The sequence below is a fragment of the Streptomyces sp. NPDC033216 genome (genome assembly GCF_055577115.1).
Genome location: NZ_JBVIQK010000011.1, coordinates 57672 through 170699, shown reverse-complemented (window position 1 = coordinate 170699; position 113028 = coordinate 57672). Strand labels below are relative to the sequence as shown.

Sequence of the window (113028 nt, the reverse complement as noted above, 5' to 3'; positions counted from 1 at the left end):
CGACCGGAACGGCTACAAGCTCGGCGGCGAGGACATCGCGGTCAACCACATCGTCCGGCGCAGCATCGCCTACCACAACGGCAAGCACGGCTTCACGTACAACAGCAACCCCGGCTCCATGACGGTGTCGGGCAACGTCAGCATCGACAACGCCCAGCGCAACTTCAACTTCGACGCGGGCACATCGGTGTTCCGCGACAACACGTCCTGCCGCAGCGGCAGCGGCACCAACGACCGGATCATCGGCAGCGCCGACAGCACCAACCAGTTCTGGTCCGGCACGAACGGCTCCCGCTGCTCGTCCTACGCCGGAGCCCTGCACTGGTCGTACGCCTCCGACGGCCGCCTGGTCGTCACCTTCGGCGGCAACTAGGCCGTCCGACGAGGTGACAGGGCCGCGCAGGCGGCCCGCTTCGACGCCCCGACGGCCCCCCGGCCGCCGGGGCGCCCTTCGAGGAGCCGCTGCCGACGCCCCTCCCGCGCAGCACCACGGGCAGGGCCGCGCCGATGTGGTGGACCAGCCGCTCACGGCCCAACACGCTCCCGCGACTGCGCTCGACGACAGCGCCGGTGGTGTCCACCACCATGGCGTGGCCCTCCGCACCGAGGGCACCGGCCACAGGCCGCCGAGGCTCCGGTGCCCGCGGGCGGATATCGAACGGCCCCGTCCGGTGCTACCGTCCCTGCATGGCCAAGGTCAACATCTCGCTCGATGCCGATCTCGTCGTCGAAGTCATGGTGCTCGCCGGTGTGGGCAGCCCCCAGGACGCCGTCGAACTCGTGGTGCGCGACTACATCGAACGCGGTCACCGCACCGAGGCGCGCACCGCGACCCGTGACGAGGCGCTGCGCACGGTGGACATCAAGCCGCGGGACGTGGAGGGCTGAGCCCTCACCCAGCCCGCACCCGTACCCCCGCGCTCCCCGCGCTCCCCGAGCGCCATCCCGCGAACAGGCGTGCCCCGGCGTCGGTCACGCCACCCGGTGACCGTTCTCCAGCTCCGCGGTCCCCGAGCCGTCGGCCAGCACGTCCAGCGCGGCCAGTACCCGGTGGCCGAGGGCGCCCAGGAGGTGGTCGGTGATCTCCGCGCGGGGCACCAGCCGCCAGGACAGCAGCTCCTCCTCCTGTAGGCGGATCGCCTTGAGGTCCTCCTCGTCGAGGACCCCACCGTCGTACACGTACGCCACCAGCGGCGGCCGGTCAGGACCCTGCACCCAGTCGACGGCGAGCAGCCGGCCGAGTTCACGGTCGAGGCCGATCTCCTCCAGCGTCTCGCGGCGCGCGCCCTGGCGTGGGGTCTCGCCGTCGTCGGACTCGATCGTGCCGCCCGGGAGCGCCCACCCCGCCCGATAATTGGGCTCGACGAGCAGCACCCGCCCCCGCTCGTCCCGGAAGAGCGCGGCGGCGCCGGCCAGGACGCGGGGCAGGGAGGCGATGTACGTGGCGAAGTCAGCAGTGGTCACCCTGGAAGGGTATCCAGCTCCCGGCCGTCCGCCGGCGCCGCGCGCGCGGGCGACCGGCCCGGTCAGGAGGTGTCCGCCCGCGCCAGCCGCAGCGTGCGCCCCGCCAGCTCGCTGATCCGCACCCCGTCGAAACCGAAGACGGCGCTGCGCACGGTGTCCTGCAACGGCTCCGTCCACTGCGCGGGGATCGCCGCCGCCCCGGTCAGCACTCCGGCCACGGAACCGGCCGTCGCCCCGTTGGAGTCGGTGTCCAGGCCGCCGCGCACGGTGAGGGCGATGGTCCGGGTGAAGTCCCCGTCGCCGTACAGCAGCCCGGCGGTGAGGACGGCGGCGTTCGGGACCGTGTGGATCCAGCCCAGGCCCGCCGTCTCCTCCGCCACCGTGGTGAGTGTGTCCTCCCAACCCAGGCGGGTGCCGTGGAGCGAGGTGACCCGGCGTACGATCCGGGCGAGGCGGCTGCTCGCCGGGATCACCGCCAGCGCCTCGTCCACGGCATGGCGCACCGACGGCGCGGTGAACGCGGCCGCCACCAGCGCGGCCGCCCACATCGCGCCGTAGACCCCGTTGCCGGTGTGCGACAGCACCGCGTCGCGGCGGGCCAGCGCGGCGGCGCGGCCGGGGAGACCGGGACTGGTCCAGCCGTAGACGTCGGCACGTATCAGGGCGCCGATCCACTCCTGGTACGGGTTGTCGTACGTCGCCGTCAGCGGCGGCTTCAGTCCGCTCGCGAGATTGCGGTACGCCGCGCGCTCCGCGGTGAACGTCTGGAGATACGGCAGCCGCAGCAGCCACAGGTCGCCGACCTGCTCGGTGCTGAAACCGAACCCGTGGGTCTCCAGGAGGTCCAGGCCGAGGATGGCGTAGTCGATGTCGTCGTCGCGGCAGCTGCCGTGGATGCGGCCGCGTACGCACTGGCGCCACTCGGGGCGCAGCGGCGGCCCGTCGTCGTCGGCGGCCGGCTCGGGCAGGTAGTCGGTGAGCGGCAGGGCGGCCGCCCGCCGCAGGTAGCGGTCGATGCGGTCGCGCGTCCACTGGTCGCCCTGCTCGACCGGCTTGCCCAGCATGTTTCCGGCGATCCGGCCCAGCCAGCCCCCGAGCACGCGGTCGGCGAGTTCGGCCTCGTTCACCACAGGGGTCATGCTTCCGGTCTACCCGATTCCGCGTCCGGCCGCTCCGTCGCCGCGCCGCCCGCCGGCCCGCCCGGCCGCCCTCCGGCCCGCGCCCTCCCGCCCGATGCCCGCGCGCCGACGGCCGTGGGCACCCGCGTGGCGGCCGTTCACGGCACGGGCAGAGCATGACGGCGGGTGCGTCCTCCGGTTAAGGTCGCAGCGGCGCGACTGGCCCCGATGCGCGTGGGCCTGGAGAGCAAGGGGATGGCAAGTGGCGGACGCTGGAGCGCAGGGCACCCGCAGGGTGCTCGTGGCCGCGGACAAGTTCAAGGGCTCGCTGACGGCCGTGGAGGTCGCCGAGCGGGTGACGGCCGGACTGCGCCGGGCACTGCCGGAGGTCGAGGTCCAGGCCCTGCCGGTCGCCGACGGCGGCGACGGCACGGTCGCCGCGGCGGTCGCGGCCGGGTTCGAACGCCGGGAGGTACGGGTCGCCGGACCCCTCGGCCAGGAGGTCACCGCCGCGTTCGCGCTGCGCGGCGACACCGCCGTGGTGGAGATGGCCGAGGCGAGCGGGCTGCAACGGCTGCCGGCCGGCGTGTTCGCCCCGCTGACGGCCTCCACGTACGGCTCCGGCGAACTGCTGCGGGCCGCGCTGGACGCGGGTGTACGGACGATCGTGTTCGGGGTCGGAGGCAGCGCCACCACGGACGGTGGTGCGGGCATGCTGTCCGCGCTGGGCGCCCGCTTCCTGGACGCGGACGGCGAACCCGTCGCCCCGGGCGGTGGCGGCCTCGCGGCGCTGGCGAGCGCGGACCTCTCCGGCCTCGACGCCCGCCTCACCTCGGTGGAACTCGTCCTGGCCAGCGACGTCGACAACCCCCTGACCGGCCCGAAGGGCGCCCCGGCGGTCTACGGCCCGCAGAAGGGCGCGTCGCCGGACGACGTGGCGGCGCTCGACGTGGCGCTCGCGCACTACGCCAAGGTACTGGAGGCCTCGGTCGGCCCGCGGGCGGCCGAGTGCGCCGCCGCGCCCGGAGCGGGCGCCGCGGGCGGCATCGGGTTCGGCGCCCTGCTGCTCGGCGCCCGGTTCCGCGCCGGCATCGAGGTCATGCTCGACGTACTGGGGTTCGCATCGGCGCTGGAGCGGGTCGAGCTGGTCATCACCGGTGAGGGCTCCCTCGACGAGCAGACCCTGCACGGCAAGGCGCCCGTGGGCGTCGCGGCGGCGGCGCGTGCGGCCGGCAAGGAGGTCGTCGCGGTGTGCGGCCGTCTCGCCCTGCCGCCGGAGGTCCTGGGCCGGGTCGGGATCCGGCGGGCCTATCCGCTCACGGACGCCGAACCGGACATCGAGAAGTGCATCGCGGAGGCGGGCCCGATCCTGGAGCGCGTCGCGGAGCGGATCGGGCGCGACTTCCTGACGTGATCGGTCCGGCGCCCGCGAACACGGGGAGACCGGAGAGCTGGAGGCGCGAGCGGTCGCGGCGGGCGGTGTGGGCCGCCGGCGGGCGTGGCGAACGGTCTTCCGGCCCTCGGGGTGTGCCGCCCCCGGTCTTCCAGGAGTGCCGCCCACCGGCTCTCGGGGGGTGTGCGCGCCGCCCCCGAGCCGCCCCCAGGTCTACTAGGAGTGCCGCCCACCGGCCCTCAGGTTCGCCGCCCACCGGCCCGCCCGCCGGACGCCGGGCGGATCCCACGTGAACGCCGAAACGGGTGTGGCCCGGACCTCGGAGGTCCGGGCCACACCCGTCGGCGGGGTGAGGGCGACTACGGCAGCTGTGCCGCGCGCGCCTCGCGCCGGTTGTCGCGGAAGTTGTTCACCCGGCGGGCCGTGGCGAACAGCGGAATGACCGCGCCCATGACCAGCTGGAGCGCGCAGCCCGTCTGGAGCAGCAGCTGGCCACCGGGGGCGTCGAAGGCCCAGGCCGTCAGCAGCCCCATCGACAGCACGATCCAGCCGAGCATCGCGCCGGCCAGGCGGCCCCGCGGCTTCGGGTACTCGACCCGGCTCACCATCAGCCAGGCGGTGCCCAGGATGGCGAGGAGCGTCGCCACGAAGGGCAGCTCCAGCAGCACGATCGAGACGACGGTCAGTGCCCCGAACGGTGACGGCATGCCCTGGAACATGCCGTTCGTCGGTGTCACACAGGAGAAGCGCGCGAGTCTCAGCACCACCGCCAGCAGCACGACGATCGCCCCGACCGCGGCGACTCTCTGGTAGGCGTCGTCCGCCACCATGCCGTAGACGAGGACGAAGTACGCCGGTGCCAGGCCGAAGCTGATCAGGTCGGAGAGGTTGTCCAGCTCCGCGCCCATCGGCGACGAGCGCAGCTTGCGTGCGACCAGGCCGTCGAACAGGTCGAACACCGCCGCGCACAGCATGAGGATGACGGCAGTGGCCGCGCTGTTGCGCGCCATGCCGGATTCCTGGCTGTCGGTGAGGTGCGGGATGAGGATGCCGGTGGTGGTGAAGTACACCGCCATGAAGCCGCACGTGGCGTTGCCGAGTGTGAGGGTGTCCGCTATCGACAGGCGGAGGGAGAGGGGCATGTCCTCCTCTTCGTCCACCTCGTCGGCCTCGGGCACCCAGCCCCTCTGGGCCTCCGGGTCAATCACGGTCAATGCGAGTCACCCCTGCCACGGTCTTCTGTCCCACCTCGACCGCGACGTCCACGCCCTCGGGGAGGTAGATGTCGACGCGGGAGCCGAAGCGGATCAGGCCGATCCGTTCGCCCTGCTCCACCTTCGTGCCCTCGGGAACGTAGGGGACGATGCGGCGGGCGACGGCTCCGGCGATCTGGATCATCTCGATGTCACCCAGCTCGGTGTCGAAGTGCCAGACGACGCGCTCGTTGTTCTCGCTCTCCTTGTTGAAGGCCGGCACGAACCCGCCCGGGATGTGCTCCACCGACGTCACCGTGCCGGCCAGCGGGGCGCGGTTGACGTGGACGTTGAGCGGGCTCATGAAGATCGCGACCCGGGTCCGTCCGTCCTTCCACGGCATGATGCTCTGCACCACACCGTCGGCGGGGGAGATGACCCTGCCGGACGCGATCTCGCGCTCGGGGTCGCGGAAGAACCACAGCATGCCCGCCGCGAGAGCGGTGGCGGGCACGGCGACGGCCTTGGCGACGCCCGAGCGGCGGGCGCGGACCAGGCTGACGGCGGCGGTGGCGACGGTCGGGAGGAGCCACGGCGATGCTCCGCGCGCAAGGCGTACGCCGGCCAGGCTGTCGCGAGGTGCAGAGGTTTGGCTGTGGGGCATGGATGACCTTCGTAGCGAATGATGCCGCGCTTCGACGGGGGGACGGCGGCTTTCCCGCGATCGTAGCGGTTCGGGGCCGCAACTGGGTAAGCCAGGAAGCCGAGTCGACGGCGAGGGCTGGTTGACGGGGTGTGATCTTCTTCTCGAAGAAAACACCCCCAACCGGACATCTAGCCCTGGAATCGATACTCTTCGAGCAGCCTGCGGCCGATGATCATTTTCTGGATCTCGGCGGTACCTTCACCGATGAGCAGCATCGGGGCCTCGCGGTAGAGGCGCTCGATCTCGTACTCCTTGGAGAAGCCGTAGCCGCCGTGGATCCGGAAGGCGTCCTCCACGACCTCCTTGCAGTACTCGGAGGCGAGGTACTTCGCCATCCCTGCCTCAAGGTCGTTTCGTTCCCCGGAGTCCTTTTTGCGCGCGGCATTCACCATCATGGCATGAGCGGCCTCCACCTTGGTAGCCATCTCGGCCAGTTTGAACTGGATCGCCTGGTGCTGGGCGATCGGCTTGCCGAAGGTGTGGCGCTGCTGGGCGTAGCTCACGCCCAGCTCGAAGGCGCGCTGGGCGACGCCGCAGCCGCGGGCGGCCACGTTGACGCGGCCGACCTCCACGCCGTCCATCATGTGGTAAAAACCACGGCCGGTGACCCCGCCGAGCACGCGGTCCGCGGGAACGCGCAGGCCGTCCATGATCAGCTCGGTGGTGTCGACGCCCTTGTAGCCCATCTTGTCGATCTTGCCCGGGATGGTCAGGCCGGGACGGACCTCGCCGAAGCCGGGCTCCTTCTCCACCAGGAAGGTCGTCATCGATCTGTGCGGTGCGGTCCCCTCGGGGTGTCCTTCGTCACTTCGTACGAGAACGGCCACCAGGGAGGACGTACCACCGTTCGTCAGCCACATCTTCTGGCCGTTGAGGACGTACTCGTCGCCGTCCCTCACCGCCTTCGAGGTGATCGCCGACACGTCCGAGCCCAGGCCCGGCTCCGACATGGAGAACGCGCCCCGGACGTCGCCGGCCGCCATCCGCGGCAGGAAGTGGTCCTTCTGCTCCTGCGTGCCGTGCTGCTTGAGCATGTACGCCACGATGAAGTGCGTGTTGATGATGCCGGAGACGGACATCCAGCCACGGGCGATCTCCTCGACGCACAGGGCGTAGGTGAGGAGCGACTCGCCCAGACCCCCGTACTCCTCGGGAATCATCAGGCCGAACAGGCCCAGCTCCTTCAGGCCGTCGACGATCGCCTGCGGGTACTCGTCGCGGTGTTCCAGCTCGGTGGCGACCGGGATGATCTCCTTGTCCACGAAGTCGCGGACGGTGGCGAGGATCTCCTGCTGGACGTCGGTCAGACCGGCGGTCTGGGCGAGTCGGGCCATGGCTACTTCTCCTGCTCCCTGAGCCGGGGGCGGCCGGGCTGCTCGCCGCCGCGCTCCTCGATGTACGTCTCGGTCGGCACCATCACCTTGCGGCGGAACACGCACACGAGCGTGCCGTCCTGCTTGTAGCCCTTGGTCTCGACGTGGACGATCCCGCGGTCGTTCTTCGACTTCGAGGGCCACTTGTCGAGCACGGTCGTCTCGCCGTAGATCGTGTCGCCGTGGAAGGTCGGCGCCACGTGCTTCAGCGACTCGATCTCCAGGTTGGCGATCGCCTTGCCGGAGACGTCCGGCACGGACATGCCGAGCAGCAGCGAGTAGACGTAGTTGCCGACGACGACGTTCTTGCCGAAGTCCGTCGTGTGCTCGGCGTAGTTGCTGTCCATGTGGAGCGGATGGTGGTTCATGGTGAGGAGACAGAACAGGTGGTCGTCGTACTCCGTCACGGTCTTCCCGGGCCAGTGCTTGTAGACGGCCCCGACCTCGAACTCCTCGAAGGTGCGTCCGAACTGCATCGCGCTCAGGCCTCCGGGATCTCGAACTCGGTGGTGCGCCGCATGCCGGCGGCGCGGCCCTTGCCGGAGATGACCAGGGCCATCTTGCGGCTGGCCTCGTCGATCATCTCGTCGCCGAGCATCGCGGAGCCCTTCTTGCCGCCCGCCTCGGAGGTGTAGTAGTCGTACGCGTCCAGGATCAGCTCGGCGTGGTCGTAGTCCTCCTGGGACGGCGAGAAGATCTCGTTGGACGCCTCGACCTGGCCCGGGTGCAGCACCCACTTGCCGTCGAAGCCGAGGGCGGCGGCGCGCCGGGCGACCTCGCGGTAGCCGTCGACGTTGCGGATCTGGAGGTAGGGGCCGTCGATCGCCTGGAGGTCGTTGGCGCGGGCGGCCATCAGGATCTTCATCAGGATGTAGTGGTAGGCGTCCGCCGGGTAGCCGGGCGGCTGCTCGCCCACGACCAGTGACTTCATGTTGATCGACGCCATGAAGTCCGCCGGGCCGAAGATGATCGTCTCGATGCGCGGGCTGGCCTGGGCGATCTCGTTGACGTTGTTGAGGCCCTGCGCGTTCTCGATCTGCGCCTCGATGCCGATCCGGCCGACCTCGAAGCCCATCGTCTTCTCGATCTGCGTCAGCAGCAGGTCGAGCGCGACGACCTGCTGGGCGTTCTGCACCTTCGGCAGCATGATGCAGTCGAGGTTCGGACCCGCGCCCTCGACGACCGTGACGACATCGCGGTACGTCCACTCGGTCGTCCAGTCGTTGACGCGAACGACCCTCGTCTTTCCGGTCCAGTCGCCCTCGTTGAGGAACTTGACGATGGTGTGCCGCGCCTCGGGCTTGGCGAGCGGCGCGCACGCGTCCTCCAGGTCGAGGAAGACCTGGTCGGCGGGGAGGCCCTGGGCCTTCTCCAGGAAGCGGGGGTTCGAACCCGGCACGGCCAGGCAGGAGCGCCGCGGGCGCAGACGGTTGACGGTCATGCGGGGACCTCCAGGGGGTCGAGCTTGTTCGCTTTGCGGATCTCGTCGACGATGCGGCCGATGATTCCGGTGATGTCGAAGTCCTTCGGTGTGAACACGGCGGCCACTCCCGCGGCCCGCAGTTGTTCGGCGTCACCGCCTGGGATGATGCCACCGGCGATCACCGGAATGTCTGTGGCACCGGCCACACGCAGCCGTTCGAGGACATCGGGCACCAGCTGGGCGTGCGATCCGGACAGGATCGACAGGCCGACCGCGTGCACGTCCTCGGCGACGGCCGCGTCCACGATCTGTTCGGGCGTCAGCCGGATCCCCTGGTAGACCACCTCGAAGCCGGCGTCACGCGCGCGTACGGCGATCTGCTCGGCGCCGTTGGAATGCCCGTCCAGGCCCGGCTTGCCGACCAGGAAGCGCAGCTTGCCGACGCCGAGGTCAGAAGCGGTCAGCTGCACCCTGCGGCGCACCTCGGACAGCGCCGAGCCCGCCTCGGCGGGGATCGCCACCGGCGCCGACGAGACCCCCGTCGGGGCGCGGAACTCGCCGAACACCTCGCGCAGCGCCCCCGCCCACTCACCGGTCGTGACACCGGCGCGAGCACACTCCAGGGTCGCCTCCATGAGGTTGCCGGTCCCCTTGGCGGCCTCCTTCAGCTTCTCCAGCGCCTTGCAGGGGCGCGGATGGTTGAACGGCGGCTGGTAGCGGGTGTCGCGCCAGTGCTGGAGGGAGGCGATCACACGGGCCTCGACGGCCGGGTCGACCGTCTGGATCGCCGTGTCGAGATCGGCGGTCAGCGGGTTCGGCTCGGTCGTCTCGAAGACGTTGACGCCGACGATCTTCTCCTGACCGGACTCGATACGGCCCCTGCGCTCCGCATGGGAGGACACCAGCTGGGACTTGAGATAGCCGGACTCGACGGCGGCCATCGCGCCGCCCATCTCCTGGATCCGCTCGATCTCGGTGAGCGACTCCTCGACCAGCTCGCCCACCTTGGCCTCGATCACCTTCGAGCCCTCGAAGATGTCCTCGTACTCCAGCAGGTCGCTCTCGTACGCCAGCACCTGCTGCATGCGCAGCGACCACTGCTGGTCCCAGGGGCGGGGCAGGCCGAGCGCCTCGTTCCAGGCGGGCAGTTGCACGGCACGCGCGCGTGCGTCCTTGGAGAGGGTCACGGCCAGCATCTCCAGCACGATCCGCTGGACGTTGTTCTCCGGCTGCGCCTCGGTGAGACCGAGGGAGTTGACCTGGACGCCGTAGCGGAAGCGGCGGTGCTTGGGGTTCTCGATGCCGTACCGCTCGCGGGTGATGCGGTCCCAGATGCGGCCGAAGGCGCGCATCTTGCACATCTCCTCGACGAAGCGGACGCCCGCGTTCACGAAGAACGAGATCCGGCCGACGACATCGCCCATGCGCTCCTGCGGCACCTGGCCGCTGTCGCGGACGGCGTCCAGCACGGCGATCGCCGTCGACATCGCGTACGCGATCTCCTGGACCGGTGTGGCGCCCGCCTCCTGCAAGTGGTAGCTACAGATGTTGATCGGGTTCCACTTCGGCATGTGGGAGACCGTGTACGCGATCATGTCGGTCGTCAGGCGCAGGCTCGGGCCCGGCGGGAACACGTGCGTGCCGCGGGACAGGTACTCCTTGACGATGTCGTTCTGGGTCGTGCCCTGGAGCCGGGTGATGTCCGCACCCTGCTCCTCCGCGACGACCTGGTAGAGCGCCAGCAGCCACATGGCGGTGGCGTTGATGGTCATCGAGGTGTTCATCTGCTCCAGGGGGATGTCCTGGAACAGCCGGCGCATGTCACCGAGATGGGCGACCGGCACCCCGACCCGGCCGACCTCGCCGCGGGCGAGGACGTGGTCGGAGTCGTAGCCGGTCTGCGTCGGCAGGTCGAACGCCACCGACAGGCCCGTCTGGCCCTTGGCGAGGTTGCGCCGGTACAGCTCGTTGGACGCCTCGGCCGTGGAGTGGCCGGCGTAGGTCCGCATCAACCACGGCCGGTCCTTCTGACGCTCAGTCATCTGTGACCTCAGATGTTCCGGAAGCGGTTGATGGCGTCGATGTGCTGGGCGCGCTTGTCGTGGTCGCGCACGCCGAGGCCTTCGGTGGGGGCCAGGCACAGGACGCCGACCTTGCCCTGGTGGAGGTTGCGGTGCACGTCGTGGGCGGCCTGGCCGGTCTCCTCCAGGGAGTACACCTTGGAGAGGGTGGGGTGGATCTTGCCCTTGGCGATGAGGCGGTTGGCTTCCCAGGCCTCGCGGTAGTTGGCGAAGTGGGAGCCGATGATGCGCTTCAGGGACATCCACAGGTAGCGGTTGTCGTACTCGTGCATGTAGCCCGAGGTCGAGGCGCAGGTGGTGATGGTGCCGCCCTTGCGGGTGACGTAGACGCTGGCGCCGAAGGTCTCGCGGCCAGGGTGCTCGAAGACGATGTCGATGTCCTCGCCGCCGGTGAGTTCGCGTATGCGCTTGCCGAAGCGCTTCCATTCCCTGGGGTCCTGGGTGTGTTCGTCCTTCCAGAACCGGTAGTCCTCGGCGTTGCGGTCGATGACCGCCTGCGCGCCCATGGCCCGGCAGATGTCCGCTTTCTGTGGGCTGGAGACGACGCAGATCGGGTTGGCGCCGCCGGCGAGGGCGAACTGGGTGGCGTAGGAGCCGAGTCCGCCGCTGGCGCCCCAGATCAGGACGTTGTCGCCCTGCTTCATGCCGGCACCGTTGCGGGAGACCAGTTGCCGGTAGGCGGTGGAGTTGACCAGGCCCGGGGCGGCGGCCTCCTCCCAGCTGAGGTGGTCGGGCTTGGGCATCAGCTGGTTGGACTTGACCAGGGCGATCTCGGCGAGGCCGCCGAAGTTGGTCTCGAAGCCCCAGATGCGCTGCTCGGGGTCGAGCATGGTGTCGTTGTGGCCGTCCGAGGACTCCAGTTCCACACTCAGGCAGTGCGCGACGACCTCGTCTCCGGGCTTCCAGGAGTTGACGCCGGGGCCGGTGCGCAGGACGACGCCGGCGAGGTCGGAGCCGATGATGTGGTAGGGCAGGTCGTGGCGCCTGGCCAGCTCGCTGGTGCGCCCGTAGCGCTCCAGGAACCCGAAGGTGGACAGCGGTTCGAAGATCGACGTCCACACGGAGTTGTAGTTGACCGAGGAGGCCATCACGGCCACCAGGGCCTCGCCGGGTCCGAGTTCCGGCACCGGCACGTCGTCCAGGTGGATCGACTTGCGGGGGTCCTTGTCGCGGGTGGCGAGCCCGGCGAACATCTCCGTCTCGTCCTTGTGCACGGTGATCGCGCGGTACGACTCGGGGAGCGGCAGAGCGGCGAAGTCGTCCGGGGTCGAGTCCGGCGACTGGATGGCGTCCAGGATGTCCTTCACGGTCACGGTGTTGCCTCCGGCGGTGGGCGCCCTGAGGGAGGGGCGCTGAGGGTTACGTCGGTGCTGCTGAGGGTGGGTAGGGGTGTGCCGTCGGTTCGGCGGGTGGTGCTGTTCGGCAGCGCTTTGTGGCGCGGGAGGTTGCCTGTGACGCAGGCGTCCGGGCGCGCGAGCCGGGGTCCCCCCGGGGCTCCGGGGGAGAGCTTGCGGGGACAGCCGACGTACGAATGGTCTCTGCACGCCGGCCGCCCGGACATCTTCAACGTATGACACCGCGTGTCACCTCGCAAGGCACTGAGTGCCAGAAGTTCGTCTCAGATGAAATCTTTACGTGACAGATGAGCGATGATCGATCGAACGCGCCCGGAAATCCGCGGGAAAAGGGGCTCTGACATGCCAAAACGGCCACCCGGTGGGGTGGCCGTCATCACAGCGTCCTGGTGTCGTGAGGGGTGGTTCAGCGCTCCTTGAGCGCCTGCTCGATGGTCCGCATGACCTCGTGCAGCGGGGCGTCGGTGCGGGCCACCGTCACCAGGACCTCGCCCTGCGCGGAGACCGCCGCGGGGGCCGGGCGCGCCGCGCCGGTGCTGCGCCCGGCGCCGATGCCCGTCCCGAACGTCTTCCGTACGATCCCGAAGGCGTGGTCGAGCTGGGCCTCGACGTCGCCCTGGCCGCCGGCCCGCAGCCAGCGCCGCAGGACGTGGTTGTGGGCGGTGACCACGGCGGAGGCGGCGACCTCGGCCAGCAGGGGGTCGTCGTTGGCGTCGTCGTCGTGCGCGTGCTCGTCGAAGTGGCCCAGCAGGTAACGGGTGAAGAGACGCTCGTAGCGGGCCACCGACGCGATCTCCGCCTCGCGCAGTGTGGGCACCTCGCGGGTGAGCTTGTAGCGGGCGACCGAGATCTCCGGCCGCGCCGCGTACATCTTCATGACTTCCTTGATGCCGCGGCACACCGTGTCGAGCGGGTGCTCGTGCGCCGGGGCCGCGTTCAGCACCGCCTCGGCGCGGATCAGGGTGTCGTCGTGATCGGGGAAGATCGCCTCTTCCTTGGAGCGGAAGTGACGGAAGAAGGTCCGGCGGGCGACCCCGGCCGCGGCCGCGATCTCGTCGACGGTGGTGGCCTCGTACCCCTTGGTCGCGAACAGCTCCATCGCGGCAGCCGCCAGCTCTCGGCGCATCTTGAGCCGCTGGGCCGCCGCGCGGGAGCCCGCGGCACTCTCCGGCGCGTCGGGCGTGGCTGGTGTACGTGAGGACTTGGCGGGCTGGGGCATGCCCTGAACGTACTGCATGTGCGCAGCTCGGTGCGCGTGTCCGGGGTCCCTCCCGCCCCGACGGGGCGGGAGGGGAACCGCCGGTCCGAGCAGCCCGCCCCAGTCCTCGACGGCCCTGAACCGGTCGCCGACGCCGTCAGCGGCGGGCATGTTCGCGGAAGCCCCGGCCCGTCTTGCGGCCGAGGCAGCCCGCGGCCACCAGATGTTCCAGGAGCGGCGCCGGAGCCAGCCCCGGGTCGCGGAACTCGCGGTGCAGGACCTTCTCGATCGCGAGGGAGACGTCCAGTCCGACGACGTCGAGCAGCTCGAAGGGGCCCATCGGATAGCCACCGCCCAGCTTCATCGCCGCGTCGATGTCGTCGAGGGAGGCGTAGTGCTCCTGCACCATCTTGATCGCGTTGTTGAGGTACGGGAAGAGGAGGGCGTTGACGATGAACCCGGCCCGGTCGCCGCAGTCCACGGCGTGCTTCCTGATCCTGAGGCAGACCTCGCGGACCGACGAGTGGACGTCCTCGGCCGTCAGCACCGTGCGGACGACCTCGACCAGCTTCATCGCGGGCGCCGGGTTGAAGAAGTGCATGCCGATCACGTCCTGCGGCCGGGAGGTGGCGCGGGCCAGCGCGACGACCGGCAGCGAGGACGTGGTCGTGGCCAGGACCGCGCCCGGCTTGCACACCTTGTCCAGCGCCGAGAACAGCTGCCGCTTGACGTCCAGGTCCTCGGCGACCGCCTCGACGGCCAGGTCGACGTCCGCGAACGCGTCGTAGGTGCCGGCCGGGGTGATCCGCTCCAAGGTCTGCGCGGCGGCTTCGGCGGTCAGCCGGCCCTTGTCGACGGAGCGCGAGAGGGACGTGCCGATCCGGGCCTTGGCCGTCTGAGCCTTCTCCTCGCTGCGGGCGGCCAGGACGACGTCGTAGCCCGCCTTGGCGAACACCTCCGCGATGCCGGAGGCCATCGTGCCCGAGCCGGCCACACCCACGCTGCGCACCGGGCGGCCGGGGACACCCGACGCGCCGGCGACGGGCGTCAGGGCGTCCGGCACCACCGTCGCGCTGCCGGGGGCGTCGTAGGTGTAGAAGCCGCGGCCCGACTTGCGGCCCGTCAGGCCCGCCTCGGCCAGGTGCTTGAGGATCGGCGCCGGGGCGTGCAGCCGGTCACGGGACTCGGCGTACATGGCCTCCAGGACCGTCCGGGCCGTGTCGACGCCGATCAGGTCGAGCAGTGCGAGCGGGCCCATCGGCAGGCCGCAGCCCAGCCGCATCGCGGCGTCGATGTCCTCGCGGGAGGCGTACTTCGCCTCGTACATCGCGGCGGCCTGGTTGAGGTAGCCGAACAGCAGTCCGTCCGCGACGAATCCCGGGCGGTCGCCGACCGCGACCGGCTCCTTGCCGAGGTCGAGGGCGAGGTCGGTGACCGCGGCGACGGCGGCGGGAGCGGTCAGCACCGAGGAGACGACCTCGACCAGCTTCATCGCCGGCGCCGGGTTGAAGAAGTGCAGGCCGAGCACCCGCTCGGGGCGTGCCGAGTCGGCGGCGAGCCGCGTGACGGACAGCGCGTTGGTGCCGGTCGCCAGGATCGTCTCGGGCCGCACGATGGCGTCCAGCTCCCGGAAGATCTGCTGCTTGATCTCGTACGACTCCGGCGCCACCTCGATGACCAGGTCGGCGTCGGCCGCCGCCGCGAGGTCGGTCGCGGTACGGACGCGGGCGAGGGCGTCCGTGCGCTCCTGCCCGGTGAGCCTGCCGCGCTCCACGGCGCGGGCGGTGGAAGCCTCGAGAGCGGCGACGGACCGCGCGGCCTGGGCCTCGCTGATGTCGATGCCGATCACCTCGCGGCCGGCCTTGGCCAGGACCTCGGTGATACCGGTGCCCATGGTGCCCAGACCGACGACGGCGATCGTCCGGAGGGCGGAGAGAGGGGTGGAGGACAGGGGAGTGGCCATCGCGGGACTCCAGGAATGAGGGTGACGACTGGAAGCGGCCCCTGGGTGCGCCCGGCGGCACAAGGGCGGCGCGGACGCACCAGGAGTGCGTGAAGAGGAGTGCTCGGTGCGGGTGTTGCCGGGCTTAACGCGCACACGCCCGGGGCCGTCGCTGCGGACGTGCACACGTCCGAGGAACGGTGATGACCGACCGGCCCTGTCCCGAGGCCGGGTCGTGCAAGCGGTACCTGTGTACCGAACCGACTCCGTCGCGGCGGCTGCGTCACCAGGCCGTCACGAACGGGGGGTGCGAGTGGGTAACTCGCTCGTATGAGCTTAACCGGTGGGTAACGAGCGCGCCAGCCCCTCGGGTTTGTGATGTGCGTCCCTACGCCGTCACCACCGCTCTAGGCTCGGCGTCATGGACGAAGAGTTGCGATCGCTCACGGAGCGCTTGTGCCGGGAGTCGGGAGGAGGCCCCGCCTTCGAGGAGTTGGCGGCCACCGGGGACCACGACACGCTCGCCGAGGTGCTCACCGCCGCCGGGCAGCCGCTGTGGGCCAGGGAACTGGCCGCGCTCCGCCTGGGTCTGGCCGGGGACCGGCGCGCCTTCGAGCCCCTCGTCCTGTTGCTCAACCACCGTGATCCACCCCGCTGCGCCTCCGCCGCGTACGCCCTGGCGCGGCTGGGCGACCCCCGGACCGCGCGGGCGGCGGCCGCCCTGGCCACCAACGAACTGCGGGTCGCCTACGCCCTGCACCCCGTCCGGCTCCTGGTGGAGCTGCGCGCACCCGAGTCGGTGCCCGCGCTGATCACCACGCTGCGGCGGCGGCTGCGCCCGCACGACCCCTACCGACGGGTCGCGCTCGCCTGTGTGGACGGCCTCGGCAGCCTGGGCGACGGCCGTGCCCGCCCCGTCCTGAACGACGCCCTCGCCCACCCGGTCCTCGCGGAGGCGGCCGTGCGGGCGCTGGCGCGGATTCCCCGCCAGCGGTGAGCCATCGGCGCGACCGTGTTGCGGGGCGACCGCGTTGCGGGGCGGCCAGGCCGCGGGGCGGCGGCTCGCGGGCTGCCGGGTCGCGGGCCGACCGGCCGTGGGGCTGTCGGACTGCGGGGCAGGGGGACGGCCCCGGCTGCCGGCGGCTGGGCGAGGGACCGCCGATCGCCGGACGGCCGCCGTCGGACGATCGGGGGCCGCGGGGCGACCGGGTGACCTGGCGGCCCCGGAAGGGGGCCTGTCAGGCCGTCAGGCCGTCAGGTTCCGGACGTACCGGACCTCCGGTACCTTCACGCCGTCCACCTCGAAGGATTCCTCCGTGCCGTCCGCGTGGAAGCCCGCTGCCTCGTAGAAACGGCGGGCCGCGGTGTTGCCCGCGACCACCCAGAGGTACATGCGGCGGCGGCCGGCGGCCGTGCTCCGCCGTACCGACTCGGTGAGGAGGGCCTGTCCGATGCCACCGCCCAGATGGGCCGGGTCGACGTAGATCGCGTACAACTCGGCGTCGGCGGTGCGGACTTCGCCGTCGCGGTAGGCGCCGTGGGCGGCCCAGCCCATCACCGTGCCGTGCCGCTCCGCCACCAGGTTCTCCACGCTGCCGTCGCCGCGCGTGAACCAGCCGCGGCGCCGCTCGGCGTCCTCGGTCACGCTGAGCGCGTCGAGGTAGGACTGCGGCATCAGGCCCCGGTAGGCGCTCTGCCAGCCGCGGATGCGGATCTCCGAGACCCGGTCGCAGTCGGCGAGAGTCATCTCGCGCACCCGCGGAGCGGTCATGGGCCGATCACCGCGAAGGCCTCGATCTCCATCAGGAACTCCGGCCGGACCAGCGCCGCGACCTGCACGGCCGAGGCGGCCGGCAGCCGGTCGTCGGGTATGTGCGCGGCGCGGGCCTCGCGGATCGCCGGCATGTGCGCCATGTCCGTGACGAAGTAGGTGAGTTTGACGACGTCGTCGAAGGTCGCCCCGGCGGCGGCCAGACATCGCCGCAGATTCTCGAAGACCTGACGGGCCTGGGCCTCGGGATCCCCCTCGCCGACCGGCCGGCCGGCCCCGTCCAGCGGGAGCTGACCGGAGACGGCCACGAAACGGCCCGTGCCCACCACGACATGTGTGTACTGCGCGGCGGCGGCGACGCCGTCGGGGACGGGAATCCTGGTCAGCTCACTCATGCGTCCATGGTGGACCACGGGTCTGACAACGCCCCCGACGGGGTCGCGGCCGGTGGTGCGTCAGCCGCGGAAGCCGAGCAGCCCGTGCAGCGTCGGACCGTGCGCCGTACCCGATCCGCCCTTCGCGCCCAGCGGCTTCGGGGCGGGCAGCGCCGCGCACACCGCGTCGGCCGCGCCGGTCCCGCGCGGCACCGTGCCATCGGCCAGGTAGGCCGCCAGATGCCTGTCCAGACAGCTGTTCCCGCTCAGGGTGATGCCGTGGTTGCCGCCGCCGTCCTCCACGACGAGGCTGGAACCGCCGAGCAGGGCGTGCATCGTCGCGCCGCCCTCGTACGGGGTGGCCGCGTCGTCCGTCGCCTGGAACAGCAGCACCGGCGGCACCCGGTCGTTGGCGACGTTCACCGGGCCCCGCGAAGGGGTCGGCCAGAACGCGCACGGTGCGTTGTACCATGCGTTGTTCCAGGTCATGAACGGCGCCTTCGTGTACGCGGCCCAGTTGTCGGAACGCCACTCCTGCCAGTCGCGCGGCCACGGCGCGTCACGGCACTGCACCGCCGTGTAGACGCTGTAGCCGTTGCCTCCGGCGGGGTCCACCGCGCCGAAGCTCTCGTACGTCTCGATCAGTGGATCGGCGTCGCGGTCGTTGACGTACGCGGCGAACGCCTCGGCCAGATACGGCCAGTAACCGTTGTAATAGCCGCCCGGCATGAAGGTGTCCTCCAGCTCGGAGGGGCCCACCTCGCCGCCCGCCGGCTTCTTCGCCAGCGCGGCCCGCATCGCGTACCACCGCGTCTCGACGCGGTCCGGGTCGCTGCCGAGCCGGTAGGTGGCGTCGTGTTTCGCGATCCAGGCCATCAGGGCGCGGTGGCGGTCGTTGAACGCGAGGTCCTGCGTGAGGTTGTTGTCGTACCAGACGCCGCCGGGGTCGACGATCGAGTCGAGGACCACCCGCCGCACCCGCTCCGGGTACAGCTTCGCGTAGACCGCGCCGAGGTGGGTGCCGTACGAGTAGCCGAGGTAGTTCAGTTTCCGCGCGCCGACGGCCCGGCGGATCGCGTCCATGTCCCGGACCGTGCTGAGGGTGTCGATGTACGGCAGCACGCTCGCGTACTTCTTGCCGCAGTCCTCGGCGAAGGCCCTCACCCGGGCGAGGTTGGCGCGCTCGATGTCACCGGTGGACGGCACGGAGTCCGGGCGCACCGGGGCGAAGTGGTCCGGCCGGCAGTTCAGGGCCGGCGTGCTCCTGCCCACCCCGCGCGGGTCGAAGCCGATGACGTCGTACTGCGCGGCCACCTCTTTCGGCAGCGACGACGCGACGAACCCGGCGAGTGTGAGTCCACTGCCGCCGGGCCCGCCCGGGTTGACCAGCAGCGGCCCCTGGTACGTCTTCGCGGTGTGCGGGACCCGGGACAGCGCGAGCGTGATCTGACTGCCGCTCGGGTTCCCGTGGTCGAGGGGCACCTTCAGGGACGCGCACTGGAGCGTCGGGTGGTCGGTGGTGCCGCACTTCCGCCAGGCGGGGTTCGCCGCCGACGCGGCCGCGGCGACGGGCGACACGCCGGCGCCGGCGGGCAGGGCGGTCAACGCCCCGGCCACGACGACGGCGGCACCGCACAGCGCTGCTGCGCGTTTCCTCATGGGGTCCTCCCAGGACGGAGGTCGGCGAACCGCGTGGATCGCGGTCCTCGGCGCATCGTCCCGGAATCCGGGCCCGGTAGAACATGTTCTGGTGATACTTGACCCGATTGGGCCGCCGGTTGCCCTCGAACGCGCTCAGAGCAGCGTGAGCTGGGTCGGTCCGGCCGTGGCGGGCTCCGCCGCCGGTTCGGGCGGCCTGATCCGGCGGGGCGTCGCCGCGCGCGTGGGGCCGACGCCGTATTCCTCGGCCAGGTCGTGGACCTGACGGGTGATCCGGCGCTGGTACCACTTCGGCGCGTAGGCGCCGTCCGCGTACAGGCGCTCGTAGCGACGTACCAGATGCGGGTGGTGCTGTCCGAGCCAGGCCATGAACCACTCGCGGGCGCCGGGCCGCAGATGCAGCACCAGCGGGGTGACGGAGGTTGCCCCGGCCGCCGCGATCGCCCGCACGGTGGCCCGCAGGTGGGCCGGCTGGTCGCCGAGGAAGGGAATCACCGGGGCCATCAGCACCCCGCAGCCGATGCCGTGCTCGGTCAGGGTCCGTACGACGTCCAGGCGCCGCTGGGGGGCCGGCGTGCCCGGCTCGACGGTGCGCCACAGCTCGGTGTCGGTGAAGCCGACCGAGACGCAGACGCCGACGTCGGTCACCTCGGCGGACCGCTTCAGCAGGTCGAGGTCGCGCAGGATCAGGGTGCCCTTGGTCAGGATGGAGAAGGGGTTCGCCCGGTCGCGCAGGGCGGTCAGGATGCCCGGCATCAGCCGGTAGCGGCCCTCAGCGCGCTGGTAGCAGTCGACGTTGGTGCCCATCGCGACGTGCTCGCCGTGCCAGCGGGGTGAGGCCAGCTGGCGGCGCAGCAGCTCCGGCGCGTTCACCTTGACGACGATCTGGGTGTCGAAGCCGATCCCGGTGTCCAGGTCGAGGTAGCCGTGCGTCTTGCGGGCGAAGCAGTACACGCACGCGTGCGTGCAGCCCCGGTAGGGGTTCACCGTCCATTCGAACGGCATCCGGGAGGCGCCCGGCACCCGGTTGAGGATCGTGCGGGCCCGGATCTCGTGGAACGTGATCCCGGCGAACTCCGGCGTGTCGAACGTCCTGGTGGTGACCGCGTCCGCACCGAACAGCGCGGCGTCGGCCGGCCGGTCGTGACGGGGTTCCGCGGTGGGTTCCACGGTGAGGTTCTCCCAGCGCATGACGCCTCCTCGGTAGCACTGGCCCTCACAATAGAACACTTGTTCCCATGATCGTGCGAGAGCTCCTTCCGACCGGTCCGCGACCGCTCCCGCACCCCCGATTTGGGAGGCCGGGGACCGGGGTGGTTGGCTTGCCCCGATCCGAGGAACCACCGAGCAACAAGGACCTGGAGGAACCCCATGGCGCAGGTCGAGGCCACCACCGAGCGGGTCGTCGCGGCGGCCCCGGACACGGTGTTCGACGCGATCGCCGACTACAGCGGCACGCGCGGGAAGCTGCTGCCCGAGCACTTCAGCGAGTACGAGGTGCGCGAGGGCGGCGACGGGGAGGGCACCCTCGTCCACTGGAAGCTCCAGGCCACCAGCAAGCGCGTCCGCGACTGCCTCCTGGAAGTCACCGAGCCCACCGACGGCGAGCTGGTCGAGAAGGACCGCAACTCCTCGATGGTCACCGTCTGGCGGGTCACCCCGGCCGGCGAGGGCAGGTCCCGGGTCGTCGTGACGACCACCTGGACCGGCGCGGGCGGCATCGGGGGCTTCTTCGAGAGGACCTTCGCGCCCAAGGGCCTCGGCCGGATCTACGACCTGATCCTCGCCAACCTCGCCACCGAGGTCGAGAAGTGACACGTCGAAGTCAAGAGCCGGACGGCTCCTGACCGTTGCTCCACCTCACCGGTTCGAGTGGTTCTCCCTTCGGACCGGGTGGCGCCGTAACTCGTCGCGCTTGCTCGGAGTTGTCGCTTTCGCGGGACTTGTGGGGCAGGTGCGACGAGGGGAGCGGTAGGTGGGCGGGACCACGCTGGTGCAGGAAGACCTGCACGACGGATCGCTGAGCGCACCGGCGGCGGCACCCCCACCACCCCCCGCGCCCGGGGCGCCCCGCGGCGCCGGACTGAGCCCGCGCCGAGTGCGACTCGTCTTCTTCGGGCTGATGCTCGCGTTGCTCCTCGCGGCACTCGAGCAGATGATCGTCGCCACCGCGCTGCCGAAGATCGTCGGTGAACTGCACGGCCTGGACAGGATGTCCTGGGCGATCACCGCCTACCTCCTCACGGCCACGGTCGGCCTGCCGGTCTACGGCAAGCTCGGCGACCTCCTCGGCCGCAAGGGCGTCTTCCAGTTCGCGATCGTCGTCTTCATCGTCGGCTCCGCGCTCGCCGGACGGGCGCGGACCATGGACCAGTTGATCGCCTTCCGCGCCGTGCAGGGCGTCGGCGCCGGCGGGCTCATGATCGGCGTGCAGGCGATCATCGCGGACATCGTGCCGCCCCGGCGGCGCGCCCGCTTCATGGGTCTCATCGGCGCCGCCTTCGGTCTCGCCTCCGTCGCCGGCCCGCTGCTCGGCGGCTACTTCACCGACCACCTGTCCTGGCGCTGGTGTTTCTACATCAACGTCCCCTTCGGCCTGCTCACCCTCGCCGTCGTCTCCGTCGTCCTCACCCTGCCCAGGCCTCGCGCCAGGCCCCGCTTCGACGTGCTCGGCACCCTGCTGCTCGCCGCCGCCTCCACCTGCCTGGTCCTGCTGACCAGTTGGGGCGGCACCGAGCACGCCTGGGACTCGCGCGTGATCCTCTCCCTCGCCGCGGGCGCCGCCCTGTCCACCCTCCTCTTCCTGGTCGCCGAGCGCTTCGCCGCCGAACCCCTCATCCCGCTGCGGCTGTTCCGCGACTCCGTCTTCACCCTCACCAGCCTCGTGGGGCTGGTGATCGGCATCGCCCTCTTCGGAGCCGCCAGCTACCTCCCGACCTTCCTCCAGATGGTCGACGGCGCCTCCGCCACCGAGTCCGGGCTGCTCATGCTGCCCATGATGGGCGGCATCGTCGTCACCTCCGTCGTCTCCGGGCAGCTCATCACCCACACCGGCCGCTACCGGATCCACCCCCTCCTCGGCGGCGCCCTCGCCGTGGCCGGCATGTGGTTGCTGTCCCGGCTCCAGGCCGACACGCCCCGGCTGCACTACAGCCTCTGGATGGCGGTCCTCGGCGCCGGGATCGGCCTCGTGATGCCGGTCCTCGTCCTCGCCGTGCAGAACTCCGCGCGCCCCGCCGACCTCGGCACCGCCACCAGCGCCCACAACTACTTCCGCCAGATCGGCGGCAGCGTCGGTGCGGCCGTCTTCGGCACCCTCCTCACGAACCGGCTCACCGACTCCCTGCGTGAGCGCCTGCCCGAGAGCGCGGGCGTCGGCCTCCCCGACCCGGAGTCGATCACCCCGCAGCTCGTCCACACCCTGCCCCCGGCGCTGCGCGACGCCTACATCGGCGCGTACGCCGACGCCATGCCGCGGATCTTCCTGTACCTGGTACCGGTGCTCGTCCTCGGTCTGGTCCTCGCCTTCTTCATCAAGGAGAAACCGCTGGTGTCCCACCACGCCACCGAAACGGAGCCCGCACCCGTGACCACCCCCATCCCGCAGGCCCGTGCCGCGTACACCGCCGGCATCCCCGTCTGCGGCACGGTGCAGCACCCCGACGGCACCGCCGTTCCGCGCGCCGCGCTCACGCTCATCGACGTCGCCGGACAGCAGATCGGGCGCGGCGCCAGCGGCGAGGACGGGCGGTACGCGCTGGCCACGCCCGGCTCCGGGGCGTACGTCCTGATCGCCGCCGCCGGCGGGCACCAGCCACAGGCCGTCTCGGTGACCGTCGGTGAGCGCCCGGTCGAGCTGGACGTGGTCCTGGGCGGCGCCGGGCGCCTCGCCGGTACGGTCGTCACCGCCGACGGAACACCCGTGCGGGACGCCGCCGTCACCCTCACCAACGTCCACGGCGAGGTCGTCTCCAGTACCCGCAGCGGGCGCGAGGGCGGGTACGTGATCACCGAGCTGGTCGCCGGCGAGTACACCCTCGCCGCCAGCGCCCCCGCCTTCCGCCCGGCCGCGCTGCCCGTCTCCGTACAGGCTTCGCGGGAGACCCGCCAGGACGTCGAACTCGCCGGCGGCGCCCTGCTGCGCGGCACGGTCCGGGCCACCGGCGGACGGCCCGTGGAGGACGCGCGCGTGACCCTCCTGGACGCCGCGGGCAACGTGGTGGACACCCTCACCACGGGCCCGGACGGCACCTTCCGCTTCGTCGACCTGTCCTCCGGCGAATACACCGTCATCGCCGCGGGTTACCCGCCGGTCGCCACGGTGCTGCAAGTGGCCGGCGGCGGACGCACGGAGCGCGATCTGCAACTGGGCCACGAGGACTGAGAGCACGCGGGGGAGGGCCTCTACCCAGCAATTCCGCGGTGAAAACAATTCCAGAGTTGCGGCACATCCCGAGCGGCGGGCGCCGTACGGTGGTGGCTGCGGGGCAGATCTTGTGCAGCTCTGGGGAGAGAGGGTCTGGACCATGGACCGTGGCACCGAGAGGGACACGCCTCCGAGCCGCGGAGCAGGGAGCGGGGCGCCACCCGAGCCCGCGGACACCGGACGCGTCCCGCTCGCCGTGGTCGTCGTCGACCGGGCCGGTCTCGTCTCGCACTGGAGCAGCGGCGCCCGCCGGCTGTTCGGCGTCCCGAAGGAAGAGGCGATCGGCCGGCCCGCCATCGACCTGCTTCCCGTCTCCGGCGCCCTTCCCGACGTCGACGACGACCTGCCGTACGGGCACTACGCGCCCTACGACGGCCTCGGGCCCGGGCTCGGGAACTCCCTCGACGGCGCGCTGGGTTACCCGGCCGCCGGGCGGGCCCGGCTGACCGTGCCCGAGCGGGGCGAGACGGGGATCCCCCCGGCCACAGGGCGTGGGAGGAGCCGCGTCGACGTGCTGTGGTGGGCGTACCCGCTCGTCGGACCGGGCAGCGAGCGCCTCCTCGTGCTGGCCGCCGACGCGGCGGGCCTGCACCCGCCCGACCGGGACGACGGTCGGCTCGTCGAGCGCATCGCGCCCGGCTTCGCCCTGCACACCGACTTCCCCGGCGCCGAGGACCTCGCCCGCAGGCTCCCCGAGATCCTGCCCAGCATGAGCGTCGGCGAGAGCGCCCGCGTCGTCGCGCAGGTCCTCGAACTGGGTTACCCGATTCTGGAGTTCAGCCAGAACGACCGGGTGCCCGTCACCCCCGACTGGGGAGTCGCCCGGCGCGTGGACCGCAGGGCCCGCCGTGATCGGGCCGCCCGTGCCGCGGCCGCAGGCCGACCCCACCTCGAGGACCTCGAGGACCTCGAGGACCCCGAGGACCCCGACGACGAGGGCGAGGACCTCGAGTTCGTCGCCGTCCGCGAACGCCTGGAATTCCTCAACGAGGTGAGCGGGAAGATCGGTACCTCGCTCGATCTGACCCGCACCATCGGCGAGGTCAGCAGGGCCGTCGTACCGCGCTTCACCGACGTCGTCGGCACCTATCTGCGCGAACAGGTCGTCGCCGGCGAGGGGTTCCCCGACGGCGTACCGGACACCAGGACCCTGTGGCACCGGGTCGCGGTGGAACACACCGACGAACCCGGCCGCTGGGACGACGTGGTGCCCGTCGGCGAGGCCATGGCCTTTCCGGCGCACACCCCCTTCTTCCAGTGCATGACCAGCGGCGAACCGGTGCTCGTGCCGCGCATCAGCGAGCAGATGGGCCACGCCATCGCCTCGCAGTTCGACAAGCGGGACATCCGGCCCCTGATCACGGGCCGTTCGATGCTCGTCGTCCCGCTGAAGGCGCGCGATGTCGTCCTCGGCTTCATGATCCTGTTGCGTCACCCCGAGCGCGCCGAGTTCAACGACATGGACCGGGTCACCGGCGCCGAACTCGCCGCCCGCGCGGGCCTCGTGCTCGACAACGCGCGCATGTACACCTACCAGGAGAGCGTCGCCGAGACCCTCCAGGACAGCATGCTGCCGCACATTCCGCCGCGCATGGCGGGCTGCGACATCGCCACCCGCTATCTGCCCGGCGCCCTGCTGGGGCGGGTCGGCGGGGACTGGTTCGACTCCGTGAAGCTGCCCGGCGCCCGCACCGCGCTCGTCGTCGGCGACGTGATGGGCCACGGCCTCAACTCCGCCGCCATGATGGGGCAGTTGCGCACCGCCGTGCAGACCATGGCCGCCCTCGACCTGCCGCCCGCGCAACTCCTGCGCAACCTCGACGATCTGGCCCAGCGGCTCGGCGACACCTACCTCGCCACCTGCCTGTACGCCGTCTACGACCCGATCGCGAGCGAGCTGCACCTCGCCAACGCGGGGCACATCCCGCCTGTGCTGGTGCGTGCCGACGACGGTCGAAGCGAACTGCTCGACCTGCCCAGCGGTGCGCCCATCGGCGTCGGCGGGGTGCCCTTCGAGGCGGTACGCGTGCGCGTGGCGCCCGGCGACCGGCTCGTGATGTGCACCGACGGACTCGTCGAGATGCGCGGCGTGGACATCGGTGTGGGTCTCGCGACCCTGTGCGAGTCGGCCGCCCATCCGGCCGCCTCCATGGACGACGCCTGCGACACCATCATCCGCGCCCTCAACACCCGCGGCGGCCGCAAGGACGACGTGGCCCTGCTGATGGCCCGACTCAACGGCATCCGACCCGACGACGTCGCCGAGTGGGCCTTCCCCCTCGACCCCGCCCAGGCCGGCCGGGCCCGTGCCGTGGTCCGCGAACAGCTCCACGAATGGGGGCTCGCGGAGCTGGCCGACCCGGCCCAGCTGATGGTCAGCGAGGTGGTCACCAACGCGGTCCTGCACTCGCGCGTCCGGCCGGTGGCCCTGCGGCTGGTGCGCGGGGACGCGCTGCTGTGCGAGGTGGACGACGACGGCCACGAGCTGCCGACCTTGCTGAGCGCCGGACCCGACGACGAGTTCGGGCGCGGGCTGCGCGTGGTGAGCACGCTGGCCCGGGAATGGGGCACCAGCCGTACCGCCGACGGCAAGTCCGTCTGGTTCGAACTGCCCCTGCCCGGGCGCTGACCGGCGCTTTTCGCGGGCGCTGGGGGCGCACAACGGCGTACGCCCGTCGAACGGGGCGTGAAGGAATGCGTACGGCGCTTGTCCGCGCCACCGCAGAGCGATACACCGTACTGGCCCGTCACTTACGGCGGATCGGCGTCGCACCTGGGGAGTTGGGCATGAGCGTGACGAGTCGGTACCGAGCGGCCTGGGAGGGCTTCTGGCGTGAGGCCCCCAGCGAGGAGGGGGCGGTGTTCTGGGACGCGGACCCCGCGGTGACCGCGGCCCGCCATCTCGCCTTCTTCGAGCCGCGATTGCTCGATCCCGGGCTGCCGCTGGTGGACCTCGGCTGCGGAAACGGCACCCAGACCCGTTTCCTCGCCGACCGCTTCCCGCAGGTGATCGGCGCCGATCTGTCCGCCGCGGCGCTCGACCACGCCCGCCGGGCCGACCCCGGCGGGCAGGCGGCGTACCGGCTGCTGGACGCGGCCGAGAGGGACGAGGCGGAGATGATGCATGCCGAACTCGGCGACAGCAACGTCTACATGAGGGGGGTCCTGCACCAGTGCGAGCCCGGCGACCGGCAGCCGTTGGTCGACGGGATCGCCGCCCTGCTGGGGGAGCGCGGCCGGGCCTTCCTGGTCGAGCTGTCGGAGGCCGCCCGGCCCGTCCTGGGCGGGCTGGCGCAGAGTCCCGACGGGCCTCCGCCGAAGCTCGCGCCGGTCTTCCGGCACGGCATAGCTCCCGGCGAGGTCGCCGACGACGCGGTGCCGGTGTACCTGGCGGCGGCCGGGCTCACCGTCCTCGCCTCCGGTGAACTTCCTTTGATCACAACCGAGTTCGCCTCCGACGGCACTCGGATCGAGCTGCCGTCGAGGTGGGTCTTGGCGGGCCGGGAGGAGTGACCACCGTCATGAGGCATCACAGGGCAGTGGCTCCTCTCCCCGTCACACTCGCGTGGCGCCGCGTGCCGAGGGGTGACGGAAGCCGAGGACTCTGATGCCGCTTCTACCGATGCACGGGGTGCTCGCGGCCGCGGCGTCACATGGCTCGCAGGGGGATTCTGAGAACGCATCCGGGGGGGGGTGACCGGGACGGCCCGGTCACCCCTTCCGCGCGGGTCGGGTGCGGTACCGCCACCTCCGTCGCGGCCGGCCGCCGCCGGTTTCGCGTCGGTCGCTGCGGCGCCGTCGTCGAGGACCGCAGCGAGACGTGACTTCGGCGGCGCGCCCGGAGAGGCGTGACGCGTGCCACACGGGACGGATCGAGTGCCGGGCAGGGCGGTTTCCGTACCCAGGGCATAGGCGGGGGTACCTGATGCGAGGATGAGACGCCATGACAGCAGGGCGGTGTTCTCGCACGGTACGGGCCGCGGTGTTCGCCGCCGTCTGCGTGCTGCTCGCCGCCCTCGGCCACATCCTGATGTCCGGCGGCCGGGTGCCCTGGTGGGCGCTGGGCGCGGGCGCCGTCGCGACGGGCGCCGCCGGCTGGGGCCTGGCGGACCGTGAGCGCGGGCTGCCGCTGATCGTGACCGTCGTCGTCGCGGCGCAGACCGCTCTGCACTCGGCGTTCTCCCTCGCCGGGTCGGGGACGGCGGCCGTGGGCTCGGCCACCGTGGTCGCCCACGCCCACGCCCACATGCGCATGAGCATGACCATGGACACGGCCATGGGCTCGTCGCATCCAGGGCACGCCCCGCATGCCATGGGCCTCATGGGTCACACCGGTGCCGCCGCGGGCGGGGGCGAGCCGTCGTCGTACGGCATGCTGGCCGCGCATCTGCTGGCCGCGCTGCTGTGCGGGCTGTGGCTGGCGTACGGGGAGCGGGCCGCCTTCCGCATCCTGCGAGCCGTCGCCGGATGGCTGGCGGCGCCGCTGCGGCCGCTGTTCGCGGTGCCGGTCGCCGCGGAGCGGCCACGCGCGCGCGTGCGCCGCCGCAGCGCGGACCGGGCGCCGCGGCTGCTTCTCCTCGTCCATGCGATCACCTCCCGGGGCCCGCCCACGGGGACCGCTGTCGCCTGACGACAGCAGGTGCCCCGAGGCCGCCCCTGTGCGTCTCGGGCCACGGCCGTACGCCGGCGCGCGGGCGTCCTCCGGACGTCCCCGCCGCCGTGGGGCCGTCTCCCCGTTCACCGGACCGCACACGCGCTCACGCGCCGTCGGTCCGGAATCCGCCTTGCCGAAGGACACCAGGTGATGGACCCTTCCCTGCCCGACCCCCGCCCCGCGTCCGGGAGATCCGCGGCCGCCGACGCCTCGACGACCGCGCTGGCGCTCGCCGCGCGCGCGGGCGACGCGGACGCCGTCGAACGGTTCGTGCGCGCCCTGCACCGTGACGTCCTGCGGTACGTCGCCCATCTCGGCGCCGACCCGCAGGCGGTGGACGACCTCGCGCAGGACACGTTCCTGCGTGCCCTCGGCAGCCTGCACCGCTTCGAGGGCCGCTCCTCGGCGCGGACCTGGCTGCTGTCGATCGCCCGGCGCGCGGTGATGGACAGTCACCGGTACGCCGCCACCCGGCCGCGCCCGGCGTACGTCCCGGACTGGCGGCTGGCCGCCGAACGCACCCAGACACGCGGACTGCCCGGCTTCGACGACGGCGTCGCCCTGCTCGACCTGCTGACGGCACTGCCCGCGGACCGGCGCGAGGCGTTCGTCCTCACCCAACTCCTCGGCCTCCCCTACGCCGAGGCGGCTCGCCACGCCGACTGCCCCGTCGGCACGGTCCGCTCCCGCGTGGCCCGCGCCCGCGCCACCCTGACGGACCTGCTGTCCGAGGCGGAGGAGGCTGCCGCCGTGGTGGCGGCCTGAGCCGTGCGGAACCGAGGCATCCCGCAAAGCCTCAGCTGGCCCGGTCCGGTGGACTGACGGGCGGGCTTCGCGAAAGCTGGTGCCGGGCGCGCGGACCGGGGCGGGTGGGCCGGTGCCGAAAGGCGTGGGCCGGGGCTGGTGGGCCGGTGACGGGTGCTCGTCGGCCGCGGCCTTGGTTCTCGGCCTGTCCGCTGCCTCGGCTCGGCTCGGCTCGGCTGGGCGGGCGGTGCGAGGGCCGGTGCCGGGCACTTTGAAGCGGGGTGGGTGGACCGGTGCCGAGTGCGCGGTGGGCCGGGACGGGTGGATCAGTGCCGGGTGCGTGTGGGCCGGGGCGGTGGGCTGGTGCCAGGTGCGTGTGGGCCGGGGCGGTGGGCTGGTGCCAGGTGCGTGTGGCCGGGGGCTCGGGTCCCGTCCGCTGCCGCGGCTCGGCTGGGCGGGCGGTGCGACGGCCGGTGCCGGGCACTCGGGGCCGGGGCGGGTGGGCCGGTGCCGAAGGTCGTGGGACGGGGGGCTCGGGTCCCGGCCCGTCCGGTGCCGCGGCTCGGCTGGGCGGGTGTCCGGGCCGGTGGCGGCGCGCTCGGAGGTGCACCGCCGTCGGCGCGGGTCCCAGGTCCGGCCGCTGGCCCCACCGGAGACACCGTGACGCTCCCGCCGGCTGCCGGTCGCCCCGCGCGGCACGGCCGGGCGCGGCGCAGTGGCCGGGGCGGCCCTGCGACGGACGTCAGGGGGACCGTTAAGCTCAGGGGGTTTCCGGGAGAGGACGGACGCGGGTATGAAGATCCTGATCAGCGCTGACATGGAGGGCGCCACCGGTGTCACCTGGCCGGCCGACGTGCTGCCGGGGACGCCCCAGTGGGAGCGGTGCCGGGCGCTGTTCACCTCCGACGTCAACGCGGCCGTCCTCGGCTTCTTCGACGGCGGTGCCGACGAGGTCCTGATCAACGAGGCGCACTGGACGATGCGCAACCTGCTCTTGGAGCGGCTCGACGAGCGGGCCCAGATGCTCACCGGGCGCCACAAGTCGCTGTCCATGGTGGAGGGCGTCCAGCACGGCGACGTCGACGGCATCGCGTTCGTCGGATATCACGCGGGCGCAGGGGCGGAGGGCGTTCTCGCCCACACCTACCTCGCCAACTCCATCACCGGGGTGTGGCTGAACGACGTACGGGCCAGCGAGGGGCTGCTCAACGCGCGGGTCGTCGCCGAGTACGGGGTGCCGGTGGTGCTGGTCACCGGTGACGACGTGGCCTGCGAGGACGCGCTCGGGTACGCGCCCGAGGCGCTGAAGGTCGCCGTCAAGGACCATGTGTCGCGGTATGCGGCGGTGTGCCGGACGCCGGCCAGGACCGCCGCCGACATCCGGGCCGCGGCCAAGGAGGCCGCGCGGCTGGCGGTCCGCCAGGAACCGGTGGACGCGGGACCGTTCACCGTCGCCGTGGAGTTCGACGCCGAACATCTGGCGATGGCCGCGACCGTGGTGCCGGGCGTGGCGCGGACCGGGGAGCGCAGGGTCGCCTACACCAGCGGCACCATGTACGAGGGCATTCGCACGTTCAAGGCGGTCACGACGGTCGTCTCGGCCGCGGTGGAGGAGCAGTATGGCTGACGGGCAGGCGCGGGACGAGGTCGTTCGGTTCACCTCGGACCTCATCCGGATCGACACGACCAACCGGGGCGGCGGGGACTGCCGGGAGCGGCCCGCCGCCGAGTACGCGGCCGAACAGCTCGCCGGGGCGGGCCTGGAGCCCACCCTGCTCGAACGCACCCCGGGCCGCACCAACGTGGTCGCCCGCATCGAGGGCACCGACCCGTCCGCGGACGCGCTGCTCGTCCACGGGCACCTGGACGTGGTGCCGGCCGAGGCCGCGGACTGGAGCGTGCACCCCTTCTCGGGGGAGGTGCGCGACGGCGTCGTGTGGGGGCGCGGGGCGGTCGACATGAAGAACATGGACGCGATGATCCTCGCCGTCGTGCGGGCCTGGGCCCGCCAGGGCGTGCGGCCCCGGCGCGATCTCGTCATCGCGTTCACGGCGGACGAGGAGGCCAGCGCCGAGGACGGTTCCGGGTTCCTGGCGGACCTGCACCCCCATCTCTTCGAGGGCTGCACGGAAGGCATCAGCGAGTCGGGCGCGTTCACCTTCCACGACGGTGCCGGACGCGAGATCTACCCCATCGCGGCCGGCGAACGCGGCACCGGCTGGTTGAAGTTGACCGCGCGCGGTCGCGCGGGCCACGGCTCCAAGGTCAACCGGGAGAACGCGGTGACCCGGCTGGCCGCCGCGATCACCCGCATCGGCGAGCACGAGTGGCCGCTGCGGCTCACCCCGACCGTGACGGCCGCGCTCACCGAACTCGCCGCCCTGTACGGCATCGAGGCCGGCCTGGACGACGTGGACGGCCTGCTGGAGAAGCTCGGCCCGACGGCCAAGCTGGTCGAGGCGACCGTCCGCAACAGCGCCAACCCGACCATGCTGGACGCCGGCTACAAGATCAACGTGATTCCGGGGGAGGCCGTCGCGTACGTCGACGGTCGCTATCTCGCGGGTTGCGAGGACGAGTTCCGCGCCACCCTCGACGCGCTGACCGGGCCCGATGTGAGCTGGGAGTTCGAGCACCGCGAGGTCGCCCTCCAGGCGCCGGTGGACTCGCCGACGTTCGCCAGGATGCGGGCGGCCGTGGAGGAGTTCGCGCCGGAGGGGTACGTGGTGCCGTACTGCATGTCCGGCGGTACGGACGCCAAGCAGTTCTCGCGGCTAGGGATCACCGGCTACGGCTTCGCGCCGCTGAAGCTTCCGGAGGGCCTCGACTACCAGGCCCTCTTCCACGGTGTCGACGAACGAGTCCCCGTCGAGGCGCTGCACTTCGGCGTCGACGTCCTCGACCGTTTCCTGCGCACGGCCTAGAGGAGCGAGACGTGCAGATCCTGCCGTACGGCGCCTGGCCGTCCCCCCTCGACGCCCGTCTGGCCGCCGCGCACGACGGACGCCCCGAGTACGTCGGTTTCGTCGGCGAGGAGGTGTGGTGGACGGCGCCCCGTCCCGCCGAGGACGGCCGGCGCACCCTCGTGCGACGGCGCGGGGACGGTACGGAGGAGTCCGTCCTGCCGGCGCCGTGGAACGTGCGCAGCAGGGTCTTCGAGTACGGCGGCCGGCCCTGGGCGGGCCAGGTGCGCGACGGCCGGACGCTGGTGGTGTTCGCGCACTTCGCCGACCAGCGGCTGTACGCCTTCGAGCCGGGCGGTGAGCCCCGGCCGCTGACCCCGGTGTCGGAGGTGGGCGGCGGACTGCGCTGGGTGGAACCGCAGGTGCTGCTCGAGCGCGGTGAGGTGTGGTGCGTGCTGGAGGAGTTCACCGGCGACGGCCCCACCGACGTGCGCCGGGTGCTGGCCGCCGTTCCGTTGGACGGGTCGGCGGCGGCGGACCGCGCTGCGGTGCGGGAACTCACCGACGACCGGCGGCGGTTCGTCACGGGGGCCAGGCTGTCGCCCGACGGGCGGCGGGCCGCGTGGCTGGCCTGGGACCATCCGCGGATGCCGTGGGACGGGACGGAGGCGCTGGTCGCCGAGGTCGGCGCCGACGGCACGCTCGGGGCGCCCCGGGTGGTGGCCGGCGGACCGGAGGAGTCGATCGCGCAGGTCGACTGGTCGACCGATGGCTGTCTACTGTATACAAGCGACCGTACGGGCTGGTGGAACCTGTATCGGGACCACCAGCCCGTCTGTCCGCGCGAGGAGGAGTTCGGCGGAGCCCTCTGGAAGCCCGGTCACCGCTGGTTCGCCCCGCTGGCCGACGGGCTCGTCGCCGTCGTGCACGGTCGCGGGGCCGCCGCGCTCGGCGTTCTCGACCCCGAGACCGGCGAGGTCGTCGACGCGGCCGGACCCTGGACCGAGTTCGCCCCCACCCTCGCCGTGCACGGCGAGCGAGTCGTCGCCGTCGGCGCCAGCCCCCGCAGCGCCTACGAGGTCGTCGAACTGGACACCCGCCGCCACACCGCGACGGGTCCGCGCGCGGGCGCCCCCGCCGGCCGCGCCCGCGTGATCGGCGCCGAGCACGACGACACCGTGGACCCCGCCCACTACCCCGAACCCCAGATCCGCGCCTTCACCGGCCCCGACGGCCGCGACATCCACGCCCACGTCTACCCGCCGCACAACCCCGGCTGCGTGGCCCCCGGCGCCGAGCTGCCCCCGTACGTGATCTGGGCGCACGGCGGGCCCACCGACCGCTCACCGCTCGTACTGGATCTGGAGATCGCCTACTTCACCTCCCGGGGCATCGGCGTCGCCGAGGTCAACTACGGGGGGTCGACCGGATACGGGCGTGAGTACCGGGACCGGCTGCGCGGGCAGTGGGGTGTGGTCGACGTCGAGGACTGCGCGGCGGTCGCCCTCGCCCTCGCCGACGAGGGCACCGCCGACCGCGACCGGCTGGCCATCCGCGGCGGCAGCGCCGGCGGGTGGACCGCCGCCGCCTCGCTGGCCGGCACCGACATCTACGCCTGCGGCACGATCATCTACCCCGTCCTCGACCTCACGGCCTGGGCGACGGGGGAGACCCACGACTTCGAGTCGCGCTACCTCGACACCCTGGTCGGGCCCCTCGACCAGGTGCCCGCCCGCTACGCGGAACGCTCACCCGTCGAGCACGCCGACCGGATCGACGTACCGTTCCTGCTGCTCCAGGGTCTCGACGACGTGATCTGCCCGCCCGCCCAGGCCGAACGGCTCCTCGCCCGCATCGCGGGACGCGGCATCCCGCACGCCTACATCGCCTTCGAGGGCGAGGGGCACGGCTTCCGGCGGGCCGAGACGGTGGTCCGCGCCCTGGAGGCCGAACTGTCCCTGTACGCGCAGGTGTTCGGGCTGAGCACGCCCGGTGTCCCCACCCTGGAGCTGACGAAGTGAACGAACTCCTGCGGCCGCCCCGGCTCGCCCCCGGTGCCCGGGTGGCGGTCGTCGCGCCCAGCGGACCCGTCGCCGAGGAACGGCTCCAGGCCGGCCTCGACCTGCTGCGCGGCTGGGACCTCGACCCGTTCGCCGCACCGCATGTCCTGGACCGGCACGGCCGGTTGGACTACCTGGCCGGCACCGACGCCGACCGGGCCGCCGACCTTCAGCGCGCCTGGTGCGACCCGTCCGTCGACGCGGTGATCTGCGCGCGCGGCGGCTACGGCGCCCAGCGCATGGTCGACCTGCTCGACTGGGAGGCCATGCGGGCAGCCGGGCCGAAGGTCTTCCTCGGCTTCAGCGACAGCACCGCCCTGCACGAGGCGTTCGCCGTCCGCCTCGGCCTGGCCACGCTGTACGGGCCGGTCGCCGCCGGCGTCGACTTCGTGAAGAACGCCCGCGCACAGGAACACCTGCGGGCCACCCTGTTCGCCCCGGAGACCGTCCGCACCCTCACCTCCGCCGGGACCGCCCTCGCCCCCGGCCGGGCCCGCGGCGTCACCCTCGGCGGCTGCCTCGCCCTGCTCGCCACGGGCTACGGCGCCCCGTGCTCCCGGTCCGGCGCCCGCGGCGGGCTGCTCCTCCTGGAGGACGTGGGGGAGCGGCCGTACGCCGTCGACCGGGCGCTCACCCAACTCCTGCGCACCGGCTGGCTGGACGGCGTCGCCGGGATCGCCCTGGGGTCCTGGGCGCAGTGCGGGCCCTACGAGGAACTGCGGCCGGTGCTGGCCGACCGGCTCGGCGGGCTCGGCGTGCCGGTGGTGGAGGAACTCGGCTTCGGCCACTGCGACGGCGCTCTGACGGTGCCCTTCGGGGTCGCCGCCGAACTCGACGCGGAGGCGGGCACGCTCACCCTCGACGCACCCGCGCTGAGCTGACCCACGGCCCCGGCCGCGCTCAGAGCTGACCCCCGGCCCCGGTCCCTCGCCGGGACGGCCACGTCGCGCCGACGGGGGCACCGCCCCCCGAGAGGGCCGCCCCGCATACCGGCGTGCGTCCCGGCCCGACTCCGAGACGCTGCCCCGCATGCCGGGGCGCGGTTGCGGCCCGTCCCCGGCAGGGCCGTCGCGCGTCCGCACGCACTCGACCCGGCCCGCCGCCCGAAGGCAGTCCCGGCCCGCTTCGAGAACACCGGCGCCAGCCGGATCAGGCTGTTGGTCCCCGAGGTGACGGTGACGGTGCCGCTGTGGACGGCGATGCCCGCCACCGGGGCCGTCGGCGCGCTCTGCGGCGCGTACGTGGTCAAACGGCGCGGCTGACCCCGTCGTACGCTGGCCCGATGCCGCACATCACATCCCGCCACCTCGCCGAGGGCCCGCGCGTGGGCGTACGTCACTTCACCCACGCCGACGCGGACGAGTTCACCGCCCGGGTGCGGGAGAGCAGGGACCTGCACCGTCCGTGGCTGTTCCCGCCCGCCACCACCGAGGCCTACCGGGCGTACGCGGGACGGCTGATCGAGGACCCCACGAAGGCCGGATTCCTCGTGTGCACCCTCGACGACGGGGCCGTCGCCGGGTTCATCAACATCAACAACATCGTCGGAGGCGGTTTCCAGTGCGGTGCGCTCGGCTACGGCGCCTTCGCCCACGCGGCCGGCCGAGGACTGATGCGCGAGGGCCTCGACCTCGTGGTGGCGCACGCCTTCGGGCCGATGCGGCTGCACCGACTGGAGATCAACGTGCAGCCCGGCAACGCGGCCTCGATCGCCCTGGCGCGGGCCTGCGGGTTTCGCCTGGAGGGCTTCTCCCCGAAGATGATCTACGTCGACGGGGACTGGCGCGACCACGAGCGGTGGGCGCTCACCGCCGAGATGCGCTTCCCGCGTGCCCCGGGCGACCCGCGCTCGGGGTCCGCCCGCCCTTCCGGTTGATCTTCATCGTGTCGAGGTCCGTGACCGTCGACCTCAGGCCGGTGAAGCCGAAGCCCAGCTCCCGCAGTGCCGTCTCGGCGCGTTCCTCGGCGAGCGCGCCCGCCATCTCCTCGCCGTCCGCCGCGTCCGAGACCACCACGTAGCGCAGCGAGAAGTGCTTCAGCGGCGACGGCTCGTACGACAGCGAGCCCTCCTCGGTGAACCGCATGCTCGTGAGGCCGTGGTCGGCGGCATCGGCGAGCAGCCGGGCGCGTGCCGCCTCGGTCAGGCCGTCCCAGGTGCCCCGGACGATGACCCGGTAGATGTGCTGCTCGGTCGTCTGCTCGCTCACCGCGTCCGCTCCTTCGTGTTCCGAGTGTTCCGCGTGTCCTGCGTGAAAGCCGTTGAACGCCCGACTGTACGTCGGCGAGGATGCCGGGCATGCGGAATTTCGTCGTGCTCGACGCCCCCTCCAACCTGGGGCTGCGCCCGCCCGCGCCCGGTACCGTGCCCGGCTGCCACAAGCTCGCCGGAGCCCTGCGCGATCAGGGGATGGTCAGGCGTCTCGGCGCCCTGGAGGGTGGAGTCGTCGTGCCGCCGCGCTACGACCGGGGGGGACTGGAAGGAGGGCGACGGCGTCTTCAACGCGGCCGCCCTCGCCTCCTACACCCGCCGGCTCGCCGACCGCGTCGAACGGCATGTGCGCGCGGGTGACTTCCCCGTCGTCCTCGGCGGCGACTGCTCGATCCAGCTGGGTGCCTCCCTCGCGCTGCGCCGCATCGGCCGGTACGGGCTGGCGGCCGTGGACGCCTCACCCGACTTCCGTCACCCCGGCAACTCGAGCGCGGCGGGCGGCGAGGAGGTCGCGCTGGCCACCGGACGCGGCCAGGAGGACCTCACCGACCTGGAGGGACTCAAGCCCTACCTGCGCGACGAGGACGTCCGCTTCTTCGGCATCCGCGACGAGTTCGCCGACGACACCGCAGAACTCGTCGCCCTGAAGATGCCCGTCGTCACCGTGGGCGAACTGCGCGAGTGGGGCCCGCAGGCGCTCGGCGACGCCACCGCACGCGCCTTCGACATCCCCGAACTCGACGGTTTCTGGGTGCACCTGGACGCCGACGTCCTCGACCCCACCGTCATGCCCGCCGTCGACAGTCCCGACCCGAACGGCCTTCTCCCCGACGAACTCGTCGCGCTGCTGCGGCCGCTGCTCGCCTCCCCGCGCTGCGCGGGCCTCAACGTCACCGTCTACGACCCCGACCTGGATCCCGACGGCATGGCCGGCGCGCTCCTCGCCGACCTCGTCGTGGCCGCCCTCGGCCGCGCCTGACCGCTGTCCGCCTCACGCCGGGCGGCGGTGCACGTACTCGTACACCGCGCCGTCCGGATGCCGTGCGATCAGATGGCGACCCACCGGGGTCGCCACCGGGCCGGCGATGATGTCCGCTCCCAGCTCGTCCAGCGTTTTGTGCGCCTCGTCGACGTCCGTCACGGCGATCGTCGCCGCGACCTTGCGCAGCACCTCCAGCTCGGTCGCGGGCCCGCTCATCAGCAGGAAGCAGCCCACCGCGGCGACCTGCACGCCGCCGCGCTCGAAGCGCAGCGCCGGGGTGCCCGAGAGGCGCTCGTAGAAGGGGACGGCGGCTTCCAGGTCGTCCACGCAGACACGCAAGGTGGCTCCCACAATGTTCATGCGGGGAAGCCTAGTTGGGCCCGGCGGAACGCGGATGTCCCTTCCGGCGGACCCGGCGCGCGATGCGGACGCGGGGCCGGAAACGGGTCGTACGGTCCGTTCGACGCGGGGTGCGCCACTCGCACGGCCCCTTCGACGCCGAGTGCACCGCCACAGCCCTCAGGGGTGCCTGGCGCAATCGAGGCCGTGCCGGGCGGCGGAGCGGGTCGGCCGGCCGCCGGCCGGGCTGCGGCGGTGACGGCCGGGTGCGCGGACGCCCCCGCGGCCCGCCGGCCCCGGCCCGGGGCGCCGTCGGGACCGGCCCGGGGCGCCGTCGGGACCGGCCCGCGAACTCACGGGAGCTGCGGCAGCACCTTCGTGCGGTAGAAGTCGAAGAAACCGCGCTGGTCGGGGCCGATCTGATTCACGTAGATCCGGTCGAAGCCCGCGTCGGCGAACGCCTTCAGCGCGCCGACGTGCTCCTCCACGTCGTCGCCGCACACCGTGTTGTCGGCCACCATCTCCTCCGTGATCAGCGGCTCGAGCTGCTCGAAGTGGCTCGGCGTGGGCAGGATCTGCCCCATCTCACCGGGCAGCAGTTGGTTGGACCACAGCCTGTGGACCGTACGGACGGCCTCGTCGCGGTCGGGGCCGTAGCAGACCTTCGTGCCGCCGCTGACGAGCTTGGCGCCGCCGCCGCCCTTGCGGAACTGTTCCACCATCGGCTCCTCCGGCATCATCGTGATGTAGCCGTCGCCGACGCGGGACGCGAGCGAGGTGGCCTTCGGGCCGAAGCCGGAGATGTCGATCGGGACCGGCTCGTCCGGGACCGTGTAGAGGCGGGCGTTCTCCACCGTGTAGTGGGTGCCGGCGTGGTTGACCTCCTCGCCGGTGAACAGCCGCCGCATGATCTGGATCGCCTCCTCCAGCATCTCCAGACGTACGTGCGCGGGCGGCCAGGCGTCGCCCAGGATGTGCTCGTTGAGCGCCTCGCCCGAGCCGACGCCGAGCCGGAAGCGGCCGTTCGTCATCACCGCGCTCGTCGCGGCGGCCTGCGCCACCACCGCCGGGTGCATGCGCACGGTCGGGCAGGTCACGGCCGTCTCGATGGGCAGCGACACCGCCTCCGACAGGGCGCCGATCACCGACCAGACGAACGGACTCTGACCCTGTGCGTCGTTCCACGGGTGATAGTGGTCGGAGATCCAGAGCGCCGTGAATCCGGCCTGCTCGGCCATCCGCGCCTGTTCGACGAGGTCCGCGGGGCCGAACTCCTCGCAGGACAGGAAATAGCCGTACTCGGGCATGGGGGGTACCTCCGCCGGGGGTGCGGTGGGTGGGCGGTCGCGGTCCGGGTTACCCGGCGCGCGGGCGGGAAACCGGGCACCGCGACGCAGGACCGGAGGGCCGCGGCGGACGTTTGGCGGGCCCGGCCGGGGGGACGCGGAAACCCCCGTACGACACACTTTCCCGCGACCTGCACGGCGTGGGGCCACCGGAGGCGAACGTGAGTCGACCCCGCATCGTGATCGTCGGAGCCGGCTTCGCCGGATACCGTACGGCCCGCACCCTCGCGCGGGCGGCCCGCGGCCGGGCCGACATCACCCTGGTGAACCCGACCGACTACTTCCTGTACCTGCCCCTGCTGCCCCAGGTGGCCGCGGGCATCCTCGAACCGCGCCGGGTCACCGTGTCCCTCGCCGGTACCCTGCCCGACGTGCGGCTGGTGCTCGGCGAGGCCGGACGCATCGACCTCGACGGGCGCACCGTGCACTACACCGACCCCGAGGGCGAGCCGGGCACCCTGGGCTACGACCGGCTGGTGCTGGCCGCCGGCAGCGTCAACAAACTGCTGCCCGTCCCCGGCGTCGCCGAGCACGCCCACGGCTTCCGCGGCCTGCCCGAGGCGCTCTACCTGCGCGACCACGTGACTCGGCAGGTCGAACTGGCCTCCTCCTCCGACGACGCCCCGCTCTGCTCGGCACGCTGCACGTTCGTGGTGGTCGGCGCCGGCTACACCGGCACCGAAGTCGCCGCTCAGGGGCAGCTGTTCACCGACGCGCTGGTGCGCGCCCACCCCCTGCGCAGGGGCATGCGACCGCGCTGGCTGCTCCTCGACGTCGCCGACCGGGTCCTGCCCGAGCTGGACGAGCGGCTCTCCGGCACCGCCGACCGGGTGCTGCGCGAGCGCGGCGTCGACGTGCGGATGGGGACCTCCGTGAAGGAGGCCACGCGGGACGGAGTCCTGCTCACCGACGGCGAGTTCGTCGACACCCGCACCCTGGTGTGGTGCGTGGGCGTACGGCCCGACCCCCTCGCGGAATCCCTCGGACTGCCCATGGAGCGCGGGCGGCTCCTCGTCGAGCCGACCCTTCAGGTGCCCGGCAGGCCAGAGGTGTTCGCGTGCGGTGACGCCGCCGCCGTGCCCGATCTGGAGAAGCCGGGGGCGTACACGCCGATGACGGCGCAGCACGCCTGGCGGCAGGGCAAGGTCGCCGCTCACAACATCGCCGCCTCGCTGACCGGGCGCGAGCTGCGGCCCTACCGGCACAAGGACCTGGGCTTCGTCGTCGACCTCGGCGGGGTCAAGGCGGCCGCCAACCCGCTGGGTGTCCCCCTGTCGGGCCTGGCGGCCGGCGCGGTCACCCGCGGATACCACCTGGCCGCCATGCCCGGCAACCGCGTGCGCGTGGCGGCCGACTGGCTGCTGGAAGCCGTACTGCCGCGTCAGGCCGTCCAGTTGGGCCTCGTACGGTCCTGGTCGGTACCGCTCGACACCGCGTCGCCGGAGGTGGCGCGGGTACCGGACGGACGGGAACGGCAGGCGGCGTCCGGGGGATCCGGCGCCCCCGTCGGCGGGCAGAAGGCCGTCGGCGGAGGCGGTGGCGACGACATCTCCCGGACCATCACCTCGCCGACGCCCGAGCCGGTCAAGAGCGAGCCGGCCAGGAACAGGGACCGGCCGGGGCGGGGGGCCGCCGAGAACCAGCCCGGCCCGAAGCCCGCGAGGAACCGGCCGCGCCCCGCCCCTCAGGAGGGAGACCACTGACCCGATGGACACCGCCGAACTCACCGAACTCGGACAGCAGTTGCGGGTGGACAGCGTCCGCGCCTCCGCCGCCGCCGGGTCCGGGCACCCGACGTCCTCCATGTCCGCCGCGGACCTGGTGGCCGTGCTGCTGGCGAACCACCTCCGCTACGACTTCGACCGCCCCGCCCACCCGGCCAACGACCGTTTCGTCCTCTCCAAGGGCCACGCCTCCCCGCTGCTGTACGCGGCGTACAAGGCGGCCGGAGCCATCGACGACGGCGAACTCCTCACCTTCCGCGAACTGGGCAGCCGCCTCGAAGGGCACCCCACCCCGCAGCGCCTTCCCTGGGTCGAGACGGCCACCGGCTCCCTCGGCCAGGGGCTGCCCGTGGCCGTCGGCATCGCCCTCGCGGGCAAGCGGCTGGACCGCTGCGACCACCGGGTGTGGGTGCTGTGCGGGGACAGCGAGATGGCGGAGGGTTCGGTGTGGGAGGCCGCCGAACACGCGGGCCACGAGCGCTTGGACAACCTCACGGTGATCGTCGACGTCAACCGGCTCGGCCAGCGCGGCCCCACCCGGCACGGTCACGACCTCCACGCGTACGCCCGCCGCTTCCGGGCCTTCGACTGGCACACCGTGGAGGTGGACGGACACGACGTGGACGCCGTCGACCGCGCGTACGGCGAGGCGATCTCGACCAGGGGACAGCCCACCGCGATCCTCGCCCGCACCCTGAAGGGCAAGGGCGTCGAGGCCGTTCAGGACCGCGAGGGCCTGCACGGCAAGCCGCTGCCGGACGCGGACGAGGCGATCGCGGAACTCGGCGGGATCCGCGACCTGCGCGTGCGGGTGCACGAGCCGCCCGCCACCCGCATGCTGCACTCCGTGCCCACCGGCCGTCTCGACCTGCCCCGCTGGGAGAAGGGCGACCCCGACAAGGGCGTCGCCACCCGCGACGCCTTCGGGCAGGCCCTCGCCGCCCTCGGCACGGCCCGCGGCGACATCGTGGCCCTCGACGGCGAGGTCGGCGACTCCACCCGCACCGAGTTCTTCGCCGAGGAGCACCCCGACCGCTTCTTCGAGTGCTACATCGCCGAACAGCAGCTCGTCGCCACCGCGGTCGGCATGGCCGCGCGCGGCCGGGTGCCGTACGCCTCCACGTTCGCGGCCTTCCTGACCCGGGCGCACGACTTCGTGCGCATGGCGGCCATCAGCGGCGCCGGGATCAACCTGGTCGGCTCGCACGCCGGAGTGGCCATCGGACAGGACGGGCCCTCGCAGATGGGGCTGGAGGACCTGGCGATGTTCCGGGCCGTGCACGGCTCCACCGTCCTTCACCCCTGCGACGCCAACCAGACCGCCCGGCTGGTCGCCACCATGGCCGGGCTCGACGGCATCCGCTACCTGCGCACCTCGCGCGGCGAGAGTCCGGTGATCTACGGTCCCGACGAGGAGTTCCCCGTCGGCGGCAGCAAGGTGCTGCGATCCTCCGTCGGCGACCGGCTGACCGTCGTCGCGGCCGGTGTCACCGTGCACGAGGCGCTGAAGGCCGCCGACGCCCTCGACGCCGACGGCATCCAGGTCCGGGTGATCGACCTGTACTCGGTCAAGCCCGTCGACCGGGCAACGCTGCGGCGGGCCGCCGAGGAGACCGGCTGTCTCCTCACCGTGGAGGACCACCACGAGGAGGGCGGCCTCGGCGACGCGGTCCTGGACGCCTTCACCGACGGACGTCCCGTGCCCCGCCTGGTGCGGCTGGCCGTGCGCACGATGCCGGGCTCGGCGAGCCCCGACGAACAGCTGCACGCGGCCGGCATCGACGCCGACTCGATCGCCGCCTCGGCACGGCTGCTGGTGGAGACGGCGGTCGTCCCGTGAGCGACGGAGCCCGTCGGTCGCGGGACGACGTCCGCACCGTGCGAGCGGGACGCCGCACCGTCGAGGTCCACCGGCCGGACAAGGTCCTCTTTCCGGCCGGTGCCGACGGCGAGGAGTACACCAAGGGCGACCTGGTGGCGTACTACCGGTCGGTGGCCGCTTTCATGCTGCCGCGGCTGCGCGGCCGGCCGCTGATGCTGGAGCGGCATCCGGACGGCCTCGACGGTCCCCGGTTCATGCAGAAGAACACCCCCGGCCACTACCCGGACTGGATCACGCGAGAGGAGGTCACCAAGGAGGACGGCACCGTCCTGCACACCGTGTGCGACGACTCCGCCACCCTGGTGTACCTCGCCGACCAGGCCTGCATCACCCCGCACCGCTGGCTGTCGCGGGCCGGCCGGGTCGATCGCCCGGACCTGATGATCTTCGACCTGGATCCGTCCGGCGACGACTTCGACGCCGTGCGCGAGGCGGCCCGGCGCCTGGGCGAACTGCTCGACGAGGTGCGGCTGCCGTCCGCCCTGATGACCACCGGCTCACGCGGACTGCACGTCGTCGTCCCCCTGAACGGACAGCACGGCTTCGACGAGGTGCGCGCCTTCGCCCGGGACGCCGCCGACCTGCTCGCCGCCGAGCACCCCGACAGGCTGACCACCGCCGCCCGCAAGAAGGACCGCGGTGAGCGGCTCTACCTGGACGTGCAGCGCAACGGCTACGCACAGACCGCCGTCGCCCCCTTCTCCGTGCGGGCCCGCCCCGGCGCCCCCGTGGCCATGCCCATCCGCTGGGACCAGCTCGAGGACCCCGGCCTCGGGCCCCGCCGCTGGACCATCGCCGACGCCGTCGAGCAGGCCCGCACCAACCCCTGGTCCGGGGTGAGCGCCCGCGGCCGCGCCCTGGGTCCCGCCCGGCGCCGCCTCGACGCTCTGCGGGGCTGAAAGGCGTACCGCCCGTACGCAGGTCGTTCGACGCGGCGCAGACGCGTGCGCCGGTGAAGGTTTGGCCATGGTCCTTCCGGCCACACGGAAGGAAGAGGTGGCCATGTCGAACACAAGGAACACGGCAGACACACAAGCTGCACGGAAACCCCCGAAGGGCGGTTCCCCGACCGACGACCAGACCGAGGGCGAGGACGACACTGTGACGGACGACCGGCCGAAGCCCATGGAGGTGCTGCGCGAGGCGCGCGCCCAGCTCGCCGAGCTGACCGGCATGACCGCCGAGAGCGTCTCGTCCTTCACGCAGACCGAGGACGGCTGGTCCCTGGAGGTCGAGGTCCTCGAACTCGAGCGGGTGCCCGACACCATGAGCCTCATGGCGAGCTACGAGGTCGAACTCGACCCCGAGGGCCAGCTCACCGGCTACCGCCGCGTTCGCCGGTACGAACGTGGGCGGGCCGACGCGCACAGGCCCGGCGGCCGGTAGGCCGCTCGCCCGTCGTACGGCTTCAAAACCATTCACCACACAAGGAGGTGCGGTCGGAATGACCGTGGTCCCGGCACAACAGTCCGGTGGCGGAGGCGGCTCCAGCGGTCTCTACGACGTCCTGGAGCTCGTTCTCGACAGGGGGTTGGTGATCGACGCCTTCATACGGGTCTCCCTGGTCGGCATCGAGATCCTGAAGATCGACGTACGGGTCGTCGTCGCCAGCGTCGACACCTATTTGAGGTTCGCCGAGGCGTGCAACCGCCTGGACCTCGAGGCGGGCCCGCGCAAGAGCCCCGGCCTGCCCGAGATCGTCGGAGAGGTCACCGAGTCCGGTGCGCGCGGCAAGTCCAAGGGGGCTCTGTCCGGCGCGGCGGAGACCATATCCGGCGCGTTCAAGCAGGCCCGTGAGGAGAGCGAGTCCGAGTCCAGGCCGCGTCAGCGCAAGACCACGACCGCCCGCCGGAAGGAAGAGCAGGAGTGAGCACCTACGTCTACGGCATCACCGCCGCTTCGCACCCCTCCCGTCCGGAGGGTCTGAACGGTGTGGGAGAGCCTCCCCTGCCGGTACGGGTGCTGTACTCCGGCGACCTCGCGGCCGTCGTCAGCGACGCCCCGGAGAACCTGCGGCCCAAGCGCCGCGACCTCCTCGCCCACCAGACCGTTCTCGGTGAGGTCGGGGCGGACGGCTGCGTCCTGCCCATGCGGTTCGGCAGCATCGCCCCGGACGACGACGCGGTCACGGGTGTGCTCACCGAGCGCGCCGAGCACTACCTGGAGCGGCTGCGGGCTCTCGAGAACAAGGTCGAGTACAACGTGAAGGCCTCCCACGTCGAGGAGGCCGTGCTGCACCAGGTGATGGCGGACAGCCCCGAACTGCGTGCGCGGGCCGAGGCGAACCGGCAGGCCGGCGGCGGCTCGTACGAGCAGAAGCTCCAGCTCGGCGAGATGGTGGCGGCCGCGGTCAAGGCCCGTGAGGCCGAGGACGCGGCGGAGGTCCACCGGGTGCTGGAACCCCTCGCGGCGAGCGTCGAGGCGGGCCCCGAGTCCACCGGCTGGCTCGCCAACGTCTCGTTCCTCGTGGACCGCGACGAGGCCGCACGGTTCCTCGAAGCGGCGGAGGACCTCCGCCGGAGCCGCCCCCATCTTGAGGTGCGGGTGAACGGCCCGCTGCCTCCGTACAGCTTCGTCGAGCCCGGCCCCGCGAAGCCCGCCGTGCCGGCGACGCAGTAGCGGGGCCCGGACACGAAGAGCAGGGAGAGGGAGATGGGCCTGATCTCAGAGGTGTTGCTGTTGCCGTTCGCCCCGGTGCGCGGCAGCGGCTGGGTGATCCAGCAGGTCGTTCAGGAGGCCGAGCGGATCTATTACGACCCCGCCACCGTTCGGGCCGAACTCTCCCGGCTCGAGGAGCGATTGGAGGCCGGAGAGATCACGGACGAGGAGTTCGACCGGATGGAGGACGAACTCCTCGACCGGCTGGACATCGCCATGCACAGGAGCACGGGAACCGACGACGGGACAGCACGATGAACCGAGTGGGACTGGGCCTCGCGATCGGGGCCGGATACGTCCTCGGACGTAAGAAGAAGATGAAACTGGCGCTCGCCGTCGGCTCGATGGTCGCCGGCAAGAAGCTGAACCTGACTCCGCGCGGTGTGGCAGACCTGGTGTCCCAGCAATTGAAGGACAACCCGCAGTTCAAGGAGATCGGCGAGCAGCTCCGCGGTGAACTGCGCGGCGCCGGCAAGGCCGCCTCCGGCGCCTTGGTCGAGCGGCAGATGAGCGCGCTCGCGGACCTGCTGCACAGCCGCACCGACCGGGTGCGCGACCAACTCGACGGCGCCGTCCCCGATGCGCCTGGCAAGAAGTCGCGGGACGAGTCGGACGACGAGGACGACGAGGACGACGAGAACGAGGAGCCGGAGTCCGCGCGCGACGAGGACGACGGCGTCGACGAGGATGCCGAGGACCGGGCCGACGACGGTGAGGCGGCCGAGGACGACGGCGTCGACGAGGATGCCGAGGACCGGGCCGACGACGAGGACGTCGACGAGGACGAGGATGCCGAGGACCGGGCCGACGAGGCCGAGGATGACGAGGAGGAGCCGCCGCGCAAGAAGGCGGCGGCCGAGAAGACCGCGAAGAAGGCACCAGCCAAGAAGGCGCCCGCGCGCGGGACGGCCCCGAGGAAGACCGCCGGGTCGGACCGCAGGACGGCCGCGAAGACCGCATCGCGGACCCGGCGGGCGAAGGGAGGCGGTGAGTGATGACCGAGACACTCGGATCGGCCACGTCCACGGCAGGCAAGACGGCCGGTGAGTCGGCGGGCAAGGCCACCGGCGGCAACCCGCTGACGGACCTCGCGCAGAGCGAGGCCGCGGACCGGCTGAAGGCGGAGGCGCAGGAGTATCTCGCCGCGCAGGCCCAGCGCGTGCTGGTCGGCGTCGGCCGCAAGCTCGGCGAGACCACCGGCAAACTGAACGACATCGCTGAGGGCAAGAGTCCCGGCCTTGCCAAGACGGCCCTCGACGGAGGTCGCAAGCTGGCCGAGGGCAAGAGCCCGATGCGCACCGCGATGGAACTCGGCGTCTCGCGCGCCAAGGACAAGGTGACAGGCGCCCTGAAGAACCTCGGGGGCGGCAAGGGCAAGCGCAAGGGCGGGTCCGGCTCCAAGCCCACCGTCATCATGGAACAGATCGACGTCGCCGTGCCGCTGCGCACCGCCTACGACCAGTGGACCAAGTACCAGGACTTCAGCACTTTCGCCAAGGGCGTCAAGAGCGCGAGCCGCGCCGACGACACCACCAGTGACTGGCAGCTCAAGGTCTTCTGGTCGAACAGGAGCTGGAAGGCCAAGACCAACGAGCAGATCCCGGACGACCGGATCTCCTGGACGTCCGAGGGCGCCAAGGGCACCACCAAGGGTGTCGTCTCCTTCCACCGGATCGCCGACAACCTCACCCGCGTCGTGCTGGTCATCGAGTACTACCCCACGGGTTTCTTCGAGAAGACCGGCAACATCTGGCGCGCCCAGGGCCGTCGCGCCCGCCTCGACCTCAAGAACTTCGCCCGCTTCATCACCCTCAAGGGAGAGGCGGAGGACGGCTGGCGCGGCGAGATCCGCGACGGTGAGGTCGTCCGCTCCCACGAGGACGCCCTCGCCGAGGAGGAGCGCGAGTCCGAGGAGAAGAACGAGTCTGAGTCGGAGGAGGGGAACGAGCCCGAGGAGGGGAACGAGCCCGAGGACAAGAGCGACTCCGCGGAATCCGCCGAGGAGGAGTACCACGACGAGGACGAGCCGGAGGAGGAGTACGACGAGGAGGAGGAACCCGAGGGCGAGTACGAGGAGGACGAGGAGGAGGGTGAGCCCGAAGAAGGGGCGGAGCCCGAGGCCGAGGCCGACGAGTACGACGAGGAAGACGCCACGGAGGACGAGGACAGGAGTCGTCGATGAGCATGCCGAGCCGGATGCCGGAACCGTACGGCCAGAGCGGCGGCGCCAACCTCGCGGACATCCTGGAACGGGTCCTCGACAAGGGCATCGTCATCGCCGGTGACATCCGGATCAACCTGCTCGACATCGAACTGCTCACGATCAAGCTCCGCCTCATCGTCGCATCGGTCGACAAGGCCAAGGAGATGGGCATCGACTGGTGGGAGGACGACCCGGCGCTGTCCACCCGTGCCAGACGCGACCAGCTCACTCGGGAGAACGCCGAGCTGCGTGAGCGGCTGGCACGGCTGGAGGAACTGGAGCCGGGTCGTGCCCGCACCACGGAGGAGTCCTCATGACCGGACTGCGGTACGTGTACGCCGTCTGCCGGCCCGTCGGCGCGCCTCTTCAGGCCGAGCTGACGGGCGTGGCGGGCGCACCGGCCAAGATGCTGCACCACCACGGCCTGATCGCCGTCGTCAGCGACGTACCCGCACAGGACTTCGCCGAGGAGCCGCTCCGCGCCCATCTGGAGGACCTGGACTGGCTGGCCGCGACGGCGCGCGGACACCAGCAGGTGATCGACGGACTCACGGCGGTCACCACGCCGCTGCCGCTGCGGCTCGCCACCGTCTTCCGCGACGACAGCGGCGTCCGCGTGATGATGGAGGAACGCGAGGAGTTCTTCCGGCGCACCCTGGACCGGCTGGAGGGGCGCGTCGAATGGGGCGTGAAGGTCTATGTCGAGCCCACGGGCGAGACCGGTCCGGAAGCCGCGGCGGCTAAGCCCGCCTCGGGGCGGGACTATCTCCTCCAGCGGCGCATGAAGGCGAGGGCCCACGAGGACACCTGGCAGCGGGCGGAACGGTTCGCCGGCCGGCTGCACTCCCTGCTCTCGGAACACGCGGACGCGGCCCGCCTCCACGCACCGCAGAACCCCGCTCTTTCCCGGGCCTCGGGACAGAACGTGCTCAATGCCGCCTATCTCGTGCCCCGGGCGGAATCCGAGGAATTCGTGGAACTCGTGGACCGCACGAAGGGTGAGGAACCCGGAATGCGCGTCGAGCTCACGGGACCGTGGGCGGCGTACTCCTTCGTGGAGCCCGCGGCGGAGGAGGGCGCGGAGAGCGGTGTGGGGAGTGCCGGCAGCACGGGCGAGGAGGGCTCATGACGGTCGTGGAACGCCGCGAGGTGGCCCTCGTCGACCTGCTCGACCGGCTGCTGGCCGGCGGGGTCGTCATCAAGGGCGACATCACCTTGCGGATCGCGGACGTCGACCTGGTCCGCATCGATCTGAACGCCCTGATCAGCTCCGTGAACGAGAATGTTCCGTCGCCCTGGGAGGACCTCTCGTGACAACGCCGCCCGAGCGTCACGTCGACCTCGAACCCGACACGGTCGAGCGTGATCTGATCAAGCTCGTCCTGACCGTCGTCGAGCTGCTGCGCCAGCTCATGGAACGGCAGGCGCTGCGCCGCTTCGACCAGGGCGACCTGTCCGAGGAGCAGGAGGAGCGGATCGGGCTCACGCTGATGCTGCTCGACGACCGGATGACGGAACTGCGCGACCGCTACGGGCTGCGGCCCGAGGACCTCAATCTGGACCTCGGGCCGCTCGGACCACTGCTGCCCCGGGAGTGAGGCGCCCGGCAGGACGCCGGTGAGGCTCCCAGGGTCACTTCACCACCTGTACCAGCGGCCCCGGCCACCGCCCGCGGTGCTCCCGCGCAACACGAATCCCAGGAGCCAGAGAACGAGAACCGCGATCGCGATCCACCACAGCACCTCCACCGCGAATCCGGCACCGAAAAGAATCAGCACCAGAAGCAGTACCAGCAGGATGGGAACCATAGCCTCGACCTCCTGGTGTCCGAGTTGCCCCGAATGCGCGAGTCAGGCATCTTTTCTGCACAGGGTCTCTCCGTGCAGCACGGCGAACCAGCCGTCCTCCCGCCGCCCCCACTCCCGCCAGGCCTCGGACACGGCCGCCAGCCGCCCGGCGTCGGCGTGCCCGCCCCCGATGGCGCGTTCCGCGTAGGCGGAGGCCAGGGTGCGGTCGGCCCACAGGCCGCTCCACCAGGCCCGCTCCTCGGCGGTGCTGAAGGTCCAGGTGGCGGAGGTGGCCGTGATGTCGGTGAAGCCCGCCTCCCGGGCCCAGGACTTCAGTCGGCGGCCGGCGTCGGGTTCCCCGCCGTTGGCGCGGGCCACCGTGCGGTACAGGTCCAGCCAGTCGTCCATCCCGGCGGAGGCGGGATACCAGGTCATGGCCGCGTAGTCCGAGTCGCGGACGGCGACGTATCCGCCGGGCCTGGTGACCCGCCGCATCTCGCGCAGCGCCTGCACGGGGTCGCCGACGTGCTGGAGCACCTGATGGGCGTGCGTCACGCAGAACGTGTCGTCCGGGTACTCCAGGGCGTGTACGTCGGCGGCCACGAAGTCGGTGTTGGCCGCACCGCGTTCGGAGGCCGTGGCCCGCGCCCGCTCCAGGATGCCGGGAGCGTGGTCGGCGCCGGTGACGTGCCCGTCGGGGACCAGTGCGGCCAGGTCGGCGGTGATCGTGCCCGGACCGCAGCCGATGTCCAGGATCCTCATGTGCGGCTTCAGTGAACCGAGCAGATACGCCGCCGAGTTGGCGGCGGTCCGCCAGGTGTGCGACCGCAGCACCGACTCGTGGTGGCCGTGGGTGTAGACGGCGGTCTCCCGTGCTTCCGGCATGGCTCAGCCCTTTCTCGACGACCCGGCCCCCGGGCTCGACGGAGCCTGGGCCTGAGGGGTGTCACCGTACGTGCGCGGTCGCATGTTGAGACACTTCGTTCTGGCATATGGACTGACGACCTGTCAGGAAACTGCGGGTACCCTTCAGGGGCCGATTCCCGCGCGGGGCGGCACGACACCGGAGAGTGAGCGCATGCGCCTGCTGCTAATCCGTCACGGCGAGACTCCCACCAACGTGGACCGCCTGCTGGACACCGCCGTCCCCGGCCCCGGCCTGACCGCGCTCGGCGAGCGGCAGGCCGCGGCCCTGCCCGATGTCCTCGCCGACGAGGACATCGACGCCCTGTACGTCTCCACCCTGGTGCGGACCCGGCTCACCGCCGCGCCGCTGGCCGCCGCCAGAGGCCTGGACATGATCGTCCGCGCCGGCATCCGGGAGATCTCCGCCGGTGACCTCGAACTCCTGCCGGGCGAGTCCGAGCAGGGCGAGCGGTACATGCGCACGGTGTTCGCCTGGGCGGCCGGAGACCTGGAGCTGCGCATGCCGGGCGGCGAGAACGGCACCGAGTTCCTGGCGCGCTACGACGCCGTGGTGGCCGAGGCCGCGGCCAGCGGCGCCCGCACCGTCGCCCTGGTCAGCCACGGCGCCGCGATCCGCACCTGGACGGTGGCCCGCGCCCTCAACGTCGACGTGCCCTTCGCCGGCTCCCACCGCCTCGCCAACACCGGCGTCGTCGTCCTCGACGGCTCCCCGTCCGACGGGTTCAAGGCCCTGACGTGGGCGGGCGCGACCGTGACACCCGCGGGCGACGGCGGACCGGCCGGCGAGCCGCTGGACACGGCGGGATGATCCCCGACCTGCGGGGACCGCGCGGATAAGGGTTTGCGGCATCCGGCGGGCGGCCCGCAGAATGCACCCCCATGGGACATCTGGAAGCCGCGCACCTCGAGTACTACCTCCCCGACGGGAGGGCGTTGCTCGGCGACGTCTCCTTCCGGGTGGGCGAAGGGGCCGTCGTGGCCCTGGTCGGACCCAACGGCGCCGGCAAGACGACCCTCCTGCGACTGATCTCCGGCGAGCTCAAACCGCACGGCGGCACCGTCACCGTCAGTGGCGGGCTCGGCGTGATGCGCCAGTTCGTGGGCTCCGTACGGGACGAGACGACCGTACGCGACCTGCTCGTGTCGGTGTCCTCGCCGCGCATCCAGGAGGTCGCCAAGGCCGTCGACAGGGCCGAACACGCGATCATGACCGTCGACGACGAGGCCGCGCAGATGCAGTACGCGCAGGCCCTCTCCGACTGGGCCGAGGCGCACGGGTACGAGGCCGAGACACTGTGGGACATGTGCACCACGGCCGCTCTCGGCGTGCCCTACGACAAGGCGCAGTTCCGTCAGGTGCGCACCCTGTCCGGCGGCGAGCAGAAGCGGCTGGTGCTGGAGGCGCTGCTGCGCGGCGCCGACGAGGTGCTCCTTCTCGACGAGCCCGACAACTACCTCGACGTGCCCGGGAAGCGGTGGCTGGAGGAGCGGCTGAAGGAGACCCGCAAGACGGTCCTGTTCGTCTCCCACGACCGCGAACTCCTGTCCCGCGCCGCCGAGAAGATCGTCTCCGTGGAGCCGGGACCGGCCGGCGCCGACGCCTGGGTGCACGGCGGCGGCTTCGCCACCTACCACGAGGCCCGGCGGGAACGCTTCGCCCGGTTCGAGGAGCTGCGCCGGCGCTGGGACGAGAAGCACGCCCAGCTCAAGAAGCTCGTCCTGAACCTCCGACAGGCCGCCTCCATCAGCCATGAGCTGGCGTCCCGCTACCACGCGGCACAGACCCGCCTGCGCAAGTTCGAGGAGGCTGGCCCGCCGCCCGAGCCGCCGCGCGAGCAGGACATCACCATGCGCCTCAAAGGCGGCCGTACCGGCGTGCGGGCGCTCACCTGCGAGGGCCTGGAACTGACCGGCCTGATGAAACCCTTCGACCTGGAGGTCTTCTACGGCGAACGGGTCGCCGTCCTCGGCTCCAACGGCTCCGGCAAGTCGCACTTCCTGCGCCTGCTGGCCGGCGACACCGTGGCGCACACGGGGGAGTGGAAGCTGGGCGCTCGGGTGGTACCGGGCCACTTCGCGCAGACCCACGCCCACCCCGAGCTGCTGGGCCGCACCCTCCTGGACATCCTGTGGCAGGAGCACTCCCAGGACCGGGGCGCGGCGATGTCCCGGCTGCGCCGCTACGAACTGACCCAGCAGGCCGAGCAGGCCTTCGAGCGGCTCTCCGGCGGCCAGCAGGCCCGCTTCCAGATCCTGCTGCTGGAGCTGGAGGGTGTCACCGCCCTGCTCCTCGACGAGCCGACCGACAACCTCGACCTGGAGTCGGCCGAGGCCCTCCAGGAAGGGCTGGAGGCCTTCGACGGCACGGTCCTCGCCGTCACCCACGACCGCTGGTTCGCCCGCTCCTTCGACCGCTACCTGGTGTTCGGCAGCGACGGCCGGGTCCGTGAGACCCCGGAGCCGGTGTGGGACGAGCGCCGCGTGGAGCGCGTCCGGTAGCGGCGGGCCGGACGCTCCGGCCGGCGCGGACGCCGACGGGTGACGTCCGTGGGGTGGGCCCACGCGTGCCGGGAGGCGCCGTCCCGGACGCAGGCCCGGGGACCGGAATGTTCGTACAGTGGAGGCAGGAAAGCGAGATCCATGGCTCCTCCCGGATGCCGGCCGGATGTCTGTGCTCCCCCGGGGGTACTCGGGCCCCATGGACGAACACGACGAGTGGGGCACCACGATGACCGGAGTCGACCCCGACCGGCTGGACGACCAGCAGCTCATGAAGGAGCTGGAGACCATCCACCGCACCCGCCACGACACCCTCCTGCACGGCTCGAACGACGCCCTGCGCGCCCACAACGACCGGATGGCGAAACTGGAGGGCGAGTACCTGCGCCGCAACCCGCGCCGCTTCGTCTCGCCGGGCCGCACCCGCGACGGCGCGCGGGAACGCACCGGGCACGCCGACGGCACGGACCGCTCGGGCACCCCCGTCGGCAAGTGGGGCCCCGGCACGGAGAACGGCCCCGGCCGGGCCTGAGCCCCGCCGGAGCCGCTCCACACCGACCGCCACCGACGGTCCGTCCCCGAGGAGCCGCTCAGACGGCTTCTCGGGCGAACACGTCCAGGTAGGTCTCGCAGAACGCCTTCAGATCGTCCGGCTTGCGGCTGGTCACGAGCTTGTTCGGCCCGTGGTCGCACACCTTGACCTGCTCGTCGACCCAGGTGCCGCCCGCGTTGCGGATGTCCGTCCGCAGGCTCGGCCACGAGGTCAGCACCCGGCCGCGTACGACGTCCGCCTCGACCAGCGTCCACGGGGCGTGGCAGATCGCGGCGACCGGCTTGCCCTGCTCGAAGAACGCCTTGACGAAGGCCACCGCCTTCTCGTCGGTGCGCAGGAAGTCGGGGTTCGCGACCCCGCCCGGCAGCACCAGTGCGCCGAAGGAGTCCGCAGAGGCCTCGCCGGTCACCTCGTCGACCGGGAAGGTGTCCGCCTTGTCGAGGTGGTCGTAGGCCTGGACCTCGCCCGGACCGGTCGACACCAGCACGGGTTCGTGTCCCGCGTCCTTCGCCGCCTGCCAGGGATCGGTCAGCTCGACCTGCTCGACGCCCTCGGGGGCCGTCAGAAACGCGATGCGCATGATCGTTCAACGTCCTTTCTGGTGGTTCCGCTCAGGCCCCGCCCCTGGTCAGGGTTTCCGCCAGCTTCTGCACGGTGGCGTAGCGCTGCTCGTTCGGCAGCCGCCGTACCGCCTCGACGAGGGTGTCCGGCGCGTTCTTGCGGCGCAGGGCCCCGGCAAGCTCCTGGGGGCCTGCGGGAAACGCGGTGCGGCCCAGGACGCGGGCCAGTTCCAGCCGTACGGTCGCCAGCGACGACCCCGCGTTCCCCGGCGCCACCGGTCCGCCGAAGAGCGGCGGGTCGTCCTCGGCGGACGGCTCGGGGTCGTGCCACTCCTCGGACCGCGTGGGGTGGCCGGACCTGAGCAGACCCTGGAGTTCGTTCTTCATCTCGTCGTCCCGGTGGACACTCAGCCGGTCGCTGCCTCGCTGCATGGCTCCCTCCAGATCCTCGGGTTCCGCCCCACCGCGTACCCGGGGGACGGGGACCGACACGAGGCCATCGCCGCCGGTCTCGTGAACGAGGTCACTTCCGCTCGCGCCCCGGCAGGAACTCCTGCACCTTCGCCTTGAACCCCTGCTTCAGCATCGAGCCCGCGTCCGCGTCGCCCCGCAGGATGGACGCGGCCGTCGCCTCCATCTGCTCCCAGGTCGCGTGCGGCGGGACCGGCGGTACCGCCGGGTCGGTGAGGAACTCCACGACCGCCGGCCCGTCCGCCTCCAGTGCCGTACGCCAGCCCGCCTCCACGTCCTGCGGCTTCTCCACCCGCACCCCGGTGAGCCCGAGGCTGCGGGCGAACTCCGCGTACCGCACGTCGGGAAGCTCCTGCGACGGCAGGAACGACGGGGCGCCGCCCATGGCCCGCAGCTCCCACGTCACCTGGTTGAGGTCCCGGTTGTTCCACACGGCGACCACCAGCCGCCGGTCCAGCCAGCGGTCCTGGTACTTCGCCGCCGTGATCAGCTCCGCCAGTCCGTTCATCTGCATCGCCCCGTCCCCGACCAGCGCGATCACCGGCCGGTCCGGATGGGCGAACTTCGCACCGATCGCGTACGGCACCCCGCAGCCCATCGTCGCCAGCGTGCCGGACAGCGAGCCGCGCATGTCGCCGCGCATCGTCAGATGCCGCGCGTACCAGTTCGCCACCGAACCCGAGTCGCAGGTGACGATCGCGTCGTCCGGCACCAGGGGGTCCAGGGCCCGCGCCACGTACTCCGGGTTGATCGGATCGGCCGACACCTGCGCCCGCCGGTCCAGCACGTCCCGCCAGTGGCGGACGTTGTCGCACACCGTGTCGTACCACTCGCGGCCCCGCGTGTCCTCGGACGTGAGCATCGGGATCAGCCGCCGCAGGGTGGCCCGCGCGTCACCCACCAGGTTCACCTCGTACGGGTACCGCATGCCGACCATGTGCGGATCGAGGTCGATCTGCACGCCTCGCGCCTTGCCGAACTCCGGCAGGAACTGCGTGTAGGGGAACGAGGAGCCGATCGTCAGCAGGGTGTCGCAGTCGCGCATCAGCTCGTACGACGGCCGGGTGCCGAGCAGGCCGATCGAACCGGTGACGTACGGGAGTTCGTCGCTGAGGACGTCCTTGCCGAGCAGCGCCTTGGCCACCCCGGCGCCGAGGAGTTCGGCGATCCGCTCCACCTCCGCGCGGGCCCGCGCCGCTCCCTGGCCGACCAGGATCGCCACCTTGTCGCCGGAGTCCAGGATCTCCGCCGCCCGCCGCAGCGACTCCTCCGACGGGACGGTCGTCCACTGGCTGCGGTCCAGGCTGGAGGGCACCATCTTGAACTCGTGGGTGGGTGGCGAGTAGTCCAGCTCCTGCACGTCCCCGGGAATGATGACCGCGGTCGGGCAGCGCCGGCCGTACGCGGTGCGGATCGCCCGGTCCAGGACGTTCGGCAACTGCTCGGGGACCGTGACGGTCTCCACGAACTCCGAGGCGACGTCCTTGAAGAGGGAGTGCAGGTCGACCTCCTGCTGGTACGACCCGCCCATCGCGGTGCGGTGCGTCTGCCCGACGACGGCCAGGACCGGCACATGGTCCAGCTTCGCGTCGTACAGGCCGTTGAGCAGGTGGATGGCGCCCGGTCCGGAGGTCGCCGCGCACACGCCGAGACGACCGCTGAACTTGGCGTAGCCGACCGCCTGGAACGCCGACATCTCCTCGTGCCGGGACTGCACGAAACGCGGCTGGTCGTCGGCCCGGCCCCAGGCCGCCAGGAGCCCGTTGATGCCGTCGCCGGGATAGCCGAAGACCTGTTCCACACCCCACTCGCGCAGCCGTCGCAGGACGTGATCGGCGACTTTGGTCGTCATGGAAGGGTCCTCCCTGGGCATGGGGCGGCACGGGACCGCGGGCGTGTTCCGGGTGACCCGGCGGGCCGCCGGAAAACCTGGCCGGGCGCCGCGTACGCGCGGCGCAAGGGCCGGGGCCGGTTCCGTCGCCTCTCGGGCCGGGTCACCCGATCGGGTGCGGCCGTCCCGCCAATGGACCGTGGCCGCGGGCGGCGACGGGCGGGGCGGGCTGTGATGGCCTCGGGGCACGGAGATGTGCCTCGCAGTCGTCGGCCGAAGGAGCCGTGCCATGCGCCGCACCGCCCGTGTCCTGTCCGTCGCCGCCCTGGCCGGTGCCGTGCTGACCGGCGTCGCCCCGGCCGCGTCCGCGGACCCGGCGGCGGAGATCAGCCCGGCCACGGCCGCTCCCGGAAGCAGCGTCACCGTCACCGTGACCTGCGACCCCCTCGGCGCGCCCGCCCCCGGGACCATCGACGCCGACTCGGACGCCTTCGAGGAGGGCACCGTCAAGCTCGCCCTGGAACCCGGCGGCGACGAGTTGACCGGCCCCGCGTACCGGGGCACCGCCCGGATCGCCCCGGCCGCGGACCTCGACGTACCGGCCGACGCGGTCGGCGAGGACTCCGCGTGGACCGTGGACGGCACCTGCCCGGCACCGCCCGGCGGCCAGGGCGGCCCGTGGAGCGCCACCTACGACGTCTCCCGCGCGGGCGGGAGCGCGGGACCGAGCGCCCCGACCTGCGCGCCCTCGCACCCCACGGGCTGCGGCACTCCCCAACCGTGCGCGTCCGACCACACCACCCCCCGCCACCCCGCATCCTGCCCCACCGACCCCGCGCCCCAGCCCTCCTGCCCCACCCCCCACGACACCGCCTCCCACGACACCGGGTGGCACGGCACCGCCTCCCGCGACACCGCGTGGCACGGCACCGCCTGCCCCGGCGCGCCCGTCCAGCACGGCGTACACGCCGGGACCGGCGGCACCTTCACCGACTCCGTCCCCGCCCTGGTCGCCGGCGGACTGCTGATCGCCGGCGCGCTCGGCGCCGCCGTCCACCGGCTGCGCCGCCGGGACCGCACGGCGGGCGCCTGACCCCGCCCGGCCCGCTGTGAGCGGCGCGACACCGGCCCGCGGTCATGGGCCGACGGCACCCGGGGTACTCGACACCCCGAGGGCCCGCCAGGCCCCGGACGCCCGTCACGCATCACCCGGTACGCGGACGAAGTCCCGCCGCCGCACGGCGAGTCCGGCGGTCGGCGGCACCACAGGGCAGCAGGCAGCGACGGCGCGGAGGACGGGATGCGGGGCACGGAACCGGAAGGGCACGGCCCCGTCCGCTACGGGCCGGCGCCGCCCGTGGACGGCCTGCCCGTACTGCCCGAACTCGCCGCCGTCCTCGCCGCGGCCGCCGAACGCGCCGACGGCGAGCCCGTCGGCGGCGGCCGGGCCCTCCTGGACGCCGCATGCGGCTACTGGGAACGGCGCGGCACTCCGACCGGAGCGGACCGGGTCGTGGCCGGGCCCGGCGCCCCCGCCCTGCTGGTCGCGCTGACCGCCGCCGTCGGGGGCGACGTCCTGGTGCCGAGGCCCTGCGCCGCCTGGTGGGCGCCGTACGCACGCCTGCTGGGACGGCCCGTCTACCATGTGCCCACGCCCGCCGAGTGCGGTGGCGTCCCCGACCCCTACGCCCTCCTGGAGACCGTGCGCCGGGTCCGTGCCGAGGGCGGCGACCCACGGCTGCTGGTGCTGTCCGTCGCCGACGACCCCACCGCCACCGTCGCCCCGCCCGAGCTGCTGCACGATGCCGTGGAGGCCGCCGCCGACGAGGGCCTGCACCTGATCAGCGACGAGACCTGGCGCGACACCCTGCACGCCCCGCACGACACCGTCCTGGTCAGTCCCGCCGAGATGCTGCCCGAACGGGTCACCGTCGTCAGCGACCTCGCGGGCGCCCTGCTGCCCACCGGCTGGCCCGCCGCCGTCGCCCGCCTCCCCGCCACGACCACCGGGGACGACCTCCACGCGCGCGTCCTCGACGTCCTCACCGCGCTCGACGCGCGCGTCGCCGCCCCCGTCGCCGCGGCAGCCGCCTTCACCCTGACCGAGCCCGAGCCCGTCACCACGCGCGTGGAGACCGCCGTACGCCTGCACGCGCGCGTGGCAGCCGCCGCGCACAGCGCCGTCGTCGCCGCGGGCGCCCTCGCCCTGCCACCGCGTTCCGGCCGACACCTGTACGCCGACCTCGCGCCGCTGCGCGAGGAGTTGGCGGCGCGGGGCGTCGGCGACGCACAGGATCTGGAGGACCTGCTCACCGCCCGGCTCGGCATGCCCGCGCCGGGCGGCCACCGCTTCGGAGACGATCTCGGGGCGCTGCGCGTACGGCTCTCCACGGGCATGCTGCTGGGCGGCACGCACGCGCAGCGCGCGGAATGCCTCCGGTCACCCACACCGTTGGAACTGCCACACGTGCAACGCGCGTTGAACCATCTGAGGTCGGTCCTCGACGATCTCCGTGACGACGCTCAGCGATGGGAGCCTCCTCGATGACGCAGCAGTCCGAGTCGACCACCCCCAGGGCTGTGCGGGACACCGGTGCCCCGCCGGTCGAGTCCCCCGCGGCCCTTCCCGTCCCGCCGCTCCCCGAACCCCGCCCGCTGGACGAACGCCGGGTGTGGCCGCGCTCCTTCCACGACCGGCTGACCGCCCCGCTGCCCGGCCTCAAGGCCCTCGCCCGCTTCGCCCGCGAAGGCGCCGTACGGCCGGGGAAGGAAGGCCTCGCCGACGTCCCGCGACTGCCCTTCGAACCGGGCCCGCTGCCCCGCGTCGACACCCGCACCGTCGCCGTCACCTGGGCCGGGCACGCCAGTTGGGTGGTGCGGATCGGCGGCCTGACCGTCCTGACCGACCCGGTCTGGTCCCGCCGCATCATCGGCACCCCGGCCCGCATCACCCCCGTCGGCGTCCCCTGGGAGACCCTGCCGCCCGTCGACGCCGTCGTCATCAGCCACAACCACTACGACCACCTCGACGCCCCCACCCTGCGCCGACTCCCGCGCGACACTCCCGTGTTCGTGCCGGCCGGGCTCGGGAACTGGTTCCGGCGCCGCCGGTTCGTCCGTGTCACCGAGCTGGACTGGTGGGAGGCGGCCGAACTGTCCGGCGTCCGCCTCGACTTCGTACCGGCCCACCACTGGTCCAAGCGCAGCCTCGTCGACACGTGCCGCACCCTGTGGGGAGGGTGGGTGCTCACCGACCGCGACGGACAGCGGGTCTACTTCGCGGGCGACACGGGCTACGGCCACTGGTTCTCCCGCATCGGCCGGCGCTACCCCGGAATCGACCTCGCGCTGCTGCCCATCGGCGCCTACGACCCCCGCTGGTGGCTCAGCGACGTCCACTGCGACCCGGAGGAGGCGGTACGGGCGGCACGCGACCTGGGGGCACGCCGGATGGCCCCCATGCACTGGGGCACCTTCGTCCTCTCCGCCGAACCCGTCCTCGAACCCCTCACACGAGTGAGGGCCGCCTGGGAGAAGGCCGGCCTGGCCCGCGAGGACCTGTGGGACCTGCCGGTGGGGGGCTCGCGGGTGCTGTGACGCTCCGCCGGGGAGGGGGAAGCCCGGCTCCGGCGGACACGGAGACTCAGTCCGGCTGAGGGCCTTCAGGCCGGCTCAGGGCGCCTCAGGCGCGCGCGGAACCGCGCGCCCGGTCGGAACACCGCGCGCCCGGTCGGAACCGGCCCCCCGCTCCCGCCCGCGAGCCCGCCCCGCTCCCGCCCGCGAGCCCGCCGCGCCCCGCTCCCGTCCGACCGGCCCCGCGGCCCTCAGCCGGCCGACCGTTCACGCATCCGGCGCCACAGGCCCGGCACCAGGCTGAGGAGCAGCGTCAAGGCCACCGCCGCCACGACGCCCTCCCACGGTTCCGGGAACAGCGAACCGCCGAGTATGCCGATCAACTGGTAGGTCACCGCCCACGCCAGGCAGGCCGGGAGGTTGCCGCGCGCGAACCGGCGCAGCGGCCACTCGGCCATCAGGCACGCCAGCATCACCGGGATGCGGCCCGCGGGCACCAGCCGGGACAGCACCAGCACCGCCGTACCGTGGTCGGCGAGCTTCTCCTGGGCCTGCGCGAGCCGCTCCTCCGGTGCCCTCGACCGGATCGCCGCCAGCCAGCGCGAGCCGTTCTTCGACCGCATCCCTCGCCGGCCCAGCCCGTACAGCGCCGCGTCCCCGCAGAACGCGGCCAGCGACGCCGTCACGAACACCAGGGCCAGCGAGAACGGCGCCGTCTGGTGGAACGCGACCACGGCCGCCGAACTCACCAGCGCCCCCGTCGGCACGACCGGCACCAGCGCGCCGATCAGCACCAGCAGGAACAACGACGGGTAGCCGAGCGCCTGTTGGGTGGCCTCCGTCGGCACGACCGTCGTGACGGCGGCCAGCGGCGTCATCGGGCGACCTCGGGACACACGCTCTCCCCGTGCCCGAGCCGGTGCACCACCACATCCGGCGCGCGCTCCGCCGCCAGGCGCACGAACTCCTCGCCCGGCGCGTGGAATTCATGAGGGCGCACGGCGTCCATCCCGATCGGCCAGTACGTGCCGTAGTGCACCGGCACCGCACTGCGCGGCGCCAGCCGGGCCAGCGCCTCCGCGGCCCGCCCCGCGTCCAGGTGCCCCTCCCCGAGGTACGGCCCCCAGCCGCCCACCGGCAGCAGCGCCACGTCGACCCGGCCGACCTCCTCGGCCATCGACTCGAACAGGCCGGTGTCCCCGGCGAAGTACGTCCGCGCCTCGCCTTCCACGACGTACCCGAGCGCGGGGGAGCGGTGCCGGCCCACCGGCAGCCGCCGCCCGTCGTGCAGCGCGGGCACGGCGCGCACGCGCAGGTCGCCGACGGTCGTCTCGTCGCCCGGCGCGACCTCGGTCAGCCGCAGATGGGCCAGACGCCGCAGGCCCGGTACGGCGCGCGGCGCGCCACGGGGCACCAGCAGGCGGGTGCCCGGCGCCAGCCGCGCCAGCGAGGGAACGTGCAGATGATCGGAGTGCAGGTGCGACACGAGCGCCACGTCCGCCCGCCAGGCGTCCGGCGGGGGCAACGCCCCTCGACGTCGCCGCAGATGCGCCAGCCGACGGGCGAACAGGGGATCGGTGAGCACACGCACGTCCGAATCCGTGATCGTGCAGGTGGCGTGACCCCACCAGGTGATCTCCACCGGCACCTCTTTACCCCCTTCGCGCGACTCCCCGAAGCCTACGGGCAGGAGTAGGGTCGGCGGCGAAACCCGGAGGTGAGGGGGACCCCATGGGACCGGTGCGGGTCACGGCGATCGCGAGTCTGACGCCGCTGGAGGAACTGGACGCCGATCCCTTCCTGGTGGACTCCCGCAGCCAGCACGCGATGTGCGCGCGGTGGGCCGCGGAACAAGGTTACGTCGTCAGCCGCGAGCTGCTGGTCCGCGGGCTGCGGCCGGACCACTGCGTGCTGTGGGACGGTGTCAGAGCCGGCGTCGACCTCTTCGTCGCACCCAGCCGGCGGGTGCTGGAGAGCGCCCTGTCGTCCGTGGAGGAGTTCGCCCGGGAGTGCGCGCGGCGGGGGGTGCGGGTGGAGACGGTGGGCGTCGCCGAACCCGCCTACGACGCCCAGATGAAGGCGCGGGTGCACCGGAGACTGTCGATGCCGACGGCGGGGTACGACGGGCGCTGATCGCTCGAGGGCTCTCCGCGGCTTCGCGTCGGCGGCCCGCGTCCTCGGCTTCGTGTCCGGGGGACGCGGTGCTGTCCGTGGGTGTGCCGTGCCCGGTCGCGCGCACGTGGCGGAGCCGCACGGCGACACCGGCCCGCGCCGCTCGGGACGCCGCCGGCGCCCCAGCTTCAGGGGAGGGCCGCGGCTCTCCGGATCCGGTGGCCCTCGGCCGTCCGTGTGACAGGGTGGTGGGCACAGGGCCGCACCGATGACGGGCCGGGACGTGAGGTGTACGGGGCGTGGGCGAGGGGCGTTGGCGGCGGGCCGTCAGTCAGGCCGGGCGGAGCGTCGCGGTGTGGGGCGTGTCCACGGTCACGATGCTGGTGCTCGCGGGCGTCCTGCCCGACTTCCGGCTCCAGTCGCCCGACGGGGACAGCGCCACCACCATAGCCGTCACCGCGGCCGCCGGGGCCGGTGTCTTCGGCGTACTGTCGGCGCTCGCCTGGCCGCTCCTCGTCCGCCTGCTGCTGCTCGTGCCGGCGCTCGTCCTCGGCCTGCTGGTGTTCTTCCTCAACGGCTCGCTCCTTCTGCTGGCTCTGCGGCTGAACCCGTCGGGGCAGAGCGAGGCCGCCCCCGAGACCGCCGTCATCGTGGCCGCCGTGATGTCCGCCGTCGCCTCCGCGACCGGCGGCGCCCTCGCCGTGCGGGACGACGAGGCCTACCGGCGCCGCCTGTACCGCCTCGCCGACCGCCGCCGCGGAGGCGGGCCGACCTGCCCCGCCACCCACGGCACCGTCTTCATCCAGCTCGACGGGGTCGGCCACGACGTGCTGGCCGCGGCCGTCGTGAAGGGGCTGATGCCGACCGTCGCCAAGTGGCTGGGCGCCGGACCGGAGGCGGCGGCCAGCGCCACCCACCGCCTCACCCCCTGGCGCACCGACTGGTCCAGCCAGACCGGGGCGAGCCAGCTCGGCATCCTGCACGGCAGCAACTTCGACGTGCCCGCGTTCCGCTGGTACGAGAAGGACAGCCGGGAGGTGATGGTCTGCAACCGTCCGACCAGCGCCGCCGAACTCCAGCGCCGGGCCGTGCAACGCACCGGCGACGGCGGGCTGCTCTCCGCCGACGGCGCCAGCCGCGGCAACCTCTTCGGCGGGGGCGCCGGCGAACAGGCCCTCGTGCTGTCCATCGCCACCCGCCGCCGCAGCCGCGCGACCCGCTCGCGGGCCGGATACTTCGCCTACTTCTCCGACCCGGCCAACGCCGTCCGCACCGCCCTGTCCTTCGTGGCGGAGGTCGGCCGGGAGATCGGCCAGTCCACCCGCGCCCGGCTGCGCAAGCAGCGTCCCCGCGTGGCCCGCGGCGGCCTGTACCCGTTCATCCGCGCCTTCGCGACCGTCGTCGAACGGGACGTCGTCGTCGCCGCGGTGACGGGCGACATGCTGGCCGGCCGCAGCGCCGTCTACGCCGACCTGGTCGCCTACGACGAAGTGGCGCACCACTCCGGACCGCTCGGCCGCGACGCCGAGCGGGTCCTCGCCCGCCTCGACCGGTCCCTGGCGCTCATCGAGAGCGTCGCCGAGCACGCCCCCCGGCCGTACCGCGTCGTCGTCCTGTCCGACCACGGGCAGAGTCCCGGCGAGACCTTCCGCGCCCGCTACGGCCTCACCCTCGCCGACCTGGTCCGGGCGGGCTGCGGGCTGCCCGTGCCGCGCCGGGCGCGGCGCACCCACAGTGGCGCCGAGGCGCGCGCGGCCGTCCGGGCGGCGCTGCGCAGGCCCGTCGAGGAGGGCGGCGAACAGCACCGCCCGGCCCGCCGCTCGGAGCCGATCGTGCTCGCCTCCGGCAACCTCGGCCTGGTGTCCTTCCCGGACGTGCCGCACCGGATGAGCAAGGAGGAGATGGACGCCCGCCACCCCGCACTGCTGCCCACGCTCGCCAACCATCCCGGCATCGGCTTCCTGCTCGTCCGCAGCGAGCAGCACGGCGGGGTCGTGCTGGGCGCGTACGGCGCGGAGATACCCGTCGACCGGCTCGACGAGGAACCGGGGCCGCTGGCCGTGTTCGGGCCGGGTGCCGCCGAGGCCGTGCGCCGCACCCACTCCTTCCCGCACACCGCCGACATCATGGTCAACTCCTTCCACGACCCGGCCGACGGCGAGGTCCTCGCCTTCGAGGAACAGATCGGCTCGCACGGCGGCCTCGGCGGCGCCCAGGCGAAACCGTTCCTGCTGTCCCCCCTCGCCCTGTCCGCACCGGTCGAGGACGGCGAGGACCTGACCGGCGCCGAGCAGGTCCACCGCGTCCTGCGCCGCTGGCTGCGCGAGGCGGACGGGCCCCAGGTGCCGCTGGAGACGGCGGGCGAGGAGCGGGCGGCCTGAAAATCGGCTGCGACCACGGATCCGTACGCACACACTGTTCGTGAATCGCGCACCCGCGCGCCCGCCCGGACCCCCAGGAGTCGCTGCGTGCAGGCAGCCGTCACCGTCACTCCCTCCCGCATACCGGAGCTGCTGCTCGGCCTCGCCACCGTGCGGCCCGTGTTCCTCTGGGGCGCACCCGGCATCGGGAAGTCCTCCCTGGTGCGGGACTTCGCCGCCTCCCTGGGCCTGGAGTGCGTGAGTCTGCTGGGCACCCAGCTCGCGCCCGAGGACCTGATCGGCGTGCCGCAGATCCGGGACGGGCGCTCGGTGTTCTGCCCGCCGGAGGCGATCGCCCGCGACGAGCCGTACTGCCTGTTCCTGGACGAGCTGAACGCGGCCACACCGGACGTGCAGAAGGCGTTCTACTCGTTGATCCTCGAGCGCCGGATCGGGAACTACGAACTGCCGAAGGGCTCCATCGTCATCGGCGCCGGCAACCGGGCCACCGACAACGCCCTCGCCCGCCCGATCGCCTCCGCACTGGTGAACCGCCTCACCCACGTCCACCTGGTGGCCTCCGCCGCGGACTGGCTCGTCTGGGCGGCGGACAACGGCATCCACCCGTGGGTCCTGGACCACCTCACCGACCGGCCCGACCACCTGTGGTCGAAGCCGCCGAAGACCGAGGAGCCGTTCTCCACGCCCCGCTCCTGGCACATGCTCTCCGACGCCCTGCACTCCTTCGGCCGGGACCTCGACGAGGACACCCTGAGGGTCCTCGCGCACGGCACGCTGACCCCCGCGCACGCCACCGCCTTCTGCGGCTACGTCAAGATCGTCCGCAGCCGGTACGGCATCGAGGCCGTCATCAAGGGCGACGCCCCCTGGCCGCACCGTCCGCAGGACCGCGATCTGCTCTACTACCTCGCCGAGTCGTTCCGCGGCCGGCTGGTGAAGGAACTGCCCGCCGTCAAGGAGCACATGTCGGCGAACGGCCGGCAGACCGCCTACCGCGCCAAGTCGCTGCTCGTGCAGCTCGCCGAGATCTCCGTGGAGGTCGCCCAGAGCGTCATCGCCCCGGACGCCGACGGCAACCCCGTGCTGCCCGCCTGGTTCCTCATCGAGGCGGCCCGGGACATGCCCCGCCTGGTGGAGGCCCGCCGGTGAGCCGCGGCCGGGGCGGCCGCAGGAAGCGGGACCTCGCCGGTGAGGCGTTCGCCGAGGGCATGCGGCTGATGCGCGCCAACCCGGCACTGGCCGCCGTCGACTTCGACGCCTGCCGGCACGTGGACTGCGACCTCGCGCCCCGGGACGGCCTCCTCCGCGTCGACTCCGACGGCAGGGTCCACGCCCGGCCCGACCGGATCGCGGAGCCCGCCCGGTGGGCGTGGTCGCTCGCCCACGCCGCCCTCCACCTCGGTTTCGGGCACCTCCCGGCGGACAAGGGCGAGCGGGTCCAGCCCGACCGGTACCAGCGGGCCGCCCGCTGCACGGTCGTCAACCGCTTCCTGCTGACGTTCCCCGTCGGCGCCGCCCCCGACGACCTGCCGCCGACGTACCCCGACGGCGACGAGGAGCAGCTCGCCGACCGCTGGCGGCGCACCGGCCTCCCGGCGGCCTACGAACACTGCGGAACGGCCGGCGCCGAACCCGACCAGTTGCTGCTGCCGTGGGACGGCTGGCGTTTCGCGCAGCCGCCCGACCGGCAGCTGGCGTTCGCGACCGCCCTCACCCGGACGGTGTCCGCCGCGATGGACGTGGCGGGCGGCCGCCGCGACGGTCCCGACGGTGAGCCGCCGGGCCGACGCCCCTGGGAGAAGGCGCTGAGCTGGTTCATCTCCTCGTACCCGCTGCTGGGCGGCATCGCGGCCGGCATCACGCTCGTCGCCGACGCCGAGATCGCCCGCGCCCACGGCATCTCCGTCGCCGCCGTGAACGCGGAGGCGGGCGAGGTGTACGTCAACCCCGTACGGACGTTCGAGGACGAGGAATGGCGGTTCGTCCTCGCCCACGAACTGCTGCACGCGGCCCTGCGCCACGGCGACCGCTGCGGCACCCGCGACCCGTACCTCTTCAACGTGGCCTGCGACTACGTCATCAACGGCTGGCTGCGCGAGATGCAGGTCGGCACCATGCCCGAAGGACTGCTGTACGACCGGGAGCTGGCCGGCCTGTCCGCCGAGGAGGTCTACGACCGGATCGCCGGCGACCTGCGCCGGATGCGCCGCCTGTCCACCCCGCGCGGCAAGGGCGTCGGCGACGTGCTCGGCGCCCCGCTCGGTCCGCCCCGTGACCATGTCGACCTCGACGGCTTCTACCGGCGCGGCCTGGCCCACGGCCTCGACCTGCACGAGCGCCAGGAACGCGGATACCTGCCCGGGGGCCTCGTCGAGGAGATCCGCGCGCTCAGCCACCCACCCCTGCCCTGGGACGCGCTGCTGGCCCGTTGGTTCGACGAGTTCGTGCCCCGGCCCGAGCCGGTGCGCACGTACGCCAGGCCCGCGCGCCGCCAGGCCTCCACGCCCGACATCCCACGGGCGGGCCGGTACTTCCCGCCCGAGGAGATCGCCCGCTGCACGTTCGGCGTAGTGCTGGACACCTCCGGCTCGATGGACCGCACCCTCCTCGGCAAGGCGCTCGGCGCCATCGCCTCCTACGCCGAGGCGCGCGACGTACCCGCCGCCCGGGTCGTCTTCTGCGACGCGGCCCCGCACGACGCGGGCTACCTGCCGGTCACCGACATCGCCGGCCGGGTCAGGGTGCACGGCCGTGGCGGCACCGTCCTCCAGCCCGGCATCGACCTCCTGCACCGGGCGGACGACTTCCCGCGCGGCGCTCCGGTCCTCGTCATCACCGACGGCGCGTGCGACGTCCTGCGGGTCCGGCGCGAGCACGCGTATCTGATCCCGCAGGGCCGCCACCTGCCGTTCACCCCTCGCGGGCCGGTCTTCCGGGTGCGGTGACGGCGAGTGTGATCGGATGGGCAGGGAAACCCGTCCTACGGGAAAACCATGCGAAAGGAACAACCGTGGCCACCACGCGCTCCGCACACACCGTCTGGGAAGGCAGCCTCATCGAGGGCAACGGGGTCGTCACCTTCGACTCCTCCGGTGCCATCGACGAGCAGCCCGTGACGTGGGCCGCCCGCACCCAGGAGGCGAACGGCAGGACCAGCCCGGAAGAGCTGATCGCCGCCGCCCACTCCAGCTGCTTCTCCATGGCGTTCTCGCACGCCCTGGCCGGTGCCGGCACCCCGCCCACCAAGCTGGTCACCTCGGCCGACGTCACCTTCCAGCCGGGCGAGGGCATCACCGGCATCCACCTCACGGTGGAGGGCACCGTGCCGGGCCTCGACGCCGACGCCTTCGTCGCCGCAGCCGAGAAGGCCAAGGTCGACTGCCCGGTCTCCCAGGCCCTGAAGGCCGTACCGATCACCCTGTCCGCCAAGCTCGCCTGAGCCCGCGGGCACCCGGCCGGTCGCGCGGTCCGCACGACCGGCCGGGTGCCCGGGATCCGGTGCGTCCGCGAGGAAGACGAATGACACGACCCGCCGTCTCCGCCCATCGCGGCGGCAGCGAGCACCGTACGGCAGCCACCCTCGAGGCGTACGAGGACGCGCTCTCCTCGGGCGCCGAGTACGCCGAGTTCGACATCCGGCGCACCGCCGACGGCGTCTTCGTCGTCCACCACGACCCGCGCGCCGGGAGCGACGGACCGCCGCTGTCCCGCATCACGTACGCCGAACTGCGCGCGCGGACCGAACACCGTGTGCCGCTCGTCGAGGAGGTCATGGCGCTGGTCGCGGGAAAGCTGATCGGGCAGCTGGACCTGAAGGAGACCGGCCACGAGCGGGAGGTGATCGACCTCGCCGTGGCTCTGCTCGGCCGTGACGGGTTCGTCGCCACGACGCTGGAGGACCGTTCCGTCGCCGCGATCACCCGCGGCTTCCCCGGCGTGCGCACCGCCCTGTCACTGGGGCGCGACCGCCGGGAGGTCGGGATGGCCCGGCTGGCCGGGATCCGCGCCGGCGAACTCTTCCCGACACGACGCCTGCGGGCCTGCGGGGCGCACGGCGTCGCCGTCCACCAGCGGCTGGCGCGCGCCACCGTGCTGCGCGGGGCGGCCCGGCAGGGCCTGTTCACCCTGGTGTGGACGGTCAACGACGACGCCGGACTGCGGACCTTCCTCGCCGATCCCCGAGTGGACGTGCTGGTCACGGACCGGCCGTGGCACGCCGTGCGGCTGCGCGGCGAACCACGCCGCGACCTTCCGGCGGGCAGCGCGTCCCGGTGACCCCTCCCGGCGGTCGCGCGGTGGTCGAACTAAACACGCGCAGGACGGCACTCGCCAGGTGCTCCCTCGACGACGAGGCCGGTGCAGACCGGAGCGGTCGGCGCCCCGGCGGGACCGTGGGACTACGGTCCGGTGTATACGGTCGGCAGTGTGGCGCATACGGCGTTCAGAACGGACGCGTACGGTGTGCCGGCGCCGGTCAGCCGGGAACGGAGCCGCTCCAGGCCCGCGCGATGCCCGGTGAGCAGGCGGGTGTCGCCGGTGCGGGCGGCGAACTCCAGTACCGCGGGCAGGAAGTCGGGCAGCTCCTCGCCGGTCAGCTCCAGCCCGTGCCGCCGGTAGAGGTCCTCGAAGCGGCCGGGGGAGATGCCGTCCCGCCGGTCGTGCTCGTCGTACCACCGGCTCAGATGAAGGCCGGTCCGGTCCTCGGAGCCGAACACCCGCGTGTAGTGCACGGCCAGCTCCGCCCGTGGCGTCACGGCCGCGTGATCGGTGAACTCCCGCAAGGGCGGGGCCGCTTCACGCACCAGGGGCAGCCGCGCGTACAGGTCGTCGTCGGGATACGTCAGACAGAGCGCGGCAGCCTGGTACAGCACGGCGTCCGAGGGCATCACGCCTCCTTCGCGGGGCGCACGCGCGGGGGAGCGGATGCCGGTGCCGCCGCGCCCGATGTCGCCAGGCCCGATATCGCCACGCTCGATGTCGCCGCTCCCGGTGGCTCGGCGGACGGTGGCGCGGCGGGCGGTGTCTCCGTGCAGGTCACAGGACGCTCCCTTGCTCGCCCCTGTCCCGAACCTAGGTGCGGGCGCGGCGGCGCACCCGTTCACGGCGCCCGTACGGGTCACCCCGCGCCGGGCGACCCGGGGCGGCGTACCTCACGCGCGGCCCCGGCACGCGGCGGGGCCGGCCGTCCGGCACCCGGCGTCTCAGGGCTTGCGGGCCACCCCCGCGTACACCGGCACGATGCCCTCCGCCTGGAGAGCCACGTCCTCGGGGTCGGGTCGCCAGCCGGAGACCGGGATCACGCCCGGACCGAGCAGCTCCAGACCCTCGAAGAAGCGGGAGAACTCCGCCAGCGAGCGCGGGTGGAAGGGGGTGCCGCCGCGCCGGAAATGGTTCGCGGCCTTCTCGATCGCCTCCGGGTTCAGATCGGGGGTGACCTGCGAGAGGATCAGGTGACTGCCGGGCGCGAGCGCGTCGACGTACCGCTTCAGCAGCCCGTACACGTCGTCGCCCCCCGGGTCCTCGCCCAGGTAGTGGGTGAGCGCGACCAGTGACAGCGCCACCGGCCGGTCGAGGTCCAGGAAGTCGGCCGCCCGGCGCAGCAGCGTGCCGACGTCCCGGACGTCGGCGTGCACGTACTCGGTGGCACCCTCGGCCGAGCCGTGCAGCAGCGCCTGCGCGTGCCGCAGCACGATCGGGTCGTTGTCGGCGTAGACGACCCTCGATGTGGGGTCGACGCTCTGCGCCACCTGATGCAGATTGGGCTCGGTCGGGATGCCCGTACCGATGTCCAGGAACTGGCGGACGCCCGTCTCGGCGACGGTGCGCACGGCCCGCTGCATGAACCGGCGGTTGGCGCGCGCCCCGCGCAGCACCGTTCCGTCCACGGCGAGGATCCTGCGGGCCAGCTCCTCGTCCACGGGGTAGTTGTCCTTGCCGCCGAGCCACCAGTCGTACACCCGGGCCGGATGCGGCCGGCTGGTGTCGATGCGGACGGCGGCCTCGGACTCGGATCCGGTCATGCGCGTCTTCTCCTGGTGAGGGGGCGAGCTGGAAGGGTCGAAAAGGTGGCGGACTCAAGAACTCCCCGCGGACTCAGAACTCCCCGCGGACGTCCCGCAGGAGCTTCATCGTGTCCTGCGCCGACGCGGCGTGCGTCGTCATGTGGTCGAGGACCTCCAGGTGCGCGGAGACCTCCCGGCGCGAGTCCAGGTACAGGGCGCCGGACAGATATTCCGTGACGACCATGTCGGGCAGTTCGGGTTCGGCGAAACGGAACAGCGAGAACGGCGCGGACGTCCCCGGGTGCGGGCCGCTCGCGAACTCCGCCACCTGCAAGGTGATCCGGTCCCGCTCCGCGAACTCCAGCAGCTTGTCGATCTGTTCGTACATGACGTCGGCGTCGACGCTGACCGGTCGGCGCAGGACCGTTTCGTCCAGTACGGCCCACAGGTGCGGCGGGTGGGGGCCTTCCAGCAGCTGTTGCCGGGCCAGCCGCAGTGACACGTGCCGCTCGATGGCCTCCGGGCTCGTCCGGCCGACCGTCCCGGCCTCCAGCACGGCTCGCGCGTACCGCTCCGTCTGCAACAGGCCCGGTACGAAGTGGGGTTCGTACGAGCGGATGAGCCGGGCCGCGCCCTCCAGGCTCACGTACAGGCTGAACCATTCCGGCAGCACGTCGTGGAAGCGCTGCCACCAGCCGGGCCGATTCGCCTCCTCGGCGAGGGTGACGAAGGTGCGGGACTCCTCCTCGGCCACCCCGTACGTCTCCAGCAGCACCTGCACGTAGGGGATCTTCAGGGAGACCTCGGCCGTCTCCATGCGCCGCACGGTCGCCGGGGCCACCCGCAGCGCGCGGGCCGCCTCCTCGCGGCTGAGGCCCGCCGCCTCGCGCAACTCCTGTAGCCGTCTGCCGAGCACCACCTGGCCCACCGTGGGTGCGGGTCGCCGCTCACTCACGCCACGTCTCCCCTACGTGTCGAAGCACGCCGGTCAGTGTGTCATGTTCCGGCCGTGCCGCGACAGGACCGGCGGGAGGGGACGCGGGGTCGTGCGGAGGGTCTCCGGCGCGTCGCGTCACGGCGGCCCGTCCGCGGCCCGGCGCATTACCTCGTGGGTCATCGACGGCGGCCCGCGCGGACGGGATCGTGGAGGCAACGGGCTCCGGGGCGGCGCACTCCGCTCCGGAACCCGTCCCCAGGGGAGTGGCCCTGAGTGTGCGCCGGCTCATCAGCGGGTTCAGCTCACCAGCGAGTGCAGGTACTTGACCGTCGCCGGGTCGGCCGGGAGCAGCGTCTCGACGGCCAGTTCGGCGACCGTCACGTCCATCGGCGTGTTGAACGTGGCGATCGACGAGATGAACGACAGCGTCCGCCCCTCGTGCTCGATCACCATGGGCAGCGCGAAGTACGGCACCGGCTCAGCGGGTTCCGTCTCGGGCGCCGATTCGGGAACCGGATAGGCGGCGACCTCCTCGTACAGCGCCCGCAGCGGCGGGGAGCGGTGGAGGGCGATCTGCCGTTCCATCTGGGCCAGCAGATGCCCGCGCCACTCGGACAGGTTGCGGATGCGCGGCGCGAGGCCCTCCGGGTGCAGCGTCAGCCGCATAGCGTTCAGCGGCGGCGCGAGCAGTGACTCCGGGAGGCCGTCCATCAGCATGGTGATCCCGCGGTTGGCCGCCAGCACGTTGTACGTCGCGTCCACCACCAGTGCCGGATACGGCTCGTACCCCTGGATCAGGCGCTCCAGGCCGGCGCGCAGCGCGTCCAGCGCCGGATCGTCCAGCGGGGTCTCGCGGTAGCGGGGGGCGTAACCGGCCGCCACCAGCAGGGCGTTGCGCTCGCGCACGGGCACGTCGAGGTGCTCGGCCAGTCGCAGCACCATCTCCTCGCTGGGCCGGGAGCGGCCCGTCTCGACGAAGCTGATGTGCCGGGCCGAGGAGTCCGCGCGCAGCGCCAGTTCCAGCTGGCTGACCTTGCGCCGCTCCCGCCAGGCCCGCAGCAGGGGGCCGACGCCCCGGTCGGCGGGGGCGGCGGAGCCCGAGGTGCCGGTCGCGAGAATGGTCATAGGGACGACCGTAGCCGAGCGGCGGGCGGAAGGCCGCGCCGCGCCGCGCACCGGGCCGTACGCCCTAACGCCCGCACCCGCACCCCGAGGAACGCCCGCGCCCGCACCCGCACCCCGAGGAACGCCCGCACCCGCACCCCGAGGGTTTCCCGCCCGGACGGCGGGAACCCTCCCGACCAGGGCCGCCTCGGCTCTCCTGTGGCAGGCTGAACGCGTACCCGACACCCACCCACCCCACGGAAGGGAGCCAGGTCATGGCCGTCGCACCGCTGTCGCAGGAGGAGATCGACGACCGGCTCGCGGAGCTGCCCGGCTGGTCCCACGACGCCGGCCGCCTCACCCGCTCCTACCGCCTCGCCTCCCACCTCGCCGCGACCGCCCTGGTCGTCCATGTCGCCCAGGTCCAGGAGGAGTTGGACCACCACTCCGAGCTGACCCTCGGCTACCGCACGGTCTCCCTCGCGGTGCACACCCACAGCGCGGGCGGTGCCGTCACCGACCTCGACTTCGAGCTGGCCCGCCGGGTGCGGGACCTGGCCCCGGCGCACGGCGCGCACTGAGACGCACCGCGGACGGGAAGGGGGGAGCCGCGTGCTGGACTACGACGAGGAAGCCGCACGCTACGACGCCTCGCGCGGCGGCGAACCCCGCGCGGCAGCCGCCGCGGAGGCCGTCCTGGCCCTCCTGCCGGACGGGACACGCGGTCTGCTCGACATCGGCTGCGGCACCGGCATCGTCACCCGCAGGCTCGCCGCGGGGCGCGACGGCCTGCGGGTGACCGGCGTCGACCTCGCCGCGGCGATGCTCCGCCGGGCCGCGGTACGGCTCCCCGGTGCCGTGGTGCGGGCCGACAGTCGCCGACTGCCGTTCCGCGACGGGGAGTTCGACGCGGTCAGCAGCGTGTGGCTGCTGCATCTCGCCCCGACCGACGCGGACGTGCGGGCGATCGTCGCCGAGTGTGCGCGGGTGCTGCGGCCCGACGGCGTGTACGTCACCACCGTCGACAAGGCCGCCTCGCACAACGTGGGCAGCGACATCGACGCCGTCCTCGCCTCCCGACCGCCCAGCGCGGCCCGTGACGGGGCGGCGCTCGTCGAGTCGTACGCCGTCGACCGCGGTCTCGTCCCCGCGGGCCAGGGCCGCTTCCGCGGCCGGGGCCAGGGGCGCAGCCCGCGCCGCACCATCGCCGACCTGCGGCGGGGCTGGTTCGTCACACTGCCGCCGGGCGAGCCGCCGGCGGAGGCGTTCGCCACGCGGCTGGCCGCGCTGCCCGACCAGGACCGGTCCCGACCCGACCCCTGGTTCACCCTGAAGGCGTACCGGAAGCCGGGGAGAACGCCGACGGGCGTGTGACGTGCGCGATCCAGTCGGTCGCCCAGGTGTCCACGCCGTCGGCCGAAGGCTCGCTCCCGGTGGGCCACCGTCGCCGATTCCCCGACCGCACGAACCGCAGGCGAGCGGCCGTTCTCATGCGCGGTCCCCCGTGGTTCCTGCGGGCATCGAGTCCGCCACGTAGGCGGCGAGGTTCGGCACTTCGGGGACGAGCAGATGCCGCACCCACGCGTCCCGCTCGTGCAGGAGGGGCGGCAGCTCCCAGACGCAGCCGATCCACGGGCGGTCCGTCGTGACGAAGTGCGCCGGGTCTCGGTCCGGGCAGCCCAGGACCGGCTGGCCCGCCGCCGCGCCCCTGAAGTGCAGGACGTTGTCCCAGACCCAGCTGTAGGCGTTGAGGTAGGCGCCGTCGTCACCGCCCCGGTGCAGCACGACGAACGTGGCCGGTGGTGTCCCGTCCGGCTCCGGCAGCAGCTCGGGCAGGATCGCGTACGCCGCCCGCTGCACCTCGGGCGCGATCCCCGCGGGGTCGGTGGTGACGTGGTAGCGCTTGATGCTCCGTCCCGCCACCTCGATCGGCGGCGGCACGGTCAGCAGTTTCTCGGTGAAGGTCATGGCGTGACGTTAGGCGCGCTTCACTGACACCCTGTGTCAGTGAAGTCCAGCCGACTCGTCTCGATCCTGCTGCTGCTCCAGACCCGCGGCCGGATGACCGCCGCCCAGCTCGCGGCGGAACTCGAGGTGTCGGTGCGCACGGTCTACCGGGACGTCGAAGCCCTCGTCGCGGCGGGCGTCCCGCTGTACGGAGACGCGGGGCACGCGGGCGGATACCGGCTCCTCGACGGGTACCGCACGCGGCTGACCGGCCTGACGGCCCAGGAGGCGCAGGCACTGTTCCTGGCGGGCGCGCCCGGTCCCGCCGGGCAGCTCGGTCTCGGCGCGGTGCTGGCCGCCGCCCGGCTGAAGGTGCGGGCGGCGCTGCCGGCGGAATTGCGGGAGAGCGCCGACCGGGTCAGCGGGCGCTTCCATCTGGACGCGCCGGGCTGGTACGCGCAGGCGGAGGAGGCGCCGTATCTGCCGGAGGTCGCCGACGCGGTGTGGAACAACCGTGTACTGGATGTCGTATACCGCCGTTGGCGTACCCCCACCGATGTGGACCGCAGGCTGGAGCCGTACGGCCTGGTGCTCAAGGCGGGCCGCTGGTACGTGGTCGCCGGACCCGGCCCGCGGACGTTCCGCGTCGACCAGATCCTCCGGCTCACCGCCTCCGGGGAACGGTTCGTCCGTCCGGACGACTTCGACCTGGCCGCCTACTGGACGGCGTACCAGCAGGACTTCCACGAGCGGCTCCACACCGCCAGGGCGGTGGTGCGGCTGGCGCCGGGCGTGACGCTGGCGCGCGCGACCCCGGTGGGACGGGGGAGGGAAGCCGACGGCCGGACCGTGGTGACCGTCCCCGTCGAGTCCGTGGAGCGCGCGCACGACGAGTTCCTGCGGCTCGGCGCGGATGTGGAGGTGCTCGGCCCGCCCGAGCTGCGCGCGCGCCTCGCGCGGACCGTGACCGCTCTGGCCGAGCGCTACCGTGCCCCCCTCGACGAACCGTACGAAGGCCCCGGCGACCCCGGCCCGTCGGCGTCGGACTCCCCGACGGCACCCGCGTCGACGAGTACGGCACCTCCGGCGACCCCCGCATGCTGACCGCCTCCGGTTTCCCCCCACGGCACCAGGTCCGTCTCGTCGCCGTCCGGGGCGTCCCCGGCGACGGCGCCGAGGCCGACGGTCCGTACACCTGACCGGTTGCCCGCGCGAAGGGCGCGTGCCGCTCGCGGCACGCGCCCCAGGGACTCGGTGGCTGCCGCGCTCGGGCCGTCACCCCACCGCGCAGTTCTGATCGCCCAGCTTGAACGCGACGGGTTTCGTGTTCGTGCCCGACCAGGCTCCCGTGAAGCCGAAGCTCACCGAGGAGCCCGCCGCCACGGTGCCGTTCCAGCCGGTGTTCTTCACGGTCACCGTCGCACCCGACTGGGTGTACTCGGCGTTCCACAGCTGGGAGACCCGCTGCCCGCCTGCGAAGGCCCAGTTCAGCGACCATCCCGACCAGGCGCGCGTCCCCGTGTTGGCAAGCCTCACGTCGGCCTGGAAGCCGTCGGACCACTGGTTGGTGATCGTGTAGGTCACCTTGCAGGCGCCCGTCGGGGTCGGCGTCGGATCCGTGCCGCCGCCCCCGCCGCCACCGCCCGCGGGGTCCGAGGTGTCGCCGTAGACGACGCCCCGGCCGTTCGTCGAGACATAGACGCGGCCGTAGACCCGCGGGTCACCGGTGATAGCGGCGCCGGTCCAACCCCACTGGTGGGCATCGTCGTTGATCCGCGTCCAGGTCGCGCCCCTGTCCGTGGAACGGAAGATGCCGCGCACGCCGGCGATCTTGGCGCTGGTGTAGAGCGTCTGGTACGAGGCGCCCGTGGCCGCCTTGCCGAAGCCGATCGTGTCGGCCTCCTCGACGTTCGACAGCTTGGTGAAGCTCGCGCCGCCGTCCGTCGAGTGCCACAGGCCGTACGCCCCGTCGCCGGTCCCGCCGGCCAGCCAGACGTCGCCCTTCGTGCCGGGCAGCGCCTGGAACCGCACGCTGTCCCCACTGGGCAGGCCGGTCGCGGAGGACGCGGTGAAGGTCGCGCCGCCGTCCGAACTCACGTAGAACCTGCCCGACTTGAAGCCGTAGAAGGTTTTCGCGTCGACGCGGTCGGACTCCACGATCGCGCCGGCCGGGATGCCGCTCGACGCCGACCAGGAGGTGCCGAAGCCCGTCGTATGGTGCACGCCGGCGCCCGCCGGGCTCCACACGAAACGGCTGCCGTCGGCCGCCGCGGCCACCGTCCCACCGCCGCTCACCCCCGAAGGGTCGGTGCCCGCGAACCAGTTGGCGCCGTTGTCCGTCGAGAACGCCACATGCGGGCCCGAGTCGAGGTTGCCGGTCCGCACGACCGTGTTCGGGTCGGACTCGGCGAAGTCCAGGCTCGTCGTCGTGGTGAAGTTGGGCGAGGTGAACATCATCGACGGAACCTTGGTGAGGTCGGTGTGCCGAAAGCCGCCGATGTCACCGAGGGCGCTGATCAAGGGCGCGCCGGTCGGGGGAGAGACGAGGTCGTTGACCGCGGTCTCCTCCAGGCCCTGCACCATCGGTTTGATGGTGAACGGGGAGCCGGAGTCCCAGTTGGTGAGGTTCTCCGTGCCGTAGAGGGTCGCTCCGGTGCCGTACATCATCCGGTTCGAGTCGAGGGGGTCGATCTCCAGCGACTCCGTCATCCAGCCCAGCTTCGGCGTCTGCTCGGGCGGTGACGGGTTCGCGCCCCAGGTCAGCCAGGGGGACGACGAGACGTCCATGGTGTACCGGTTCCGGCGGTCGGGATACGGCGCGTAGTCCCACGCCTTCGTCCAGGTGCCCCCGCTGTCGGTGGAGCGGAAGATCTGGGTGTCGGGCCACCAGGAACTGTAGGCGGTCGCCATCACCGTGCCGGGGTGCTGCCGGTCGACGGTCAGTCCGCTGAAACCGTAGTAGGTGTCGGCCTCGGCGACCGGGCTGATGTCCGTCCACGTGCCGGTCGCCGTCGAGTACCGGTACAGCCGGCCCTTGCCGCCGTCGTACGGCCCCCCCTTGTCGCTGTATGCGATGTACAGCTGGCCATGGACGGTATCCAGTACACCCTTGTGCGCCAGATGGCCCGTCGGCTGTCCGGCCACCCGCGACCAGGTCGCGCCCGCGTCCGTCGAGCGGTACACCGCGTTGTCCGTGTCCGCGACCCCGACGTAGATCGTCTTCGTCGCGCTGCCCGACGATCCCGTCGACTCGTCGAAGGTGACCCAGACGACGTCCTGGTTGTCGGAGGCGTAGCCGCTCGTGTCGCTCGGATCCTGCACGTAGTCGCCGACGTTGGGGAAGTTCGCCACCTGCGACCAGGTGACACCCGAGTCCGTCGAACGCCACAGTCCCTTGCCGCTCGGCGCGCCCAGGTACAGCACGCTGTTGCGGTTCGGGTCGACGGCGAGGCGCTCGCCCATGCCCCGGCCGGGCATGTTGCCGCCCAGCTTGAACGGCAGGTCCGTCCGCTGCCAGCTCGCACCCCGGTCCGCGGAGCGCATGACCGCCCCGTTCCCCGGGTCCCAGCTGTTGGTGTAGGTGCCGACGGCCGCGTACACCTTGTCAGGGTCGACGGAGTCGGAGGCCAGGCTCACCACGCCCGTGTGCCCCCAGTTCGCCCAGCCGACCGAGTCCAGCAGGGGCGTCCAGGTCTTGCTGTTCTGCTGCCAGCGGTAGGCGCCGCCGATGTCGGTGCGGGCGTAGGCGAGGTTCTTCTCCTTGCGGTTGAAGACGATGCCCGGGACGAAACCGCCGCCGTCGATCCGGGCGTTCTTCCAGGTGTACGACTCCGCCGCGAGCGCCGTGGGCGGGGCGCTGTCGGCGGCCAGTGCGGGCGGGGTGCCGGCGAGCAGGCCGGCCGCGAGTGCCAGCGCGGCCGTGAGGACACGGGTTCTTCGCACGGTGGGGGTCACGGTGGGGGTCCTTCCTCGCGAAGCCATGTGAGCCCGGACGAGGCCGTGGGAGGCCGTGGGGAGGTCGGGGGTCGCAGGCCGGGTGGGGGTTCGTGCGGGAAGTGCGACGACCGGGCGGCCCCCTGTGCGGGTGGGGACCGCCCGGCGCGGTACGCGGAGCCTTAGCGGGGGCTTATTCGAGAAGCTCCGCGTACGAGCCCATGGCCATGGCGATGTCCGCCTGGGCCCAGAAGCGGTGGTACGTGAACACGGGCGCGGCTCCGCCCGCGAGATAGCTCTCGATCTTCGACCAGGACGGGTCGTCCTGGTAGAAGGACCTGATCGAGTCGAAGGTGGAGGAGGCGTTGATCGCGTCGCCGTTCGGCATCGTGCCGGTCCAGCCGCTCGGGACGTACACGCCGTCGTCGAAGCGGTTGTAGTCGGCGCGGGTCTCGGGGACCGCGATGCCGAGGGCGTCCTGGTTGTTGTTCCACATGCCGTCCAGGAGCGCCTTCGCGGTCGACTTGGCCTCCGCGTCACCGGACTTGGCGGCGTAGTACGTCAGAGTCCTGGCGTACGCGGCGGCCACGCCGACGTCGTTGGTGTAGTCGGCGACGGTGACGTGCAGTCCCCTGTTGGCGCCGGGACTCGACGCGTTCCAGGTGTCGGGCTGGCCCGACCACTGGAGGGTGGAGGGGATGCGGAAGGTGCCGTCCGGGTTGATCGTGGTCTTGGACAGCGCCCAGTCGACCCACTTGTCGAGAACGACCTTCGCGTCCGCGTCACCCGTCTGCTGGTAGTACTCGGCGACCCGCTCCATCGACCACGCCTGGAAGCCGAACCACTGGTTCGACGGCGGGTCGTGGTAGACGGGCTGCTGGTCGTAGTACATGCCGTAGAAGGTCGACGTCCCGGCCGGGGGAGTTCCGTAGCGGCCCGCCCAGCTGTTGGTCGCCCCGCCGGCGATGGCGCCCTCGCTGGACTGGAGCCACCGGTAGAACTCCAGCTGCCGGTCGAGCGACTTCGCCCAGTCCGCCTGACCCGTGGCCGACTTGGGCTTCAGGTCGGCGTAGCTGCTGAGGGCGTAGGCGGCCAGGGGGTTCTGGTAGCCGCCGTGGGTGTGGCTGGAGCCGATGCGCCAGGCCCACCCGGCACTGGTGTCGGTGGCGCCGCCCCACGCGTAGTACCAGGACAGCAGGTAGTGCGAGGAGTCCTTGCCGGTGCCCGCGGGACAGGTCGACGGACCGACGCAGTTGCCGACCTTCTTGAAGTACTTGTCGTACATCGCGTACCGCAGGTAGTCGCCCATCTTCGCCGCCTTGGCCACGGTGGCCGAGACCTGGCTGCCCTTGCCCTGCTGTTCCGCCCAGACGTCCGCCCAGTACGCGGCCTGCACGGCCCGCGCGTCGGCGTCCGGGGCGTTGGTGAACTTCCACTGCTTGGCGTAGGAGGCGTCACCGGTGAACAGGTCGAGGTACCCGTTCTTGCCGCCGTACTTGAAGGCGTCGCAGGTGGGCTGCGGCACCGTCTCCCACACCGACTCCTGCGCGCCGCGCTGGAAGGTGTTGATGTACGACGGGCCGGTGTCCGTCGGGCCGGCCTCGCACTTGCCGGGGGAGTTGCCGAAGCCGTACACGTTGTCGACGTCCTGGAGCCAGTGCATACCGTAGACGTCGTCCGTGCCGTACGCGGTCCTCAGTTCACCGGCGATGGGATCCGGTCCCACCGAGACCGCGGCGTCCAGCTTCGCCGGGTACTCGTCGGGCGTGTCCAGTTCCGGCGCGTACGTGGCCGGCTTGGACGCGTTGTAGAAGGAGTTCGTCGGCTGGTCGGCGTGGGTGGGGATCATGTACTTCTCCATGATCTCCCAGGCGCCGTTGAACTTGGTCCAGTCGCCCGTGACCTTGCCGTACATCGCCTGGAGCCAGAGCAGGTAGCTGTAGGCCTCCGACGTGGTCTCGTGCCCGTGGTCCGGAGCCTCGACGATCAGCGTCTCGACCGAGTGGTACGGAATGCCTTCGGGGGAGAAGTAGCCGTTCGCCGGGTTGGTGATCTTGCCGTACAGCTCCAGGAAGCGCGCGTCGTACGTCTTGGACGCGGCGATCTGGGTGACGGTGACCGAGGCCTTCGCGTGCCCGTTCGCCGTCGACTCGAAGGTCGCCGCGCCGGTGCCCGAACTGTTGCCCGTGACGGTCACCTTCTGCGCGGTGTTCCAGTTCGACGGCGTGAAGGTCAGACTCGCGCCGCCGGTGACCGTGAGTCCCGTGTTGCCGCTCGTCCGGGCGGTCGTCACGGTCACATTGGCCGACGGTTGGGTGGAGAGCCGTATCTCGTACGTTCCCGACCTGCCTTGCTGGACCGCGAGTTGGGTGGCGGAGGCCACCACGGTCGGTCCCGAGGCGACCGTGATGCCGACCGGCGTGGACGATGCGGAGGCGCCCAGGCTGTCGTACGCCTTCGCCACCAGCGAATGACTGCCCACGGTCAACCCCGAGGCCGACAGTGCGTACGGCGCGCTGGTGTCGGTGCCCAGCAGGGCCGTGTCGTCGTAGAACTCGACCTTCGTGATGGTCGCGCTGTCCGCGGCCGCCGCGGTGGCCGCGAGGGGCACCGCGGCGCCCTGGGTGTAGACGGCGCCCGCCGCCGGGCTGGTCAGGACGGTGATCGGCGGCTGGTGGGCACCGGTGCACGGGGTGCCGTTGACCGAGAAACTCGAGGGAGCGGCGTTGCTGCCGCTGTAGGTGAACTGCGCCCCGGTGCCGACCGCCGCGCCGGCGGCGATCGTCCCGTTGTAGGAGGCGTTGGTCACCGTGATCTGCTTGCCGGACTGCGACCAGCTGCCGTTCCAGCCGTTCGTCAGCTTCTGGTCGCCGGCGTAGGCGTAGCTCAGGGTCCAGCCGTTGATCGGGTCCGTGCCGCGGTTGGTGAGGGTCAGATCCGCGGTGAAGCCGGAGCCCCAGTCGTTCGTCTTGTAGTCCACGCTGCACTGAAGTGCCGCAGCCTGGGCGGGGGTCGTGGTCGTGCTCAGCATGGCCAGGGGGAGCGCGAGGGCCGCCGCGGCGGCGGTCCACAGCCGCCGCGCCGTGCGACGTCTGCGTGAGGGATCCATGGTGCTGGTTCCTCCTTGCGGCTCGGAGAAGTGGGGAGGAGCAACAAGCCTTGAACCAGTGGGAGCGCTCCCATAGTGAGGATGGGGGGGTGAGCGGTCAAGGTGCTTGAGGAATCGAAAAGATTCGACAGGTGATGTCGAGGGAAAGTCGGTGACTCCCCTGTTCTTCGCCGACACTTGCCGCTAGTTTCGATGACACCAGTGGGAGCGGTTCCATCAGTCGACGCGTCCGAACCGACGCGCCCGATCTGTGAGGAGTCGCTCATGCGACACCCCCCGCGTTCAGTGCTCTCAGCCGTCGTCGGCACGGTCGCCCTCGCCCCGGGCGTCACGCTGCCGGTCGTGACGGCGCAGGGAGCCACGTCCTCCCGCACGGTGGAGTACCCCGCCACCGGACAGGGGGAATACGGCTTCCAGAGGGCCGTGAAGGTCATCAACCGCGCGGCCGTCATGAGCGGTTGGCGTCCGGCCTTCGACCTCGCCGACGGGCAGGGCCACACCGGGCCGGAACACCGAGTGGCCACAGTCGGGTACGGCCGTCACGGCCGTGAACGGCGGCTGACGTACGAGCCGGCCGACCCGACGCACCATCTCGCCGCCGCCCGGCACTCGACAAGTTCACTTCCTGTGCCGGTGTGAGCTGCTGGAACTCCACGCTCGCCCCCGTCGCCGCCCGTGCCCCGCTGGTGGCAGGGGAGAACGGGGAGGACTCCTGCTCGCACGGATGCGTCGACCAGACCATGAAGTGGTGTCACGACCGCGGACGGCCGTACCGGGGCTGGACCCGGAACACCCGGCACCGCTCCACCGGTCCGTCCCTGATCTCGCACCACGACGGGACACCTACCACGTACGGCGTCGGGTCGCGCGATCGTCCGCGCGCCCTGAACGGCTGACACCCGTACCACCGGACCATCGCAACCGACAGGGAAACGCGCATCACCCCACACCCGCGACAAAGAAGGAAACCCGCACTCATGAGCCGTAGCAGAACAGCGATACTCGCCGCGCTGGCGCTGGTCGCCGGTGCCTCCGGGACGGCGCTGGCCGTCGTGCCCGGTGACGCCGATGTCACCGCCGTGCCGTGCACCGTGGACTACAAGGTGCAGAACGACTGGGGTTCCGGCTTCACCGCCAGCGTCACCGTCACCAACAACTCGGCCGCCAAGTCGAGTTGGGCCGTGAAGTGGTCGTACGCCGGCAACCAGAAGGTCGCCAGCGGCTGGAACGCCAAGATCAGCCAGTCCGGCACGACCGTCACCGCCGCCAACGAGAGCTACAACGGCACGCTGGGCACGGGCGCTTCGGCCAGCTTCGGGTTCCAGGGCACCTACAGCGGCAGTAACGCGCTCCCGACGGCCTTCACCCTCGACGGCGTCACCTGCAACGTCGACGGCGGCGGCGGCCCGACCGACCCCGGCCCGACCGACCCCGGCACACCCGGCACCAAGGTCGACAACCCCTACGCCGGCGCCAAGGTGTACGTGAACCCCGAGTGGTCGGCGAAGGCCGCCGCCGAACCGGGCGGCAGCCGCATCTCCAACCAGCCCACCGGCGTCTGGCTCGACCGTATCGCCGCGATCAACGGCGCCAACGGAGGCATGGGCCTGCGCGCCCACCTCGACGAGGCGTTGAAGCAGAAGGGATCCGGCGAACTCGTCGTCCAGCTGGTCATCTACAACCTGCCCGGACGCGACTGCTCCGCCCTGGCCTCCAACGGCGAGCTGGGCCCGACGGAGATCGGCAAGTACAAGACGCAGTACATCGATCCGATCGCGGCGATCCTCGGCGAGTCCAAGTACGCCGGGCTGCGCATCGTCACCACCATCGAGATCGACTCCCTGCCCAACCTCGTCACCAACACCGGAAGCCGGCCCACCGCCACCCCGCAGTGCGACGTGATGAAGGCCAACGGCAACTACCAGAAGGGCGTCGGCTACGCCCTGAACAAGCTCGGTGACGTGCCCAACGTCTACAACTACATCGACGCCGGCCACCACGGCTGGATCGGCTGGGACGACAACTTCGCCGCCAGCGCCGGCATCATGAAGGAGGCGGCCACCACCGAGGGCGCCACCGTCAACGACGTCCACGGCTTCATCACCAACACGGCCAACTACAGTGCCCTGAAGGAGAACAACTTCACCATCAACGACTCGGTGGCCGGCAAGTCGGTCCGCGAGTCGAAGTGGGTCGACTGGAACCGCTACGTCGACGAGCTGTCCTTCGCCCAGGCCTTCCGCAACCAGCTGGTGACGACCGGCTTCAACTCCGGCATCGGGATGCTGATCGACACCTCCCGCAACGGCTGGGGCGGCACCGCGCGGCCCGCCGGACCGGGCGCCTCCACCAGCGTCGACACCTACGTCGACGGCGGCCGCTACGACCGCCGCATCCACATCGGCAACTGGTGCAACCAGGCCGGTGCCGGTCTCGGCGAACGCCCGCAGGCGGCCCCCGCGGCCGGGATCGACGCGTACGTCTGGATCAAGCCGCCGGGTGAGTCCGACGGCTCCAGCAGCGCCATCCCGAACGACGAGGGCAAGGGCTTCGACCGGATGTGCGACCCGACGTACACGGGCAACCCGCGCAACGGCAACAACCTGTCGGGCGCCCTGCCCGACGCGCCGATCTCCGGGCACTGGTTCTCCGCCCAGTTCCAGCAGCTGATGAAGAACGCCTACCCGCCGCTGCCGTAACCGCTCGGCCCGCCGGGGACCAACGCCCCGCCCCTCCCCGGTGCAGTACCCGGCCGCTCCCGTTCACCGGGAGCGGCCGGACCGCGTCCGCCTGGAAACAGGTTGCCGATTTTTTGCTGTCCCGGCAACAGTGGTGGCCTCCGGACGGTGCGTCGACGCAGGCTGTCAGCACCACGGACGAGAGGCTGACCACCATGGCGCGCGAACAGCATGAACAGCACGAACAGCACGAACAGCACGAACAGCACGAGCGGCACCAGCGCGACGGCCACGCCCGGCGCGGCAACCACGGCGACGGCGCAGCGGGAGCCGGGCACAGCCACGGGCACGGGAACGGAACCGAGATCGACTGGGCCGAGATGGCACCGCACCTGGAGGCTCAGGCGGAACTGTTCATGCCTCTGTACGAGAAGGCCCTGTCCTGGCTCGGGAAGGAGGTGACCGAGCCGGGTCTGATCGTCGACGCCGGCAGCGGACCGGGCGTGGTGTCCTGTCTGTTCGCCGAAGTCTTCCCGGAGGCGCGGGTCATGGCCGTCGACGGCTCCGGACCGCTCCTGGAGCGGGCGCGGGCACGGGCCGACCGGCTCGGACTCGGCGACCGCCTCGGCACCCTGACCGGTGAACTCCCCGAGGTGCTGGACGAGTTGGACTACCCGGCCGACCTGATCTGGGCCGGTCGAAGTCTGCACCACCTGGGCGACCAGCGCGCGGCCCTCGCCGCGTTCGCCGAGCGGCTGGCGCCCGGCGGCACGCTGGCGATCATGGAGGGGGGCCTGCCCGGCCGGTTCCTGCCGCGCGACCTCGGATTCGGCCGCCCCGGTCTGGAGGCACGGCTGGACGCGCTGGAGGCGGAGTGGTTCGCCCGGATGCGGGCCGACCTGCCCGGAGCCGTCGAGGAGACCGAGGACTGGGCCGCGCTGCTGAGCGCCGCGGGCCTGGAGCACGCCCGCACCCGCAGCTTCCTGCTCGACCTGCCGGCTCCTGCCTCCGACCGCGCTCGCGCCTATGTCGCCGCCTCCCTCGGCCGTCTCCGGGACGTCTTCGGCGACACCCTCGACGCGGGTGACCGTGCCACGCTCGACCGGCTGCTCGACCCGCGGGACCCGGCGGGCGTGCACCGGCGGCCCGACGTGTTCGTGCTGGCCGCCCACTCGGTGCACACGGCGGTCAGGTCCGTCTGAGGGAGGGGCTTGACTTGGAGAGCGCTCCAAGTGGTGGACTCCGTGCCGTTCACGCCACGCACAGGGGGTACACACCATGAGCAGCTCCGCGGGCACGACCGGCGCGTCCGACACGACGACCGCGCCGGTCGCCCTCATCACCGGCGGCGGCAGCGGCATCGGTGCCGCCGTCGCGCGGCGCCTGTTGGACGCCGGGTACCGGGTCACCGTCACGGGCCGCGGCGAGGAGCGGCTGCGCGCCTTCGCCGGGGAACTCGGCGAACCGGAGGGCCTGCTGACGATCGTCGGCAGCGCGTCCGACTACGACCACATACAGTCGGCGGTCGACCGTACGCTCAAGGAATACGGTCGACTGGACACAGTCGTCGCCAACGCCGGCACCGCCACCCACGACTCCGTCGCCGAAGGCGACCCCTCCGGCTGGACGGACATGGTCCTGACGAACGTGCTGGGCCCCGCCCTCCTCGTCCGCGCCTCGATCGACGCGCTCAGGAGGACCCGCGGCCGGATCGTCCTGATCGGCAGCGTCGCCGGCTTCGTGCCCACGCCGGGCAACTTCTACGGGGCGACGAAGTGGGCGGTCACCGGCCTCGCCGAGAACACCCGCCGACAGGTCACCGAGTGGGGCGTCGGCGTCACCCTGATCGCGCCCGGCCGGGTGGAGACCCCGTTCTGGGACAGCTACGGCAGCCTGCCGCCGGGGCATCTGCTGACCGCCGACCAGATCGCCGACTCCGTCGTGTGGGCGGTCCGCCAGCCGGAGGGGGTCGACGTCAACACCGTCGTCGTACGGCCCCTCGGACAGCCCAACTGACCGACGGACGTGCGAAGGGCGCCCCCCGACAGGAGGGGCGCCCTTCGCCGACCGGGCCGGGGACTCAGCCGACGTCGAACGTGGCCGGGTCGGGGCCGATGCGCCGGTCCTCGTTCAGCGCGCTGATCGCGGCAAGGTCCTCGGTGTCCAGGCTGAAGTCGAACACCTCGATGTTCTCCGTGATCCGCGACGGTGTCACGGACTTCGGGATCACGACGTTGCCGAGCTGGAGGTGCCAGCGCAGTACGACCTGGGCCGGGGTGCGGTCGTGCTTCCGGGCGATGGCGACGATCGCCGGTACCTCCAGCAGGCCCTTGCCCTGGCCCAGCGGCGACCAGGCCTCGGTGGCGATGCCCCGTTCCGCGTGGAACTCCCGCGCGGCGTGCTGCTGGAGGTGCGGGTGCAGCTCGATCTGGTTGACCGCGGGGATGACCGAGGTCTCGGCGATGAGCCGCTCGAGGTGCTCCGGGAGGAAGTTGGAGACGCCGATGGCCCGCGCGCGGCCGTCCGCGAGGAGCTTCTCGAACGCCTTGTAGGTGTCGACGTAGGTGCCGCGGGCCGGCAACGGCCAGTGGATCAGGTACAGGTCGACGTAGTCGAGGCCCAGCTTCTCCAGCGAGGTGTCGAACGCGCGGAGCGTCTCGTCGTACCCCTGGTCGCTGTTCCAGAGCTTGGTGGTGACGAAGAGGTCCTCGCGGGCCACGCCCGAGGTGGCGAGGGCCTTTCCGGTGCCCTCCTCGTTGCCGTAGATCGCCGCTGTGTCGATGCTGCGGTACCCGGCCTCCAGGGCGGTGGCCACCGCCTGCTCGGCCTCGTCGTCCGGCACCTGCCAGACGCCGAAGCCCAGCTGGGGCATCTCGACGCCGTTGTTCAGGATGATCGGGGGGACCTTGCTGCTCACGAGCTCTTGATCCTTCGGTTGTCCGTCAAGTGGTACGCCCATCGTCAACGATCACGGGGCGTGATGCATTCCTGACCCCGAAATTCGTAGCTCGGGGCTCACGACCGGTACAGCGCGTCGACCTCGTCGGCATAGGTGGCCTCGATGGCCTTGCGCTTCAGTTTCAAGGACGGGGTGAGCAGGCCGTGCTCCTCGGTGAACGGCTGGGCGAGGATGCGGAAGGTGCGGATCGACTCCGCCTGCGAGACCAGCGTGTTCGCCGCCACGACGGCACGCCGCACCTCCGCCTCCAGGTCCGGGTCGCGCACCAGTTCGGCGGGCGTCAGCTGCGGTTTCCTGCGCATCTGGAGCCAGTGTTCGACGGCCTCCTGGTCGAGGGTGACCAGGGCGGCGACGAACGGCCGGTCGTTGCCGACGACGATGCACTGGTTCACCAGCGGGTGGTCCCGTACGCGTTCCTCCAGCGGCCCCGGCGAAACGCTCTTGCCGCTGGAGGTGACGAGGATCTCCTTCTTGCGGCCGGTGATGGTGAGGTAGCCGTCCTCGTCGAGGGAGCCCAGATCGCCGGTGGCGAGCCAGCCGTCGCGCAGGGCCTCGTCGGTGGCCTTGGGGTTGTTGAGGTAGCCCTGGAAGACGTTGTCGCCGCGCAGCCAGATCTCGCCGTCGTCCGCGATGTGCACGGTCATGCCGGGGATGGCCTGGCCGACGGTGCCGTACCGGGTGCGTCCGGGCGGGTTGGCGGTGGCGGCCGCGGTGGTCTCGGTCAGACCGTAGCCCTCGTAGATCTGCACGCCCGCGCCCGCGAAGAACAGGCCCAGCCTGCGGTCCATCGCCGAGCCGCCGGACATGGCGTGCCGGACGCGTCCGCCCATGGCCGCGCGCACCTTGGAGTAGACGAGCTTGTCGAACAGCTGGTGCTGCATCCGCAACCCCGCCGAGGGGCCCGGCCCGATGCCCCAGGCCTTCGCCTCGACGGCCTCCGCGTGGTTCACGGCCACCTCGACGGCCTTCTCGAACGGCCCGGCCCTGCCCTCCCGCTCGGCCTTGCGGCGTGCCGCGTTGAACACCTTCTCGAAGATGTACGGCACGGCGAGGAAGAAGGTCGGCCGGAACGCGGCCAGGTCGGGCAGCAGGGCGGCGGCGTGCAGCTGGGGCTGGTGGCCGAAGCGGACCCGGCCGCGGATCGCGGCGATCTGCACCATCCGGCCGAAGACGTGCGCGAGCGGGAGGAACAGCAGGGTCGCCGCCTCGTCGCCCTTCTTGGAATGGAACACCGGCTCCCAGCGCTCGATGACGGTGTCCGCCTCGAACATGAAGTTGCCGTGCGAGATGACACAGCCCTTGGGACGGCCGGTCGTACCGGACGTGTAGATGATCGTCGCCGTCGACTCCGGGGTGACCGCCTCCCGGTGCCGGTGCACCACCTCGTCCTCGATGTGGGCGCCGGCGTCGTACAGCTCCCGCACACACCCGGCGTCCAGCTGCCACAGCCGGCGCAGCCGGGGGAGGCGGTCGATGACGGTGGCGATCGTCATCGCGTGGTCCTCGTGCTCGACGATCGCCGCGGTGACCTCGGAGTCGTGCAGCATCCAGAGGCACTGCTCGGCCGAGGAGGTCGAGTAGACGGGGACGACCTGGGCGCCGATGGTCCACAGGGCGAAGTCGAACAGGGTCCACTCGTAACGGGTGCGGGACATGATCGCGACGCGGTCGCCGAAGCGGACGCCTTCGGCGAGGAGGCCCTTGGCGAGGGCGAGGACCTCGTCGCGGAACTCGGCGCAGGTCACGTCCCGCCAGTCGCCCCGCTCGTCCTTGCGGCCCAGCGCGATGTGGTGCGGGTCGTCCTGGGCGTGCTCGAAGACGACGTCGGCCAGACCGCCCACCGGCGGTGCCGACGCCAACGGAGGGTTGGTGAACTCGCGCAAACCCCGCACCCCGCTTCTCATGGCCGCACAGCGCCGTGAAAGCTACCCCACGCCCGCGCGGGGCGGGAGGGGGCCGGAATGCGAACGGTGCTCTCGTCTGCGCTGGTCAGTGCGGGAAAATGGGCTCACATGCGGAAGGGTCGGACAGAAAACTGACGGAAGAGTAAGTTTCGGTGCCGTAATCTCCACCGAATCTGCCCGACCCGCTTACGCGGCCCCGCCGCCGGCCCGCAGAGTCAGCCGCGTGTCGGCGCCGTCCCTTCGGACAGCGCCGGAGCGGCCGATTCCGTTACCGCGTCACGCCCCCTGCGCTCCGGCCGGACCAGCACCAGGACGAGAACCCCGGCCACCAGCCCGGTGGCGCCCGCCGCGAGCAGCGCCGCGTCCAGCCCGGAGGCGAACGCCGCCCGCAGGGTGTGCTCGCCGTAGGACCCGCGCAGCGCACCGGCGCCACCGCCCGCCAGTGTGTGGGCGGCCTCGTGCGGCAGCGTGCCGGCCGTCCGCGAGGTCAGGACGGTGCCGAAGACGGCGACCCCGAGCGCGTAGCCGAGCTGGCGCACGGTGCTCACCGCGCCGCCCGCCATCCCCGCCCGCTGCGGGGGTACCGCGGCCAGCGCCGCGCCCGCCACCGTCGGCGACACCAGGCCGGTCCCCGTACCCACCAGCACGAACCCCGGCACCAGCGCCGTCCAGGACGACCCCGCGTCGAGGACCGCCTGCGCGCAGCAGCCCGCGCCGATCAGCAGCAGTCCGCCGCCGATCGTCAGCCGGGCCGGCGCCCCGTGCAGCAGCCTGCCCGCCAGCACCGCGACGATCATGGCCGCCACCATCAACGGCAGCAGCGTCAGCCCGCCGCGCACCGGGCTCATGCCCAGCAGCGTCTGCATCCAGATCGACAGGTACGGCGTGACCCCGAACGCCGCTGCGTTGAAGGCGAACGCGCCCACCATCGCGCCGACGAACGCGGGCCGCCGCAGCAGCGCCAGGTCCAGCAGCGGGTGCACCGCCCGGCGCTCCACCAGCACGAAGCACAGCAACGCCGACGCGGCGAGTCCCGCCGACACCAGCGTGGCCGTCGCCCCCCAGCCGTCCTCCCCGGCCCGCACCACGGCGTACGTCGTGCCGCCCGCGAAGACGGCGAACGTGAAGGTCCCCGCCCAGTCCACGCGCATCCCGCGCGGCCCCCTGGACTCCGGCACCACCTTCAGCGTCAGCCACACGGCCGCCACGCTCACCGGCAGATTCACGAAGAAGATCCACCGCCAGCCGGGTCCCGCGGTGAGCAGCCCGCCCAGCACCGGCCCGATCGCCGCCGCGCCACCGCTGACCGCACCCCACACCCCGAGCGCGGCCGACCGCTGCCGCCCCTGGTAGACCGAGCCGAGCAGCGGCAGCGTCGTCGCGAGCATCGCCGCCGCGCCGACCCCCTGCACCGCCCGCGCCGCGACCAGTGTCGCCGGCCCCGAGGCCAGCCCGCACAGCAGTGACGCCGCCGCGAACACCACCACGCCCGCGACATGCACCCGGCGCCGCCCCAGGATGTCGGCGGCCGCCCCCGCCCCCAGCAGCAGCGCGGCCAGTGCCAGCGCGTACCCGTCCACCACCCACTGGAGATCGCTCAGCGACGCGTCCAGCGCCCTCGCCATGTCCGGCAGCGCCACCACCACGATCGTCACGTCCAGCAACAACATGAACGTGCCCAGGCACACCGCCGTCAGCGGCCCCCATGCGCGCATGACTCCCACTCCCTCTCCCGTTCCCCTCCGACGAACACCGACGGCCCGTACGATGGGGGGACACCGGACGATCGCGGCGGAACACGGCGACCGATCGACGGAATCCGACGGGGGAGTAGCCGGTGAAGATGGAATCCGACACCTTCGACGAGCTGGACCTGAAACTGCTCTGCGCCCTGGAGATCGACGGCCGGGCCTCCTTCAGCAGGCTCGGCACGGTCCTCGGCGTCTCCGACCAGACCGTCGCCCGCCGCTACCGACGGCTGTGCGCCGAGGGCGGCCTGCGTGTCGTCGTCGTGCGCGACGCCGAACGCCTCGGCCAGGACCAGTGGATGCTGCGCCTGCGCTGTGTCCCCGACAGCGCCACCGTCATCGCCGACGCCCTCGCCAAACGCCACGACACCCACTGGATCGGCCTCGGCTCCGGCGGCACCGAGATCGTCTGCATGACCCGCCCCCGCCGCCCCGACGACCACGACGAGCTGATCCTCGGCAGACTCCCGCGCACCCCGAGCGTCGTGGAGATCCGCGCCCAGCAGATCCTGCACCGCTTCTACGGCGGCCCCACCGGCTGGCTGCGCAAGTTCGGGGTGCTCGACGACGACGTGACCGCGGCCCTGCTGCCCCGCCACGAACCGCTCGCCGGACCCGCCCGCGTCGACCCCGAGGACGAGGCCCTCATCGCCGTCCTGGAACGCGACGGCCGCGCCGGCTACCCCGAACTCCAGCGGGCCACCGGCCGCTCCGAGTCCGCCGTCAAGCGCCGCCTCGCCGCCCTGCTCGCCTCGGGGGCCGTCTACGTCGACGTCGAGTACCACTCCGAGATCCTCGGCTACCCCCTCGCCGCCGCCCTCTGGGTCACCACCACACCCGCCGCCCTGCACTCCGTGGGCGAGGCACTCGCCGGCCACGACGAGGTCGCGCACGCCGCCGCCACGGCCGGTCCCTCGCACATCGTCGTCACCGCCGTCGCCCGCGACACGGCGGGCCTGTACGCCTATCTCAGCGGGCCCCTCGGCCGGCTGGAGGGCGTCCAGCACGTGGAGGCGACTCCGTTCCTGCGCAGGATCAAGCAGCTCACGTACCACCGCCCGCCCGTCAGGCCTGCTCGTTAGGACGGCCCGGCAGGCTGCCGTCAGAACGGCCCGTCAGAACGGCCCGTCAGAACGGCCCGTCAGAACGGCCCGTCAGAACGGCCCGCCGGGCCGGTGCGCCAGGCGGTTCCGTCCGTGCGGTCCGCGCCCGCCGGACGGGGCGCGCGCCGGTGCAGCCGGTCGCCGCCCGCCAGGACGGCCGCCGCCAGCGCGTCCGCCGCGCCCTGCGCCGACGTACGCCGCCGCCCGTGGGCCAGGACGAACTCCACCCGGCCCAGCTCGGGCAGGCCCGCCCGATCCGGAACACGTACCAGGCCCGGCGGGATCAGGCCGCGCGAGTGCGCCATCACGCCCAGGCCCGCGCGGGCCGCCGCGATGAGCCCGTTCAGGCTGCCGCTCGTGCACACGATCCGCCACGCCCGCCCCTGCCGCTCCAGCGCCTCCAGGGCGAGGGCACGGGTGATCCCCGGCGGCGGGAAGACGATCAGCGGCACCGGTCGGTCGGCGTGCAGCCGCAGCCCGTCCGCTCCGATCCACACCAGCTCGTCGTGCCGGACCAGCTCGCCGCGCGGATCCTCGGGGCGCCGCTTGGCCAGCACCAGATCCAGCTTCCCGGCCGCCAGCTGCTCGTGCAGCGTGCCGGACAGCTCCACGGTCAGCTCCAGATCGACCTCCGGGTGGTCGTGGCGGAATCCCTCCAGGATCTCCGGCAACCGCGTCAGCACGAAGTCCTCGGAGGCGCCGAAGCGCAGCCGCCCGCGCAACCGGGTACCGGTGAAGAACGCCGTCGCCTGCTCGTGCACCTCCAGGATCCGGCGCGCGAAGCCCAGCATCGCCTCGCCGTCCTCGGTCAGCTCCACCGAGTGCGTGTCCCGGCTGAACAGTGTGCGCCCGGCGGCGCCCTCCAGACGGCGTACGTGCTGGCTGACGGTCGACTGGCGCAGCCCGAGCCGCCGGGCGGCCTGGGTGAAACTCAGGGTCTGGGCGACCGCCAGGAAGGTGCGCAGCTGGGACGGTTCGTACACACCGGCCACCGTACCGGTCATCGCGCCACGCGATCACAGTGAGAGCGGTATACGGGATTCCCGATCACGGAGCCGAGGAGGACGATGGACGGGGGCTCCCCGGCCCTCGGGGCACTTGATCGAACGAGCGAGAACGAGCAGAGGAGCACCGTGAAACGCCTGCGCCGGCCGAGCTGGATGCCGATCGACCCGTACGTCCTGCTGCTTCTCGGGACGGTCGGCCTCGCGGCACTCCTGCCGGCCCGCGGCGACGCCGCGGACGCGGCCTCCGGAGCCTCCACGGCCGCCATCGCCTTCCTCTTCTTCCTGTACGGCGCCCGCCTCTCCACCCGGGAGGCGGTGGACGGGCTCAAGCACTGGCGTCTGCACGTCACCGTTCTCGCCTGCACCTTCGTGGTCTTCCCGCTGCTCGGCATGGCGACCCGCGGCCTCGTCCCGGTGATCCTCACCGACCCGCTCCACCAGGGACTGCTGTTCCTGACCCTGGTCCCGTCGACCATCCAGTCCTCGATCGCCTTCACCTCGATCGCCCGCGGCAACGTGCCCGCCGCGATCTGCGCCGGCTCCTTCTCCTCGCTGGTCGGCATCGTCGTCACGCCGCTGCTCGCGGCCGCCCTGCTCGGCAGCAGTGGAGGCTTCTCCGCGGACTCCCTCGTCGAGATCGTGCTGCAACTGCTCGTGCCGTTCGTGGCGGGGCAGGCGCTGCGGCGCTGGATCGGCGGATTCGTCGCCCGGCACAAGAAGGCGCTCGGCTACGTCGACCGCGGCTCGATCCTCCTGGTCGTCTACACCGCGTTCAGCGAGGGAATGGTCCAGGGCATCTGGCACCAGGTCAGCCCGGCCCGGCTCGCCGGTCTGCTGGCCGTCGAGGCGGTACTGCTCGCCGTGATGCTCGCGGTGACCTGGTACGGATCCAAGGCGCTGCGGTTCGACCGAGCGGACCGGATCGCCATCCAGTTCGCCGGGTCCAAGAAGTCCCTGGCCTCCGGATTGCCGATGGCGAGCGTCCTGTTCGGCGCGCACGCCTCCCTCGCCGTACTGCCGCTGATGCTGTTCCACCAGATGCAGCTCATGGTGTGCGCGGTCATCGCCAAGCGCCGGTCGCACGACCCGGAGGCGCAGGCCGAGGCGCAGGCGGACGCGGCCACGGGGAAGGAGGCGCAGGCCGGGACGCGGACGGCCGGGGCCGTGGCGAGGGCCTCGACGTCACGGTCCATGGCCGACAGGGGAGCAAAGCCACGCTGAGGCGGGCCGCCGTCACCCGGAGGCGGCGCGTGGTCGAGGCGGGGCCCCTGCGGCGCAGGGGGCGCTCCCCGCCGGTCGGGGCCCCGCCGCCGTGCCGCGGGCGGCCGCCTAACCCCGCGCGGCCGCGGTCCGCAGGGCGATGCGGTCCTCACCCGCGTACACGTTCATGGAAGCGCCCCGCAGGAAGCCCACCAGTGTCAGTCCCGTCTCCGCCGCCAGGTCCACCGCGAGGGAGGAGGGCGCCGACACCGCCGCGAGCACCGGGATGCCCGCCATCACGGCCTTCTGCGCCAGCTCGAACGAGGCCCGGCCGGACACGAGCAGGATCGCGCGGGACAGCGGCAGGCCGCCGTTCTGGAGGGCACGGCCGACCAGCTTGTCGACCGCGTTGTGCCGGCCGACGTCCTCGCGGACGTCCAGCAGCTCGCCGTCCTCGGAGAAGAGGGCCGCCGCGTGCAGGCCACCGGTGCGGTCGAAGACGCGCTGGGAGGCGCGCAACCGGTCGGGGAGCACGGCGAGGAGTTCCGGTTCGACGCGCAGCGGGGGAGTGTCGGCGATGGGCCACCGGGTCGTCGTACGGACCGCGTCCAGGCTCGCCTTGCCGCACAGGCCGCAGGAGGAGGTCGTGTAGACGTTCCGTTCGAGGGTGATGTCGGGGATGGTGACGCCCGGCGCGGTCCGCACGTCGACGACGTTGTAGGTGTTCGATCCGTCCACGGTCGCCCCGGCGCAGTAGACGATGTTCTCCAGATCGGATCCCTCCGCCAGCACACCTTCGCTGACCAGGAAGCCCGCGGCCAGGGCGAAGTCGTCACCGGGCGTGCGCATGGTGATGGCGAGGGGGCTGCCGTTGAGCCGGATCTCCAGTGGCTCCTCCGCGACCAGCGTGTCCGGGCGACGGGAGACCGCCCCGTCGCGGATGCGGAGCACCTTGCGTCGTTCGGTGACTCGTCCCATGTCGTCAGCCCCGGTTCTGTACGTGCTGGTAGCCGAAGCGGCCCTTGATGCAGAGGTTGCCGTGGGTCACCGGGTTGTCGTGCGGAGAGGTGACCTTCACGATCTCATTGTCCTGCACGTGCAGCGTCAGGTTGCAGCCCACTCCGCAGTACGCGCACACGGTCGTCGTCCTGGTCTGGGCCGACTCGTCCCAGGTTCCCGCCGCCCGCCGGTCGAACTCCGACTTGAAGGACAGCGCGCCCGTCGGGCACACCTCGATGCAGTTGCCGCAGTACACGCACGCCGAGTCGGTCAGCGGCGCGTCGTGCTCCACGGCGATCCGGGCGTCGAAGCCACGGCCCACGACGGAGATGGCGAAGGTGTTCTGCCACTGGTCGCCGCAGGCGTCGACGCACTTGTAGCAGAGGACGCACTTGCCGTAGTCGCGGACGTAGAGATCATTGTCGATCCTGGGCTCCTCGTTCACGCGGGCCGCGCCGGGGCCGAAGCGGTCCGGCTTCGCCTCGTACTCCTTGATCCACTCCGCGGCCGACGGTGTGGTGGACAGATCGACCGAGGACGCGAGGAGTTCGAGGACGATCCTGCGACTGTGCCGGGCGCGTTCGGTGTCGGTACGGACCTCCATGCCGGGCTCGGCCGTGCGGGAGCAGGCCGGGACGAGCGTGCGCGAGCCCTCGACCTCCACCACGCAGACGCGGCAGGCGTTCTTCGGGGTGAGGGTGTCGCCCTGGCACAGGGTCGGCACGTCCTTCCCCGCCGCCCGGCAGGCGTCCAGGATCGTCGAGCCCTCCGGCACGCGCACCGGTTCCCCGTCGACGGTGAACTCCAGCAGGCGGCGGGGGATCCCCAGCGGTGTCACGGTCATTCGTACGCCCCCAGACGGTCGATCGCCGACTCCACGGCGTTCCAGGCGGTCTGCCCGAGACCGCAGATCGAGGCGTCCCGCATCGCGCGGCCCACCTCTTTGAGCAGGGCGACGTCACCGGCGGCCGCCGGCCCCGTGCGCTCCGCGATCCGGTGCAGCGCCTCCTCCTGACGGACCGTGCCGACCCGGCACGGCACACACTGACCGCAGGACTCGTCGCGGAAGAACTCCGCTATCCGCAGCAGGAGTCGGGGCAGCGGGACGGTGTCGTCGAAGGCCATCACGACCCCGGAACCGAGGGTCGTGCCGGCTTCGCGGGTGCCCTCGAAGGTGAGCGGGATGTCCAGCTCGTCGGGGCGTACGAAGCCGCCGGCCGCCCCGCCGAGCAGCACCGCGCGCAACCGGTTCCGGACGCCCGCCCGCTCCAGCAGCCCGCCCAGCGTCACGCCGAACGGCAGCTCGTAGACACCGGGCCGCTCCACCGCGCCCGACACGCAGAACAGCTTGGGACCCGTCGACCTCGCGGTACCGATCGCCGCGTACGCCGGGGCGCCCATGGTCAGGATCGGCAGGACGTTGACCAGCGTCTCCACGTTGTTCTCGGCCGTCGGCCTGCCGAACAACCCCTTCTCCACCGGAAACGGAGGCTTCGAGCGCGGCTCGCCCCGGTAGCCCTCGATCGAGTTGAACAGGGCGGTCTCCTCGCCGCAGATATAGGCGCCCGCGCCGCGCCGGATCTCGATGTCGAAGGAATAGCCCTGGCCGAGGATGTCGTCACCGAGCAGTCCACGGGCCCGCGCCTGGTCGACGGCGTGGTGCATCCGGGACGTCGCCCGTGGATACTCGCCGCGCAGATACAGATAGCCGCGGTGCGCGCCGACCGCGTACGCCGCGACCGTCATCGCCTCGACGAGCGCGTACGGGTCGCCCTCCATCAGCACCCGGTCCTTGAACGTGCCCGGTTCGGACTCGTCGGCGTTGCAGACCAGATAGTGCGGACGATCGGGCTGCGACGCCGTCGCCTGCCACTTGCGGCCGGTGGGGAAGGCGGCGCCACCGCGCCCCACCAGCCCGGAGTCGGTGACCTCCCGGATGACACCGGCCGGACCGAGGCCGAAGGCGTGACGCAGGGCCGCGTAGCCGCCGTGGGCCCGGTAGTCGTCGAGCGAGGAGGGGTCCACCACGCCCACCCGGCGCAGGAGCACCAGCCCGTCCTCTCCTCCCTGCGGGACCGCCGACACCGCGGGCGGCTCCTCGGCCGCCGAGTCCGGTGCGCTCGCGGCGAGCACGGCCCCGTCCACGGTCGCCGGCGCCGCGACCGCCGTACGCACCGGGTCGCCCGCCCTGACGGCGAGGGCGGCCGGGGCACGTTCGCACAGGCCGAGGCACGGGCCGCGCTCGACGTGGACACCGCTGCCGGGGCCCAGGGCCGCCTCGATCCCGCCGCACAGGCCCTGCGCTCCGGCGGCCGTGCACGCCAGGTCCGTGCAGACGCGCAGGACGGTCGCGGGGCGGGGCCGGACGGAGAACATCGCGTAGAAAGTGGCGACCCCGTAGGCCTCCGCCGGCGGCACGGTCAGCCGGCGGCACAGGTAGGCGAGGGCGCCCTCGCTGATCCAGCCGACGCGGTCGTTGACGGCGTGCAGCCCCGGCAGCAGCAGATCGCGCCGGTCCCGGGCCTGGCGTCCGCCGCGCGCCCACCGGAGGTCGGCGTCGCTGCGGTCGGCGCCCTCCCAGGACGACTGCGGAGGGCCCAACAGGGCGTCGACGGCCGCCCGTTCCTCGTCGGTCGGCTTGCTGTCGCCGAAGTGCAGGTCCACGCCGTCACCTCACACGGGTCGGGGCCGGGAGCTTCTCGATCCGGATCGCCGACGCCTTGAACTCCGCCGTCCCCGCGATCGGGCAGTTCGCCTCGATGGTCAGCCGGTTGGTGTCCACCTCGTCGGGAAAGTGCATCGTCATGAACGCCAGGCCGGGCCGCAGCGCGGTGTCGATCCACACCGGCGCCGTCACCGAACCGCGCCGGGACGACACCCGCACCTCCTCACCGACCACCACCCCGAGGTGCTCGGCGTCCTCCGGACACAGCTCGACGTACTCGCCGCGCCGCAAGGGGGAGGCGTAACCACCGCTCTGCACACCGGTGTTGTAGGAGTCGAGGCGCCTGCCGGTGGTCAGCCGGATCGGGTACGCCTCGTCGGTGAGGTCGACCGGCGGATCGTGCCGGACGATCCCGAACGGTGCCCGCCTGCCCCGTAGTTGCGGATCCCTCTCCCACAAACGGCCGTGCAGGTAGGTGGATTCGAGCCGTTCGCCACTCGGGCACGGCCACTGGATGCCCTGGTGCTTCTCGAGCCGCTCGTACGTCATCCCGTAGTGGTCCGGCGACACCGAGCGCAGCTCGTTCCACACCGACTCGGCGTCGGCGTACTTCCAGTCGTGGCCGAGCCGGGACGCCAGGTCGCAGAGGATGTCGATGTCCTCGCGGGCCTGGCCGGGCGGCGTCACGGCGCGCCGCACCCGCTGGACCCGGCGTTCGCTGTTGGTGGTCGTGCCCTCGGTCTCCGCCCAGCCGGCCGTCGCCGGCAGCACGACATGTGCCAGTTCGGCCGTCTTCGTGAGGAAGATGTCCTGCACGACGAGGAAGTCCAGCGCCTTCAGCCGCCGTACGGCCTGCTCGCCGTCGGCCTCCGACTGCGCCGGGTTCTCGCCGATGCAGTAGACGGCCTTCAGCTCACCGTCCTCCATCGCCTCGAACATCTCCGTCAGGTTCATTCCGTAGTGCGGCGGGATGACGGTGTCCCACGCCGACTCGAACTTCAGCCTGGCGTCCGGGTCGAGGATGTCCTGGAAGCCGGGCAGCCGGTTGGGGATGGCGCCCATGTCGCCGCCGCCCTGCACGTTGTTCTGTCCGCGCAGGGGCTGGAGACCGGAGCCGTACCGGCCGACGTGGCCGGTGAGCAGGGAGAGGTTGATCAGGGCCCGCACGTTGTCGGTGCCGTTGTGGTGCTCGGTGATGCCGAGGGTCCAGCACAGCTGCGCGCGCTCGGCGCGGGCGTAGGCGTGGGCCAGCTCCCGGACCGCGGCGGCCGGTACGCCGGTCACCTTCTCGGCCAGCGACAGCGTCCACGGCTCGACCAGCGCCCGGTACTCCTCGAAACCGCTGGTCGCCCGCTCGATGAAGGCGTGGTTGGCGAGCCCGGCGTGGATGATCTCGCGCCCGACGGCGTGGGCCATGGGGATGTCCGTCCCGACGTTGAGGCCGAGCCAGCTCTCCGCCCACTCGGCGGTGGACGTCCGTCGCGGGTCGACCGTGTACAGTCGACCGCCGTTGCGGATCCCCTTCAGCACGTGCTGGAAGAAGATCGGATGCGCGAACCGGGCGTTGGAGCCCCACATCACGATGACGTCCGTGTGCTCGATCTCCTCGTACGACGACGTCCCGCCGCCGGAGCCGAACGCCGCCGACAGGCCGGCCACGCTCGGCGCGTGACAGGTGCGGTTGCACGAGTCGACGTTGTTGGTGCCCATGACGACCCGGGCGAACTTCTGCGCCACGTAGTTCATCTCGTTGGTCGCGCGGGCGCAGGAGAACATGCCGAACGCGCCGCGCGCGGCCGCCAGTCCCTGAGCCGCACGGTCCAGCGCCTCGTCCCAGCTCGCCTCCCGGAACGGCTCGTCGCGGGAGTCCCGGACGAGCGGACGGGTGAGCCGTGTGTAGGTCTTCGGGGTCCGGTCGCGTTTGCTCATGCGGCGCTCCTCAGTGCGAGCAGGTCCGAGATGGCGTGCACGGTGCGCAGGGTGGGCACCTCGACGCCGGTGATCTCCGCCAGTTCGACGACCGCCGCGAGGAGGACGTCGAGTTCCAGCGGCTTGCCGCGCTCCAGGTCCTGGAGCGTGGAGGTGCGGTGGTCACCGACGCGCTCGGCGCCCGCGAGGCGGCGCTCGATGGACACGCCCACCTCGCAGCCGAGGGCCTCGGCGACGGCGAGCGTCTCGCGCATCATCGTCTCGATGACCTGACGGGTGCCGCCGTGCAGACACATCTGCCGCATGGTGGCGCGGGCCAGCGCGCTGATCGGGTTGAAGGAGATGTTGCCGAGCAGCTTGAGCCAGATGTCGTTGCGCAGGTCGGGTTCGACCGGGCACTTCAGGCCGCCCGCCCGCATGGCGTCGCCGAAGGCCGTGCAGCGCGCGGACACGCTGCGGTCCGGCTCGCCGATCGAGAAGCGAGTGCCTTCCAAGTGCCGTACGACTCCCGGCCCCTCGAGTTCCGTGGCCGCGTACACCACGCAGCCGACGGCCCGTTCGGGCGCGAGCACCGCACTGACCGTGCCGCCGGGGTCCACGCTCTCCAGGCGGTGGCCGTCGTGCGGGCCGCCGTGCCGGTGGAAGTACCACCAGGGGATGCCGTTCTGGGCGGCGACGACCGCCGTGGTGTCGTGCAGCAGAGGCTCGATCAGCGGCCCGCACGCCGCGTACGAGTGGGCCTTCAGGCCGAGGAAGACGAAGTCGACCGGGCCGATCTCGGCCGGGTCGTCGGTGGCGTGGGCGCGGGCGGTGAAGTCACCTCGCGGACTGAGCACCCGCACCCCGTCCTGCCTCATGGCCGCCAGGTGCGGTCCACGGGCGACGAGATGCACATCGGCGCCGGCGCGGTGGAGCGCGGCACCGACATAGGCGCCGATCGCACCGGCGCCGAGAACTGCGACTTTCACAGGAGCACTCCGTTCGGTTGAGGGATACCGCGGAGGTGGTGTGGAGGATGCTGGCGACCGAATCCCGTCGACGAAATATTGTCTACAGTATGGAGGCGGGTCCAGCAAGGCTTCGCGCACGCTCCTGCCGTTCGCCTGATCGCTGGACGGCCTGCTCGTCGTCGGCTTCGTCGCCGACGCCCTCGTCCGCCCCCTCCACCATCATCAGGCCCCGCCCCGGGGTAGGCCCCCGATGACGGGTCTCGTCCGGCTGCGGCAGGGCGCGCCGCTCGTCCACGGGCGTGCGAACCCCGACGGAAGGGCGACGCCGCTGTTCACCGGGCGGCGGAGGTGGCGCCCGGACCCCGTGCCCGGTCGCCACGGGGTGGACGGATGTCCGCGCGGGAAAGGGATAGCGGGAAGCCGACAAGCCCGGCGCGCGTTTCCTGTCGCTTCAGATGCCCGCGTACCCGTGAGTCACTGATCAGACTGGAGGATCCCGCTACCCAAAGGCAACGAGGGGACTCCCCGATGAACGGCTCGCGCATCGTCGCCGTCGGTCACTACCAGCCCGCCAAGGTACTCACCAACGAGGACCTGGCGGCACTGGTCGACACCAATGACGAGTGGATCAGGAGCCGGGTGGGCATCCGCACACGTCACATCGCGGGCCCCGACGAGCCGGTGGACGAGCTGGCCGGGCACGCCGCCGCCAAGGCGCTCGCGGCGGCCGGCCTCACCCCCGCGGACGTCGACCTGGTCCTCGTGGCCACCTCGACCGCCGTGGACCGCTCGCCCAACATGGCCGCCCGGGTCGCGGCCCGGCTCGGCATCCCGGGGCCGGCCGCGATGGACGTCAACGTGGTCTGCGCCGGGTTCACCCACGCGCTCGCCACCGCCGACCACACGCTCCGCGCGGGCGCCGCGACCCGCGCCCTGGTCATCGGCGCCGACAAGATGTCCGACGTGACCGACTGGACGGACCGCACCACGTGCGTCCTGGTCGGCGACGGGGCGGGCGCGGCCGTGGTCGAGGCGTGTCCCGGCGGAACCGAACCCGGCATCGGGCCCGTGCTGTGGGGGTCGGTGCCCGAGATGGGCCACGCGGTGCGCATCGAGGGGCAGCCGGCCCGGTTCGCGCAGGAGGGGCAGAGCGTCTACCGATGGGCGACCACCCGGCTGCCGCCGCTGGCGCGGGAGGCGTGCGAGCGAGCCGGCCTCGCCCCGGAGGACCTCGCCGCCGTCGTCCTGCACCAGGCGAACCTGCGCATCATCGAGCCCCTCGCCGCGAAGATCGGCGCCGTCAACGCCGTGGTGGCGCGCGATGTCACCGAATCGGGGAACACCTCCGCGGCGAGCATCCCGCTCGCCTTCTCCAAGCTGGTGGAGCAGGGCGCCATCTCCAGCGGTGATCCGGTCCTGCTGTTCGGTTTCGGCGGCAACCTGTCGTACGCGGGCCAGGTCGTACGCTGCCCGTGACGGGCGCGGCGTCCCGGATCCTGCCCGTGACGGGCGGCGTCCCGGTTCCGCGCGGCGATGTGACGCGGTCCACCGCTTCCAGCTCTGGCTACAGTGAGCCGTAGACTGTAGACGAAAGACAATCGATACTGGCTTTCCGGCTGCCGGCGCCCGGCGCTGCCCAGGAGGGGGATCGACCGATGTTGTCGACAGGACTGCCGCAGGGTGCGGTGCCCAGGCTCGAACGCCCCGGTCCGTTGCGTGAGCGTGTCTACGAGGCGCTGCTCGAACTCATCACGACCCGCGCTCTCCAGCCCGGCCAGCACCTCGTCGAGAGCGAACTGGCCGGACACCTCGGCGTCTCACGGCAGCCGGTGCGGGAGGCCCTACAGCGGCTGAACACCGAGGGCTGGGTCGATCTGCGACCCGCCCAGGGCGCGTTCGTGCACGAGCCGACAGAGGAGGAGGCGGACCAACTCCTCACCGTGCGTACGCTGTTGGAGGCCGAGGCGGCCGGCCTCGCCGCCGCGAACGCCGACAAGGCCGGCATCGAGGCCCTGGACGAACTTCAGGCGCAGGGCATGCTGGCGGTCGCCTCCGACGACGTGGACCGGGCCGTCCTCCTCAACGCCATGTTCCACGCGAAGATCATGGAACTGGCGGGCAACGCGGTCCTCGCCGAACTAGCGGGACAGGTCGACCGGCGGGTGCGCTGGTACTACACGCCCATCGCACGACAGCGCGGTCACCAGTCCTGGATCGAACACCGGGACCTCATCGCCGCCATCGCGGAAGGTGACGAGCAGCGCGCCATCCGGCTCATGCGCGAGCACACGGAGCACACGCGCCGCTCGTACCACGCGCGCCAGGGGGCGTAGAAGGCCCGCCCCCTCACCGGCGCCGCCAGGCATCCCGCCCCGCCGTCACCGCCGACGCTCCTGCCCTGCGTGCCCTCGACGGGCCGCAGGGCATTCCTTTGTCCTGTGAGTGGAGAAAGTTGACGGCAATCCGTGCACGACTTCTTCCCACTCCCGGCAACCGCTGCTACGTTCCCCTCGAAAGCCCGCCAGCAGGCGGCTGATCGAGGCGGGGAGGGGTTCGTGAGACGGATGACGGCACGACCCGCGAACACGCACCAGGCGCGACTCCTGCGGCTGTTGCGCGACGGAGGCCCCAACTCCCGCGCGCAGCTCGGTGATCAGGTCGACCTCTCCCGGTCCAAGCTGGCCGTCGAGGTGGACCGGTTGCTGGAGACGGGGCTGGTCGTGGCCGACGGACTCGCCGCCTCGCGGGGCGGGCGCCGCTCGCACAACGTCCGGCTCAATCCGCAACTCCGCTTCCTCGGCGTGGACATCGGCGCGACCTCGGTCGACGTCGCTGTCACCAACGCCGAACTGGAGACGCTCGGGCACCTCAACCAGCCCCTCGACGTACGTGAGGGGCCGGTCGCGGTCTTCGAGCAAGTGCTCGCCATGGCGGCGAAGCTGAAGGCGACGGGACTCGCCGAGGGCTTCGACGGCGCCGGTATCGGCGTCCCCGGACCGGTCCGCTTCCCCGAGGGCGTACCGGTCGCGCCGCCGATCATGCCCGGCTGGGACGGCTTCCCCGTGCGGGAGGCGCTCAGCCAGGAACTGGGCTGCCCGGTCATGGTCGACAACGACGTGAACCTCATGGCGATGGGGGAGCAGCACGCGGGCGTCGCCCGCACCGTCGCCGACTTCCTCTGCGTCAAGATCGGTACCGGCATCGGCTGCGGCATCGTCGTGGGCGGCCAGGTCTACCGCGGTACCACCGGCAGCGCGGGCGACATCGGGCACATCCAGGCCGTGCCCGACGGCCGGCCCTGCGCCTGCGGCAACCGCGGTTGCCTGGAGGCCTACTTCAGCGGCGCGGCCCTGGCCCGTGACGCCGTGGAGGCGGCCCAGCAGGGCCTCTCGGCCGAACTCGCGGCACGGCTGGAGACGAACGGCGGTCTCACCGCCGTCGACGTCGCCGCCGCGGCCGCCGCGGGCGACGCCACCTCCCTCGACCTGATCCGCGAGGGCGGCAACCGCGTCGGCCAGGTCATCGCCGGACTCGTCTCGTTCTTCAACCCCGGCCTGGTGGTGATCGGCGGCGGGGTGACCGGCCTCGGCCACACCCTGCTCGCCGCCATCCGTACCCAGGTCTACCGTCAGTCGCTTCCCCTGGCGACCGGCAACCTGCCCATCGTCCTGGGTGAGTTGGGCCCCACCGCCGGCGTGATCGGCGCGGCCCGCCTCATCAGCGACCACCTGTTCTCACCCGCGTAGCCCCCCGTTCGTACCGGCCCTCCGCCTCAGTCCTCTCACGAACCTTCCGTCCCACTTCGTACGGCACCACCGGCACAGCGCACCGCTCTGCCCTGCCCCGCCCTGCCCCGAGAGCGCCCGAATCCCGGCGTTCTGCCCTGACTCCGGCCCGCACGCCCGCCGAGGGGAACCCACATGGCACCAGAACCACCGCTGCTCAGCATGTCCGGCATCACCAAGTCGTTCCCCGGCGTCCGGGCCCTGGACGGCGTCGACCTCGACGTCCAGGCCGGTGAAGTGCACTGTCTGCTCGGCCAGAACGGGGCCGGCAAGTCCACCCTCATCAAGGTTCTGGCCGGTGCGCACCAGCCCGACGGCGGCACCGTCCGCTGGCGCGGCGAACCCGTGGTCCTGCGCTCGCCGATCGCCGCCATGCGCCTCGGCATCGCCACCATCTACCAGGAACTCGACCTGGTGGAACACCTGTCGGTGGCGGAGAACGTCCACCTCGGCCACGAACCCACCGCCGCGGGCTTCGTCGTCCGCAGGAGACTGGCCCGCCGGACAACCGGCGCACTGCTCGAGCGGCTCGGGCACGCGGAGATCGATCCCGCCCGTCTGGTGGGCGAGTTGTCCGCCGCCCAGCAGCAGGTCGTCTCCATGGCGCGGGCGCTCTCCCACGACGTCCGGCTGATCGTGATGGACGAACCGTCCGCCGCCCTCGATCCGGACGAGGTCGACAATCTCTTCCGGATCGTGGGCGACCTCACCGCGGACGGCGTCGCCGTCGTCTACATCTCCCACCGCCTCGAGGAGATCCGCCGTATCGGCGACCGCGTCACCGTGCTGAAGGACGGCCGGGCGGTGGCCGGCGGACTGCCGGCGAAGTCGACGCCCACCCGTGAGGTCGTCGCCCTGATGACGGGCCGCAACGTCGAGTACGTCTTCCCCGAGCGGTCGGCGGCCGGCGTGCCGCCGACGAACGGGGAGCCGCTGCTGGAGGTGCGCGGACTGGCCCGGCAGGGCGAGTTCGAGCCGCTCGACCTGGACCTGCGGCCGGGGGAGATCGTCGGTCTCGCCGGGCTGGTCGGCTCGGGGCGCTCCGAGATCCTGGAGACGATCTACGGCGCACGCAAGCCCACCGCAGGTCACGTCCTCGTCGACGGGCGCCCGCTGAGGTCGGGCAGCGTGCGGGCCGCCGTGCGCGCCGGACTGGGACTCGCCCCGGAGGAGCGCAAGGCTCAGGCCCTGTTGATGCTGGAGTCCGTCACCCGCAACGTCTCCGTCTCCTCCCTCTCCCGTTTCTCGCGCGCAGGCTGGATCGACCGCGGTGCCGAGCGCGGCGCGGCCCGCGCGGCGACCCGGGAACTGTCGCTGCGCCCCGACAACCCGTCCGTACCGGTACGCACCCTGTCCGGCGGCAACCAGCAGAAGGCCGTCCTGGCGCGCTGGCTGCTGCGCGGCTGCCGCGTCCTGCTGCTCGACGAGCCCACCCGTGGGGTCGACGTCGGTGCCCGCGCCGAACTGTATGCGGTCGTCCGTCGACTGGCCGACGAAGGCCTCGCCGTGCTGCTCGTATCCAGCGAGGTGCCCGAGGTCCTCGGCCTCGCCGACCGCGTCCTGGTGCTCCGCGAGGGGCGCGTGGTCCACACCGCTCCTGCCCGGGAGCTGGACGAACACCGCGTACTCGACCTCGTCATGGAAGGAAGTCCGGCATCATGACGCAGCCCGTCTCCCCGCCGCGGGACAGCACCGACACGGTGCCCCAGGTCCGACCCCCCGCCTGGCGCGGCCTCGTGGCCCGCGCCGATGTCCGCACCCTGTCCCTGCTCGGCGTCCTCGCCGCGCTCGTCGTGATCGGCGGGATCACCAAACCCGACGAGTTCCTCGACACCCGCAACCTCCAACTCGTCCTCACGCAGGCCTCGGTGATCGGCGTCGTCACGGTCGGCATGACCTTCGTCATCACCTCCGGAGGCATAGACCTCTCGGTCGGCGCCATCGTCGCCCTCGCCTCCGTCTGGGCGACCACACTCGCCACCCAGGAGTACGGCTTCGGAGGCATCCTCTTCACCTCCGTCCTCGTCGGCCTCGGCTGCGGCCTCGTCAACGGCCTCCTCATCGCCTACGGCGGCATGGTCCCGTTCATCGCCACCCTCGCGATGCTCGCCTCCGCCCGTGGCCTCGCCCTGCAGATCACCGACGGCAAGACGCAGATCGTCACCTCGGAGAGGATCCTCGACCTCGGCGAGCGCGACGCGTACGTCCTCGGGGTGCCGCCCCTCGTCATGGTCTTCGCGGTCGTGACGATCATCGGCTGGCTCCTGCTGAACCGCACCACCTTCGGCCGGCGCACGGTCGCCGTCGGAGGCAACGCGGAGGCGGCCCGCCTGGCCGGTATCGACGTACGCCGCCAGCGGCTCTACCTCTACCTGCTGTCCGGACTGTGCTGCGGCATCGCCGCCTTCCTGCTGATCATCCTGTCCGGATCGGGTCAGAACACCAACGGCAACCTCTACGAACTCGACGCCATCGCCGCCGCGATCATCGGCGGCACGCTGCTCAGCGGGGGGCGCGGCACCATCGTCGGCGCCGTGCTCGGCGTCCTGATCTTCACCACGATCACCAACATCTTCGCCCTCAACAACCTACAGAGCGACGTCCAGCAGATCGCCAAGGGCGCGATCATCGTCGCCGCCGTGCTGGTCCAGCGCCGTACCGCGAGCACGACCTGAGGAAAGGGTCCACCGCCATGCCAGAGCCGACGAGACTTCCGAGCCGCTTCACCAGTCGCCGAGGTCTGCTCCTCGGCACCGCCGCCGTCTCGGCCGGTGCCCTGATGACCGGTTGCACGAGCAATGATCCCAAGGACGAGGAGCCCGCCGCCGACACCCGGCCGGCGACGGACGACAAGCCCGGCAAGCAGGTCACCATCGGCTTCGCCGGACCGCAGGCCGACCATGGCTGGCTCAACGCCATCAACGACAACGCCAAGAACCGGGCCAAGAAGTACTCCGACGTCACCCTGGAGATCACCGAGGGCTCCAACGACACCGCCCAGCAGATCGGGCAGATCGAGACCCTCATCAACAAGAAGGTCGACGTCCTGGTCGTGCTGCCCGCCGACGGCAAGGCCCTCACCCAGGTCGGTCTCCAGGCCATGCGCGCGGGCATCCCGGTCGTCAACCTCGACCGGATCTTCAACACCCCGCAGGCTTACCGCTGCTGGATCGGCGGCGACAACTACGGCATGGGCCTGAGCGCCGGCCACTACATCGGCGAGAAACTGAAGGGCAGATCCGGCGCCCGCGTCATCGAACTGGCCGGTCTGGACAACCTGGAACTCACCAAGCAGCGCACGCAGGGCTTCGACGACGCTCTGAAGAACTATCCCAACATCAAGAAGGTGGCCCGCCAGGCAGCCGACTTCACGGTCGAGTCGGGGCAGGCAAAGATGGCCCAACTCCTGCAAGCGCAACCGAAGTTCGACGCGTTGTGGAACCACGACGACGACCAGGGTGTGGGCGCGCTGCGCGCCATCGAGCAGGCCGGTCGCGACGACTTCATGATGGTCGGCGGGGCGGGCGCCCTCTCCGCCTTCCAGGCGATCAGGCAGGACGACGGCGTCCTCAAGGCCACCGTCCTCTATCCGCCCACCATGGCCGCCTCCGCCATCGACCTCGCCCGCGCCCTCGGCCAGGGCAAGGGTGCCGCAGGCCTCGCGGAGTACGAGATCCCCGCGTCGATCACGCTCTACTCGGCGGTGGTCGACAAGGAGAACGTCGACCAGTACATGTCCACCGGCTTCCGGTGAGACACGGGCTCCGCCCGGCCGGCCCGTGCGCGTCACCGGGCGGAGAGGGGTGCGACGGCCGGGGAACCGCCTCCACCCCCGTCCCGCTTCCCCTCCCGCCGCGCCGGCGGCGGCTCGGGGAGGCGTGTCCCGGTGAGGCGGGCCCCGGCGAGGTGCGCGGCCGCGAGACCGGTGTCGCGGTGGGCCGTGCCGGGGCGAGCCCCGACGAGTGGGGCGCACCCCGGCCTACGGCCGGACCCCGAGCCACCCGCCGGCAGGCCCCACCCCCACCGCGCCACGACGACGAGGAGGACACCTGCATGGAACAGCCGCAGCAGTCAGCGGGACCGGCGGAGGCCGGAGCGGAGGCCGGCAAGCCACCGCTCCGCGTCGGCATGGTCGGCTACGCGTTCATGGGCGCCGCCCACTCCCAGGGCTGGCGCACCGCGGGCCGCGTCTTCGACCTCCCCCTGCGTCCCGTTCTCACCGCGCTCTGCGGCCGGGACGCCGTCGCCGTCCGCGCGGCGGCCGACCGGCACGGCTGGGCGACGACCGAGACCGACTGGCGGGCGCTGGTCGAACGCGACGACGTCGACCTCGTCGACATCTGCACGCCCGGCGACAGCCACGCCGAGATCGCGGTCGCCGCGCTGGCCGCCGGCAAGCACGTCCTGTGCGAGAAGCCCCTCGCGAACACGGTCGAGGAAGCCGAAGCCATGGCCCGCGCAGCCGAAACGGCTTTCGCGACACGTGGCAGGCTGGCGATGGTCGGCTTCAACTACCGTCGCGTGCCCGCCACCGCGCTGGCCCGGCGCATGGTGGCCGAGGGCCGGCTCGGCCGGCTGCGGCACGTGCGGGTGACGTACCTCCAGGACTGGCTCAACGACTCACAGTTCCCGCTGACCTGGCGGCTGCGCAGGGAGCTGGCGGGCTCCGGCTCCCTCGGCGACCTCGGCGCGCACATCGTCGACCTCGCCCAACACCTCGCGGGGGAGCGCCTGGCCGGGGTCTCCGCGCTCACCGAGACGTTCGTACGGCAGCGGCCGCTGCCGGGCGGTCCGGCCGGTGGACTGGCCGGGGAAGCGGGCACCGGCACCGGCACGGTCACCGTCGACGACGCCGCCGTGTTCACCGGCCGCTTCGCCTCCGGCGCCCTCGCCTCCTTCGAGGCGACCCGCTACGCCACCGGCCGAAAGAACGCCCTGCGCCTCGAACTCAATGGAGAACACGGCTCGTTGGCCTTCGACCTGGAGCGGCTCAACGAGCTGTGGTTCCACGACGCGACCGAACCCGGCATCCACGCCGGCTTCCGCCGCATCCTCGTCACCGAACCCGACCACCCCTACCTGGACGGCTGGTGGCCCCCCGGCCACGGCCTCGGCTACGAGCACACCTTCGTCCACCAGGCTCGCGACCTCGTCCACGCGATCGCCGAGGGCAGCGGACCAGAACCCTCCTTCGCCGAAGGTCTCCAGGTCCAGCGTGTCCTCGCGGCGGTCGAGGAGAGCGCCCAGAAGAACGCCGTCTACACCCCGATCGCCGACTGAGGAGGGCCCGCAGCATGCCCCGCAGATTCACACTCTTCACCGGCCAGTGGGCGGACCTCCCCCTGGAGGAGGTGTGCCGACTCGCCCGCGACTTCGGTTACGACGGCCTCGAACTCGCCTGCTGGGGAGATCACTTCGAGGTCGACAAGGCCCTCGCCGACCCGGCGTACCTCGATTCCAGGCGGGCCCTGCTCGACAAGTACGGCCTGCGCTGCTGGGCCGTCTCCAACCACCTCGTGGGACAGGCCGTCTGCGACGCCATCATCGACGAACGTCACCAGGCCATCCTGCCCGCCCGCATCTGGGGCGACGGCGAGCCGGAGGGGGTCCGGCAGCGGGCCGCCGCAGAGATCGCCGACACCGCCCGCGCGGCGGCCGCTCTCGGCGTCGACACCGTCATCGGCTTCACCGGATCCGCCATCTGGCACCTGGTGGCCATGTTCCCGCCCGCCCCCGAAAGCATGATCGAACGGGGCTACCGCGACTTCGCCGAGCGCTGGAACCCGATCCTCGACGTCTTCGACGCGGAGGGCGTCCGGTTCGCGCACGAGGTCCACCCGAGCGAGATCGCCTACGACTACTGGACGACCGTACGCACGCTGGACGCGGTCGACCGCCGACCGGCTTTCGGACTCAACTTCGACCCCAGCCACTTCGTGTGGCAGGACCTCGATCCGGTCGGCTTCCTGTGGGACTTCCGTGACCGGATCTACCACGTGGACTGCAAGGAGGCCCGTAAGCGCCTCGACGGCCGCAACGGCCGCCTCGGCTCCCACCTGCCCTGGGGCGACCCGCGCCGCGGCTGGGACTTCGTGTCCGCCGGCCACGGCGACGTCCCCTGGGAGGACGTGTTCCGGATGCTGAGGTCGATCGACTACCGGGGCCCCGTCTCCGTGGAGTGGGAGGACGCCGGCATGGACCGGCTGCAAGGCGCCCCCGAGGCACTGAGGCACCTCAAGGCCTACGACTTCGAGCCGCCGTCGGCCTCCTTCGACGCGGCGTTCGGCAACTGATCGCAGGCTCGCCACACGCTCTCCCACCACAGGCTCTCCGGGATGACGGCGCGTCCCGGCGCAAACACCCGCACGTACAACCGGGCCCATCCTGGAGGCACCCGTGCACGGGAACGACCGATCCACCCGCACCGCCGGACACCGCACCAGCGGACGACATCCCTCGCCGCGCAAGGTGATCGCCCTGCTGGCCGGCGCCCTGCTGGCCGGGGCGTCACTCGGTCTCGCCGCACCCCCGGCCGGCGCAGCCGTCGCCGGTCGGGCGGCACCGGCCGTGACCGCGGAGGACTTCCAGCAGGTCACCCTCGCCAAGGGCGAGGCGGAGGTCGGCGAGCCCATGTCGCTCGCCGTCCTCCCCGACCGCTCCGTCCTGCACACCTCTCGCGACGGCGAACTGCGCCTCACCGACGCCGCCGGCAACACCCGCCTGGCGGGCAAGCTCGACGTCTACTCCCACGACGAGGAGGGCCTCCAGGGCATCGGCGTCGACCCGCGGTTCAGCGCCAACCGCTTCGTCTACCTCTACTACGCGCCCCCGTTGGACACCCCGGCGGGCGACGCCCCCGAGACCGGGACGGCCGCCGACTTCGCGCCCTTCGACGGAGTCAACCGGCTCTCCCGGTTCGTCCTGAAGACCGACGGCACCCTGGACCCCGCCAGCGAGACGAAGATCCTCGACGTGCCGGCCTCCCGCGGGCTGTGCTGCCACGTCGGCGGCGACATCGACTTCGACGCGGCGGGCAACCTGTACCTGTCGACGGGCGACGACACCAACCCCTTCCAGTCGGACGGCTTCACGCCCATCGACGACCGCCCGAACCGCAACCCCGCCTTCGACGCCCGGCGTTCCTCCGGCAACACCAACGACCTGCGCGGCAAGATCCTGCGCATCAAGGTGAACGCCGACGGCACGTACACGGTCCCCGACGGCAACCTCTTCGCGCCCGGTACGGACAGGACACGACCCGAGATCTACGCGATGGGTTTCCGCAACCCGTTCCGGTTCAGCGTCGACAAGGCGACGGGCATCCTCTACGTCGGCGACTACGGACCCGACGCCGGCGCCGCCGACCCGGCACGCGGTCCCGCCGGACAGGTGGAGTTCGCTCGTGTCACCGGACCGGGCAACTTCGGCTGGCCGTTCTGCACGGGCGACAACGACCCGTATGTCGCATACGACTTCGCGACGGGTGTATCCGGTGCGCCGTTCGACTGCGCCGCCCCGAGGAACACCTCGCCGCACAACACCGGTCTCACCGACCTGCCGCCGGCCCAGCCCGCCTGGATCCCCTACGACGGCGCCTCGGTGCCCGAGTTCGGCAGCGGCTCGGAGTCCCCCATGGGCGGCCCGGTCTACCACTACGACCCGGCGCTCGACTCGCCGGTGAAGTTCCCCGAGGTCTACGACGGCGACTTCTTCGCGGGGGAGTTCGGCCGCCGCTGGATCAAGCGGATCACCGGCGACGCCGACGGCACCGTGCGCGCGATCAGCGACGTACCGTGGACCGGCACCCAGATCATGGACATGGCCTTCGGTCCCGACGGCGCGCTCTACGTCCTCGACTACGGCGTCTCCTGGTTCGGCGGCGACGAACACTCCGCCCTGTACCGCATCGAGAACGCCACCGACGGCCACTCCCCGGTCGCCCGGGCCGCGGCCGACCGCACCTCCGGCCAGGCGCCGCTCAGGGTGGGATTCTCCTCGGCCGGCACGACGGACCAGGACGGTGACGCCCTCACCTACAGCTGGGACTTCGGCGACGGCTCCACCTCCACCGCCGCCGATCCCACGCACCGCTACCGCAAGAACGGCACGTACACCGCCACGCTCACCGCGAAGGACCCGGGCGGTCGCACCGGCAGCGCGAGCGTGCAGGTGGTCGTCGGCAACACCGCGCCGAAGGTGACGCTCGAACTCCCAAAGGACGGACAGCTGTTCAACTTCGGCGACGCGATCCCGTTCACCGTGCGCGTCACCGACCGCGAGGACCGCACCATCGACTGCTCGAAGGTCGAGGTCACCTTCGTCCTCGGTCACGACAGTCACGGCCACCCCGTGACCTCCACGAACGGCTGCACCGGCACCGTCCGCACCAGCGCCGACGGCGGCCACGACGACGACGCCAACATCTTCGGGGTGTTCGACGCCGAGTACACCGACGGCGGGGGCGGCGGCCAGGCGGCGCTCACCACCCACGACCAGAGCCTCCTCCAACCCCGTCACCGTCAGGCCGAGCACTTCGGGGACTCCTCCGGCGTCACCGTGACCACGCGCGAGTCGGCGCACGGCGGCCGGACCGTCGGGGGGATCTCCTCCGGTGACTGGATCTCCTTCACCCCCTACGTCCTCACCGATGCCAGGAGGATCACCGCCCGCGTCGTGTCCGCCGGTTCCGGTGGAACGCTCGAGGTCCGCGCCGGCTCGCCCACGGGCACCCTGCTGGGCAGGGCGACCGTGCCGGACACCGGCGGCTGGGAGTCCTATCAGGACGTCGGCGCCGCCCTGTCCCGCGCCCCCAGGGGCACGACCACCCTCTACCTGGTCTTCAGGGGAAGCGGTCCCGCGCCCCTGTACGAGCTGGACGACTTCACCTTCACGACGGGCTGAGAGGAGGCTGTCATGTGCTCGACCGGCCGACCGGCCCCGTCACCGGAGGGAGCCGCCCTGCTCCTCGGCGACGTCTCGCTGCCCGCCGCCTCGCAGTCGCCGGCTCCGGCTCAGGCGCGGGTGCTGGTCACCGGGACGGCGGGTTTCCGGCACGACTCGATCCCCGACGGCGTCACCGCGCCGAAGGAACCGGGCGGCACCGAGGTTTGCGGGAGGACCACAGGGTCCGTCGACGGCTTCACGTCCGCGGCCGCCCTCGAACGGCGCGACCGTGCGCTGAGTCCGCCGGGGGAG

Annotated in this window: 102 protein-coding genes and 1 pseudogene (2 of these 103 running past the window's edge); 62 read left to right on the top strand and 41 right to left on the bottom strand. The window is 72.2% G+C overall.

All coding sequences use genetic code 11. The annotated features are described in order from the left end of the window. Together ACZ5Y0_RS21570 and ACZ5Y0_RS21565 are read left to right on the top strand one after the other, a co-directional pair. Positions 1-373: the final stretch of a carbohydrate-binding protein gene (locus tag ACZ5Y0_RS21570; protein WP_469130297.1), read on the top strand. It extends 1193 nt beyond the left edge of the window; the window shows 373 of its 1566 coding nt (coding positions 1194-1566); the start codon falls outside the window, past its left edge; its stop codon occupies positions 371-373. 314 nt (positions 374-687) lie between these two features. After that, positions 688-888, top strand: coding sequence for a type II toxin-antitoxin system VapB family antitoxin (locus ACZ5Y0_RS21565; RefSeq protein ID WP_467518160.1), 201 nt, complete (start codon positions 688-690; stop codon positions 886-888). Between the two features lie 84 nt (positions 889-972). Here the strand turns inward: ACZ5Y0_RS21565 and ACZ5Y0_RS21560 are convergent, their stop codons facing one another. After that, positions 973-1464 carry an NUDIX domain-containing protein gene (locus tag ACZ5Y0_RS21560; RefSeq protein ID WP_469130296.1) on the bottom strand — a complete coding sequence of 164 codons (492 nt, stop codon included), beginning with the start codon at positions 1462-1464 and terminating at the stop codon, positions 973-975. Positions 1465-1526: 62 nt separating this feature from the next. Continuing rightward, entirely contained in the window at positions 1527-2603 is a 1077-nt protein-coding gene (locus ACZ5Y0_RS21555; RefSeq protein ID WP_469130295.1) for an ADP-ribosylglycohydrolase family protein, read from the bottom strand. Between the two features lie 274 nt (positions 2604-2877). On the opposite strand from ACZ5Y0_RS21555, the gene ACZ5Y0_RS21550 reads away from it, so the two are divergent. Next, complete coding sequence (locus ACZ5Y0_RS21550; protein WP_469130367.1) at positions 2878-3996, top strand: glycerate kinase; 1119 nt, start codon at positions 2878-2880, stop codon at positions 3994-3996. Positions 3997-4334: 338 nt separating this feature from the next. Here ACZ5Y0_RS21550 and pssA read toward each other — a convergent pair whose 3' ends face one another. From pssA to ACZ5Y0_RS21505, 9 genes are all read right to left on the bottom strand, one after another. Continuing rightward, positions 4335-5153, bottom strand: a complete 819-nt coding sequence (pssA, locus tag ACZ5Y0_RS21545) for a CDP-diacylglycerol--serine O-phosphatidyltransferase (protein ID WP_469130366.1) — start codon at positions 5151-5153, stop codon at positions 4335-4337. 22 nt (positions 5154-5175) lie between these two features. Further along, complete coding sequence (locus tag ACZ5Y0_RS21540; protein ID WP_469130294.1) at positions 5176-5832, bottom strand: phosphatidylserine decarboxylase; 657 nt, start codon at positions 5830-5832, stop codon at positions 5176-5178. Between the two features lie 170 nt (positions 5833-6002). Beyond that, positions 6003-7208: an acyl-CoA dehydrogenase family protein gene (locus tag ACZ5Y0_RS21535; protein ID WP_469130293.1), complete on the bottom strand. Its 1206-nt coding sequence runs from the start codon at positions 7206-7208 to the stop codon at positions 6003-6005. Positions 7209-7210: 2 nt separating this feature from the next. Further along, positions 7211-7723, bottom strand: a complete 513-nt coding sequence (locus ACZ5Y0_RS21530) for a MaoC family dehydratase (RefSeq protein WP_469130292.1) — start codon at positions 7721-7723, stop codon at positions 7211-7213. 5 nt (positions 7724-7728) lie between these two features. Then, positions 7729-8688, bottom strand: a complete 960-nt coding sequence (locus ACZ5Y0_RS21525) for an HpcH/HpaI aldolase/citrate lyase family protein (protein WP_469130291.1) — start codon at positions 8686-8688, stop codon at positions 7729-7731. Beyond that, complete coding sequence (locus tag ACZ5Y0_RS21520) at positions 8685-10712, bottom strand: protein meaA (RefSeq protein ID WP_469130290.1); 2028 nt, start codon at positions 10710-10712, stop codon at positions 8685-8687. Before ACZ5Y0_RS21520 ends, ACZ5Y0_RS21525 begins: the two co-directional genes overlap by 4 nt. Before the next feature lie 8 nt (positions 10713-10720). Then, entirely contained in the window at positions 10721-12064 is a 1344-nt protein-coding gene (gene ccrA, locus ACZ5Y0_RS21515) for a crotonyl-CoA carboxylase/reductase (protein ID WP_469130289.1), read from the bottom strand. A 448-nt stretch (positions 12065-12512) separates the two neighbouring features. Continuing rightward, a complete protein-coding gene (locus ACZ5Y0_RS21510; protein ID WP_469130288.1) occupies positions 12513-13325 on the bottom strand; it encodes a TetR family transcriptional regulator in 813 nt (270 codons plus the stop codon). Between the two features lie 136 nt (positions 13326-13461). Then, positions 13462-15267 carry a 3-hydroxyacyl-CoA dehydrogenase family protein gene (locus tag ACZ5Y0_RS21505; protein ID WP_469130287.1) on the bottom strand — a complete coding sequence of 602 codons (1806 nt, stop codon included), beginning with the start codon at positions 15265-15267 and terminating at the stop codon, positions 13462-13464. 400 nt (positions 15268-15667) lie between these two features. Between ACZ5Y0_RS21505 and ACZ5Y0_RS21500 the strand changes: the two genes are divergently transcribed. Then, entirely contained in the window at positions 15668-16243 is a 576-nt protein-coding gene (locus tag ACZ5Y0_RS21500) for an adenylosuccinate lyase (protein WP_469130286.1), read from the top strand. A gap of 249 nt (positions 16244-16492) precedes the next feature. On the opposite strand, the gene ACZ5Y0_RS21495 is transcribed toward ACZ5Y0_RS21500, so the two are convergent. The 4 genes from ACZ5Y0_RS21495 to ACZ5Y0_RS21480 form a co-directional block, all read right to left on the bottom strand. After that, complete coding sequence (locus ACZ5Y0_RS21495; RefSeq protein WP_469130285.1) at positions 16493-17017, bottom strand: GNAT family N-acetyltransferase; 525 nt, start codon at positions 17015-17017, stop codon at positions 16493-16495. Further along, positions 17014-17412: a RidA family protein gene (locus ACZ5Y0_RS21490; protein WP_469130284.1), complete on the bottom strand. Its 399-nt coding sequence runs from the start codon at positions 17410-17412 to the stop codon at positions 17014-17016. The genes ACZ5Y0_RS21495 and ACZ5Y0_RS21490 overlap by 4 nt, the downstream gene beginning before the upstream one ends. 60 nt (positions 17413-17472) lie before the next feature. Then, positions 17473-19050, bottom strand: coding sequence for an alpha/beta hydrolase (locus tag ACZ5Y0_RS21485; protein ID WP_469130283.1), 1578 nt, complete (start codon positions 19048-19050; stop codon positions 17473-17475). A gap of 135 nt (positions 19051-19185) precedes the next feature. Next, a complete protein-coding gene (locus ACZ5Y0_RS21480) occupies positions 19186-20241 on the bottom strand; it encodes an Rv2578c family radical SAM protein (RefSeq protein WP_469130282.1) in 1056 nt (351 codons plus the stop codon). A 180-nt stretch (positions 20242-20421) separates the two neighbouring features. Here ACZ5Y0_RS21480 and ACZ5Y0_RS21475 point away from each other — a divergent pair, with 180 nt between their 5' ends. The 12 genes from ACZ5Y0_RS21475 (at position 20422) to ACZ5Y0_RS21420 (ending at position 35713) form a co-directional block, all read left to right on the top strand. Then, complete coding sequence (locus ACZ5Y0_RS21475; RefSeq protein WP_469130281.1) at positions 20422-20865, top strand: SRPBCC family protein; 444 nt, start codon at positions 20422-20424, stop codon at positions 20863-20865. Between the two features lie 160 nt (positions 20866-21025). Continuing rightward, on the top strand, positions 21026-23434 hold the full coding sequence (locus ACZ5Y0_RS21470; protein WP_469130280.1) for an MFS transporter: 2409 nt from the start codon (positions 21026-21028) through the stop codon (positions 23432-23434). Positions 23435-23576: 142 nt separating this feature from the next. Next, positions 23577-26105, top strand: coding sequence for a SpoIIE family protein phosphatase (locus ACZ5Y0_RS21465; RefSeq protein WP_469130279.1), 2529 nt, complete (start codon positions 23577-23579; stop codon positions 26103-26105). Positions 26106-26263: 158 nt separating this feature from the next. Further along, positions 26264-26989 (top strand): class I SAM-dependent methyltransferase, encoded by a 726-nt coding sequence (locus ACZ5Y0_RS21460; protein WP_469130278.1) that lies wholly within the window; start codon positions 26264-26266, stop codon positions 26987-26989. Positions 26990-27419: 430 nt separating this feature from the next. Then, on the top strand, positions 27420-28106 hold the full coding sequence (locus ACZ5Y0_RS21455; protein WP_469130277.1) for a hypothetical protein: 687 nt from the start codon (positions 27420-27422) through the stop codon (positions 28104-28106). Positions 28107-28277: 171 nt separating this feature from the next. Continuing rightward, positions 28278-28895, top strand: a complete 618-nt coding sequence (locus ACZ5Y0_RS21450) for a sigma-70 family RNA polymerase sigma factor (RefSeq protein ID WP_469130276.1) — start codon at positions 28278-28280, stop codon at positions 28893-28895. A 772-nt stretch (positions 28896-29667) separates the two neighbouring features. Next, positions 29668-30501, top strand: a complete 834-nt coding sequence (locus ACZ5Y0_RS21445) for a M55 family metallopeptidase (protein ID WP_469130275.1) — start codon at positions 29668-29670, stop codon at positions 30499-30501. After that, positions 30494-31798, top strand: coding sequence for a M20/M25/M40 family metallo-hydrolase (locus tag ACZ5Y0_RS21440; RefSeq protein WP_469130274.1), 1305 nt, complete (start codon positions 30494-30496; stop codon positions 31796-31798). The genes ACZ5Y0_RS21445 and ACZ5Y0_RS21440 overlap by 8 nt, the downstream gene beginning before the upstream one ends. Before the next feature lie 11 nt (positions 31799-31809). Next, entirely contained in the window at positions 31810-33798 is a 1989-nt protein-coding gene (locus ACZ5Y0_RS21435) for an LpqB family beta-propeller domain-containing protein (protein ID WP_469130273.1), read from the top strand. Beyond that, positions 33795-34718: a S66 peptidase family protein gene (locus ACZ5Y0_RS21430; RefSeq protein WP_469130272.1), complete on the top strand. Its 924-nt coding sequence runs from the start codon at positions 33795-33797 to the stop codon at positions 34716-34718. Before ACZ5Y0_RS21435 ends, ACZ5Y0_RS21430 begins: the two co-directional genes overlap by 4 nt. A 162-nt stretch (positions 34719-34880) precedes the next feature. Continuing rightward, positions 34881-35099, top strand: a complete 219-nt coding sequence (locus ACZ5Y0_RS21425) for a DUF1049 domain-containing protein (protein ID WP_469130271.1) — start codon at positions 34881-34883, stop codon at positions 35097-35099. Between the two features lie 20 nt (positions 35100-35119). After that, entirely contained in the window at positions 35120-35713 is a 594-nt protein-coding gene (locus ACZ5Y0_RS21420) for a GNAT family N-acetyltransferase (protein WP_469130270.1), read from the top strand. On the opposite strand, the gene ACZ5Y0_RS21415 is transcribed toward ACZ5Y0_RS21420, so the two are convergent. Next, complete coding sequence (locus ACZ5Y0_RS21415) at positions 35643-36044, bottom strand: DUF6204 family protein (protein WP_469130269.1); 402 nt, start codon at positions 36042-36044, stop codon at positions 35643-35645. The two genes, ACZ5Y0_RS21420 and ACZ5Y0_RS21415, sit on opposite strands and share 71 nt — an antisense overlap. Before the next feature lie 89 nt (positions 36045-36133). Here ACZ5Y0_RS21415 and ACZ5Y0_RS21410 point away from each other — a divergent pair. After that, positions 36134-37025: pseudogene (locus ACZ5Y0_RS21410) on the top strand (arginase family protein). 12 nt (positions 37026-37037) lie between these two features. Here the strand turns inward: ACZ5Y0_RS21410 and ACZ5Y0_RS21405 are convergent. Together ACZ5Y0_RS21405 and ACZ5Y0_RS21400 are read right to left on the bottom strand one after the other, a co-directional pair. Then, complete coding sequence (locus ACZ5Y0_RS21405) at positions 37038-37388, bottom strand: VOC family protein (RefSeq protein WP_469130268.1); 351 nt, start codon at positions 37386-37388, stop codon at positions 37038-37040. Positions 37389-37720: 332 nt separating this feature from the next. Then, positions 37721-38674 carry an LLM class F420-dependent oxidoreductase gene (locus ACZ5Y0_RS21400; RefSeq protein WP_469130267.1) on the bottom strand — a complete coding sequence of 318 codons (954 nt, stop codon included), beginning with the start codon at positions 38672-38674 and terminating at the stop codon, positions 37721-37723. A 200-nt stretch (positions 38675-38874) separates the two neighbouring features. On the opposite strand from ACZ5Y0_RS21400, the gene ACZ5Y0_RS21395 reads away from it, so the two are divergent. From ACZ5Y0_RS21395 to ACZ5Y0_RS21335, 13 genes are all read left to right on the top strand, one after another. Next, a complete protein-coding gene (locus ACZ5Y0_RS21395; RefSeq protein WP_469130266.1) occupies positions 38875-40416 on the top strand; it encodes an NAD(P)/FAD-dependent oxidoreductase in 1542 nt (513 codons plus the stop codon). A gap of 4 nt (positions 40417-40420) precedes the next feature. Continuing rightward, positions 40421-42277: a transketolase gene (locus tag ACZ5Y0_RS21390; protein WP_469130265.1), complete on the top strand. Its 1857-nt coding sequence runs from the start codon at positions 40421-40423 to the stop codon at positions 42275-42277. Next, positions 42274-43218, top strand: coding sequence for a non-homologous end-joining DNA ligase (gene ligD, locus ACZ5Y0_RS21385; protein ID WP_469130264.1), 945 nt, complete (start codon positions 42274-42276; stop codon positions 43216-43218). Before ACZ5Y0_RS21390 ends, ligD begins: the two co-directional genes overlap by 4 nt. Before the next feature lie 103 nt (positions 43219-43321). Continuing rightward, positions 43322-43705, top strand: a complete 384-nt coding sequence (locus ACZ5Y0_RS21380) for a gas vesicle protein GvpO (protein ID WP_469130263.1) — start codon at positions 43322-43324, stop codon at positions 43703-43705. 58 nt (positions 43706-43763) lie between these two features. Further along, complete coding sequence (locus tag ACZ5Y0_RS21375; RefSeq protein WP_469130262.1) at positions 43764-44189, top strand: gas vesicle structural protein GvpA; 426 nt, start codon at positions 43764-43766, stop codon at positions 44187-44189. Beyond that, positions 44186-44938, top strand: coding sequence for a GvpL/GvpF family gas vesicle protein (locus ACZ5Y0_RS21370; protein WP_469130261.1), 753 nt, complete (start codon positions 44186-44188; stop codon positions 44936-44938). The genes ACZ5Y0_RS21375 and ACZ5Y0_RS21370 overlap by 4 nt, the downstream gene beginning before the upstream one ends. Before the next feature lie 33 nt (positions 44939-44971). Further along, positions 44972-45235, top strand: coding sequence for a gas vesicle protein GvpG (locus ACZ5Y0_RS21365; RefSeq protein WP_469130260.1), 264 nt, complete (start codon positions 44972-44974; stop codon positions 45233-45235). Then, the gene (locus ACZ5Y0_RS21360; RefSeq protein WP_469130259.1) at positions 45232-45972 is read left to right on the top strand and encodes a DNA primase; all 741 of its coding nucleotides are present in this window, start codon (positions 45232-45234) and stop codon (positions 45970-45972) included. Before ACZ5Y0_RS21365 ends, ACZ5Y0_RS21360 begins: the two co-directional genes overlap by 4 nt. Further along, a complete protein-coding gene (locus ACZ5Y0_RS21355; protein ID WP_469130258.1) occupies positions 45972-47159 on the top strand; it encodes an SRPBCC family protein in 1188 nt (395 codons plus the stop codon). The genes ACZ5Y0_RS21360 and ACZ5Y0_RS21355 overlap by 1 nt, the downstream gene beginning before the upstream one ends. Further along, on the top strand, positions 47156-47497 hold the full coding sequence (locus ACZ5Y0_RS21350) for a gas vesicle protein (RefSeq protein ID WP_467518279.1): 342 nt from the start codon (positions 47156-47158) through the stop codon (positions 47495-47497). Before ACZ5Y0_RS21355 ends, ACZ5Y0_RS21350 begins: the two co-directional genes overlap by 4 nt. Beyond that, a complete protein-coding gene (locus ACZ5Y0_RS21345) occupies positions 47494-48309 on the top strand; it encodes a GvpL/GvpF family gas vesicle protein (protein WP_469130257.1) in 816 nt (271 codons plus the stop codon). The genes ACZ5Y0_RS21350 and ACZ5Y0_RS21345 overlap by 4 nt, the downstream gene beginning before the upstream one ends. Next, complete coding sequence (locus ACZ5Y0_RS21340; RefSeq protein WP_469130256.1) at positions 48306-48494, top strand: gas vesicle protein; 189 nt, start codon at positions 48306-48308, stop codon at positions 48492-48494. Before ACZ5Y0_RS21345 ends, ACZ5Y0_RS21340 begins: the two co-directional genes overlap by 4 nt. Beyond that, positions 48491-48778, top strand: a complete 288-nt coding sequence (locus tag ACZ5Y0_RS21335) for a gas vesicle protein K (RefSeq protein ID WP_469130255.1) — start codon at positions 48491-48493, stop codon at positions 48776-48778. Before ACZ5Y0_RS21340 ends, ACZ5Y0_RS21335 begins: the two co-directional genes overlap by 4 nt. A gap of 39 nt (positions 48779-48817) precedes the next feature. Here the strand turns inward: ACZ5Y0_RS21335 and ACZ5Y0_RS21330 are convergent, their stop codons facing one another. Together ACZ5Y0_RS21330 and ACZ5Y0_RS21325 are read right to left on the bottom strand one after the other, a co-directional pair. Then, on the bottom strand, positions 48818-48988 hold the full coding sequence (locus tag ACZ5Y0_RS21330; protein WP_469130254.1) for a hydrophobic protein: 171 nt from the start codon (positions 48986-48988) through the stop codon (positions 48818-48820). Between the two features lie 42 nt (positions 48989-49030). Next, a complete protein-coding gene (locus tag ACZ5Y0_RS21325; protein ID WP_469130253.1) occupies positions 49031-49852 on the bottom strand; it encodes a methyltransferase domain-containing protein in 822 nt (273 codons plus the stop codon). A gap of 193 nt (positions 49853-50045) precedes the next feature. Between ACZ5Y0_RS21325 and ACZ5Y0_RS21320 the strand changes: the two genes are divergently transcribed. The 3 genes from ACZ5Y0_RS21320 (at position 50046) to ACZ5Y0_RS21310 (ending at position 52925) form a co-directional block, all read left to right on the top strand. After that, complete coding sequence (locus ACZ5Y0_RS21320) at positions 50046-50702, top strand: histidine phosphatase family protein (RefSeq protein WP_469130252.1); 657 nt, start codon at positions 50046-50048, stop codon at positions 50700-50702. A gap of 71 nt (positions 50703-50773) precedes the next feature. Next, positions 50774-52393, top strand: a complete 1620-nt coding sequence (locus ACZ5Y0_RS21315; protein WP_469130251.1) for an ABC-F family ATP-binding cassette domain-containing protein — start codon at positions 50774-50776, stop codon at positions 52391-52393. A 199-nt stretch (positions 52394-52592) separates the two neighbouring features. Further along, positions 52593-52925: a DUF6158 family protein gene (locus tag ACZ5Y0_RS21310; RefSeq protein ID WP_469130250.1), complete on the top strand. Its 333-nt coding sequence runs from the start codon at positions 52593-52595 to the stop codon at positions 52923-52925. Positions 52926-52983: 58 nt separating this feature from the next. On the opposite strand, the gene ACZ5Y0_RS21305 is transcribed toward ACZ5Y0_RS21310, so the two are convergent. The 3 genes from ACZ5Y0_RS21305 to ACZ5Y0_RS21295 all read right to left on the bottom strand — a co-directional run bounded on the left by ACZ5Y0_RS21305 (position 52984) and on the right by ACZ5Y0_RS21295 (position 55829). Further along, entirely contained in the window at positions 52984-53526 is a 543-nt protein-coding gene (locus ACZ5Y0_RS21305; RefSeq protein WP_469130249.1) for a type 1 glutamine amidotransferase domain-containing protein, read from the bottom strand. A gap of 31 nt (positions 53527-53557) precedes the next feature. After that, positions 53558-53938: a DUF2795 domain-containing protein gene (locus ACZ5Y0_RS21300; protein ID WP_469130248.1), complete on the bottom strand. Its 381-nt coding sequence runs from the start codon at positions 53936-53938 to the stop codon at positions 53558-53560. 91 nt (positions 53939-54029) lie between these two features. Further along, a complete protein-coding gene (locus tag ACZ5Y0_RS21295) occupies positions 54030-55829 on the bottom strand; it encodes a thiamine pyrophosphate-requiring protein (protein ID WP_469130247.1) in 1800 nt (599 codons plus the stop codon). 268 nt (positions 55830-56097) lie between these two features. Between ACZ5Y0_RS21295 and ACZ5Y0_RS21290 the strand changes: the two genes are divergently transcribed. The 3 genes from ACZ5Y0_RS21290 (at position 56098) to ACZ5Y0_RS21280 (ending at position 59405) form a co-directional block, all read left to right on the top strand. Then, the gene (locus tag ACZ5Y0_RS21290; RefSeq protein WP_469130246.1) at positions 56098-56901 is read left to right on the top strand and encodes a hypothetical protein; all 804 of its coding nucleotides are present in this window, start codon (positions 56098-56100) and stop codon (positions 56899-56901) included. Between the two features lie 207 nt (positions 56902-57108). After that, positions 57109-58356: an aminotransferase class I/II-fold pyridoxal phosphate-dependent enzyme gene (locus ACZ5Y0_RS21285; protein ID WP_469130245.1), complete on the top strand. Its 1248-nt coding sequence runs from the start codon at positions 57109-57111 to the stop codon at positions 58354-58356. Then, positions 58353-59405: an MBL fold metallo-hydrolase gene (locus ACZ5Y0_RS21280; RefSeq protein WP_469130244.1), complete on the top strand. Its 1053-nt coding sequence runs from the start codon at positions 58353-58355 to the stop codon at positions 59403-59405. The genes ACZ5Y0_RS21285 and ACZ5Y0_RS21280 overlap by 4 nt, the downstream gene beginning before the upstream one ends. A gap of 227 nt (positions 59406-59632) precedes the next feature. Here the strand turns inward: ACZ5Y0_RS21280 and ACZ5Y0_RS21275 are convergent, their stop codons facing one another. After that, entirely contained in the window at positions 59633-60259 is a 627-nt protein-coding gene (locus ACZ5Y0_RS21275) for a DedA family protein (protein ID WP_469130243.1), read from the bottom strand. Beyond that, the gene (locus tag ACZ5Y0_RS21270; protein ID WP_469130242.1) at positions 60256-61029 is read right to left on the bottom strand and encodes an MBL fold metallo-hydrolase; all 774 of its coding nucleotides are present in this window, start codon (positions 61027-61029) and stop codon (positions 60256-60258) included. Before ACZ5Y0_RS21270 ends, ACZ5Y0_RS21275 begins: the two co-directional genes overlap by 4 nt. 83 nt (positions 61030-61112) lie before the next feature. Here ACZ5Y0_RS21270 and ACZ5Y0_RS21265 point away from each other — a divergent pair, with 83 nt between their 5' ends. The 6 genes from ACZ5Y0_RS21265 (at position 61113) to ACZ5Y0_RS21240 (ending at position 68149) form a co-directional block, all read left to right on the top strand. After that, positions 61113-61514, top strand: a complete 402-nt coding sequence (locus ACZ5Y0_RS21265) for a hypothetical protein (protein WP_469130241.1) — start codon at positions 61113-61115, stop codon at positions 61512-61514. A 278-nt stretch (positions 61515-61792) separates the two neighbouring features. Next, positions 61793-63874, top strand: coding sequence for a phage holin family protein (locus ACZ5Y0_RS21260; protein WP_469130240.1), 2082 nt, complete (start codon positions 61793-61795; stop codon positions 63872-63874). An 87-nt stretch (positions 63875-63961) separates the two neighbouring features. Then, positions 63962-65023 (top strand): ATP-binding protein, encoded by a 1062-nt coding sequence (locus ACZ5Y0_RS21255; RefSeq protein ID WP_469130239.1) that lies wholly within the window; start codon positions 63962-63964, stop codon positions 65021-65023. 59 nt (positions 65024-65082) lie between these two features. After that, a complete protein-coding gene (locus tag ACZ5Y0_RS21250; RefSeq protein WP_469130365.1) occupies positions 65083-66819 on the top strand; it encodes a vWA domain-containing protein in 1737 nt (578 codons plus the stop codon). 65 nt (positions 66820-66884) lie between these two features. Beyond that, on the top strand, positions 66885-67313 hold the full coding sequence (locus ACZ5Y0_RS21245; RefSeq protein ID WP_469130238.1) for an OsmC family protein: 429 nt from the start codon (positions 66885-66887) through the stop codon (positions 67311-67313). Positions 67314-67393: 80 nt separating this feature from the next. Beyond that, entirely contained in the window at positions 67394-68149 is a 756-nt protein-coding gene (locus ACZ5Y0_RS21240) for a glycerophosphodiester phosphodiesterase family protein (protein WP_469130237.1), read from the top strand. 122 nt (positions 68150-68271) lie between these two features. On the opposite strand, the gene ACZ5Y0_RS21235 is transcribed toward ACZ5Y0_RS21240, so the two are convergent. From ACZ5Y0_RS21235 to ACZ5Y0_RS21220, 4 genes are all read right to left on the bottom strand, one after another. Then, positions 68272-68760 (bottom strand): nitrate reductase molybdenum cofactor assembly chaperone, encoded by a 489-nt coding sequence (locus ACZ5Y0_RS21235; RefSeq protein WP_469130236.1) that lies wholly within the window; start codon positions 68758-68760, stop codon positions 68272-68274. Between the two features lie 315 nt (positions 68761-69075). After that, positions 69076-69894: an SAM-dependent methyltransferase gene (locus ACZ5Y0_RS21230; RefSeq protein ID WP_469130235.1), complete on the bottom strand. Its 819-nt coding sequence runs from the start codon at positions 69892-69894 to the stop codon at positions 69076-69078. Between the two features lie 73 nt (positions 69895-69967). Then, a complete protein-coding gene (locus ACZ5Y0_RS21225; protein WP_469130234.1) occupies positions 69968-70831 on the bottom strand; it encodes a helix-turn-helix domain-containing protein in 864 nt (287 codons plus the stop codon). Positions 70832-71110: 279 nt separating this feature from the next. Further along, positions 71111-71938, bottom strand: coding sequence for a helix-turn-helix domain-containing protein (locus tag ACZ5Y0_RS21220; RefSeq protein ID WP_469130233.1), 828 nt, complete (start codon positions 71936-71938; stop codon positions 71111-71113). A 254-nt stretch (positions 71939-72192) separates the two neighbouring features. On the opposite strand from ACZ5Y0_RS21220, the gene ACZ5Y0_RS21215 reads away from it, so the two are divergent. Together ACZ5Y0_RS21215 and ACZ5Y0_RS21210 are read left to right on the top strand one after the other, a co-directional pair. Further along, the gene (locus ACZ5Y0_RS21215) at positions 72193-72498 is read left to right on the top strand and encodes a 4a-hydroxytetrahydrobiopterin dehydratase (RefSeq protein WP_469130232.1); all 306 of its coding nucleotides are present in this window, start codon (positions 72193-72195) and stop codon (positions 72496-72498) included. A 31-nt stretch (positions 72499-72529) separates the two neighbouring features. Next, positions 72530-73291 carry a class I SAM-dependent methyltransferase gene (locus ACZ5Y0_RS21210; RefSeq protein WP_469130231.1) on the top strand — a complete coding sequence of 254 codons (762 nt, stop codon included), beginning with the start codon at positions 72530-72532 and terminating at the stop codon, positions 73289-73291. A 114-nt stretch (positions 73292-73405) separates the two neighbouring features. On the opposite strand, the gene ACZ5Y0_RS21205 is transcribed toward ACZ5Y0_RS21210, so the two are convergent. Then, positions 73406-73885 (bottom strand): hypothetical protein, encoded by a 480-nt coding sequence (locus tag ACZ5Y0_RS21205; protein ID WP_469130230.1) that lies wholly within the window; start codon positions 73883-73885, stop codon positions 73406-73408. 39 nt (positions 73886-73924) lie between these two features. On the opposite strand from ACZ5Y0_RS21205, the gene ACZ5Y0_RS21200 reads away from it, so the two are divergent. Then, positions 73925-74968, top strand: coding sequence for a helix-turn-helix transcriptional regulator (locus ACZ5Y0_RS21200; RefSeq protein ID WP_469130229.1), 1044 nt, complete (start codon positions 73925-73927; stop codon positions 74966-74968). A 171-nt stretch (positions 74969-75139) separates the two neighbouring features. On the opposite strand, the gene ACZ5Y0_RS21195 is transcribed toward ACZ5Y0_RS21200, so the two are convergent. Continuing rightward, on the bottom strand, positions 75140-77806 hold the full coding sequence (locus ACZ5Y0_RS21195) for a cellulose binding domain-containing protein (protein WP_469130364.1): 2667 nt from the start codon (positions 77804-77806) through the stop codon (positions 75140-75142). A 184-nt stretch (positions 77807-77990) separates the two neighbouring features. Further along, positions 77991-80906, bottom strand: coding sequence for a glycoside hydrolase family 48 protein (locus tag ACZ5Y0_RS21190; RefSeq protein WP_469130228.1), 2916 nt, complete (start codon positions 80904-80906; stop codon positions 77991-77993). A gap of 264 nt (positions 80907-81170) precedes the next feature. On the opposite strand from ACZ5Y0_RS21190, the gene ACZ5Y0_RS21185 reads away from it, so the two are divergent. The 5 genes from ACZ5Y0_RS21185 to ACZ5Y0_RS21165 all read left to right on the top strand — a co-directional run bounded on the left by ACZ5Y0_RS21185 (position 81171) and on the right by ACZ5Y0_RS21165 (position 85600). Beyond that, on the top strand, positions 81171-81545 hold the full coding sequence (locus ACZ5Y0_RS21185; protein ID WP_469130227.1) for a hypothetical protein: 375 nt from the start codon (positions 81171-81173) through the stop codon (positions 81543-81545). Then, on the top strand, positions 81542-81802 hold the full coding sequence (locus ACZ5Y0_RS21180; RefSeq protein WP_469130226.1) for a hypothetical protein: 261 nt from the start codon (positions 81542-81544) through the stop codon (positions 81800-81802). The genes ACZ5Y0_RS21185 and ACZ5Y0_RS21180 overlap by 4 nt, the downstream gene beginning before the upstream one ends. Positions 81803-81883: 81 nt before the next feature. Next, positions 81884-83605 (top strand): glycoside hydrolase family 6 protein, encoded by a 1722-nt coding sequence (locus ACZ5Y0_RS21175; RefSeq protein ID WP_469130225.1) that lies wholly within the window; start codon positions 81884-81886, stop codon positions 83603-83605. Positions 83606-83799: 194 nt separating this feature from the next. Then, on the top strand, positions 83800-84786 hold the full coding sequence (locus ACZ5Y0_RS21170; protein WP_469130224.1) for a class I SAM-dependent methyltransferase: 987 nt from the start codon (positions 83800-83802) through the stop codon (positions 84784-84786). Positions 84787-84862: 76 nt separating this feature from the next. Next, positions 84863-85600: an SDR family oxidoreductase gene (locus ACZ5Y0_RS21165; protein WP_469130223.1), complete on the top strand. Its 738-nt coding sequence runs from the start codon at positions 84863-84865 to the stop codon at positions 85598-85600. Between the two features lie 64 nt (positions 85601-85664). Here ACZ5Y0_RS21165 and ACZ5Y0_RS21160 read toward each other — a convergent pair whose 3' ends face one another. From ACZ5Y0_RS21160 to ACZ5Y0_RS21150, 3 genes are all read right to left on the bottom strand, one after another. After that, complete coding sequence (locus ACZ5Y0_RS21160) at positions 85665-86501, bottom strand: aldo/keto reductase (protein ID WP_469130222.1); 837 nt, start codon at positions 86499-86501, stop codon at positions 85665-85667. Positions 86502-86599: 98 nt separating this feature from the next. Continuing rightward, positions 86600-88426: an AMP-dependent synthetase/ligase gene (locus ACZ5Y0_RS21155; RefSeq protein WP_469130221.1), complete on the bottom strand. Its 1827-nt coding sequence runs from the start codon at positions 88424-88426 to the stop codon at positions 86600-86602. Positions 88427-88662: 236 nt separating this feature from the next. Continuing rightward, positions 88663-90162 carry an MFS transporter gene (locus ACZ5Y0_RS21150; protein WP_469130220.1) on the bottom strand — a complete coding sequence of 500 codons (1500 nt, stop codon included), beginning with the start codon at positions 90160-90162 and terminating at the stop codon, positions 88663-88665. Between the two features lie 128 nt (positions 90163-90290). Here ACZ5Y0_RS21150 and ACZ5Y0_RS21145 point away from each other — a divergent pair, with 128 nt between their 5' ends. Further along, positions 90291-91277 (top strand): Lrp/AsnC family transcriptional regulator, encoded by a 987-nt coding sequence (locus ACZ5Y0_RS21145; protein WP_469130363.1) that lies wholly within the window; start codon positions 90291-90293, stop codon positions 91275-91277. 59 nt (positions 91278-91336) lie between these two features. On the opposite strand, the gene ACZ5Y0_RS21140 is transcribed toward ACZ5Y0_RS21145, so the two are convergent. Beyond that, complete coding sequence (locus ACZ5Y0_RS21140) at positions 91337-92281, bottom strand: LysR substrate-binding domain-containing protein (protein ID WP_469130362.1); 945 nt, start codon at positions 92279-92281, stop codon at positions 91337-91339. A 177-nt stretch (positions 92282-92458) separates the two neighbouring features. Between ACZ5Y0_RS21140 and ACZ5Y0_RS21135 the strand changes: the two genes are divergently transcribed. After that, a complete protein-coding gene (locus ACZ5Y0_RS21135) occupies positions 92459-93526 on the top strand; it encodes a bile acid:sodium symporter family protein (protein WP_469130361.1) in 1068 nt (355 codons plus the stop codon). Positions 93527-93634: 108 nt separating this feature from the next. Here ACZ5Y0_RS21135 and fdhD read toward each other — a convergent pair whose 3' ends face one another. The 5 genes from fdhD to ACZ5Y0_RS21110 are packed head-to-tail and all read right to left on the bottom strand — an operon-like array spanning position 93635 to position 100066. After that, positions 93635-94483 carry a formate dehydrogenase accessory sulfurtransferase FdhD gene (gene fdhD / locus ACZ5Y0_RS21130; RefSeq protein ID WP_469130219.1) on the bottom strand — a complete coding sequence of 283 codons (849 nt, stop codon included), beginning with the start codon at positions 94481-94483 and terminating at the stop codon, positions 93635-93637. Positions 94484-94487: 4 nt separating this feature from the next. After that, positions 94488-95348, bottom strand: a complete 861-nt coding sequence (locus ACZ5Y0_RS21125; RefSeq protein WP_469130218.1) for a 2Fe-2S iron-sulfur cluster-binding protein — start codon at positions 95346-95348, stop codon at positions 94488-94490. Beyond that, positions 95345-97168 carry an NADH-ubiquinone oxidoreductase-F iron-sulfur binding region domain-containing protein gene (locus ACZ5Y0_RS21120; protein ID WP_469130217.1) on the bottom strand — a complete coding sequence of 608 codons (1824 nt, stop codon included), beginning with the start codon at positions 97166-97168 and terminating at the stop codon, positions 95345-95347. The genes ACZ5Y0_RS21125 and ACZ5Y0_RS21120 overlap by 4 nt, the downstream gene beginning before the upstream one ends. A gap of 4 nt (positions 97169-97172) precedes the next feature. After that, positions 97173-99098: a molybdopterin oxidoreductase family protein gene (locus ACZ5Y0_RS21115; protein ID WP_469130216.1), complete on the bottom strand. Its 1926-nt coding sequence runs from the start codon at positions 99096-99098 to the stop codon at positions 97173-97175. Next, a complete protein-coding gene (locus tag ACZ5Y0_RS21110; RefSeq protein WP_469130215.1) occupies positions 99095-100066 on the bottom strand; it encodes a 2-dehydropantoate 2-reductase in 972 nt (323 codons plus the stop codon). Before ACZ5Y0_RS21110 ends, ACZ5Y0_RS21115 begins: the two co-directional genes overlap by 4 nt. A 510-nt stretch (positions 100067-100576) precedes the next feature. Here ACZ5Y0_RS21110 and ACZ5Y0_RS21105 point away from each other — a divergent pair. The 10 genes from ACZ5Y0_RS21105 to ACZ5Y0_RS21060 form a co-directional block, all read left to right on the top strand. Further along, positions 100577-101524, top strand: coding sequence for a beta-ketoacyl-ACP synthase III (locus ACZ5Y0_RS21105; RefSeq protein ID WP_469130214.1), 948 nt, complete (start codon positions 100577-100579; stop codon positions 101522-101524). A 179-nt stretch (positions 101525-101703) separates the two neighbouring features. After that, positions 101704-102381: a GntR family transcriptional regulator gene (locus tag ACZ5Y0_RS21100; RefSeq protein ID WP_469130213.1), complete on the top strand. Its 678-nt coding sequence runs from the start codon at positions 101704-101706 to the stop codon at positions 102379-102381. 231 nt (positions 102382-102612) lie between these two features. Further along, positions 102613-103794, top strand: a complete 1182-nt coding sequence (locus tag ACZ5Y0_RS21095; protein WP_469130212.1) for an ROK family transcriptional regulator — start codon at positions 102613-102615, stop codon at positions 103792-103794. Between the two features lie 174 nt (positions 103795-103968). Beyond that, the gene (locus tag ACZ5Y0_RS21090) at positions 103969-105495 is read left to right on the top strand and encodes a sugar ABC transporter ATP-binding protein (RefSeq protein WP_469130211.1); all 1527 of its coding nucleotides are present in this window, start codon (positions 103969-103971) and stop codon (positions 105493-105495) included. Continuing rightward, on the top strand, positions 105492-106508 hold the full coding sequence (locus ACZ5Y0_RS21085; RefSeq protein WP_469130210.1) for an ABC transporter permease: 1017 nt from the start codon (positions 105492-105494) through the stop codon (positions 106506-106508). The genes ACZ5Y0_RS21090 and ACZ5Y0_RS21085 overlap by 4 nt, the downstream gene beginning before the upstream one ends. Before the next feature lie 17 nt (positions 106509-106525). Continuing rightward, positions 106526-107587 carry a substrate-binding domain-containing protein gene (locus tag ACZ5Y0_RS21080; RefSeq protein ID WP_469130209.1) on the top strand — a complete coding sequence of 354 codons (1062 nt, stop codon included), beginning with the start codon at positions 106526-106528 and terminating at the stop codon, positions 107585-107587. 299 nt (positions 107588-107886) lie between these two features. Beyond that, positions 107887-109113 (top strand): Gfo/Idh/MocA family protein, encoded by a 1227-nt coding sequence (locus ACZ5Y0_RS21075; protein WP_469130208.1) that lies wholly within the window; start codon positions 107887-107889, stop codon positions 109111-109113. Positions 109114-109127: 14 nt separating this feature from the next. Next, positions 109128-110126, top strand: a complete 999-nt coding sequence (locus ACZ5Y0_RS21070) for a sugar phosphate isomerase/epimerase family protein (RefSeq protein ID WP_469130207.1) — start codon at positions 109128-109130, stop codon at positions 110124-110126. A 103-nt stretch (positions 110127-110229) separates the two neighbouring features. After that, on the top strand, positions 110230-112734 hold the full coding sequence (locus ACZ5Y0_RS21065) for a PQQ-dependent sugar dehydrogenase (RefSeq protein WP_469130206.1): 2505 nt from the start codon (positions 110230-110232) through the stop codon (positions 112732-112734). Positions 112735-112746: 12 nt separating this feature from the next. After that, positions 112747-113028, top strand: partial view of a LamG domain-containing protein gene (locus tag ACZ5Y0_RS21060; protein ID WP_469130205.1) — the 5' portion only. It continues 198 nt past the right edge of the window; 282 of the gene's 480 nt are visible here — the first part of the coding sequence; the start codon lies at positions 112747-112749; the stop codon falls past the right edge of the window.

Excerpts from the sequence above, each read along its gene's own strand:
- ACZ5Y0_RS21565 (WP_467518160.1), top strand. The coding sequence starts at position 688 with ATGGCCAAGGTCAACATCTCGCTCGATGCCGATCTCGTCGTCGAAGTC.
- ACZ5Y0_RS21555 (WP_469130295.1), bottom strand. The coding sequence starts at position 2,603 with ATGACCCCTGTGGTGAACGAGGCCGAACTCGCCGACCGCGTGCTCGGG.
- ACZ5Y0_RS21540 (WP_469130294.1), bottom strand. The coding sequence starts at position 5,832 with ATGCCCCACAGCCAAACCTCTGCACCTCGCGACAGCCTGGCCGGCGTA.
- ACZ5Y0_RS21535 (WP_469130293.1), bottom strand. The coding sequence starts at position 7,208 with ATGGCCCGACTCGCCCAGACCGCCGGTCTGACCGACGTCCAGCAGGAG.
- ACZ5Y0_RS21530 (WP_469130292.1), bottom strand. The coding sequence starts at position 7,723 with ATGCAGTTCGGACGCACCTTCGAGGAGTTCGAGGTCGGGGCCGTCTAC.
- ACZ5Y0_RS21525 (WP_469130291.1), bottom strand. The coding sequence starts at position 8,688 with ATGACCGTCAACCGTCTGCGCCCGCGGCGCTCCTGCCTGGCCGTGCCG.
- ACZ5Y0_RS21520 (WP_469130290.1), bottom strand. The coding sequence starts at position 10,712 with ATGACTGAGCGTCAGAAGGACCGGCCGTGGTTGATGCGGACCTACGCC.
- ACZ5Y0_RS21510 (WP_469130288.1), bottom strand. The coding sequence starts at position 13,325 with ATGCCCCAGCCCGCCAAGTCCTCACGTACACCAGCCACGCCCGACGCG.
- ACZ5Y0_RS21505 (WP_469130287.1), bottom strand. The coding sequence starts at position 15,267 with ATGGCCACTCCCCTGTCCTCCACCCCTCTCTCCGCCCTCCGGACGATC.
- ACZ5Y0_RS21500 (WP_469130286.1), top strand. The coding sequence starts at position 15,668 with ATGGACGAAGAGTTGCGATCGCTCACGGAGCGCTTGTGCCGGGAGTCG.
- ACZ5Y0_RS21495 (WP_469130285.1), bottom strand. The coding sequence starts at position 17,017 with ATGACCGCTCCGCGGGTGCGCGAGATGACTCTCGCCGACTGCGACCGG.
- ACZ5Y0_RS21490 (WP_469130284.1), bottom strand. The coding sequence starts at position 17,412 with ATGAGTGAGCTGACCAGGATTCCCGTCCCCGACGGCGTCGCCGCCGCC.
- ACZ5Y0_RS21485 (WP_469130283.1), bottom strand. The coding sequence starts at position 19,050 with ATGAGGAAACGCGCAGCAGCGCTGTGCGGTGCCGCCGTCGTCGTGGCC.
- ACZ5Y0_RS21480 (WP_469130282.1), bottom strand. The coding sequence starts at position 20,241 with ATGCGCTGGGAGAACCTCACCGTGGAACCCACCGCGGAACCCCGTCAC.
- ACZ5Y0_RS21475 (WP_469130281.1), top strand. The coding sequence starts at position 20,422 with ATGGCGCAGGTCGAGGCCACCACCGAGCGGGTCGTCGCGGCGGCCCCG.
- ACZ5Y0_RS21465 (WP_469130279.1), top strand. The coding sequence starts at position 23,577 with ATGGACCGTGGCACCGAGAGGGACACGCCTCCGAGCCGCGGAGCAGGG.
- ACZ5Y0_RS21460 (WP_469130278.1), top strand. The coding sequence starts at position 26,264 with ATGAGCGTGACGAGTCGGTACCGAGCGGCCTGGGAGGGCTTCTGGCGT.
- ACZ5Y0_RS21455 (WP_469130277.1), top strand. The coding sequence starts at position 27,420 with ATGACAGCAGGGCGGTGTTCTCGCACGGTACGGGCCGCGGTGTTCGCC.
- ACZ5Y0_RS21445 (WP_469130275.1), top strand. The coding sequence starts at position 29,668 with ATGAAGATCCTGATCAGCGCTGACATGGAGGGCGCCACCGGTGTCACC.
- ACZ5Y0_RS21440 (WP_469130274.1), top strand. The coding sequence starts at position 30,494 with ATGGCTGACGGGCAGGCGCGGGACGAGGTCGTTCGGTTCACCTCGGAC.
- ACZ5Y0_RS21420 (WP_469130270.1), top strand. The coding sequence starts at position 35,120 with ATGCCGCACATCACATCCCGCCACCTCGCCGAGGGCCCGCGCGTGGGC.
- ACZ5Y0_RS21405 (WP_469130268.1), bottom strand. The coding sequence starts at position 37,388 with ATGAACATTGTGGGAGCCACCTTGCGTGTCTGCGTGGACGACCTGGAA.
- ACZ5Y0_RS21400 (WP_469130267.1), bottom strand. The coding sequence starts at position 38,674 with ATGCCCGAGTACGGCTATTTCCTGTCCTGCGAGGAGTTCGGCCCCGCG.
- ACZ5Y0_RS21390 (WP_469130265.1), top strand. The coding sequence starts at position 40,421 with ATGGACACCGCCGAACTCACCGAACTCGGACAGCAGTTGCGGGTGGAC.
- ACZ5Y0_RS21380 (WP_469130263.1), top strand. The coding sequence starts at position 43,322 with ATGTCGAACACAAGGAACACGGCAGACACACAAGCTGCACGGAAACCC.
- ACZ5Y0_RS21375 (WP_469130262.1), top strand. The coding sequence starts at position 43,764 with ATGACCGTGGTCCCGGCACAACAGTCCGGTGGCGGAGGCGGCTCCAGC.
- ACZ5Y0_RS21365 (WP_469130260.1), top strand. The coding sequence starts at position 44,972 with ATGGGCCTGATCTCAGAGGTGTTGCTGTTGCCGTTCGCCCCGGTGCGC.
- ACZ5Y0_RS21360 (WP_469130259.1), top strand. The coding sequence starts at position 45,232 with ATGAACCGAGTGGGACTGGGCCTCGCGATCGGGGCCGGATACGTCCTC.
- ACZ5Y0_RS21355 (WP_469130258.1), top strand. The coding sequence starts at position 45,972 with ATGACCGAGACACTCGGATCGGCCACGTCCACGGCAGGCAAGACGGCC.
- ACZ5Y0_RS21350 (WP_467518279.1), top strand. The coding sequence starts at position 47,156 with ATGAGCATGCCGAGCCGGATGCCGGAACCGTACGGCCAGAGCGGCGGC.
- ACZ5Y0_RS21345 (WP_469130257.1), top strand. The coding sequence starts at position 47,494 with ATGACCGGACTGCGGTACGTGTACGCCGTCTGCCGGCCCGTCGGCGCG.
- ACZ5Y0_RS21340 (WP_469130256.1), top strand. The coding sequence starts at position 48,306 with ATGACGGTCGTGGAACGCCGCGAGGTGGCCCTCGTCGACCTGCTCGAC.
- ACZ5Y0_RS21330 (WP_469130254.1), bottom strand. The coding sequence starts at position 48,988 with ATGGTTCCCATCCTGCTGGTACTGCTTCTGGTGCTGATTCTTTTCGGT.
- ACZ5Y0_RS21325 (WP_469130253.1), bottom strand. The coding sequence starts at position 49,852 with ATGCCGGAAGCACGGGAGACCGCCGTCTACACCCACGGCCACCACGAG.
- ACZ5Y0_RS21320 (WP_469130252.1), top strand. The coding sequence starts at position 50,046 with ATGCGCCTGCTGCTAATCCGTCACGGCGAGACTCCCACCAACGTGGAC.
- ACZ5Y0_RS21315 (WP_469130251.1), top strand. The coding sequence starts at position 50,774 with ATGGGACATCTGGAAGCCGCGCACCTCGAGTACTACCTCCCCGACGGG.
- ACZ5Y0_RS21310 (WP_469130250.1), top strand. The coding sequence starts at position 52,593 with ATGGACGAACACGACGAGTGGGGCACCACGATGACCGGAGTCGACCCC.
- ACZ5Y0_RS21305 (WP_469130249.1), bottom strand. The coding sequence starts at position 53,526 with ATGCGCATCGCGTTTCTGACGGCCCCCGAGGGCGTCGAGCAGGTCGAG.
- ACZ5Y0_RS21300 (WP_469130248.1), bottom strand. The coding sequence starts at position 53,938 with ATGCAGCGAGGCAGCGACCGGCTGAGTGTCCACCGGGACGACGAGATG.
- ACZ5Y0_RS21295 (WP_469130247.1), bottom strand. The coding sequence starts at position 55,829 with ATGACGACCAAAGTCGCCGATCACGTCCTGCGACGGCTGCGCGAGTGG.
- ACZ5Y0_RS21290 (WP_469130246.1), top strand. The coding sequence starts at position 56,098 with ATGCGCCGCACCGCCCGTGTCCTGTCCGTCGCCGCCCTGGCCGGTGCC.
- ACZ5Y0_RS21285 (WP_469130245.1), top strand. The coding sequence starts at position 57,109 with ATGCGGGGCACGGAACCGGAAGGGCACGGCCCCGTCCGCTACGGGCCG.
- ACZ5Y0_RS21280 (WP_469130244.1), top strand. The coding sequence starts at position 58,353 with ATGACGCAGCAGTCCGAGTCGACCACCCCCAGGGCTGTGCGGGACACC.
- ACZ5Y0_RS21275 (WP_469130243.1), bottom strand. The coding sequence starts at position 60,259 with ATGACGCCGCTGGCCGCCGTCACGACGGTCGTGCCGACGGAGGCCACC.
- ACZ5Y0_RS21265 (WP_469130241.1), top strand. The coding sequence starts at position 61,113 with ATGGGACCGGTGCGGGTCACGGCGATCGCGAGTCTGACGCCGCTGGAG.
- ACZ5Y0_RS21250 (WP_469130365.1), top strand. The coding sequence starts at position 65,083 with ATGCGGCTGATGCGCGCCAACCCGGCACTGGCCGCCGTCGACTTCGAC.
- ACZ5Y0_RS21240 (WP_469130237.1), top strand. The coding sequence starts at position 67,394 with ATGACACGACCCGCCGTCTCCGCCCATCGCGGCGGCAGCGAGCACCGT.
- ACZ5Y0_RS21235 (WP_469130236.1), bottom strand. The coding sequence starts at position 68,760 with ATGCCCTCGGACGCCGTGCTGTACCAGGCTGCCGCGCTCTGTCTGACG.
- ACZ5Y0_RS21230 (WP_469130235.1), bottom strand. The coding sequence starts at position 69,894 with ATGACCGGATCCGAGTCCGAGGCCGCCGTCCGCATCGACACCAGCCGG.
- ACZ5Y0_RS21220 (WP_469130233.1), bottom strand. The coding sequence starts at position 71,938 with ATGACCATTCTCGCGACCGGCACCTCGGGCTCCGCCGCCCCCGCCGAC.
- ACZ5Y0_RS21215 (WP_469130232.1), top strand. The coding sequence starts at position 72,193 with ATGGCCGTCGCACCGCTGTCGCAGGAGGAGATCGACGACCGGCTCGCG.
- ACZ5Y0_RS21205 (WP_469130230.1), bottom strand. The coding sequence starts at position 73,885 with ATGACCTTCACCGAGAAACTGCTGACCGTGCCGCCGCCGATCGAGGTG.
- ACZ5Y0_RS21190 (WP_469130228.1), bottom strand. The coding sequence starts at position 80,906 with ATGGATCCCTCACGCAGACGTCGCACGGCGCGGCGGCTGTGGACCGCC.
- ACZ5Y0_RS21185 (WP_469130227.1), top strand. The coding sequence starts at position 81,171 with ATGCGACACCCCCCGCGTTCAGTGCTCTCAGCCGTCGTCGGCACGGTC.
- ACZ5Y0_RS21175 (WP_469130225.1), top strand. The coding sequence starts at position 81,884 with ATGAGCCGTAGCAGAACAGCGATACTCGCCGCGCTGGCGCTGGTCGCC.
- ACZ5Y0_RS21170 (WP_469130224.1), top strand. The coding sequence starts at position 83,800 with ATGGCGCGCGAACAGCATGAACAGCACGAACAGCACGAACAGCACGAA.
- ACZ5Y0_RS21165 (WP_469130223.1), top strand. The coding sequence starts at position 84,863 with ATGAGCAGCTCCGCGGGCACGACCGGCGCGTCCGACACGACGACCGCG.
- ACZ5Y0_RS21150 (WP_469130220.1), bottom strand. The coding sequence starts at position 90,162 with ATGCGCGCATGGGGGCCGCTGACGGCGGTGTGCCTGGGCACGTTCATG.
- ACZ5Y0_RS21145 (WP_469130363.1), top strand. The coding sequence starts at position 90,291 with ATGGAATCCGACACCTTCGACGAGCTGGACCTGAAACTGCTCTGCGCC.
- ACZ5Y0_RS21135 (WP_469130361.1), top strand. The coding sequence starts at position 92,459 with ATGCCGATCGACCCGTACGTCCTGCTGCTTCTCGGGACGGTCGGCCTC.
- fdhD (WP_469130219.1), bottom strand. The coding sequence starts at position 94,483 with ATGGGACGAGTCACCGAACGACGCAAGGTGCTCCGCATCCGCGACGGG.
- ACZ5Y0_RS21125 (WP_469130218.1), bottom strand. The coding sequence starts at position 95,348 with ATGACCGTGACACCGCTGGGGATCCCCCGCCGCCTGCTGGAGTTCACC.
- ACZ5Y0_RS21115 (WP_469130216.1), bottom strand. The coding sequence starts at position 99,098 with ATGAGCAAACGCGACCGGACCCCGAAGACCTACACACGGCTCACCCGT.
- ACZ5Y0_RS21105 (WP_469130214.1), top strand. The coding sequence starts at position 100,577 with ATGAACGGCTCGCGCATCGTCGCCGTCGGTCACTACCAGCCCGCCAAG.
- ACZ5Y0_RS21100 (WP_469130213.1), top strand. The coding sequence starts at position 101,704 with ATGTTGTCGACAGGACTGCCGCAGGGTGCGGTGCCCAGGCTCGAACGC.
- ACZ5Y0_RS21095 (WP_469130212.1), top strand. The coding sequence starts at position 102,613 with ATGACGGCACGACCCGCGAACACGCACCAGGCGCGACTCCTGCGGCTG.
- ACZ5Y0_RS21090 (WP_469130211.1), top strand. The coding sequence starts at position 103,969 with ATGGCACCAGAACCACCGCTGCTCAGCATGTCCGGCATCACCAAGTCG.
- ACZ5Y0_RS21085 (WP_469130210.1), top strand. The coding sequence starts at position 105,492 with ATGACGCAGCCCGTCTCCCCGCCGCGGGACAGCACCGACACGGTGCCC.
- ACZ5Y0_RS21080 (WP_469130209.1), top strand. The coding sequence starts at position 106,526 with ATGCCAGAGCCGACGAGACTTCCGAGCCGCTTCACCAGTCGCCGAGGT.
- ACZ5Y0_RS21075 (WP_469130208.1), top strand. The coding sequence starts at position 107,887 with ATGGAACAGCCGCAGCAGTCAGCGGGACCGGCGGAGGCCGGAGCGGAG.
- ACZ5Y0_RS21070 (WP_469130207.1), top strand. The coding sequence starts at position 109,128 with ATGCCCCGCAGATTCACACTCTTCACCGGCCAGTGGGCGGACCTCCCC.